This window comes from Plesiocystis pacifica SIR-1 (assembly GCF_000170895.1).
In the GTDB taxonomy this organism is placed as follows: Bacteria; Myxococcota_A; Polyangia; order Nannocystales; family Nannocystaceae; genus Plesiocystis; species Plesiocystis pacifica.
In genome coordinates this window covers 173,015-288,357 of sequence record NZ_ABCS01000001.1, presented here as the reverse complement: position 1 = coordinate 288,357, position 115,343 = coordinate 173,015, and the positions used below count along the sequence as shown (strand labels likewise).

General features: G+C 70.9%; 85 protein-coding genes, 6 tRNA genes, 1 pseudogene and 1 riboswitch (2 of these 93 running past the window's edge). Of the genes and pseudogenes, 40 read left to right on the top strand and 52 right to left on the bottom strand.

The annotated features are described in order from the left end of the window. Both PPSIR1_RS41525 and PPSIR1_RS01100 read right to left on the bottom strand, forming a co-directional pair. Positions 1 to 749, bottom strand: partial view of a vWA domain-containing protein gene (locus PPSIR1_RS41525; RefSeq protein ID WP_157595088.1) — the 5' portion only. Its footprint begins 625 nt before the window's first position; 749 of the gene's 1,374 nt are visible here — the first part of the coding sequence; the start codon lies at positions 747 to 749; the stop codon falls past the left edge of the window. Positions 750 to 788: 39 nt separating this feature from the next. Beyond that, positions 789 to 1,688, bottom strand: a complete 900-nt coding sequence (locus PPSIR1_RS01100) for a phosphotransferase enzyme family protein (protein WP_006969113.1) — start codon at positions 1,686 to 1,688, stop codon at positions 789 to 791. A 50-nt stretch (positions 1,689 to 1,738) separates the two neighbouring features. On the opposite strand from PPSIR1_RS01100, the gene PPSIR1_RS01095 reads away from it, so the two are divergent. Further along, positions 1,739 to 2,443, top strand: coding sequence for a hypothetical protein (locus PPSIR1_RS01095; RefSeq protein ID WP_232296409.1), 705 nt, complete (start codon positions 1,739 to 1,741; stop codon positions 2,441 to 2,443). Positions 2,444 to 2,547: 104 nt separating this feature from the next. Further along, a riboswitch (cobalamin riboswitch) is annotated at positions 2,548 to 2,735 on the top strand. 56 nt (positions 2,736 to 2,791) lie between these two features. Further along, a complete protein-coding gene (locus tag PPSIR1_RS41520; RefSeq protein WP_006969111.1) occupies positions 2,792 to 3,436 on the top strand; it encodes a hypothetical protein in 645 nt (214 codons plus the stop codon). 7 nt (positions 3,437 to 3,443) lie between these two features. Here PPSIR1_RS41520 and PPSIR1_RS47255 read toward each other — a convergent pair whose 3' ends face one another. Further along, entirely contained in the window at positions 3,444 to 4,007 is a 564-nt protein-coding gene (locus PPSIR1_RS47255) for a hypothetical protein (protein ID WP_006969110.1), read from the bottom strand. A gap of 89 nt (positions 4,008 to 4,096) precedes the next feature. On the opposite strand from PPSIR1_RS47255, the gene thpR reads away from it, so the two are divergent. From thpR to PPSIR1_RS01055, 8 genes are all read left to right on the top strand, one after another. Continuing rightward, a complete protein-coding gene (gene thpR, locus PPSIR1_RS01080) occupies positions 4,097 to 4,639 on the top strand; it encodes an RNA 2',3'-cyclic phosphodiesterase (RefSeq protein ID WP_006969109.1) in 543 nt (180 codons plus the stop codon). Between the two features lie 78 nt (positions 4,640 to 4,717). Continuing rightward, a complete protein-coding gene (locus PPSIR1_RS50680) occupies positions 4,718 to 4,840 on the top strand; it encodes a hypothetical protein (protein WP_269744676.1) in 123 nt (40 codons plus the stop codon). Positions 4,841 to 5,068: 228 nt separating this feature from the next. Continuing rightward, a tRNA-Pro gene (locus PPSIR1_RS01075) sits at positions 5,069 to 5,143 on the top strand. 18 nt (positions 5,144 to 5,161) lie between these two features. After that, positions 5,162 to 5,233, top strand: a tRNA-Pro gene (locus tag PPSIR1_RS01070). A 4-nt stretch (positions 5,234 to 5,237) separates the two neighbouring features. Continuing rightward, positions 5,238 to 5,322, top strand: a tRNA-Tyr gene (locus tag PPSIR1_RS47250). Positions 5,323 to 5,359: 37 nt separating this feature from the next. Further along, positions 5,360 to 5,431: transfer RNA gene (locus PPSIR1_RS01065), tRNA-Pro, on the top strand. A gap of 4 nt (positions 5,432 to 5,435) precedes the next feature. Then, positions 5,436 to 5,507: transfer RNA gene (locus tag PPSIR1_RS01060), tRNA-Pro, on the top strand. Between the two features lie 13 nt (positions 5,508 to 5,520). Further along, positions 5,521 to 5,592, top strand: a tRNA-Pro gene (locus PPSIR1_RS01055). 24 nt (positions 5,593 to 5,616) lie between these two features. Here the strand turns inward: PPSIR1_RS01055 and PPSIR1_RS01050 are convergent. The 3 genes from PPSIR1_RS01050 to PPSIR1_RS01040 form a co-directional block, all read right to left on the bottom strand. Next, positions 5,617 to 7,833, bottom strand: a complete 2,217-nt coding sequence (locus PPSIR1_RS01050) for a S9 family peptidase (protein WP_006969108.1) — start codon at positions 7,831 to 7,833, stop codon at positions 5,617 to 5,619. A gap of 2 nt (positions 7,834 to 7,835) precedes the next feature. Next, positions 7,836 to 10,172 (bottom strand): aminotransferase class III-fold pyridoxal phosphate-dependent enzyme, encoded by a 2,337-nt coding sequence (locus tag PPSIR1_RS01045; protein ID WP_006969107.1) that lies wholly within the window; start codon positions 10,170 to 10,172, stop codon positions 7,836 to 7,838. 204 nt (positions 10,173 to 10,376) lie between these two features. Then, on the bottom strand, positions 10,377 to 11,876 hold the full coding sequence (locus PPSIR1_RS01040) for a hypothetical protein (protein WP_006969106.1): 1,500 nt from the start codon (positions 11,874 to 11,876) through the stop codon (positions 10,377 to 10,379). Positions 11,877 to 11,882: 6 nt separating this feature from the next. Between PPSIR1_RS01040 and PPSIR1_RS51135 the strand changes: the two are divergent. Continuing rightward, positions 11,883 to 12,320 (top strand): annotated as a pseudogene (locus PPSIR1_RS51135) (CmcJ/NvfI family oxidoreductase); the annotation flags it as partial. Positions 12,321 to 12,378: 58 nt separating this feature from the next. Beyond that, complete coding sequence (locus tag PPSIR1_RS41515) at positions 12,379 to 12,759, top strand: CmcJ/NvfI family oxidoreductase (RefSeq protein ID WP_006969105.1); 381 nt, start codon at positions 12,379 to 12,381, stop codon at positions 12,757 to 12,759. 12 nt (positions 12,760 to 12,771) lie between these two features. Here the strand turns inward: PPSIR1_RS41515 and PPSIR1_RS01030 are convergent, their stop codons facing one another. Continuing rightward, positions 12,772 to 15,108: a carbohydrate binding family 9 domain-containing protein gene (locus PPSIR1_RS01030; RefSeq protein ID WP_006969103.1), complete on the bottom strand. Its 2,337-nt coding sequence runs from the start codon at positions 15,106 to 15,108 to the stop codon at positions 12,772 to 12,774. A gap of 234 nt (positions 15,109 to 15,342) precedes the next feature. Here PPSIR1_RS01030 and PPSIR1_RS01025 point away from each other — a divergent pair, with 234 nt between their 5' ends. Then, entirely contained in the window at positions 15,343 to 16,080 is a 738-nt protein-coding gene (locus tag PPSIR1_RS01025; RefSeq protein WP_006969102.1) for a hypothetical protein, read from the top strand. A 281-nt stretch (positions 16,081 to 16,361) separates the two neighbouring features. On the opposite strand, the gene PPSIR1_RS01020 is transcribed toward PPSIR1_RS01025, so the two are convergent. From PPSIR1_RS01020 to PPSIR1_RS01000, 5 genes are all read right to left on the bottom strand, one after another. Continuing rightward, positions 16,362 to 16,982, bottom strand: a complete 621-nt coding sequence (locus tag PPSIR1_RS01020; protein ID WP_006969101.1) for a hypothetical protein — start codon at positions 16,980 to 16,982, stop codon at positions 16,362 to 16,364. After that, a complete protein-coding gene (locus tag PPSIR1_RS01015; protein WP_006969100.1) occupies positions 16,882 to 18,726 on the bottom strand; it encodes a protein kinase domain-containing protein in 1,845 nt (614 codons plus the stop codon). Before PPSIR1_RS01015 ends, PPSIR1_RS01020 begins: the two co-directional genes overlap by 101 nt. Positions 18,727 to 19,024: 298 nt before the next feature. After that, entirely contained in the window at positions 19,025 to 20,800 is a 1,776-nt protein-coding gene (locus PPSIR1_RS01010) for a signal recognition particle protein (RefSeq protein ID WP_006969099.1), read from the bottom strand. Between the two features lie 80 nt (positions 20,801 to 20,880). Then, entirely contained in the window at positions 20,881 to 21,873 is a 993-nt protein-coding gene (locus tag PPSIR1_RS01005) for a peptidylprolyl isomerase (protein WP_157595087.1), read from the bottom strand. A 67-nt stretch (positions 21,874 to 21,940) separates the two neighbouring features. Beyond that, entirely contained in the window at positions 21,941 to 22,750 is an 810-nt protein-coding gene (locus PPSIR1_RS01000) for a peptidylprolyl isomerase (protein ID WP_006969097.1), read from the bottom strand. Positions 22,751 to 23,370: 620 nt separating this feature from the next. On the opposite strand from PPSIR1_RS01000, the gene PPSIR1_RS00995 reads away from it, so the two are divergent. Then, the gene (locus PPSIR1_RS00995; protein WP_006969096.1) at positions 23,371 to 24,636 is read left to right on the top strand and encodes a sigma-70 family RNA polymerase sigma factor; all 1,266 of its coding nucleotides are present in this window, start codon (positions 23,371 to 23,373) and stop codon (positions 24,634 to 24,636) included. A 249-nt stretch (positions 24,637 to 24,885) separates the two neighbouring features. Here PPSIR1_RS00995 and PPSIR1_RS00990 read toward each other — a convergent pair whose 3' ends face one another. Beyond that, entirely contained in the window at positions 24,886 to 25,389 is a 504-nt protein-coding gene (locus tag PPSIR1_RS00990) for a hypothetical protein (RefSeq protein ID WP_006969095.1), read from the bottom strand. A gap of 328 nt (positions 25,390 to 25,717) precedes the next feature. Then, positions 25,718 to 28,651, bottom strand: coding sequence for an ion transporter (locus PPSIR1_RS41510; RefSeq protein ID WP_157595086.1), 2,934 nt, complete (start codon positions 28,649 to 28,651; stop codon positions 25,718 to 25,720). Positions 28,652 to 28,785: 134 nt separating this feature from the next. On the opposite strand from PPSIR1_RS41510, the gene PPSIR1_RS00980 reads away from it, so the two are divergent. Beyond that, positions 28,786 to 29,559 carry a hypothetical protein gene (locus tag PPSIR1_RS00980; protein WP_006969093.1) on the top strand — a complete coding sequence of 258 codons (774 nt, stop codon included), beginning with the start codon at positions 28,786 to 28,788 and terminating at the stop codon, positions 29,557 to 29,559. Here the strand turns inward: PPSIR1_RS00980 and PPSIR1_RS47245 are convergent. The 4 genes from PPSIR1_RS47245 to PPSIR1_RS00965 form a co-directional block, all read right to left on the bottom strand. After that, entirely contained in the window at positions 29,556 to 29,768 is a 213-nt protein-coding gene (locus PPSIR1_RS47245) for a hypothetical protein (RefSeq protein ID WP_157595085.1), read from the bottom strand. The two genes, PPSIR1_RS00980 and PPSIR1_RS47245, sit on opposite strands and share 4 nt — an antisense overlap. Beyond that, positions 29,765 to 30,205 (bottom strand): DUF6691 family protein, encoded by a 441-nt coding sequence (locus tag PPSIR1_RS00975; protein ID WP_006969091.1) that lies wholly within the window; start codon positions 30,203 to 30,205, stop codon positions 29,765 to 29,767. The genes PPSIR1_RS47245 and PPSIR1_RS00975 overlap by 4 nt, the downstream gene beginning before the upstream one ends. Next, positions 30,202 to 30,810 carry a YeeE/YedE family protein gene (locus PPSIR1_RS41505; RefSeq protein ID WP_006969090.1) on the bottom strand — a complete coding sequence of 203 codons (609 nt, stop codon included), beginning with the start codon at positions 30,808 to 30,810 and terminating at the stop codon, positions 30,202 to 30,204. Before PPSIR1_RS41505 ends, PPSIR1_RS00975 begins: the two co-directional genes overlap by 4 nt. A 336-nt stretch (positions 30,811 to 31,146) precedes the next feature. Continuing rightward, positions 31,147 to 31,956, bottom strand: coding sequence for an FxLYD domain-containing protein (locus tag PPSIR1_RS00965; RefSeq protein WP_006969089.1), 810 nt, complete (start codon positions 31,954 to 31,956; stop codon positions 31,147 to 31,149). 110 nt (positions 31,957 to 32,066) lie between these two features. Between PPSIR1_RS00965 and PPSIR1_RS49890 the strand changes: the two genes are divergently transcribed. From PPSIR1_RS49890 to PPSIR1_RS00945, 4 genes are all read left to right on the top strand, one after another. Continuing rightward, positions 32,067 to 35,114: a DUF4215 domain-containing protein gene (locus PPSIR1_RS49890; protein WP_232296408.1), complete on the top strand. Its 3,048-nt coding sequence runs from the start codon at positions 32,067 to 32,069 to the stop codon at positions 35,112 to 35,114. A gap of 119 nt (positions 35,115 to 35,233) precedes the next feature. Beyond that, the gene (locus PPSIR1_RS41500; RefSeq protein ID WP_006969087.1) at positions 35,234 to 36,379 is read left to right on the top strand and encodes an NAD-dependent epimerase/dehydratase family protein; all 1,146 of its coding nucleotides are present in this window, start codon (positions 35,234 to 35,236) and stop codon (positions 36,377 to 36,379) included. Positions 36,380 to 36,390: 11 nt separating this feature from the next. Beyond that, a complete protein-coding gene (locus PPSIR1_RS00950; RefSeq protein WP_006969086.1) occupies positions 36,391 to 37,521 on the top strand; it encodes an aromatic ring-hydroxylating oxygenase subunit alpha in 1,131 nt (376 codons plus the stop codon). A 216-nt stretch (positions 37,522 to 37,737) separates the two neighbouring features. Continuing rightward, a complete protein-coding gene (locus PPSIR1_RS00945) occupies positions 37,738 to 38,118 on the top strand; it encodes a hypothetical protein (RefSeq protein WP_006969085.1) in 381 nt (126 codons plus the stop codon). 20 nt (positions 38,119 to 38,138) lie between these two features. Here PPSIR1_RS00945 and PPSIR1_RS00940 read toward each other — a convergent pair whose 3' ends face one another. Next, positions 38,139 to 38,690, bottom strand: coding sequence for a heme NO-binding domain-containing protein (locus PPSIR1_RS00940; protein ID WP_006969084.1), 552 nt, complete (start codon positions 38,688 to 38,690; stop codon positions 38,139 to 38,141). 771 nt (positions 38,691 to 39,461) lie between these two features. Between PPSIR1_RS00940 and PPSIR1_RS49020 the strand changes: the two genes are divergently transcribed. The 8 genes from PPSIR1_RS49020 (at position 39,462) to PPSIR1_RS00900 (ending at position 51,940) form a co-directional block, all read left to right on the top strand. Further along, on the top strand, positions 39,462 to 40,103 hold the full coding sequence (locus PPSIR1_RS49020; RefSeq protein WP_045115125.1) for a lamin tail domain-containing protein: 642 nt from the start codon (positions 39,462 to 39,464) through the stop codon (positions 40,101 to 40,103). Continuing rightward, positions 40,100 to 41,467 (top strand): thermonuclease family protein, encoded by a 1,368-nt coding sequence (locus PPSIR1_RS47235; RefSeq protein WP_006969082.1) that lies wholly within the window; start codon positions 40,100 to 40,102, stop codon positions 41,465 to 41,467. The genes PPSIR1_RS49020 and PPSIR1_RS47235 overlap by 4 nt, the downstream gene beginning before the upstream one ends. Continuing rightward, positions 41,464 to 44,280, top strand: coding sequence for a lamin tail domain-containing protein (locus tag PPSIR1_RS00925; protein WP_006969081.1), 2,817 nt, complete (start codon positions 41,464 to 41,466; stop codon positions 44,278 to 44,280). The genes PPSIR1_RS47235 and PPSIR1_RS00925 overlap by 4 nt, the downstream gene beginning before the upstream one ends. Continuing rightward, complete coding sequence (locus tag PPSIR1_RS00920; RefSeq protein WP_006969080.1) at positions 44,280 to 44,786, top strand: thermonuclease family protein; 507 nt, start codon at positions 44,280 to 44,282, stop codon at positions 44,784 to 44,786. The genes PPSIR1_RS00925 and PPSIR1_RS00920 overlap by 1 nt, the downstream gene beginning before the upstream one ends. Before the next feature lie 35 nt (positions 44,787 to 44,821). Further along, positions 44,822 to 47,047: a ComEA family DNA-binding protein gene (locus tag PPSIR1_RS00915; protein WP_157595082.1), complete on the top strand. Its 2,226-nt coding sequence runs from the start codon at positions 44,822 to 44,824 to the stop codon at positions 47,045 to 47,047. 101 nt (positions 47,048 to 47,148) lie between these two features. Next, on the top strand, positions 47,149 to 48,291 hold the full coding sequence (locus tag PPSIR1_RS45455; RefSeq protein ID WP_006969078.1) for an FKBP-type peptidyl-prolyl cis-trans isomerase: 1,143 nt from the start codon (positions 47,149 to 47,151) through the stop codon (positions 48,289 to 48,291). Positions 48,292 to 48,431: 140 nt separating this feature from the next. Further along, a complete protein-coding gene (locus PPSIR1_RS00905; RefSeq protein ID WP_086000892.1) occupies positions 48,432 to 49,295 on the top strand; it encodes a S8 family peptidase in 864 nt (287 codons plus the stop codon). Beyond that, positions 49,292 to 51,940 carry a hypothetical protein gene (locus PPSIR1_RS00900; RefSeq protein ID WP_006969076.1) on the top strand — a complete coding sequence of 883 codons (2,649 nt, stop codon included), beginning with the start codon at positions 49,292 to 49,294 and terminating at the stop codon, positions 51,938 to 51,940. Before PPSIR1_RS00905 ends, PPSIR1_RS00900 begins: the two co-directional genes overlap by 4 nt. Before the next feature lie 135 nt (positions 51,941 to 52,075). Here PPSIR1_RS00900 and PPSIR1_RS00895 read toward each other — a convergent pair whose 3' ends face one another. The 7 genes from PPSIR1_RS00895 to PPSIR1_RS00865 all read right to left on the bottom strand — a co-directional run bounded on the left by PPSIR1_RS00895 (position 52,076) and on the right by PPSIR1_RS00865 (position 58,057). Further along, positions 52,076 to 52,636 carry a hypothetical protein gene (locus PPSIR1_RS00895; RefSeq protein WP_045115123.1) on the bottom strand — a complete coding sequence of 187 codons (561 nt, stop codon included), beginning with the start codon at positions 52,634 to 52,636 and terminating at the stop codon, positions 52,076 to 52,078. Positions 52,637 to 52,735: 99 nt separating this feature from the next. Then, complete coding sequence (locus PPSIR1_RS00890) at positions 52,736 to 53,599, bottom strand: TFIIB-type zinc ribbon-containing protein (protein ID WP_006969074.1); 864 nt, start codon at positions 53,597 to 53,599, stop codon at positions 52,736 to 52,738. Next, on the bottom strand, positions 53,596 to 54,600 hold the full coding sequence (locus PPSIR1_RS00885; protein WP_006969073.1) for a TFIIB-type zinc ribbon-containing protein: 1,005 nt from the start codon (positions 54,598 to 54,600) through the stop codon (positions 53,596 to 53,598). Before PPSIR1_RS00885 ends, PPSIR1_RS00890 begins: the two co-directional genes overlap by 4 nt. A 199-nt stretch (positions 54,601 to 54,799) precedes the next feature. Then, positions 54,800 to 55,222, bottom strand: a complete 423-nt coding sequence (locus PPSIR1_RS00880) for a CBS domain-containing protein (RefSeq protein WP_006969072.1) — start codon at positions 55,220 to 55,222, stop codon at positions 54,800 to 54,802. A gap of 18 nt (positions 55,223 to 55,240) precedes the next feature. Continuing rightward, on the bottom strand, positions 55,241 to 55,657 hold the full coding sequence (locus PPSIR1_RS00875; RefSeq protein ID WP_006969071.1) for a CBS domain-containing protein: 417 nt from the start codon (positions 55,655 to 55,657) through the stop codon (positions 55,241 to 55,243). Between the two features lie 98 nt (positions 55,658 to 55,755). Continuing rightward, positions 55,756 to 57,330 carry a glycoside hydrolase family 5 protein gene (locus tag PPSIR1_RS00870; RefSeq protein WP_006969070.1) on the bottom strand — a complete coding sequence of 525 codons (1,575 nt, stop codon included), beginning with the start codon at positions 57,328 to 57,330 and terminating at the stop codon, positions 55,756 to 55,758. 19 nt (positions 57,331 to 57,349) lie between these two features. Continuing rightward, the gene (locus PPSIR1_RS00865; RefSeq protein ID WP_157595081.1) at positions 57,350 to 58,057 is read right to left on the bottom strand and encodes a hypothetical protein; all 708 of its coding nucleotides are present in this window, start codon (positions 58,055 to 58,057) and stop codon (positions 57,350 to 57,352) included. 86 nt (positions 58,058 to 58,143) lie between these two features. Here PPSIR1_RS00865 and PPSIR1_RS41490 point away from each other — a divergent pair, with 86 nt between their 5' ends. The 4 genes from PPSIR1_RS41490 (at position 58,144) to PPSIR1_RS00845 (ending at position 63,246) form a co-directional block, all read left to right on the top strand. Continuing rightward, complete coding sequence (locus PPSIR1_RS41490) at positions 58,144 to 59,949, top strand: adenylate/guanylate cyclase domain-containing protein (protein WP_006969068.1); 1,806 nt, start codon at positions 58,144 to 58,146, stop codon at positions 59,947 to 59,949. A 216-nt stretch (positions 59,950 to 60,165) separates the two neighbouring features. Beyond that, positions 60,166 to 61,542 carry a cytochrome P450 gene (locus tag PPSIR1_RS00855; protein ID WP_086000891.1) on the top strand — a complete coding sequence of 459 codons (1,377 nt, stop codon included), beginning with the start codon at positions 60,166 to 60,168 and terminating at the stop codon, positions 61,540 to 61,542. A gap of 417 nt (positions 61,543 to 61,959) precedes the next feature. Further along, positions 61,960 to 62,769: a UbiA family prenyltransferase gene (locus PPSIR1_RS00850; protein WP_006969066.1), complete on the top strand. Its 810-nt coding sequence runs from the start codon at positions 61,960 to 61,962 to the stop codon at positions 62,767 to 62,769. A gap of 60 nt (positions 62,770 to 62,829) precedes the next feature. Then, entirely contained in the window at positions 62,830 to 63,246 is a 417-nt protein-coding gene (locus tag PPSIR1_RS00845) for a hypothetical protein (protein ID WP_006969065.1), read from the top strand. A gap of 30 nt (positions 63,247 to 63,276) precedes the next feature. Here the strand turns inward: PPSIR1_RS00845 and PPSIR1_RS00840 are convergent, their stop codons facing one another. After that, the gene (locus PPSIR1_RS00840) at positions 63,277 to 65,538 is read right to left on the bottom strand and encodes a sulfatase family protein (protein ID WP_006969064.1); all 2,262 of its coding nucleotides are present in this window, start codon (positions 65,536 to 65,538) and stop codon (positions 63,277 to 63,279) included. A 57-nt stretch (positions 65,539 to 65,595) separates the two neighbouring features. Between PPSIR1_RS00840 and PPSIR1_RS00835 the strand changes: the two genes are divergently transcribed. Together PPSIR1_RS00835 and PPSIR1_RS00830 are read left to right on the top strand one after the other, a co-directional pair. Continuing rightward, positions 65,596 to 67,071: a lipopolysaccharide biosynthesis protein gene (locus PPSIR1_RS00835; RefSeq protein ID WP_006969063.1), complete on the top strand. Its 1,476-nt coding sequence runs from the start codon at positions 65,596 to 65,598 to the stop codon at positions 67,069 to 67,071. Between the two features lie 131 nt (positions 67,072 to 67,202). Continuing rightward, positions 67,203 to 68,354 carry a glycosyltransferase family 4 protein gene (locus tag PPSIR1_RS00830; protein ID WP_006969062.1) on the top strand — a complete coding sequence of 384 codons (1,152 nt, stop codon included), beginning with the start codon at positions 67,203 to 67,205 and terminating at the stop codon, positions 68,352 to 68,354. On the opposite strand, the gene PPSIR1_RS00825 is transcribed toward PPSIR1_RS00830, so the two are convergent. Both PPSIR1_RS00825 and PPSIR1_RS00820 read right to left on the bottom strand, forming a co-directional pair. Continuing rightward, on the bottom strand, positions 68,305 to 69,018 hold the full coding sequence (locus tag PPSIR1_RS00825; RefSeq protein WP_006969061.1) for a class I SAM-dependent methyltransferase: 714 nt from the start codon (positions 69,016 to 69,018) through the stop codon (positions 68,305 to 68,307). The genes PPSIR1_RS00830 and PPSIR1_RS00825 overlap by 50 nt on opposite strands. 34 nt (positions 69,019 to 69,052) lie before the next feature. Further along, on the bottom strand, positions 69,053 to 70,141 hold the full coding sequence (locus tag PPSIR1_RS00820) for a glycosyltransferase family protein (RefSeq protein ID WP_006969060.1): 1,089 nt from the start codon (positions 70,139 to 70,141) through the stop codon (positions 69,053 to 69,055). A gap of 347 nt (positions 70,142 to 70,488) precedes the next feature. Between PPSIR1_RS00820 and PPSIR1_RS00810 the strand changes: the two genes are divergently transcribed. After that, positions 70,489 to 72,546 (top strand): PAS/PAC sensor signal transduction histidine kinase, encoded by a 2,058-nt coding sequence (locus PPSIR1_RS00810; RefSeq protein WP_006969058.1) that lies wholly within the window; start codon positions 70,489 to 70,491, stop codon positions 72,544 to 72,546. 7 nt (positions 72,547 to 72,553) lie between these two features. Here the strand turns inward: PPSIR1_RS00810 and PPSIR1_RS00805 are convergent, their stop codons facing one another. From PPSIR1_RS00805 to PPSIR1_RS00755, 10 genes are all read right to left on the bottom strand, one after another. Further along, positions 72,554 to 73,963: a polysaccharide deacetylase family protein gene (locus PPSIR1_RS00805; RefSeq protein ID WP_006969057.1), complete on the bottom strand. Its 1,410-nt coding sequence runs from the start codon at positions 73,961 to 73,963 to the stop codon at positions 72,554 to 72,556. 143 nt (positions 73,964 to 74,106) lie between these two features. After that, positions 74,107 to 75,735 (bottom strand): glucose-6-phosphate isomerase, encoded by a 1,629-nt coding sequence (gene pgi / locus PPSIR1_RS00800; RefSeq protein WP_006969056.1) that lies wholly within the window; start codon positions 75,733 to 75,735, stop codon positions 74,107 to 74,109. Next, on the bottom strand, positions 75,732 to 77,618 hold the full coding sequence (gene edd / locus PPSIR1_RS00795; RefSeq protein WP_006969055.1) for a phosphogluconate dehydratase: 1,887 nt from the start codon (positions 77,616 to 77,618) through the stop codon (positions 75,732 to 75,734). Before edd ends, pgi begins: the two co-directional genes overlap by 4 nt. A gap of 70 nt (positions 77,619 to 77,688) precedes the next feature. Further along, a complete protein-coding gene (gene pgl / locus PPSIR1_RS00790; protein ID WP_006969054.1) occupies positions 77,689 to 78,396 on the bottom strand; it encodes a 6-phosphogluconolactonase in 708 nt (235 codons plus the stop codon). A 7-nt stretch (positions 78,397 to 78,403) separates the two neighbouring features. After that, positions 78,404 to 82,435: a glucose-6-phosphate dehydrogenase gene (zwf, locus tag PPSIR1_RS41485; protein ID WP_006969053.1), complete on the bottom strand. Its 4,032-nt coding sequence runs from the start codon at positions 82,433 to 82,435 to the stop codon at positions 78,404 to 78,406. 65 nt (positions 82,436 to 82,500) lie between these two features. Then, positions 82,501 to 84,357 (bottom strand): glycoside hydrolase family 9 protein, encoded by a 1,857-nt coding sequence (locus PPSIR1_RS00775; protein ID WP_006969052.1) that lies wholly within the window; start codon positions 84,355 to 84,357, stop codon positions 82,501 to 82,503. Positions 84,358 to 84,455: 98 nt separating this feature from the next. Then, a complete protein-coding gene (locus PPSIR1_RS00770) occupies positions 84,456 to 85,415 on the bottom strand; it encodes an ROK family protein (RefSeq protein WP_006969051.1) in 960 nt (319 codons plus the stop codon). Beyond that, the gene (eda, locus tag PPSIR1_RS00765) at positions 85,412 to 86,071 is read right to left on the bottom strand and encodes a bifunctional 4-hydroxy-2-oxoglutarate aldolase/2-dehydro-3-deoxy-phosphogluconate aldolase (RefSeq protein WP_006969050.1); all 660 of its coding nucleotides are present in this window, start codon (positions 86,069 to 86,071) and stop codon (positions 85,412 to 85,414) included. The genes PPSIR1_RS00770 and eda overlap by 4 nt, the downstream gene beginning before the upstream one ends. After that, complete coding sequence (locus tag PPSIR1_RS41480) at positions 86,061 to 87,881, bottom strand: helix-turn-helix domain-containing protein (RefSeq protein ID WP_006969049.1); 1,821 nt, start codon at positions 87,879 to 87,881, stop codon at positions 86,061 to 86,063. Before PPSIR1_RS41480 ends, eda begins: the two co-directional genes overlap by 11 nt. 87 nt (positions 87,882 to 87,968) lie before the next feature. Then, positions 87,969 to 89,009 (bottom strand): SIS domain-containing protein, encoded by a 1,041-nt coding sequence (locus tag PPSIR1_RS00755; protein ID WP_006969048.1) that lies wholly within the window; start codon positions 89,007 to 89,009, stop codon positions 87,969 to 87,971. Between the two features lie 165 nt (positions 89,010 to 89,174). Here PPSIR1_RS00755 and PPSIR1_RS00750 point away from each other — a divergent pair, with 165 nt between their 5' ends. The 3 genes from PPSIR1_RS00750 (at position 89,175) to PPSIR1_RS47230 (ending at position 91,939) form a co-directional block, all read left to right on the top strand. Then, positions 89,175 to 90,593 carry a family 8 glycosyl hydrolase gene (locus PPSIR1_RS00750; RefSeq protein ID WP_157595078.1) on the top strand — a complete coding sequence of 473 codons (1,419 nt, stop codon included), beginning with the start codon at positions 89,175 to 89,177 and terminating at the stop codon, positions 90,591 to 90,593. A 177-nt stretch (positions 90,594 to 90,770) separates the two neighbouring features. Next, the gene (locus tag PPSIR1_RS00745; RefSeq protein ID WP_198154427.1) at positions 90,771 to 91,790 is read left to right on the top strand and encodes a PAS domain-containing protein; all 1,020 of its coding nucleotides are present in this window, start codon (positions 90,771 to 90,773) and stop codon (positions 91,788 to 91,790) included. Further along, positions 91,685 to 91,939, top strand: a complete 255-nt coding sequence (locus tag PPSIR1_RS47230) for an STAS domain-containing protein (protein WP_338047275.1) — start codon at positions 91,685 to 91,687, stop codon at positions 91,937 to 91,939. The genes PPSIR1_RS00745 and PPSIR1_RS47230 overlap by 106 nt, the downstream gene beginning before the upstream one ends. Here PPSIR1_RS47230 and PPSIR1_RS00735 read toward each other — a convergent pair. The 5 genes from PPSIR1_RS00735 to PPSIR1_RS00715 are packed head-to-tail and all read right to left on the bottom strand — an operon-like array spanning position 91,936 to position 97,478. After that, entirely contained in the window at positions 91,936 to 92,898 is a 963-nt protein-coding gene (locus PPSIR1_RS00735) for an ABC transporter ATP-binding protein (RefSeq protein WP_006969044.1), read from the bottom strand. The genes PPSIR1_RS47230 and PPSIR1_RS00735 overlap by 4 nt on opposite strands. After that, complete coding sequence (locus PPSIR1_RS00730; RefSeq protein WP_006969043.1) at positions 92,895 to 93,914, bottom strand: ABC transporter ATP-binding protein; 1,020 nt, start codon at positions 93,912 to 93,914, stop codon at positions 92,895 to 92,897. The genes PPSIR1_RS00735 and PPSIR1_RS00730 overlap by 4 nt, the downstream gene beginning before the upstream one ends. Continuing rightward, a complete protein-coding gene (locus tag PPSIR1_RS00725) occupies positions 93,911 to 94,807 on the bottom strand; it encodes an ABC transporter permease (RefSeq protein ID WP_006969042.1) in 897 nt (298 codons plus the stop codon). Before PPSIR1_RS00725 ends, PPSIR1_RS00730 begins: the two co-directional genes overlap by 4 nt. After that, positions 94,807 to 95,784, bottom strand: coding sequence for an ABC transporter permease (locus tag PPSIR1_RS00720; protein ID WP_006969041.1), 978 nt, complete (start codon positions 95,782 to 95,784; stop codon positions 94,807 to 94,809). The genes PPSIR1_RS00725 and PPSIR1_RS00720 overlap by 1 nt, the downstream gene beginning before the upstream one ends. Further along, entirely contained in the window at positions 95,781 to 97,478 is a 1,698-nt protein-coding gene (locus tag PPSIR1_RS00715; protein ID WP_232296407.1) for an ABC transporter substrate-binding protein, read from the bottom strand. Before PPSIR1_RS00715 ends, PPSIR1_RS00720 begins: the two co-directional genes overlap by 4 nt. A gap of 303 nt (positions 97,479 to 97,781) precedes the next feature. Here PPSIR1_RS00715 and PPSIR1_RS00710 point away from each other — a divergent pair, with 303 nt between their 5' ends. Together PPSIR1_RS00710 and PPSIR1_RS00705 are read left to right on the top strand one after the other, a co-directional pair. Continuing rightward, complete coding sequence (locus PPSIR1_RS00710) at positions 97,782 to 98,513, top strand: CIA30 family protein (RefSeq protein ID WP_157595077.1); 732 nt, start codon at positions 97,782 to 97,784, stop codon at positions 98,511 to 98,513. Beyond that, positions 98,513 to 99,220: a hypothetical protein gene (locus PPSIR1_RS00705; protein WP_006969038.1), complete on the top strand. Its 708-nt coding sequence runs from the start codon at positions 98,513 to 98,515 to the stop codon at positions 99,218 to 99,220. Before PPSIR1_RS00710 ends, PPSIR1_RS00705 begins: the two co-directional genes overlap by 1 nt. 1 nt (position 99,221) lies before the next feature. Here the strand turns inward: PPSIR1_RS00705 and PPSIR1_RS41475 are convergent, their stop codons facing one another. From PPSIR1_RS41475 to PPSIR1_RS00680, 5 genes are all read right to left on the bottom strand, one after another. Next, on the bottom strand, positions 99,222 to 100,553 hold the full coding sequence (locus PPSIR1_RS41475) for a HupE/UreJ family protein (RefSeq protein WP_157595076.1): 1,332 nt from the start codon (positions 100,551 to 100,553) through the stop codon (positions 99,222 to 99,224). Positions 100,554 to 100,579: 26 nt separating this feature from the next. After that, positions 100,580 to 102,481 (bottom strand): polysaccharide deacetylase family protein, encoded by a 1,902-nt coding sequence (locus tag PPSIR1_RS00695; protein ID WP_006969036.1) that lies wholly within the window; start codon positions 102,479 to 102,481, stop codon positions 100,580 to 100,582. Between the two features lie 7 nt (positions 102,482 to 102,488). Beyond that, on the bottom strand, positions 102,489 to 104,261 hold the full coding sequence (locus tag PPSIR1_RS00690) for a hypothetical protein (protein ID WP_157595075.1): 1,773 nt from the start codon (positions 104,259 to 104,261) through the stop codon (positions 102,489 to 102,491). Between the two features lie 166 nt (positions 104,262 to 104,427). After that, complete coding sequence (locus tag PPSIR1_RS00685) at positions 104,428 to 105,213, bottom strand: SHOCT domain-containing protein (RefSeq protein WP_157595074.1); 786 nt, start codon at positions 105,211 to 105,213, stop codon at positions 104,428 to 104,430. Between the two features lie 29 nt (positions 105,214 to 105,242). After that, complete coding sequence (locus PPSIR1_RS00680; protein ID WP_157595073.1) at positions 105,243 to 106,577, bottom strand: NHL repeat-containing protein; 1,335 nt, start codon at positions 106,575 to 106,577, stop codon at positions 105,243 to 105,245. A gap of 231 nt (positions 106,578 to 106,808) precedes the next feature. Between PPSIR1_RS00680 and PPSIR1_RS00675 the strand changes: the two genes are divergently transcribed. Continuing rightward, positions 106,809 to 108,512, top strand: a complete 1,704-nt coding sequence (locus tag PPSIR1_RS00675; protein ID WP_006969032.1) for an IgGFc-binding protein — start codon at positions 106,809 to 106,811, stop codon at positions 108,510 to 108,512. A 181-nt stretch (positions 108,513 to 108,693) separates the two neighbouring features. Here the strand turns inward: PPSIR1_RS00675 and PPSIR1_RS00670 are convergent, their stop codons facing one another. From PPSIR1_RS00670 to PPSIR1_RS00660, 3 genes are all read right to left on the bottom strand, one after another. After that, positions 108,694 to 110,628, bottom strand: coding sequence for a DNA gyrase/topoisomerase IV subunit B (locus tag PPSIR1_RS00670; protein ID WP_006969031.1), 1,935 nt, complete (start codon positions 110,626 to 110,628; stop codon positions 108,694 to 108,696). A 26-nt stretch (positions 110,629 to 110,654) separates the two neighbouring features. Then, positions 110,655 to 113,153 (bottom strand): DNA gyrase/topoisomerase IV subunit A, encoded by a 2,499-nt coding sequence (locus PPSIR1_RS00665; RefSeq protein WP_006969030.1) that lies wholly within the window; start codon positions 113,151 to 113,153, stop codon positions 110,655 to 110,657. Positions 113,154 to 113,310: 157 nt separating this feature from the next. Then, positions 113,311 to 115,343, bottom strand: the 3' portion of a protein-coding gene (locus PPSIR1_RS00660; RefSeq protein WP_006969029.1) for an Hsp70 family protein. Its footprint extends 1,138 nt past the window's final position; the window shows 2,033 of its 3,171 coding nt (coding positions 1,139–3,171); the start codon falls outside the window, past its right edge; its stop codon occupies positions 113,311 to 113,313.

Genomic DNA, 115,343 nt, shown 5'->3' with positions numbered 1-115,343 from the left:
CCGGGGCCGGGGATGGTCGCCAGGATCTGAGCGGAGTTGTTCTCCCCCACGGTGACCTCGGGGAAGTTCGAGGTGGTGCAGGCCTGGGGCCCGTAGATGTTCTGCGCCAGCGTCGAGGGGAACAGGTTCGCGCCGAAGTTGATCGAGTCGTCGAAGGTCGTCGTGATGTTGTCGACCACGTCGTAGAGGCTGTTCCACCGGGTGATCTGCGGCGTCCCGCCGTTGTTGTCGTGGTCCCAGGTGTTCGTGAACATGCTGCCGGACTTGTCGAGCACCATCATGACGTTGGGCGGCACCGGCTCGAGGGTCGCGCTCAGCTCGACGCAGGGCATCTCGTCCTCGGAGCTCTCCATCATGCCCTCGTCGGTGGTCTCGGTCTCCCCCTCGGTGGTGTCGGTGCTCTCCTCGGTGGTGTCCGTCCCCGTGTCCGTCGACGTCTCCGTGTCCATCGACGTCTCCGTGTCCGTCTCGGTCTCCGTGTCCGTCGACGTCTCCGTGTCCGCGTCGGTCGAGCTGTCGGTCTCGGTCGTGGTCGCGTCCTCGCTGCCGGTCTCCGTGTCCGTGCCGGCGTCGCCCGTGCTGCTCTCGGACTCGCTCTCGGTCGCGCCGATCTCGTCACCGCCTCCCTCTTCTCCACCAGAGTCGCCGCAGGCGACGAGCAGCGCGGAGGGGGTCAGGGCGAGGGCGGTCAGCAAGGTAGACAGGCGTTTCATCATCATCTCCCGGGTACTTCGCCAGGCGTGCACCACGTGCCAGAATATACGGGTTCGGGGTCCCCAAAGTTAAGTTCAAAGTGAAGCCAAAGGCGTTCCGGCCCGCGGGTTCGGAGGCTCGCGTCCGGATCGCGCCAACGCCACGGCCCGCTCGCCCTCCGCCACGAAAGCCTCGTCGTCGTGGCTCCGCCCCCACGCCACGCTGGCGAGCCCGTGGAGCACCAAGCCGGCGCGCAGCTGGGCGAGGAAGCTCGGAGAGCACGGCTCGGGCCCGAGGTAGGCAGACCAAAACGCGGCGTTGGCCCGAGCATCGACGTCGCCGTCGAGCCGCGTCCACAGCTTGGCGAGATCGAGAGCCCGGGCGTCGGGGCGCGCGTGCTCGAAGTCCACGACCGTGAGGGTGCGACCATCCCACAGCCAATTGTCGGGCTGAAAGTCTCGGTGGCAGGGCACCCGCGGGCCCCAGTCGGCGTCCGCGAGCGCCCCCGGACCCAGCGAGCTGGCGACGGCTCGCAGCTCGGGCGCCCCCTCGAGCCACCGCGCTTCCCGTCGCGCGAGGGCCTCGACCAAGGGCACGGGATCGCGCTCGTCGACGGGCAGCGCGTGGAGCCGAGCGAGGTAGCGGCCGGCGCAGGCGAAGGCCGCGGGCGACAGCGCGACCTGCTCCTCGCCTCGACCCGCGTCTACAAAGACGAGGCAGCGCAGGGCCTGGCTCGCAGCCAGCACCCGCGCGTGGCCCAGGCCGCGCGAGGCATCGGCGACCGCCGGAGCCCAACGCGTCGCGGCTCGACGCTCCTGGACAAAGGCTCGCCCGGGGCCGCAGCGCTTGACGATCACCGAGCTCCCCGGGCCCCAACGCACCCGCCACACCCGGTTCGCGCCCTGCCCCTCGTCCACGCGGCTCCAGCTCGCCCCCCGCGGCGCCCCCACCCCAGCCTCCTCGACGACGAACTGTTCGAGCGCCTCGCTGCGCACCCGCCCACCCTACCAGCCCCGCCTCCCGCAGGCTGCTAAGCTGAGTGACCGTGAGTGCTCCGCTGCGCCTGATGATCTACGACCGGACGTGCACCCGGGACCTGCTCACGGCCCTCGACCGCAAGACCGGCGACTCCATCGGCGCGCGCGTGTCTCGGGCGATCGGCCGGACCGCCCAGCGCCTGCCCGGGCCCGGCCTGAGCCACGCCTGGGCCAGCGGCGGCGTGCTCTACTCCGCCCTCGGCCGCATCGACGATCGCAAGGGCTTCGACAACTGGGGCGAGGCCCTGCGCTGGCTCGCCGACTACCCCGGCGCTCGACCCATCGCCGAGATTCAGTTCTGGGGCCACGGCAAGTGGGGCAACGCGCGCATGGACGCCGAGCACCTCGGCCTCGCCTCCCTCGAGGGCGAGCACGACCACCGCGCCCCGCTCGCGGCGATCCGCGACCGCATGGTCCCTGGCACGGGCCTGTGGTGGTTCCGGACCTGCGAGACCTTCGGGGCCGTCCCCGGCCAGCGCTTCGCCGAGGGCTGGACCGACTTCTTCGGCTGCCGCGCCGCCGGTCACACCTACATCATCGGCCCGTGGCAGAGCGGCCTGCACAGCCTCGGCCCGGGCGAGCGGCCGACCTGGTCCGTCGAAGAGGGCCTGTCCGCCGGCACCCCCGAGCAGCCCACGGGCGCGCTGTGGTCCCGCCCCAGCGAGCCCAACACCATCAGCTTCCTGCACGGCGCCGTCCCGGCCGGCTACTGAGAAGGCCTGGGGTCGCCCCCGCAAGCGGGGCTTCGATTCGGTCGCAGACTCCGACTCGTGAGCACTCCCCGAGCGGGGCGATTGACCGAAACCGGCCCCTCGGCTAAGGAGGGCGCGCCTCCGGTTCGCCCGCATGGGCGTCGCAAGAGGGAATCCGGTTCAACGCCGGAACTGCCCCGCAGCGGTGAGTGGTGACGAACGCCGTCAATGGCACTGGCTCCGAAGAGCTGGGAAGCGACGGTCACTAGGTCGACCCACGAGTCCGAAGACCTGCCGAAGGTGCCCGCGCCCCCACCATCCCCATAGGCGCGGGTCTGCACGACATCCCCGAGGGGAGGATGAGGCACCATGACCAACGCCAAGATCGAGTCGTTCGCGCGCAGCCTGTCGCTGCGCACCCTGACCACCCTGACCCTGCTCGGCCTCGCCGCCAGCGGCTGCGTCGTCGACCTCGGCGACGGTGACGACGAGGCCGCCGAGGCCGACTCGGACACCGTCGGCACCGAGACGGAGACCGAGGACGACAGCAGCTCCGAGGACGGCAGCTCCGAGGACGGCAGCTCCGAGTCCACCGACGAGTCCAGCTCCGAGGACGACGTCGGGACCGAGGACACCACCGAGTCCACCGACGAGACCACCGAGACCGACACCACCGGTACCGAAGGCCTCGAGATCGTCGGCGAGTACGTCGACGAGTGGGGCAGCGAGCACACCATCACCGACGCGCAGTGGCAGCAGGACGCCCTGCTCTTCCACGTGCTCGACTACGACAACGAGGCGGACTACCTGATCGCCGAGAACGACGCGAACAACGAGTGGTCCGCCGGGCTGTTCAGCCGCTTCGACTGGGCCTGGGACGGCGACAGCCTGTACTACTGCCAGACCGTCTACGACGCCGAGGCGGCCGAGGCGGCCGAGGCTGCCGAGCCCGCCGACGCTGCCAACCTCGCGGGCGGCTGCGGCGAGGGCTTCCCCTGGACCCTCATGAACTGAGCGCCGCTCAATCGACGGACTCGGAGCCCTGGGACGCCTCGTCCTGGGGCTCTTCGTTGGTTGTGGCCTGGCGCAGGACCTCGTAGCTCCCGGTGAAGCCCTCGCACAGCCCCGCCTCGACCTCGACCCCCGCGATGGGGGTGAAGGCGAGCTCGAAGGTGCCCGCCTCGGTCTGCGCCACGCTGCCCTCGCAGGACTCGGTCAGCACCTCGCAGTACTGGTCGTCGCGGCAGCGCAGGGCGACGAAGCGCAGGTAGCTCGGGGCGCCGCAGTCGCTGCACGCGGCCGTGGCGACGACCCTGGGCGAGAGGGTCAGCAAACGGCCGCTGGCGTCATCGCCAACGAGGCGCAGCTCCGCGACGAGCGAGGCGGGCAGCTCGGTCCGCTGCTCGAGGCCGTCGCTCGGGCTTCCGCCCGCGACCACCCCGGCCCCGCTCTCGCTCGTCATCCCTGCTTCGGCGGGGGCCTTCGTCCCGCCCGCGTCGTCCTTGCTGGCCGCGCACCCGAGCGCAACGGGCAGCACCAGGCACGAGCACAGCGAGATCGAGGGGGCGAGGTTGCGCCAGCGCATGGCCCTCTATACCGCGCGCCGTCGCCCCGCTCCCGCCCTGCCCCGACTTTTTTCGGGCGCCTCGCCCTGCGATCGCGTATTTCCAGGCGGTGCCGCGCCTGTTCCTGGCCATCGATCTCCCCGACCCCATCGACTTCGAACTCGAGCTGCTCCGCGGAGGCATCCACGGCGCGCGCTGGCAGACCCGCGAGCAGCTCCACCTGACCTTGCACTTCATCGGCGAGGTCGACGGGGGCGAGGCTCGCCGGCTCCGCGCGGCCCTGGGCGCGCTCGAGTCCCCCGCCTTCGAGCTCGAGCTGTTCGGCAGCGGCGTGTTCCCGCCGCGCGGCCAGGCCAACACCCTGTGGATCGGCGCGCGCGAGAGCGACCCGCTGCGCCTGCTGCATCAGCGCACCGCGGCGATCCTCGACGCCCAGCAGCTGCCCCGAGAGCGGCGCAAGTACACGCCGCACGTGACCGTCGCCCGGCTCAAGCGCGCCCCCGCCCAAGAGGTGGGCGCGTGGGTGGCCGCGCACAGCTCGTTCGCCTCGCCCAGCTTCCCCGTCCGGGCCGTCCAGCTCTACTCCAGCGTGCTGACCTCGGCCGGCGCGAAGTACCGAATCGACGCCGAGTTTCCCCTCGGCGAACTATGAGCATTTTTTTTGTTTTACTGCCTTGACTCCGCCCCCCGCCGCGCTACACCCAGAGAGCTTCCGACGGGAGACGACGTGATGAACGCGATGATGCAGCACCTCGACAAGGCGATGACCCAGCGTGCGCTGGTGATCCCGTCGCCTGTCAGCCCTGCTCCGCGCCTCTATCCGCCGGCTCAGCCGCCTGCGATGGGCAGCTGAGCCCCCCTCTTCGGGTCGAAGAGCGCAACCAACAACTGAATACGGGAAGATTCCCCCGCTCGACCGCCGACCTTCGGCGCGCGTGGGGTGCAGCGCAGGCCCACACCTGCCCCCCGCTCGGACCACCTCGGACTTGGGACGACATGTCGCCCCGGCTCCTGGCGCGCGACCCAGACGTCGCGGCCGTGGCCCGCCGCGGATAGTGACTGCATTTGAATCGACATATTACGGGATGTGGCGCAGCTTGGTCAGCGCGCTCGCTTCGGATGCGAGAGGCCGCCGGTTCGAATCCGGCCATCCCGATCCCAACCCAACCAAGCTCGGGATGTAGCGCAGTGGAAGCGCGCCTGCACGGGACGCAGGAGGTCGCTGGTTCGATTCCAGTCATCCCGACTCTCCATGGGACGCCTCAATGGTGAGGCAGCGGTTTGTAGTGCCGTGGCGTCTTCGGACGTGGGCAGGTTCGATCCCTGCCCCATGGACTTCGCCCCTCATGGGCATCATTTCACCTCAAACCTTCGGGATGTAGCGCAGTGGGAGCGCGCCTGCACGGGACGCAGGAGGTCGCCGGTTCGATTCCGGCCATCCCGACTATCGAGATGAGGCGCAGTGGTCGCGCACCGGTTTCGGAAACCGGGGGTCGCCGGTTCGAGTCCGGTCATCTCGACTTTCATGCATCACGGGATGTGGCGCAGTGGCAGCGCACCGGTTTTGGAAACCGGGGATCGCCGGTTCGAATCCGGTCATCCCGACTGCCCGCGAGGGCGAGGCCAGGCTCAATTCGCCTGGGCTAGATCGATGTAGAAGGCCCACTTGAAGGCCGTGTCCTCGAGGGACTGCAGGCGGCCCGACTTGCCGCCGTGGCCCGAGCTCATGTCGACCTTGAGCAGCAAGGGGTTGTCGTCGGTCTTGAGCGCGCGCAGCTTGGCGACCCACTTGGCCGGCTCCCAGTACTGGACCTGGGAGTCGTGCAGGCCCGTGGTCACGAGCATGGCCGGGTAGGCCTTGGCCTCGACGTTGTCGTAGGGCGAGTAGCTCAGCATGTAGTCGTAGTAGCTGCGCTCGTTGGGGTTGCCCCACTCGTCGTACTCGCCCGTCGTCAGCGGGATGGAGGCGTCGAGCATGGTGGTCATGACGTCGACGAAGGGCACGGCGGCGACGACCCCGGTGTAGAGGTCGGGGCGCATGTTGACGATGGCGCCCATGAGCAGACCGCCGGCGCTGCCGCCGTAGGCGAAGACCTTGTCGCGCGCGCCGTAGCCCCCCTCGAGCAGCTGCTCGGTGACGTCGATGAAGTCGGTGAAGCTGTTCTTTTTGTTGAGCAGCTTGCCGTCCTCATACCAGCCCCGGCCCAGGTCCTCGCCGCCGCGGACGTGGGCGAGGGCGTAGACGAAGCCGCGATCGAGGAGGCTCAGGCGTGTGGACGAGAAGCTCGGGTCGAGGCTGGAGCCGTAGGAGCCGTAGCCGTAGACGAGCAGCGGGGCGCTGCCGTCGACGGGGGTGTCCTTGCGGCGCACGAGCGAGACGGGCACGAGGGTGCCGTCGCGGGCCGGGAGCTCGAGGCGCTCGGTCACGTAGTTGGCCTTGTCGAAGCCGCCGAGGACCTTGTCCTCGTCGACGAGCACGGCCTCGCGCGTGGCCAGGTCGTAGTCGTAGGTCGACCACGGCGTGGTCATGGAGCTGTAGACGTAGCGCAGGGTCGTGGTGTCGAGCACGAGGTTGCCGCCGGTGTAGGCGGAGTAGGTCGGCTCGCCGAAGTCGATGACGTGGCTGCCGGCGTCGCCCTCTTTCCAGGGGCGCACGCGCAGCTTCATCAGGCCGCGCTCGCGCTCGTCGATGACGAGGTAGTCGGAGAACACCTCGAAGCCCTCGACGAGCACCTCCGGGCGGTGGGCGACGAGCTCGGTCCAGTTGTCCTTGGTGGTCTTCCCGACCGGCGTGCGCATGATCCGGAAGTTGGGCGCGTCGAGGTTGGTGCGCAGGATGAACTCGCCCCCGCGCTTGCCCGGGCGGTGGGCGAGGTCGTACTCGAGGCCGCGCTCGCGCGGCTGGACGACCCTGGCGGCGCTCGTCGGCGCGTGGGCGTCGATGATCCACGACTCGTCGCTGAGGGTCTGCCACGCGTCGATGACGACGTAGTCCCGCGACTTGGTCAGCCACACGGAGACCCCGAAGGTGTCGTCGGCCTCCTCGTAGACCAGCTCGTCCTTGGCGGGATCCGTGCCCATGATGTGGCGCCAGACCTGGTAGCTGCGCAGGGTCTCGAGGTCCTTGCGCACGTAGAACAGGGTCTGGTCGTCGGCGGCCCAGGTGAGGTCGGCGGAGGCCTCGGGGATCTGCTCGTCAAGGAGCTCGCCGGTCTTCAGGTCCTTGAAGCGGATGGTGTAGATGCGCCGCCCGACGGTGTCCTCGGCGAAGGCCAGCAGCTGCTGGCTCTCGCTGACGTCGAGGCCGTAGGCGGCGTAGTAGGCCCCTTCGCCGAGGGGCTCGGCCAGCGCCTGAACGTCGAGGATGACCTCCTCGGGCGCATCGAGGCTCCCGCGCTTTCGGCAGTGCACCGGGTAGTCGGCGCCCTCGGCCCAGCGCTCGTAGTAGAGGTAGTCGCGCTCGCGCACCGGCGGGCTGACGTCGTCTTGGTCGATGCGCGCGAGCATCTCGGCCTCGAGGGTCTCGCGCAGCGTCGCCGTGTGGGCGGTCATCGCCTCGGTGTAGGCGTTCTCGGCCTCGAGGTAGTCGATCACCTCGGGCGACTCCCGATCGCGCAGCCAGTAGTAGTTGTCGACGCGGACCTGGCCGTGGGCCTCGAGCTCGTGGGGCACGACCTTGGCCACGGGCGGCGTGGGTAGCTCGGCGCCCTCGGGCGGGGCGTCCCCGGGCTTGCTCGTGTCGGTGCTGGTGTCCGAGGTGCAGCCCCACGCGTTGACGAGTCCGCCGAGGGCGAGAGCCAGCGCGAAGGTGCCAGGCGATGTTCGAATCCTGCTACGGGCGGACACGGTCAGCGCATGGTAGCGGACAAGGCTCGCGCCAGGGTCGAGGCGAGGATCCTCGCCTCAACATCGGCAAAGCAGATCGGCGGCTTGATCTTGATGACATTGCGCGCCGGTCCGTCCGTGCTCAGCAGCACTCCCCGAGCCCGCGCGTGGGCGACGATGGCCGAGGCTCGCGCCGCGTCGGGGCGCTTGGTCGATCGGTCTTCGACCAACTCGACACCGATGAAGAGGCCGCGCCCGCGGACCTCCCCGATGCCCCGCCCGAGCACCGGATCCGCCGCCAGCTGCTCGAACGCGCCGCGCAGCCAGCTGCCGGTGTCGCGGGCGTTGGCGACGAGGCCCTCGTCTTCGATGACGGCCAGCACGGCCGCGCCCACGGCCGCCGAGACCGGGTTGCCGCCGAAGGTGCAAAAGAACTCCATGCGACCGCCGCCGAGGGCCTCGGCGATGGCCCGCGTGGTGACGACGGCCCCGAGCGGGTGACCGTTACCGATCGGCTTGCCCAGGGTCAGGATGTCCGGCACGACGCCCTCAGCCTCGAAGGCCCACATCCCGTCGCCGACGCGGCCAAAGCCGACCTGGACCTCGTCGGCGATGCACACGGCGCCCGCCGCCCGAGCGCGGGCGTAGGCCGCGGCCAAGAAGCCCGACGCGGGCACGACCTGGCCGGCGCAGCCCAGCACCGACTCGCAGAACAAGGCGGCGAGGCGGCTCCCCCGGCCACGCGCGGCCGCGTCCGCAGCGTCGAGAGCAGCCGCGTAGGCCGGGCCGTCGTCTCCGTGGGCTCCGCGATAGGGATCGGGCGTCGGGAGGACGTGGACCCACTCGCGCCGCCCCCGACCGCCGGGCGCGTCGAACTTGTAGGGGCTCATGTCGACGAGGTTGCCGGTGTTGCCGTGGTAGGCGGCGTCGAGCACCGCCACGTCGAAGCCCCCGGTGTAGTCCCGGGCCAGGCGCAGGGCGAGCTCGTTGGCCTCGCTGCCAGAGTTGACCAAGTACACAACCTCGAGGGGCGCCGGCAAGGTCGCGCACAGAGCCTCGGCGTAGTCGACGAGGCCCTCGTGGAGGTAGCGCGTGTTCGTGTTCAACCGCGCCATCTGGGCCGCGCCGGCCTCGACCACGCGCGGGTGGCAGTGGCCGACGTGGCACACGTTGTTGACGCAGTCGAGGAAGGCCTGGTCGTGCTCGTCGAACAGCCAGCTCCCCTCGCCACGACGGATGTAGAGCGGCATCCCGCTCGACGCGTAGCTCAGGCTCAGGCTCGGTCCGAGGCGGCGGCGGCGAGCCGCGAGCAGCTCGTCCCCCGTGCGCGCCCCCGGGACTCGGGGCGCGAGCGCGAGCCCGCACGCCTCGGCGACGGTCGCCGTGAACGCCCGCCGGCCCACGGCGCCGAGGGCCTCGAGCACGGACCACGCGCCCTGCTCGGACGCGCTGACGTAGGCGTTGTCGGGCTCCGCCTCCCGGGCGCGGGTCGAGCTGGTCACGCTCACGGCCAGGCGGGCGCGCAGCAGGTCGTAGAGCAGGTCGAGCTCGAGGGCGGTGAGCGGCCGACGTCCGTGATAGCCGGCGCAGACCTGCGCGCACGCGGCCGCGACCTCCGGCAGGGCGCAGCCGAGGCGCAGATCCATGGCCGCGTAGGCCAGCGCGATGGCCAGGTCGCACACCGCCGGACACCAGCACGCGTCGCCAAAGTCGAACACGCCGACGAGGCGGCCCTCGGCGACGGCGAGGTTCTTGTCGTTGGCGTCGCCGTGGATGACCTGGGTCGGCAGCTCGGCCAGGCGCGGCAGGACCCGGCCCTGGAACTGCATCAGCGCGTCGCACACGAGCTCGGCCCGGGCCGGGTCCTCGAAGCGGTGCAGCTCCTCGGCGATCCAGTTGGCCTCGGCGAGGTTCCAGGCGAAGTGACGCTCCATCCCCGGGTGGCGAAAGTCCTCGAGGTCCCGGGCGAGCTGGCCCAGGGCCGCGCCCAGCTCCTCGCGCAGCGCGGGCGTGGGCGAAGCGTCGAACCACAGCTCGCCCTCGATCCAGCCCACCATCCAGGCCCGGGTCGGTCGCCCCGCGTCGTCCTCGATGGTCCGCGTGGGCCCGAGCACCCGGGGCACCAAGGGCGCCGACGGTCGCGCCTCCAACCACTTCAAGATGGCGATCTGCAGGTCGATGTCCTCGGCCAGCTCGACGTTGGGGACCTTGAGCACGGCCTTGGTCCCGTCCGGGGCGCGGACCAGGAAATTGCGGTCGGCGTAGCTGTCGAGCTCGGCGGGCGCGTCGAGCTGGCCCTCGAACCATTCGGCTGCGAGTTGAGCGGCGCGCTCGGGGCTGATCTGCGGGCGGCTGTGCACGGCGCCGCGATGGTTGCTCAGCGGCGTCGGCTCGTCCAGGCCTCAGAGGGTCGGCCAGAATGAGGCACGTCGCCTCGCGCCGGGCCTGGCGGCGAGATCGAGGAGCCGAAGCGAAGGCGTATCGAGCATACTTCGAGCTTCGGCGACAACGAGCCTCGTCGTCAGGAACAAGCGAGGCGGCGTGCCTCATTCTGGCCGACCCTCTCAAGGTTGGGCGGCGCTCATGCGCAGCTCGACGCGCACTTGCTTGCCCACGTAGTCCCGCGGTCGCCACTTGCCCAGCTCCGCCTCGACGCACGAGCGCAGCTCGGGGCTGACCGAGCGCGGCTTGCCCTCGACCGCGACCGTGGTCCAGTTGGGCCCGGTCCCGCTCTCTTTCGAAGGTTTGTCGACGCGCAGGCGCACCGTCATGCTCGCGTCGAGCGTGGGGTCGGCCTCGATGGCCCGGCTGATGCACGGCACCCGCAGCCGCTGCAGCCACGCGTCGAGGCGACGGTTGGCCCCGTCCAGGTCCTCCGGCGCCGGCTTCCACTTCGGGTCCTTGGCGACGACGTGGCCGAGCTCGAGGACCTTGGACTGCTCCGGGTCGAAGCACAGCACCAGATCCCGGCTCTCGTTGCCCACGCCAAAGTAGGCGCAGCGGCCCTCGCCTCGGGCCACGACGCGGTTCGCCCGGAGCTCGCGGCGGGTCACCCCGGCTGCGCTGCCGTCGGGCCAGTAGACCGTCGCGCCCTCGGGCACGGACACCAGCGCGCGCTGGTCCGAGGGGCTGTAGCCCCCGCCTCCGCGCCCGGTGCCGATCAGCCCCAGCCCTCCCTCGGCGCCCTCGGGGACCTCCTCGACGCTGCGAACGCGGATGTCGACGCAGCTCTCCCGCAGCACGTAGAAGACGGCTCCATCTCGCTCGACGCGCGCGCCCTGCTTGGCGCTCCAGGCCCAAAATTCGCGACCGTCGAGGAGCAGGTGCCCCTCGGGCTCGGCGAGGTTGGCGAGCGGCGGACGCTCGGCGGGGACGAAGGCCTGCCCGGTCACGAGCGGCCCGTCCTCGGCGAACTCGGCCTTGGCCAGGGAGCGCTCGAAGCCCCAGGTCGCCAGCCACGGGCCGGGCTCGTCGGCGCCGTCGAGGCCCTCGGGCAGCGGCGAGTCCGGGACGATCGGCGCGCCCGGAGGGATCGACAGCCCGCTCCCGTCGGCGTAGGTCGCTTCGACAAAGCCCGTGGTGACGACGACGAGGTCCGAGCGCTCGACCCACATGCGCACCTCCATGTCGTCGAGGCCGGCGAAGTTGTGGCCGCAGGAGCTCGAGTCGTCCTCCCCGCCGAGGCTGCGGACCTCCACGCGCGAGCCGTGCAGCTCGCCCGCCGCCATCACCCAGCCGATGGTCCGGGCGGCCAGGGTTCCGGGCGGGGCCGCCTCGTCGGACAAAAAGCTCCGCGTCACGACGGGCTCTTTGGCCTCGGCGCTCGGGAAAAAGCGCGCGCCGCTGCGCACGACGACGTGCGTGCCTTCGAGGGCCCGGGGTCCCGGCGCGGGCTCGACCACGACCGAGTCGGGCTCGCTCGGCGTCGGGCCGGGCTCGCTGTGGATCTCACTCGTCGACGAGCCCTCGACCCGGCCCCCGCAGGCGCCGAGGCCCAGCGTCGACGCGAGCGAGGCGATCGCGAGCAGGGTCACGCCCCGCGTGTTCGGCAACACCAGCGACATGCGGCCATGGTCGCACGGCCGCCCTCCCCCGTCGCGTATGCTCGGCCCATGGCGAGCGTCCGCGCGCAGCTGCGTTACTCCATCGACACCGGGGAGACCCCCGTGACCGAGACGACGGGACCCGGCGGTCGCCTGCGTCGGCGCAGCGGGGGCCAGGACGACCTGCGCGAGGTCGAGATCGAAGACGGCCGCGAGGCCCCGACCCGCCCTACCATCGAGCGCGAGGGCTTCACCCTCGTCGCCGCGCCCACGGCCGTGGCCGACTACTGGGACCCGGCGCAGATCGAAGCCGTGGCCTACCCCGAGACCGAGGCCCTCGTCGCCCGGGTCGCGGGGGCGCAGCGCGTGGTCATCTTCGATCACACGCTCCGCTCCGAGCGCCCCGAGCACCACGCCGGCGCCTTCGCCCGCGAGCCCGTCCACGTGGTCCACAACGACTACACCGAGCGCTCGGGCCCGTGGCGCGTCCAGGACGTGTTGCCGGACGAGGCCGAAGGCTTGCTTGCTCGCGCGTCGCTTCGCCATCGTCCAGGTGTGGCGGCCGATCTACGCCGACCCGCGCGCCCGCCTGCTCGCCCATCCGCTGGCGCTGTGCGACGCCCGGAGCGTGGCCCCGGCGGACTTCATCGCCGCCGAGCGCCGCCACCCCACGCGGGTCGGGGAGATCTACCAGCTCGCCTACAACCCGGCCCATCGCTGGACCCACTTCCCCGCCATGAGCCGCGACGAGGCCCTGGTGTTCAAGGTCTACGACTCGGCCACCGACGGCCGCGCCCGGTTCACGCCCCACACCGCCTTCGCCCACCCCGAGACCCCGGGAGACGGCTCGCCGGGGAGCCTGCGCGAGAGCATCGAGCTGCGCTGCCTGGCGTTCTTTGGCTGAGCCTGCGGCGGGCTACATCAGCGCGCGCAGGTAGTAGGTCAGCTTGACCGTGACCTCGTGAAAGGGCTGGCGCGGGGTCTCCCCGACGGCGTCGAGGCCCAGGGGCTGATCGGTGCGATAGACGACGAACAGGTCGCTGCCCTGGCGGTAGCGCCAGCGCACGCGGCTTTGCAGCCCGAGGCGCTCGCCGCCGGGCTCGAGGTTCAGGCGCACCAGCGTGTCCCAGTGCAGCCAGCGGGTGAAGGCCACGTCGACGGTGCCGTTGAGGAAGCCAAAGTTGAAGTCCTCGCCGGCCTCGCCCAGGGTCCCGAACAGCTGGGTGTACTTGCCCTGGATCGCAAAGTGCTTGCCCAGGCGCGCGCGCAGCTCGGTCTCGAGGGAGTGGCTGACGCCGCCGAAGACCTGGCGAAACTCGTACTCGACGTTGCCGAACAGCCACCACCGGCGCGGCGATCCGACCTCGAATTTGTGCCGCTGCCCGCGGTAGGTCCCGTCCTCGACCTCGATGAGGTAGAGCTCGAAGGGCTCGAGCACGCGGTCGCTGAGGCTGCGCACCTGATACTGGACGCGCCAGCCCTGGGCCCAGTTGATCTGCAGGTCCCCGCCGTAGGCCGTGGTCAGCAGGGCCGAGTAGTCGGGCTCGGTCTCCACGGCGGCGACGGGGCCGAACACGATGTCGCGCAGGCCCATCACCCGCGGCCGCGGGGCGAACTTCAGCTCCGCCCGCTGCCGGGCCGTCCCCGGTCGGCGATAAAAGCCCAGCGGCGCCTGGAAGCGCTCGTCGCTCCACAGCCACTCCACGCGCGGGCGCACGAACAGGCCCTGGTACTCCGAGCGCAGGTGGGCGCTGGTCCCAAACTCCTCGCCCGCGGGCTCGCCGGGGGTCACCACGGCGCCCGAGTCGTCGACCTCGTCGGCGATCGCCGGGGTCTCGCGCCAGGTCCCGGCGAAGAAGGCGTAGCTGCGAAACTTCCCGTCGAGGGAGCGCAGCTCGCCGTCGATCCCCGCCGAGAAATTGTCGTGGCCGTCCGCCTCGCGCGGGCCGGCCATGCGCGCCTTGCCCATGGCCAGGGCGCCGACGATGACCCGCCGCGAGGCCTGCACGCGCAGGCGCCCGACGGTGATGTTCTCCGGCGGCGTCGACTCGAATTCTTCGCGCTGCTCGAGGTCGTCGCTGGCCCGGGGCAGGGTCCGCATGGTCTGGACGTTGAGCACGCCCCAGGACAGCCGCCCCGAGCGGCCGTAGCCCTTGAGCCCGCCGAGGATCGGGATGGGTCGCCCCCCGGTCAGGCCGATGCGCCGTGAAAAGAACAGCTGGCCGCGGCGCTGGTCGCCAAAGTTGAACACGTCCAGGCCGTTGATGAAGAAGGGCCGGCGCTCGGGGAAGAACAGCGGGAAGCGGTCGCGGGCGACCTGGACCTCGTCGACCTCAACCTGGGCGAAGTCCGTGAGCACGCTGGCCTCGACGAAGGAGGCCTTGCCCGCCTGCACGCGCAGGTCGGCGCCCGTGGCCACGTTGGGCACGCGCAGCGGATCCAGGGTGAAGCTCGGCCCGAAGTCCGTGCGCGCGACGACGAAGGGGGTGTACTCGAGGGCCCGGCGCGGGCGGATGTCGCGGATGCCCGTGAGCGTGCCGAAGGCCGACGCGGACACGGGGTGGCGGGGCGGCACGATCAGCCGCCAGTCGTAGGTCGCGTTGCGCCGCGCGTGGTCCCGGGACACGTCGAAGCCCATGGTGATGCCCTCGGCCGTGGTCGAGGCCCGCCCGCTCAGGCCCAGGACCGCGAAGGGGATGCGGTACTCGAGCACGAAGCGATCATCCTCGATCTGCGACTCGACCTGCCAGACCGCGTCCCACTCGCGGATGCTGATGCGCCCGTCCTCGAGCACCATGGTGTCGACCTGCGCCCCGTCGACGTTGGCCCCGAAGGTCAGCCCCGAGCGCCGGTCGTGGTGCGGGTCGATCTTCACGGCGATGGTGTCGTCGGCGAAGATCGCCCCGGAGTCCCGCCGCAGGGTCCGGACCTGGAGGTCCTGGGGCCCCTCGACCTCACCCTCGACCAGGACGTAGAGCGCCGCGTCGTCGTAGGCGACGCGCACCCGGGTCTCGAGGGGCGGCTCGGCGCCCAGGTCCGGCGTGCGCTCGAGGAAGCCGGACCCGACCGGAGCCCGGGCCCAGACCTCGTCGTCCGCCCGGCCGTCGACGGTCACGGGTCCCCGCGCACGCACGGCCTGGAGCTCCCGGGGCGGGACGGCGTCGGACAGGCTCTCGAGGCCCTCGGCCTCGCTCCCGCCCTCGATCGGGGCCTCGCTCGGGCCTTCCTCGGGAGCCTCGCTCGGACCTTCCACGCCCCCCCCGGGCCCCTTCTCCCCCGGCGACTCCACCACGCCTGGTCCAAAGACGAGCAACGCAAACAGCGCGGTGAGACACGGGGAGGACACGACGAGCGGCGCCAGGGTAGCGCTCCCGAGGGCCCTGAAGCCATGGACGCCCCGCCAAATGAACAGCTGAGCAGGGCTACAGGCAGCGGCCATTCTCACCACTTCATCGCCGCGCGCTCAGCCATTGGGTATGGTTGGCCCATGGCCGAGCTCCCCTGGCTGCCGGAGACCCTCCGGAACAAGGTCCTGTCCGCGTCCAACGCGGCCTCGGAGGCCCTGCGGGAGGATCTGTGCGCGGTGTGTCTGATCGGCGCGTCGGCGGGGCCCAACCGCAACTTCCGAGGCAACTCGGTGGAGCTGCTCATCGTCGCCCGCGAGCTGCCCGAGGCCACCCTCGACGTGCTCGGCGCGGAGCTGGGGCCCCTGCTCCGCGACGGCCTGCAGATCCGCATGGTCACACAGCTCGAGCTCGAAGGCTCGACGGACGTGCTCGCCCTCGAGCTCGCCGAGTGGCGGGCGCGCAACGTCGTGCTCGCCGGCGAGGATCCCTTCTCCGAGCTGACCATCGCCCCCGACGATCTGCGCCACGAGCTCGAGCGCGCGCTCCGGACCCTGGCCCACCGCCTCCGCAACCGCCTGCTGTGGTGCCTGGCCACGCACCAGCGCCACCTCGACCCCATGCTCCGCGACGCCCTCGAGCGCCTGACCATGGTCGGCTACCACACCCTCGAGCTCCTCGGGCAGCCCCTGCCCCTGGGCGAAGGTCAGGCCCTGGCCCGCTTCGCCGACTGGGCGGGCGTATCCGCCGAGGGCCTCGACGCCCTGCGCGAGCGCCTGACCCACAACGGCCAGGCCACCGACCCCATCGCCGAGCTGCGCGCGCTGGCGTCGGTGACCAACGCCGCCTGCGCCCGCATCGACACCCTCAACGATGACTGACTGCTCTGCCCCCACAGTCGCCTAGAACCGAGGGCGCTGCGTCGCTGTCCGCTCCTCCGCTTTGGCTTGGTGGGTAATGGAGTTCGTGCCTTTGAGAAGGCAGGTGGTCGCCCCCGCGAGCGGGGGCGTGGATTCGTTCACAGTCCCTGAGTCGCGGACGTGGGGCAGGGAGGGCGTGGCGTCGTCCGCGATGGCCCAAAACAGACAGAGACTGTGAATTCATTCACAGTCTCTGGTCGTGGACGTGGGGCAGGAGGACGTGGCGTTGTCCCTGACCCGAGTCAGCGCAGGCGCAGGGCGTAGACGTGGGTGCCGCCCTCGTGGGTGGCCGGGAACTCGAGGCGGTAGACCTGCTCGAGGATGCAGGTCCCGAGGCTGGTCGCGGCCTGGTCGCCGATGATGCGGGCGTAGCTGACCTCGCCCGCCGGGGTGACCTTGACCGAGATCTTGATGGTCCGGCGCATCTTCGTGTCGAGGCACTTCGAGATCATCTTCTGGCGCGCGTCGACCATGATGGTCCGGAACTCGCTCGCGTTCAGGGCCGCCTCGAGGGGTCGCTGGGGCCCCGGGGCGTCGGGCTCGGGGGCGAGCTCGGCCGCGATCATGGCGTTGACGTCGGCGGGCTGAACCGGGGCCGCGCCGCCTCCGGCTCCCGAGGGCCCGCCGACAGGTTGGGCCGGGTCCCCGTCCTCGACCACCGGCGCGTCGCCGTCCTCGCCCGCCGCGGCCCCGCCCGGTCCTGGCTCGCCCTGGCCAGCTGGCTGCGCCTCGGGCGATTCGGGGGCCGACTCGTCTGACCGTTCACCCTGGGCGCGCTCGGCCACGGCGGCCTCGTCCTCGGGCTCCGCCTTCGAGCCGCCGAAGATCTTGTAGCCCGCGAAGACCAGCAGGTCGAACAGCAAGAACGCGATGATCGCCTTCTCGAGCCAGCCCAGACCGCCGCGCTTTTGTTCCGCTGGCGGGGTGGTCGGCTCGGGGCTCGGGCTCGGCTCGGCCGCCGCGGCGACCGGCTGAAGGGGGAGCACCTTGGCCGCCGCGCTGGTCTCCGTCTGCCCGGTTGGAGACGAGCTTGGGGCCGGAGTCGGAGCCACGCTCGCCGCGGCCGGCTTGGTCTCGTTGACGACCACCGCGGCCACGGGCGCGCTCGTCGAGCGCTCCGCCGGCGTCTCGAGGTCGATGTGGATCTCGCCCTCGGTGCTCGAGCTCTCGCGCTCGTCGGCCGCGGGCGCCTTGGCGTTTGGCGGCGCCTTGTGGCGACGATGGTCGCCCCCGTGCGCGGCTTGGGGGTCGAGCCCGGGGGGGCGAGGTTTCGGCCCACGCGACCGCGACCGCGCCCTCGCTGCGCCGCTCCTCGGCCTCGATGGCCTCCATGTCGAGGGCCGGCACGGCCTCGGTGATCTGCGCGCTCTGGGTGTGCTTGCGGGGCTGGACACCGTCCGGTGGCCTGCGCGGCTTCAGCTTGGGCGGCTTGCGCTTCTCGAGCTTCGTCGACGGCCGGGAAGGGCGACTGGTCAGGCCCTCGGACAGCATCGTCGCCTGCTCGCCCAGGGACACCGACCCCTTGACCGCCGCCGAGTCCGAGCTCGGCGCGCTGCCGGCCACCATGGTCGCGCGCGAAGCTGGAGACGCGGGTGCTTTGCGGGGCTTGGGCTTGCGCGCTCCTGCCTTGCGCGGCTTGGTCGAGACGGCCGCGTGCCGACCCGTCAGCGCTCGGTGAGCGCCCGTGGGCGCGCTCGAGCGCGGGACCATGGTCCGCCGCGAGGACGCGTCGAGGGCCCCGAGGGTGACCGCGAATTCCTCGACCGAGGCGAAGCGCTCGTCGGGCGCCTTGGCCAGCGCCAGGTGGAGCAGCGCCTCGATCTCCACGGGCGCGCCGCCGAGGCGGACCAGCTCGGGCAAGGGCGCCTCGAGCTGGGCCTGGACCACCTCGACGAGGCTGCCCGCGCCGAAGGGAGGCGTGCCCGAGACCAGCTCCCAGGCCAGCACGCCGAGGGCGTAGACGTCGCTGCGGATGTCCCCGGCCTCGCCCCGAATCTGCTCGGGCGCGAGGTAGCGCGGGTCGCCGGGCAACATGTTGGTCAGGGTCTCGCTGCGCCCCTGTCTCGCCCCGGCGTCGAGGGGGTTCGCGGGCAGCGAGGCGGCCAGGCCAAAGTCGACGACCATCACCCCGCCCTCCTTGGGCAGCAGCACCCGCTGGGGATCGAGGGCGCCGTGCACCAGCCCGACCTCGTGCGCGGCCGAGAGCGCCCCGGCGATCTCGACCACGAGGTCGCGGGCGATGGCCCAGGGCAAGGGCGACTCCCGGTCCAGGCGGTCGAGCAGGGTCTCCCCCTCGATCCACGGCATGACCAGGTACAGCCGCCCGTCGAGGTCCTCGCCAAGGTCGAGCACGTCGACGACGCGAGGGTCGTCCAAGGTCGCGCTCAGGCGCCTGTCGATGAAGCGCTCGCGCACGCCGTCTTGGGCGAACTCCGGGGCCAGGCGCATGAGCCCGACCTGCGTGCCCGTGACCTCGTCCTCGACCTCGTAGACCTGACCAAAGCCGCACGCGCGGGCGTGGGCGACCACCCGGTAGCGGTGGGCGACGACCGCGTCGACCTGCAGTCGAGAGTCCTGCGCGAGGGGATTGGCGCTAGGGGGAGCCATGGCCGGAGGCGTGCGACGGAGCGGGTTAGACCGGCCCCGTTCTGTGAGCAGGATAACAGAAAACGACCCGTCCGGAACCGCGCCAAGCGTGCAGCGCGGACTACAAAACGAACGCAGGGCCGGTCGCGCGGGGCGTCGGAGGGCGTGGCTCATCCGCGACGGTCGAGATCGACAGAGGGTCGGCCAGAGCTCCTCTCGCCGACCCTGAGAGCCCGAGCAGGCACACCGAGCCATGGCGCGCCGCGCCTGCGACGAAACGAACCGCGCGGACCGCTCGAGGCCCCGCGCCGATCGCCCATCACTTACGCCGGTTTTTGCGCCGAGCCTTGCGGTCCTTCTTGCGCTTGTCTTTTTTGTTCTTCGTCTTCTTGGCCGACTTGGCCCCGCCGCCGCCCATGGCCTCGAGCATGCTGGCGATGTCCATGCCCCCGCCGCCCGCACCGGGCATGCCCATCCCCGGCGGCATCCCGGGCATGCCCATCCCCGGCGGCATCCCAGGCATCCCGCCCGGCATGCCCCCTCCGCCCATGAGCGCCTCGAGGGCCTGGGGGTCCTTGGCCAGCTTCCGCAGCGCGCCCATCTGCTTGAGGTTCTTCATGCCCGGGATCTTGCTCATCAAGCCCGTGCCGCCCATGAGGTCGCCGAGCATGCCGAACATGTCGCGCATGACCATGAAGCGGGAGACCAGGCCCATGACCTCGTCCTCGAGCCGTCCGGAGCCCCGGGCGACCCGACGCACGCGGCTCTCGACGAAGTCCTCGGGTCCGAGCGCGCTCGGGTCCTTGGCCTTCTTGGGCCGCTTCTTGCGGCGGGTGAGCTTGGCGTGAGCCGGCGTGGTCGAGCGCGCGGCCTCTTGCAAAAAGAGCTCCGGGTCCTGGCGCTCTTTCTTGGTCATCGACTGGATCATCGCCTCGAGCTTGACCAGCTCGCGGTCGTCGGCCGCCTGCTCGAGCACCTCCTCGGGCAGGTCGCCGCCAAACAGCGAGCCCAGGGGCATCTTGTCCATCAGATCCTTCATCGACCCCATGGACTGGATCGTCTTGATCTGCTGGAGGAAGTCGTCCATCCCGAAGCTGCCGCCGAGCATCTTCTCGGCGTCTTCGGCTGCCTTCTCCTCGTCGACGACGTCCTGGAAGTCGTTCATCAGGCCGACGAGGTCGCCCATGCCCAGGATGCGCCCGGCCAGGCCCTCGGGGCGGAAGTCCTCGAGCTTGTCGAGGCTCTCGCCCATGCCCAGGAACTTGATCGGCTTGCCCGTGGCGGCCTTGATCGACAAGGCCGCGCCGCCGCGGGCGTCACCGTCGAGCTTGGTCAGCACGACGCCGGTGAGCTCCAGGCGCTCGTCGAAGGCCTTGGCGGTCTGGACCGCGTCCTGGCCGATCATCGCGTCGATGACCAGGAAGATGTTCGCCGGGTGGACGGAGCTCTCGATCTTCTCGAGCTCCTCCATCAGGGCGTCGTCGACGGTCAGGCGGCCCGCCGTGTCGTAGAGGACGAAGTCCATGCCCTCCATCGCCGCCTGCTCCGTGGCGTCGCGGCAGATGTCGACGGGGTTGGCCCCGGGGCGGGCGAACACCGGCACGCCCAGGCGCTCGCCGAGGACCTGGAGCTGGTGGATGGCGGCCGGGCGGTAGACGTCCGCGGCCACGAGCATGACCTTGTGCCCCTCTTTTTGCAGCTTGCGGGCGAGCTTGCCGGTCGTGGTCGTCTTGCCCGAGCCCTGCAGGCCGACCATCATGATGCCGGTGACGCCCTTGTTGGCGCGGGCCAGGCTCGTATCGACCGGGCCCATGAGCTCGACGAGGGCCTCGTGGCAGATGTGCACGAAGTGGTCCTCGGGGCGGACGCGGACCTTGCCGTCCTTGCCCTTGGCGACGAGCTGGACCTCCTCGCCCAGCGCCTTGGCCTTGACCGCGCGGAGGAACTTCTTGACGGTGCGGAACTCGACGTCGGCCTCGAGCAGGCTCAAGCGGACGTCCTTGAGGGCGGCGTCGATGACGTCCTCGCTCAGCTCGCCCTTGCCAGTCAGGCGCTCGCGCGCTGCCCGAAAGCCCTTGGAGATGGTCTCGAACACCGGGGGTGGATAGCACACCTTGGCGCCTCACCCGACCGCTGCGGCCGCGCGAGGCAGAGACCGGCGCCAATCCCGACCGCTCAAAGGCGGATGTCGACGTGGGCCCGGGCGCGGAGCTGCTCGTAGAGCTCCTTGAGCGCCTTTTGGCGGGCTTCCTCTTCGAGCAGCCGGCGCAGGCGGTCCTTGGCCTCCTCGAAGCCGAGCAGGTCCGAGGCGATGACCTCCTCGACGAGGAAGACCACGTAGCCCTGGCCGGAGCTCAGCGGGCCGACGACGTCGCCGGCCTTGGCCTTGAACAGGCGCTCGCCGATGGGCCGGGACACGCCGCTGCGGGTGACCTCCTCGGACTCCGCCGCCTGGCCCAGCTCGGCCGCGACGGCCTCGAAGTCCTCGCCGCCGCTGAGCCGACGGACCACGGTCTTGGCCCGCTTGAACACCGCGTCCCGCTCGGAGCTGTCCTCGCCCGCGCGGAACACCAGGCGGCGCACGGCCAGGCGCGACTCCTCGCCCTTGCTCAGCTCGCGGTAGCGCTCGAGCACCTGCGCGTCGCTGACCGCGATGTTGAGCAGCTGACCCTGGAGCTTGTAGAGGATGATGTCCTCGCGCAGCTTGTTGCGGTACTCGGGCCAGGTGCCGTAGCGGCCGCTCTGCTCCACGGCCGTGCGCAGCTCGGCGACGGAGCTCAGCTGCGCGCTGCGGGCGAGCTGCTGCAGGTAGACCTCGACCTCTTGCTCGGTGGCCCCGACCTGGAAGGTCTGGGCCTGGGACAGCATCAGCTTGCGCCCGATGAGGTTGTCGAGGGCCAGGGGCTCGAGCTCGGCGAGGCGGCGCATGAGCTGGTCCTCCGTCGGGTTCTGCAGCTTCTGGAGCTCGAACGCGATCTCCTCGTCGAACATCAGCCAGCGGGCGAGGTCGGACTCGAGGATGATCTCGTCGTCGACGACCGCGACGATGCGATCGAGGACCTGGGGGTCGGCCGCGTGGGCGAGCTCGGGAGCGACCAGAGCGCTCGACATCGACGCGCCCACGGCGAGGCCGAGGGTGATCAGCAAGCTCGGGGCGAGAGCGCGCACCCAGGCGGTGTAGCACCCTGGTCGGAGGGCACACAAGGCGGGGAAGCCCCAGCAGCGCGCAGCGCCCCTAGCCCGCTGGATACTGCGCGCGGAGCTCGTCGAGCAGCTCCGCCTCCACGGGCTCGAGGCGCGCGGCTCGCTCGGCGCTCACCAGTTGCTCCTGGACCTCGGGGGTGTCGAAGGGCACGTGGGAGCGCGGGACGATCTCGGCGAGCACGGCGACGAGCACGAGCTTGTCCGAGAGCACGGGCTCGCGCAGGGGCTCGCCGACCTTCAGCTCCGGGTCGAAGAGCACCTCGTGGTAGCGCGGGAACTCGTCATCGTCGCGCTTCATCGCCGGCGAGCTGAGCACGTCGCGGCCCTGCTCGGCGGCCACCCCCGCGATGTCGACCTCGCCGGACTTCAGCCGGGCCAGCGCGCCCTCGGCCTCCTCGAAGGTCGGGAAGTAGACCGCCTCGATGCGCCGGCGCTCGGGCTCGAAGAATTTTTCGTCGCGCTCGCGCTCGTAGCGGGCGCGCAGGGCCTCGGTGTCCGCCGCGACCTCGGCCCGGGGCAGGCGGCGCTCGAGCATGGCGGCGCGCTGGAGCTCGGCGAGCTCCTCGAGCACGGCCCACTCGACCAGCGGGTGCGCCTCGCCGTAGCCAGCGTCCCGCGCCTCTTGCACGAGGAGCTCTTCGTCGACGACGGCGTCGAGCAGCGCGCGCTGACCGTGGGGCCCCCGAAAGCGCGCCTGACCAAAGGGGCCGAGTTGGGTGTTGGCCCCGTCGAGGCGCTCGGGCTCGATGGCCTGGTCCCCGACCAGGGCGAGCGCCCCCTCGGGGACGGTGTCGATCTGGGCCTCGCAAGCCCCCGCGAGCCACGCGACGAGGGTGGCCATCGACGCTGCCGCGAAAGCGCTTTCGCGAGTACGAGGCCGAGAACGCACCGCCTCACTCTACCAAAGGCGCGCGGCCTCGCTCCACGTGCGCGGGGGATCACAGGACACTGGGGTAGCGAGCCCCGTCCACGCGCGCTTTGTCTCGTCGCAATCTCGCGCCCTTGTCCCCACGAAGGTCCGAGTCGCGGTCGATCGATGGCTACAGACGCCGCCACGCAGGTCCTCCCGTCCGGTCGACCAGCCTGTCCCCTCGCGCCACAATTTGCGCCTCAAAGCGCCGTCATTTGTCACTCGCAGCACCCGATCGGACCAGATTGGGGCAGAGCGCAGCAAAGCCTGCGCCTGCCAACGACTGTCATCAGTGAAATCATCAGTGTCGAGGCTGGAGTCCGCGCAGATCCTCCTGGGTCCGGGCCATGGGCCGCTGGGTTGAACTACGTAAACTAGCCAGGGAGTGCGTCTCGGCCCGATTCATGCATCTCCATCGACCCACAGGGGGGAGAAGAGGCGCGAGGCCGAGCCGACCGCCGCATCGGGAGCATAGCCCTACTGTCCCGAATCTCCACCCCCCGAAACGAAACTTGGATTCTTTTCGTACTCGCACCCAGAGAGGATCGGTCATGGCCACACCCAACGAGAGCTCGAGCAAACGCCGCCCCGTCCGCAAGTCGGAGTCTCCCCTCGGCGCCTACCTCAGCACGGTGTCCAAAGTCGACGTCCTGACCCCCGAGCAGGAGCTCAACCTGGCCACGGAGATCAGCGATCGCCGCCTCACCCACTGGCGCGCCCTCCTCTCCTACACCCCCTTCGCCGCCGCCATCGCCGACGTCGTCGAGGACAAGCTGCGCGAGGGAGAGGTCGAGGGCCTGCCCGTCGCCGCCTTCTCCGAGCTGCGGCTCGCCTCGCGGGCCTACCGCGACCGCGAGACCAAGGCCAACCGCGAGGCCTTCGAGCATGCGCAGCAGGCGGTCGCCGAGGCCATGGCTGCCCTCGACCTCGACGGCAACTACTCGGACTGCGTCGCCGCCGACCTCGAGGCCATCGACGCCCACCGCCGCGAGGGCGTCGCCCTCGAGGTCAGCTACCCGCCCAAGGGCAGCCGACCCTTCGCGCGCTACGTCCAAAAGGTTCGGTCCAGCGGCCACGCCCTGCGCTGGTCCAAGAACAAGTTCGTCAAGGCCAACCTGCGGCTGGTCGTGACCATCGCCCGCCGCTTCGACCACGGGCTGATGCCGCTCCAGGACCTGGTCCAGGAGGGCAACCTCGGGCTGATGAAGGCCGTCGATCGCTTCGACCCGACCCGCGGCTACCGCTTCTCCACCTACGCCACGTGGTGGATCCGGCACGCCATCAACCGCGCCCTCGCCAACAAGGGCCGCACCGTCCGCCTGCCCGCCCACGTGTCCGCCGACCTCCAGCGCCTGCGCCGGGTGACCCGCGAGCTCGAGGCCAAGACCGGCGAGACGCCCACGCCCGAGCAGCTCGCTCAGGCCGCCGGCCTGAGCAAGACCCGCGTCCGCAAGCTCAGCAAGCTGACCCTCGACCCGACCGTCAGCCTCGACGCCCCGAGCCACGACGACGACGCCCGCGGCCTCCTCGACCGCCTCGAGGACGCCAGCGTCCCCGTCGCCGCCGACATCCTCGAGCACCAGGCGCTCAACGAGCACCTGCGCGACGCCCTCTACAACCTCCAGCCCATCGAGCTGGACATCCTCAAGCGCCGCTACGGCATCGCCACGAGCGAGGCCGAGTCCGTGGACTTCGAGCCCATGACCCTGCGTCAGCTCGGCGAGCGTCACTCGCTGTCGCGCGAGCGCATCCGCCAGCTCCAAGAGCGCGCGCTGACCAAGCTGCGCCGCGAGTTCGCCCGGCGAGAGCTCGCCTAGCGAAAGCCCGCCCAGCGGTTATTCACGGCCACTTGGATGCCTCCGGTGAGGGCTCGAGTTCGTCGGGGGTCGAGCGGCGGTCGGCGTCCCAGTCTCGCCACAGCATCAGCTCGGCAAAGCGGGGGTCGTCGGCGTCGACGTCACCGTCCGCGTCGAACTCGGACAGGGCCGCGAAGCCGTGCTCGGCGCGGCGATCGGAGCCGAGCTCGGTGCCGGAGCCGAACAGCTCGCTCCCGCCGTCGATGGTCCCTAGCGAGGGCTTTGTGCGCGGGCCTGAGCGAGCACCTCGGGGATGGCTTCCCTGGCGTGCTCGAGCGCCGCGCAGGCGCGCTCGATGGCAGCCTCGATGGTCGGCACGGTGTCGACGCAGACGTTCCGCCCGGCGGTCCAGCGCAGCGACGCGATGAAGCCGCGGACCAGGGTGTCCGGTGCGACGACGAAGATGCGAGGGCTGCGAGACGCGGCGACGTCGCGCTTGCTGATCAGCCAGTCCATCAAGATGTCGCGGTTGAGCTGATCGGGGACCACGCCCTGGCTCGCGTCGAGGATCGTGACCAGAGTCCGCCCCTCTGCGCGCGCCCGCGCGCTCGCGTCGTCGAACTCGCGGATGACGCGGAGCACCTCCGAGGGCCGCGCGGGTCCCACAGTCCGCGCGAGCATCAGCGGGAAGTGCTCATCGTTCGACTCGAGGAGCACGTCACCGATGAATTCTCGCGTGTGCCAGAGCACCGGTGTGGTGGCCGCGATCGCCATCGCGCAGGAAGGTACAGCGCGAGACCCACGGCCGCCAGAACAAGTCAGCGCACCACGGATGAAATCTTCTCCGCGAATTCGCTCATGTAGAGACGCTACACACAGTTTCTTCCTGATCGGCGGGACATCTGCGTGGCCCTTGGGTCAGGGGCGGCACGACCGAAACTGCGATCCCGGCGCAGCTTCATGGGAAAAAGAGAGACCGCTCGACCACACCCGCGCGCATGCGAACTTCGCCACATTCGACGATTTTTCTGTCCCTTCGTGACGCCGTTGGCTGCGCCAAACGCTGCGCGTGGCGAGCGCCCACTCCAGGATTCCACCCCCCTCAGGCCCGCTCGCGGATGGGCTGGGCATGATCGCGCGCGATCACCCAAACCCCCGCCACCCGGGCCAGATCGATGCGGTCGCCGTGGTGCTCGCCGCCGCTCGCCACGTGCAGCGTGGTGCTCTGGCCGTTGTCGCCGCGGAGCTCGACACCGCACAGCACCTGGTCGCGCATCGACAGGCAGTTGGCGAGCTCTTCGAAGGTGCACGTGCCCTCGAGCTTCGCCCCCGGATCGGGCCGCAGCTGCACGAAGCTCTGGCCCCAGGGGCCCATGAGCTCGGCGTAGACCAGGTCGAAGGCGGGCACGACCACGGACTGGAACATGAAGAAGGCTCGGAGCTCCTGGATGGAGTAGACGCGGATGCGGCCGCCCTTGTTGGCCGCCGTGCGCCGCCGCAGCCGGCGAGCCAGCTCGACGTCGAGGACCTCGGCGACGATGCGCGGCTTTTGGGTCAGGGTCTCGATCTTCATCAGCGTCTTGGCCGTGCGCGCGTCGGAGCCGGAGTGCTCGCTGGAGATCAAGATCACCGCGTCGACGGTCTCGACGTGGCCAAAGCCCTCGGGCAGCTTGGTCAGCCGACGCGAGGAGCTCCAGTCGCCGGTGACGATGCGGATGTGCGGCTCGTCGGAGGCCTCGCGCTCGATCACCTTCTCGACGGGGGCCCCGTTCTCAACCCACTCGAGGGCCCAGGGGCGCTTGCGTCGGGGCACGAAGCGGCCGTGCTCGCCGCCTAGCAGCCCGCGCTCGACCAGGCGCGTGTGCGCGTCGAAGTCGTCCCAGGCCGCGGCCCGGGCCTCCTCCGAGGCGACCATGATCAGCAGCTTGGCCTCGGGCTCGGCCTGGATCAGCGCCTCGACCATGCTCACCGTGCCGCTGCGGAAGCCGCACACGAGCACCCGGCGCAGGGGCGTGATCTCGGACTGGACGAAGTTGGGCAGCGAGGGGGCGCCGGCCGGATCGCTGGGGATGGCCTCGCGCGGGCGGTCGTAGAGGTCCTCGGCCAGCTCGCGCACGCCGTCGAAGGTGTCGGCGATGGCCACGAAGCCCAGACAGCGCGGGACCTGGACCGTGGCCGCCGAGGTCAAGCTCGACGCGGCCGAGGGCGACTCGTCCTCGTCCTGGGCGAAGCGCCCCGAGCGGTCGAGGGCCGTGTCCTCGTGGGGCTCGACGCTCCCGAGCGCGCCCTGCTCGAGGAGCTCGACCTCGCTGACCGTGGGCACCCCGGTCAGCGACACGCCCCTGCCCCCGCCGTTGTCGAGGGTCGACGCGCCCAGCCCGACGAAGCTCGGCTCGGGGTTGATGTGGACCCGGGCCTCCTCGTCGTCGCTGGTCTCGAGCAGGATGCCCACGGGCACGACCCGCCGCCCCGAGGGCAGCGAGCGGGCTCGCCGGATCAGCTCGCCCATGATCGCGCCGGGGTCCTCGGGCAGGTCGGGGTTGCCCTCGCGCACGTAGCCGAGGCCGGGCAGGCTGAAGAACAGGGTGTAGAGCTCGTGGCCGTGGCTGGTCAGCAGCTCTTCGAGCAAGCGACCGGCGCCCGGGCGGCGGGTGATGCAGGCGATGAACAGCGCGATCAGGCGCTCGCTGGGGACCACGAAGGCCCGCGTCGCCGAGCCATCGTCCTCGCTGTCGACCCCGTTGATCGCCGCGCGGGCGGCCGGGACGTTGCTCTCGTCGAGGATCTCGGCGATCAGCAGGCGCTTGCGCGTGGGCCGTTGACGGTTCGGATCGCTGTCGGCCTCGCGCAGGCTCTCGGTCACCGTGAGCAGGGCCTGGATGGTCTCGGCGTCGGGGTCCTCGACCCCGAGGTCCGCGAGCAGGACCATGCGCTGGGCGTCGGCGACGTCCGTGCGGACCAGGAAGGTCTCGTCGTCGACGTGGCCCTGGCGGTAGACGATGCGCGCGAGCTCGGGCTGGCGCAGAAAGTCGGGAGGGTCGGGGCTGCGCCCGACCACGAGGTAGCGCGCGCTCCGGATCCCGCGCCGGGTATTGCGCAGCAGCTCCTCCAGCCAGTGCAGCGAGAGCCGGCCCTCGGGCACCAACTTCTGGGAGTAGCGCAGCAGCTCGTGGAGCAGCTGCTGCGTCGACAGATCGATGTTGACGATGATCGTGTGGCCCTTGAGCTCCGGCGGGCGCAGGCGCGAGAGCTCCATGAGCTCGCGGACGACGTCGGTCCCGAGACCGATCAGGAACGACACCATGAACAGGCCGACGATGGTCAGCGCCACGCTGACTAGCACCGAGGCCGGCTCGCCCGGGCTGGGCAGCATGTTGCCTGGGTCCTGGATCTGGCGAAAGGCCCACCACAGGTGGATCCAAAAGCCCTCGTCGCGCGAGTCAATCTCGTCGTCGCCGGTGAAGTCGACGACGTTTTGGTCCGCCACGTTGAGCTGATCGATGACCACCGCGCCGGCGAAGCTCAGGGCCAGGACGATGAAGCCCATGAGCACGACCTGGCGCAGCCGCTCGCGGCGCGAGAGCACCGCCCACACGTCGCGGACCAGCGGCGCCCAGTAGCTGATCAGCAAGAGCATGCGCGACAGCCGAAACAGCCGCAGCCAGCGCGTGTCCTCGATGCCCGAGATCAGCGAGGGCAAAAAGGACATCAGCGCCAGGAGATCAAAGAACAGCAGCGCCAGGGTCAGAGGCCGGGGGACCTGCCACCCGCGCCGCTCTTGGATCTCGGCCTCCGTCGGCGTCACCCCGGTCTTGTTGCCGTGGGTGTAGAGGTCCTCGCCGCGGAAGATCAGCAGGGCCCGGGCGATGAACTCCAGACCGAACAGGCCGAGGAAGAGCGGGTCGTAAGCCGCCGCCCAGTCGAAGGGCAGGAGGCTGATGATGATCGCCACCGAGAGCACGAGCCGGACCTCGACGCGGCCCAAAAAGCGCGCCACCCAGGGAAACACGCGCGAGGCTCGCTGCTCCGGAGACACCGCGAAGGAGCATACATGGGAAGCGCCGCCGACCTGGGCCCAGAATCGCGCCGCCGGGTCCAGAGCGGACCCGAGCGCCAATCTGCGCGGAATTCAGATCGCCACCGGCCTCGCCCGCGTTGCAGCCAGCTGGCATGCTGACCCCACTGACGGGCCCCCACGACCCCCGCTTCCAGGAGTCCGAAGCGGCGCATATTCTCGAGCGGGCCGCGGAGCTCCAGCGCCTCGCCAGCGACGCCCGGCGCATGAGCGTCGGGGAGCTCGAGGAGGCCGCCGCGGTCGCGGGCATCGACGCCAGCTTCGTCCGCCGGGCGGCCGGGGAGATGGCCCTGCGCCAGGCGGGACGCGAGCGCGCGACTCCCACACTTGGCGCGCCTCGCACCCTGGTGCTCGAGGTCGTGCTCGACGGTGAGATCCCCGTGCGGGCCTACGAGTACGTGATCGAGGCCATTCGACGCCACACCGGCGAGCTCGGTGTGGCGTCGCTCATTGGCCGCTCGCTGACCTGGACGGCCCTGCCCAAGCACGGCCCCGCCGGGCCCCGGTGGTCGCGGACCATCGCCCTGACCGTCGTCCCCCACGGGGGGCGCACGCGCGTGCGCATCGAGGAGAAGCTCGACCACCTCGTGCGCGGCGTATTTGGGGCGGCCGCCGGCTCGGGCTCTGGCGGCGCCCTGCTCTCGACCTTGCCCCTGGCCGCGCTCTCGACCTCCCTCGCCCTCGCGCTGGCCCTGCCCCTGACCGCGGCCGCCTGCGTCGGCGCGTGGATCGTCGCGCGGCAGGTCTACCGCGCCCGCGTCGACGCCCGCGCCCGCGAGCTCGACGGCGCCATGCAGGCCATCTCGACCATCGCCCAGAACTACGCGAAGGCCCGCGCCCTCGCCCGCGCCACGCCCAAAGCCAGCTAGATCTTCTTGCCGTTGGGCAGCAGGTTGGGCGCCACGGTCAGCCCCCGGGTCAAGCGATCATGGCGCGCGCACTTGGTGAACTCGCCCTTGCAGTACACGCCGACCCAGTAGTCGAGGGCGTTGCTCGCCGACAAGATCGGAAACAGCCGACAGCTGCGCATGTGCGGGCAAGGACCGGCGGTGGTCTCGGAGGCCGACGACTGACTCATCCTGCTTCACAGCTCCCGGTGTCCCACCGAAACCAGCGGCGGTGGGCGACGGAGTAGATGGCGTTCCCGATGAAGATGCCGACGAGAGAGATCAGCGCCATGAGCTGGCCCTCCCCGAGCTGCGCGAACACGACCCCCGGGCACGCGCCGGTCAGCGCCCAGCCGACGCCAAAGAGCGCGGCGCCCGGGAGGATGCCGGGGTGCATCGTCCCGCGGGGCAGGCGGGCGCGCTCCTTGGCGCGCACCGAGTGCACGCCGACCATGGTCAAGACCACGGCGACGCCGAAGGTCAGGAACAAGCGCCAGTCCTCGAGGCCGAACATTTTGTGGACCTCGTCGAAGTTGGTGAAGCCGGTGAAGTGCAGCACCAGGCCCAATAAGAAGGCCGGGACGGCGAAGCGGAACCCGCGGACGATGGTCTTGGTTCGGTAGTTCACATCAAGGCCTTGGTCACGAGGGTGAACAGCACCGCGGTGCCCAGGAAGGTCATGGTTGCGACGATGCTGCGCGGCACGATGCGCGAGCAGCCGCTGAGGCCGTGGCCCGAGGTGCAGCCCCCCGACATGCGCGTGCCGAAGCCCACCGCCACGCCGCCGCCGAGCAGCAGCAGCCAGCTCTGCCAGCCGGTGCCGATGAAGGCCGCGTGCCCCTCGGCCAGCGAGGTCCGCACGCCCTCGAAGCTGCCGTCGAGCAAGCCCCCGGTCAGCGAGCCCAGGACGATGAACAGCAAGAACAGGATGCGGCTGGGCAAGGGCACGTGGCGCTGCATGTCCAGGCGCGAGCCGGCCGAGTCGTCGTGCTTGGGCGCGTCGAGATCGACCCCGAGCTCGGCGGCCGTCGCCGCGGCGAGGGCCGCGAGCACGTCGTTGGGATCGCGCTTGGAGAACTCGACGGCCTCGGCCTCCCCGTCGGGATCCGCGAACGCGTCGACGATGCGCGTGACCTGGCCGGTGACGCCGAGCGTCCGGCCCTCGAGGATCCACATCCACAGGGCCACACCGGCCAGCGCGATTCCGCCGAGCCAAAACGGCAGGTAGTCCACGGGGTGATTGTATCACCCTCGCGGGTCCCCGCGGCGCCGAGCCATCGAGGCTACGAGGGCCGCTCGACGGCCTCGCCGCGCCATCGACATTCGCTTCGCGAAGATCCCCCGTTGCGTTCAGTTGAACTTCGCAGCCCAAGCCCCGCTCGGGCCCATCGGCCTCGCCGAGGCCCACCTCCAGTGGGGGCCGCTCGCGCTCTCTCGACACCGCAAAAAAGTCCGCGCGCGTGTCCCGAGAGCGACCCGCAGCGCAGCTCCGCGGCGAGCGCAGCGGGCCTTCGAAGCTCCGCCGCGAGCCCTGCACGCTCGCCTGCGTGTTTGGCCCGCCAGCTCGGGTCAGCGCAGCTCGAGCTCGAAGCGCTCGGGCGCCTCGTCGTAGCGCAGACCGCCCACGTCGAACTCGAGGGTCTCGCCAGGATCGATGGTCGCCAGCTCGAGCCAGTCCAGGCCGAGCAGGCGATCGTCCCCGTCCTTGGCCCGGACCTCGACGCGGACGCCCGCGCTCGCGCCCTCGCCCCCGTTGGTCACTCGCCCGGTCACGAACCAGCCGCCAAACTCGGCGCGCGCGGCCTCGTCGTGATCGAGCTCGAGGGCGGCGAAGCGCGACGCGTCCAGGCGCGCCGCCCCGACGGCCTCGTCGACGAAGGGCCGCGCGCTCGCGCCGATGACGAGCTCCTCGTGAACCACCGGGCCCGCCACCAACACGGCGACGGCGCGGCGCTCATCGGCCGCCAGCGCCCCCGGCTCGGTGTGCTCGACGACGTGCAGCTCCGTGCCCAGGGCGTCGACGAGGGCGACCCGAACGCGCAGGCCACCGACAGGCTCGGGCGCCGGGTTGTGGAGCTCGGCGAGGACCCAAAAGCCGGGTCCTCTCGCCGTGCGGGTGCGGTGGAAGTCGACCTCGAGATCGAGGGCCTCGCCGAGGGCGGGGTCGACCGCCTCGGCCTCGCCGATCCCCGGGCCCCCAGTGTCGGCGGCCTCGATCGCGGGCGCGGCGGCGTCCGGGTCGGTCTGCTCGGCCTCCCCATCCGGAACGGACGCGGGGGCATCGGGCGCCGGCTTGGTCTCGGGCGCCCCACCACAGCCGCCAAGGAAGGTGAGCGCGAGCACCAATGAGAGCCGCGGGGTCATCTGGCTCACGCTCACGGGTAGAGCCTATCAGTCGTTCCGGCCGGGAAACAGCCACACCCCTGCGCGTCCCCCGACCCCGCAAAAGCCCCGAAGGTTCGGCCTGGGCGAGGACATGGACATCCGTCATGATGCCCTCGTCACCCTCGGACCGGGTCCGGGGTTTTGCGACCTTCGACATGTTCACCGGTTTCTCCCCCCGTAGCGTCCTTCCCCTCGGCATCGGCCTCGTCGTCGGCGTGGGCCTGCTCGTGCCGAGCACCCCAGCCGGCGCGGTTCAGCCCCCGGACCACCTGAAGCACCGCGACGCCCTCGAGCTCGCCCCCGGCGTCACCACGCCGCGGCGGGTGGAGGCCCACGAGTGGCGCCGCGCGAGCGCGCAGCCCTCGACGGCCCAGGCCTACGCCCGGCTCCAGGCCAAGCTCGGCGGCCGCGCGCTGACCCGCTTCGACGCCGACACGGGGATCCTCGACACCGTCGTGCCCGCGGGGCTGAGCGTGCCCCACTCCGTGGCCTCGCCCGCCGCCGCCGAGGCCTACGCCCGGGCCTTCCTCGCCGAGCACCTGCCCCTGCTCGCCCCCGGCGCCCGGGCGACGGACTTTCAGCTCGTCGCCAACGTCATGACCGGCGACGTGCGCAGCCTCGGCTTCGCGCAGAGCCACGACGGCCGCCCCGTGGTCGGCGGCCAGATCAGCTTCCGCTTCAAGGCCGACCGGCTGATCGCCGTGCGCTCCCAGGCCGTCCCCGGCCTCGACGCCCTCGCCCCCGCCGGCGGCGCGGCGGTGTCCCGGACCCCCGAGGCCCAGGTCCGCGCGAGCGCCCGCCGATGGATCGCCGACGACTTCGCGGGCGCCGACCTGGCCCCGACCCGCGCCGACGCGGCCCTCGACGGCCCGAAGATCCTGCCTTTGGTCCGGCCCGGGGGCGGCATCGAGGCCCGAGAGGTCTACGCCGTCGAGGTCCAGCTCGACGACCCCCACGGCCGCTGGGAGGTGTTCATCGACGCGCGCACCGGCAAGCCCGTGGCCCGGCGCAGCCTGGTCCACTACGCCGAGCTGCGCCTGGGGGCCTTCCAGCGCAACCCCCTCGGCGCCCGGGTCAACATGCCCGCGTCGTTCATGGAGGTGAACATCGGCGGCCAGACGAGCGTCGCCGACGTCACCGGGACCTTCCCGCTCACGAGCCCCCAGCTCGTCAGCTTCGAGTTCCGCGGCGAGCGGGCGCAGCTGTTCAACGCCGCCGGCGAGCTGCTCACCCCCGAGACCATGCTGACGCCTGCCGGCGTGTGGATCGCCGAAGAGGCCGAGCCCCCGGAGCTCGACGCCCACTTCAACGCCTACGCGCACACCGAGATCGTCAAGCAGCGGGTCCTGGCCATCGACCCGAGCTTCGAGGTCCCGCTCTCGCAGACCGCGGTCACCGTCAACATCGACGACGTCTGCAACGCCTTCGCCGACGGCGACACCATCAACTTCTTCCTGGCCGGCGCGGGCTGTGAGAACACCGCGCTGATCGCCGACGTCGTCTATCACGAGTACGGCCACGTCGCCCACGTGCTCGGCCTCGTCCCCGGCGTGGGCATCTTCAGCGGCTCCCTGAGCGAGGGCGCGGCGGACTACCTCGCGGCGACCATCGTCGACGACGCGGGCATGGGCCGGGGCTTTTACCAGGGCAGCGACGAGCCCCTGCGCGACCTCGACCCGCCGGGCTCGGAGTGGACCTGGCCCGGCGACCAGGGCGGGGTCCACTTCGAGGGCCAGATCATCGGCGGGACCTTGTGGGACCTCCGCGAGCTGCTCATCGCCAAGCACGGCTACTCCGGGGGCGTCCGGCGCACCGACGAGATCTGGCTGCAGGCCCTGCGCCGCGCCGTCGACATCCCCTCGATGTACCTCGAGGCCCTGGTCACCAACGACGACGACGGCAACCTGCAAAACGGCACGCCGGACATCTGCGAGATCGACGAGGCCTTCGGGCGCCACGGGCTGTTCAGCGGGCCCACCGAGGTCGACGTGTCCGTCCAAGACGGCCCCGGCGGCGAGCTCGAGGTCCGCCTCGACTACCAGCCCCTCGGCTACAGCTGCCCGAGCACGGCGACCCCCACGGCGACCCTCGAGTGGCGCCAGCGCGCGGAGCTGGGCGTGCCGGCCGGGTCGACCCAGACCCTGCCCATGGCCTCCGCCGGCGCGTCGAGCTTCGTGGCGACCATCGCAGGGGCCACCGACAACGCCGTCGTCCAGTACCGGACCCGCCTCGACTGGGGCCAGGACGTCGTCACCAGCTACCCGCGCAACGACGTCGACCCCTGGTACGAGGCCTTCGTCGGCGACGCCCAGGAGATCTGGTGCAGCGACTTCGAGAACGGAGCCGAGGGCTGGACGCTCGACGGCTCCTGGCAAATCGGCTCCCCTGGGGGCGCGAGCGGGGACCCGGCCTCGGCCTTCGAGGGTCAATCCATCGCCGGCACCAACATCGGCCCCGAGGGCCTCTATCCGCCCTTCAGCTCCGACTCGCTGACGACCCCGGTGATCGACGCCTCGGGCTACGAGCGGGTCCGCCTGCAGTACCGCCGCTGGCTCACCGTCGAGGACGGCTACTTCGACCAGGCCTTCATCACCGCCAACGGCCAGACCGGCTGGCAAAACCTCGCCAGCGTCGACGACTACACGGCGCACCGGCACCACCGCGACCAGGAGTGGCGCTTCCACGACGTCGACCTGACCGCCTTCCTCGACGCCGACGGCGAGATCGAGGTCGGCTTCAACGTGCAGACCGACGGCGGCCTCGAGTTCGGGGGCTGGAACGTCGACGCGGTGTGCATCGTCGGGACCGGCGCCGGCCCTGGCCCCGACCCGGGCGAGGAGACCGGCGGCGAAGAGGAGACCGGCAGCGAAGGCAACATTTGCGGCGACGGCATCCTCGGGCCCTACGAGCAGTGCGACGACGGCAACCTCGAAAACGGCGACGGCTGCTCCTCGGGCTGCCTGTTCGAGGACGAGGAGGAGCCCGAGACGGACACCGGCGAGACCGGCGGCGACGAGGTCTGGCTCCCGGGTGGGCGTGGCTGCGGGTGCACGGCCGACGCGGAGGTTGGCGCCGAGGGTCGCGGCTTCGCGGGCACCGGCGCCCTGGCCCTGCTCGCGCTCTTGGGCCTCCGTCGTCGACGCCGTGAGTAGGCTCGTGGCTCCGCCACCGCGGTCCTCGGGTCCCCTGTGCTCCGCTGTGCTCCGCCGCACGCCGCCGCGGCGGAGCCCGTGATAGCCACCGAAGCGGTCCATCCCGGATCGCTACGGCCATGGCGACGAGCTCTCCCAGCGACGGTACCCCTCCCCTCCCCGCCGCCGACCTGGCCAAGGGCACGATCCTGGTCACCGGCGCGAGCGGCCACGTCGGCAACAACCTGGTCCGCCGGCTGCTCGAAGAGGGCTGCGCGGTCCGGGCCCTCGTCCAGCCCGGCGCCAACGACCGCGGCCTCGAGGGCCTCGACATCGAGCGCACGCCCGGGGACCTGCGCGACCTCGACTCCCTGCGCCGGGCCCTCGACGGCGTCACCCGGGTGTTCCACGTCGCCGCCAAGATCTCGACGGCGACCTCGAACCCCGCCGAGCAGCGCGAGCTCTACGCCATCAACGTGCTCGGCACCCGCGACCTGCTCCGCGCCAGCCTCGACGCCGGCGTCGAGCGGGTCGTGCTCACGGGCTCCTTCTCGGCCACGGGCTTCGACCTCGACGACCCCAGCCAGCCCAGCGCCGAGGGCCTGCCTTTTTACCCCTTCCGCTACGCCCAGGGCGGCGGGCCCATGGCCTACGCCCACACCAAGGCCCTCGCCGAGCACCAGGCCCTGGTGTTCGCGGCCGAGGGCCTCGACGTGGTCATCGCCACGAGCTGCGGGTGCATCGGCCCCCACGACTACCTGCCCTCGCGCATGGGCGGGACGCTGTGCGACTACATCGACGGCCGCCAGCGCGCCTACGTCGACGGCGGGTTCAGCTGGATCCGCGCCCGCGACATCGCCGACGGCCACCTGCTGGCCATGGCCCGCGGACGCAGCGGGCAAAAGTACGTGTTCGCCACGGGCTTTCTGACCCTCGGCGAGCTGTTCCGGACCGCGGGCGAGGTCGCCGGCGTCGACCACCCCCTCGTCGAGCTGCCCTTCGAGTTCGTCAACCGCGTGGCCAAGGTCTACTCCGGGACCCTGGCCCGCTTCTTCCCCAAGGCGAGCCAGCGCCTGACCCCCGGCTCCCTCGCGGTGCTGCGCATGCGTCGACGCGTGGACAGCTCCAAGGCCCAGCGCGAGCTCGGCTTCGAGCCCACGGAGCTGCGCACGGCCATCGCCGAGGCCGTCGAATTCTTCGCCCGCGAGGGCATGGTCCGCCGCGCCAGCGCCGTGTCCGTGCCCCGCCAGACCGCCCCCGAGCCGGCGACCAACCCGAGCCCCTGAGCGAGCCCACCATGTCCACCAAGCTGCCCATCCCCAGCTTCCACGAAGCCAAGAACCGCAGGCAAAAGGTTCGCGCCGCCGGCATGAACCCCAACTACTGGTACCCCGTGGGCTACTCCAAGGACCTGGCCCCCGGCGAGGTCACCAAGGTCACCTTCTGGGGCAAGGACTTCGCCCTGTTCCGCGGCTCGGACGGCAGCCTGCGCGCCGTCGAGGACCGCTGCGCCCACCGCCAGCTCGCGCTCAGCGGCGGCGAGGTCCGGGGCTGCCAGGTCGTGTGCCCCTACCACGGCTGGACCTTCGACGGCGACGGCCGCCTCGTCGACGTGCCCCACGAGCTGTTCGACAAGAAGCTCCCCAAGATCCGCCTCCCCGACTTCGCCGTGCGCGAGCGCTACGGCCTGATGTGGCTGTTCCCCGGCGACCGCGATCGCGCCGAGACCGTGGCCATGCCCGAGATCCCCGAGCTCGAGGGGCCCGACGCCTGGGCCTGCGTGCCGGTGGACTTCACCTGGCAGGCCCACCACTCGATGATCATCGACAACGTCTCGGACTTCACCCACGCCTACCTGCACAAGCGCTACGAGCCCTTCAAGGATCCCAAGCTGACCAAGATCGAGGTCGACGACGAGGCCGCGCAGGTGTTCGTGGAGTACGACACCCTCGTCGGCGCCGGGAAGCTCTACAGCCACTTCATCCCGCGCAAGAAGGCGAACACCAACCACATGCGGCTGTGCTACGCGTACCCGCATCAGTGGTCGAACACCGACGACTGGATCAAGCACTGGTGCCTGATCCTGCCCATCGACGAGCGCACCACCCGGGCCTTCTTCCTGTTCTATTACAAGGCCCTCGACATCCCGGTGCTCGGCACCCCGATCCCCCGGTGGTTCATGCGCCCCGTGCTCGAGATCGCCAACCGCGTGCTGATGCGTCCCCTGCTCGAGGAGGACGGCACCGCCGTCGAGGCGGAGCAGCGCGGCTACGAGCGCTACTACAACGCCCCCGTCGCCGAGCTGAACCCGGCCGTGCTCGAGTTCCAGAAGCTGACCATCGCCAAGTGGGAGGAGTACCTGGCCGAGCGCGAGCGCCAGGGCGCCATGCGCCGACTCCCGGTGATGCCCAGCGCGCCCAACGGCTAGTGCTAGTACCGCGTGTCCGAAGTCCGTGCCGGGTTTGGAGCGGCACTGGAACCCGAATGGCTGTGTCGCCGCTCCTCGCAGTGGGGTCCACCACAGCGTCGTCGCGGCTCCTTGCCCTCGGGTCCCAGCGATGCCCCAAACCCGGCACGGACATCAGACACGCGGTACTAGCCATCCAGGCGGGAATGCGCGGGGCTCCCGAGGGTTGGGGAGGCCATGGCCCTGTCCGCGACCTCGACCGCCATGCCCGCCAGCCCCTCCCCCGAGGCCAGCGAGGCCCCAAAGGGCGTCCGCTACCGCGACACCTTCGGCGTCCTCCTGGCTCTGCTCGCCGACTCCGTTCAGTTCGGGACGACCGCGCTGACCCTCGGCGCGGACCAGTTCGCGCTCCCCGCCCAGCTCCTGTTCAGCTGTGCCGTCAGCGCCCTGCTCATGCTGATGATGGGCCCGCGCTGGCAGCTCCTGCCCGCCGCGGCCCTCGAGTTCGCCCCCGGCCTGAACGTGTTCCCGACCTTCACCGCCGGGACGCTTTGGGTCCTGCGCAAGAAGCAAAAAGAGGCCAAGGCCCTCGCGGCCAAGTCCGAGCCCGAGGCCTGACCCCCGAGTGACTGCCCGAGCTACTGGGCCGCCGAGATGTCGACGAGCTCGGCAAAGCCCACGCGCACGTGGGTCGAATCGATCTTCTCGACGCGCTCGATGTCGTCGTTGAAGTAGCGACCGAGGGCGCGAAACATGGCCATCAACAAGTCGACGAGCTCGCGCTCGGACTCGTAGGTCACGATCATGATGTCCTCGCTCTGCCACTCCATGGTCAGCGTGGGCGGCTTGGCCCCCCGCACGCGCCGCTGGACGGTCTCGTGGATGTGGTCGAGGACGGCCAGAAACTCGCGGCTGTTGGAGCACTCCTCGAACTGCCGCGGCGACAGGCGCGGACCGTAGATGCAGATCCAGTAGTCGGCGAAGGCGTCGTAGAGCTGCCGCCGACCCATCTTGAGCTGGCGCTGCGAGGTCTTGAGCACCGAGTAAAAGTGCTCGTCGGGCACGGTACTCGTCGCCAAGATCGGCTTTTTGTTGGGGAAGTCCGAGGCCGTGAGGATCTCGATCCACTGGTCTTCACCGTGCTGGGTGACGACCATCTCCTTCATGCACTTGAGGAAAGCGCCCTTCATGACTCACGCCGGTACGCCAAAGCCTGCGTTCCTTGCCAGCGGATTGCAAGCAGTGTGATCGCTACCGGGGCACCTGCTCCGATTCGCACGAGGGGCGACGCGGAGCCTCGAGCTCGCCCGCTGTGGCTCGCCTCGTTTGGCAAGAGGAGGCGCTCTGACCCCGAAGCCGCATGTCCCTTCGGACACTCATCGGTCCTAAGCGCGTGTAGACATGACGATTGTGCGTCCGGCTGGGGTAGCGAAAGTCACCCCGAACCCACCCGCGAGTGTTGCTTTTCGAGTCATGAATTCAATCGGCCATTGGGCCGGACGAGGGCTCTCGCAACCCGCGCGGGAACTGGCCTTCGAACGCGCGGCGGCCTCAAAAAGGCGATGAGTGCCAAAGAGCGATTTCGCTCCCTTGTTTGCGGAGCGCGCGGTAGAGATCTCTCTGCCCATCATCGACCCAGAAAAGCCACCGGAAACAGCCCTGAAAAGCTCCTCCGTCGCCCCCTGGAGCCACCCACAGCCCGCCTCAGATGGGCCATTCGAGCGCTCAAACGCCGCTTTGGCGCACTTCGCTCCCCCCGCGTCACGGGACCGGATTGGTGCTGAAGCGCCGACGTCACTGGTCCTACTTTAGACTCGCGGACCTTGGCGCCGAGACTCCAGACTCTGAGGGTGGGCTTTTGGTCGACGATGCACGCCCTGCTTGGGCCTGTGCAGCCCTTGGAGCCCGCCCCCTCCCGAGTCGGGCTCGCCGCTCGTGCAGTCGGGGGCCTCGCCCCGTGCTTGTGTCTGTCCCTGTGTCTCAGCTGCGCCCGCGAGGCGGGGCCGGACTACTGCCCAGCCGTGGAGGTCGGCGGGCTGGTCATCTCCGAGCTGCGCGGGGACCAGGCCACGCAGGACTCCTTCGGCCACTACGTCGAGGTCTACAACGCCAGCGCCTCGACCGTCGATCTCCAGGGCATGCGGGTGCGGCTGCGCTCGACCAGCGGGGACGAGCTCACCTTCTTCGTCCGCGACGATCTCTCCCTCGCGCCGGGAGCCTACGCCGTCGTCGCCCCGGGCGACCCCGACCAGTCCCAGAGCTTCGTCGACTACGCCATCGGCTGGGACATCTCCGGGGGCAGCCTCGCCGAGAGCGAGGACGAGGACGACAGCTACCCCCTGGATCTGATGCGCTACCGCTCGGCCTTCGTCGAGCTCCTGGCCTGCGGCGAGCTCATCGACCAGGTCTTCTACGACGTCGACGCCCTGCCCGCGGCCGGGACCCTGGCCTGCGGCAACGCCGACAGCCCGCCGAGCGCCGACGCCAACGACCTCGACAGCGCCGGCTGCTGGTGCGTCGACGACCAGGAGGCCGACCCCGACCAGCCCCTGTTCGGCGTCGGCCTGCCGGGCAGCCCAGGAGGTCCGAACCGGTGCCTTTGAGTCCCTCACGATCCCGCGCCCGCGCGCTGTGGGCCGTCCTGCTCGCCGCGAGCTTCGGCTGCGCCAGCGCGCCCTCGACCTTCGACCGCAGCGAGCTCGAGCGCGAGTCCGCGGGCCTGGTCCTGGGCGAGTTCCCGCTCAAGCAAAACGCCATCGTCGACGGCGACACCATCAAGGTCGACGGCCTCGACACGAGCCTGCGCCTGCTCGGCATCGACACCGAGGAGACCTTCAAGTCCAACAAGTCCTGGCGCGAGTTCGAGGTCGGCTGGGAGGAGTACATCGCCGCCAAGCAGGCCCAGACCTCCCGCCCCATCAAGGTGCCCACGCCCCTGGGCATGGACGCCAAGCACTGGGCCGAAGACTTCTTCGTCGGGGTCACCCGGGTCCGGCTCGAGCGCGACCACCCCAAGGAGATCCGCGGCCGCTACAACCGCTACCTCGTCTACGTGTTCGTCGAGCGCGACGGCGAGTGGGTCAACTACAACGTCGAGGCCGTGCGCGCGGGCATGAGCCCCTACTTCACCAAGTACGGCTACTCCCGGCGCTACCACCAGGACTTCCTCGACGCCGAGGCCGAGGCCCGGGCGCAGCGGCGCGGCATCTGGGCCGAGGGCGCGCAGTGCTACCAGGACTACCCGCTGCGCGAGGACTGGTGGAACGGCCGGGCCGAGTTCGTCGCCGCCTTCGAGCGCGACGCCGAGGGCGACCCCGCGCTCATCGCCTTGACCAACTGGGACGCCATGGACCGCATCGAGGCGCGGCTCGGCGACGAGGTCGAGCTCCTGGCCACCGTCGGCGAGGTCCGCCAGGGCGAGCGCGGGCCCAAGCGCGTGCTGCTCTCGCGGCGGATGTTCAACGACTTCCCGCTGATCTTCTGGGACGACGACATCTACGAGGCCTCGGGCATCGACGCCTACCGCGGCGAGTACATCCGCGTGCGCGGGGTGGTGACCAGCTACACCGACCGGCGCAGCGGCGAGCGGCAGCTGCAGATCGAGGTCCAGGTCCCCGAGCAGATCGTCACGCCCCGCTACGTCCCGCCGGGCAAGGCCGGGGACGTCGACCCCGAGATCGCCAGCGAGCAGCCGCCCGGTGAGGGGGAGAGCGAGGAGGCCGTCGAGCGACCCGACGATCTCGCGCCGCCAGAGCCGAAGCCGGAACCGGTGGACGACGACGAAGCCGACGCCGACGAAGCCGACGACGACGAAGCCGACGACGACGAAACCGACGACGACGACGACGAAACCGACGACGACGACGAAACCGACGACGACGACGAAACCGACGACGACGACGAAACCGACGACGACTCCGAGACTCCCGCCACGAACGAACTAGCCCTGCACTGGAGTCACGGATGAAGCTCTCCCACGGAACACGCCCCTCCCCCGCGCGCAGGCTCGCCTACTCGGGCCTCGCGCTGCTGGCCGCCTGCTCGCTCACCGCCTGCCCCGAGGACGACGTCGAGCCCTGCGCCGACGACGAGGCCGGGGATTCGTGCGAGCTCCCTGCCCTGCTCCCCGGAGATCTGGTCCTCTCCGAGGTCCTCGCCAACCCCGCGGGCGCCGACGACGGGCTCGAGTGGTTCGAGATCTATAACGCCAGCGGCGAGGAGCAGGACCTCGAGGGCCTGACCCTGGTCTACTCCAAGACCGACGGCTCCGGCGTCAAGACCCACGTCATCAACCGGACGCTGCTGGTCCCGGCCGGGGGCTACGTCGTCGTCGCCGACATGCTCGACGAGGTCGCCGAGGTCATGGGCCACGTCGACTACGGCTACGCGGGCGAGCTGGGCAGCTTCGGCAACAGCGGCGGCTACCTGGCCGTCGACGCAGGCGAGACCGTCATCGACGAAATTTACTACGCCGAGCCCACCGAGGGCGCGTCGCGGATCTTCGACGGCTCCCAGGCCCCGGACGCCGTCGCCAACGACAACCTCGGCAGCTGGTGCGACTCGACCGCGGTGTTCGCCGAGGACCTGCTGGCGACCCCGGGCGCCCCCAACGACGTGTGCGGCAGCGCCGACACCTGCCTGATCGACGGCGCCCCCGTCGACGTCGTCCGGCCCGCGCCCGGCGACCTGGTCATCACCGAGGTCCTGCCCAACCCCGACGCGAGCCCCGACGAGACCGGCGAGTGGTTCGAGCTGCAGGTCAACGCCGACGTCCACCTCAACGGCCTCGAGATCGGCAAGTCCCTCGAGGACGAGGCCGACGAGCTGATCGCGTCGGCGGACTGCGTCGCCGTCTCGGCCGGGAGCCACGTCGTCATCGCCAAGAGCGCGCTGGCCGAGGAAAACGGCGCGCTGCCCGAGGGCGCCGTGGTCGCGACCATGGGCGTGTCCCTGACCAACTCCGACAGCTCGCTGTGGATCGGCTCCGAGGGCGCGCTCATCGACGCCGTCAGCTGGGGCAGCTCGCCCACCGGCGCGAGCTTGCAGATCCCCGCGGAGCACAGCTCCGCCGAGGGCAACGACGACCCCGAGCTGTGGTGCGAGAGCGAGAACGCGTGGGGCGAGGCGACCGACGCGGGCACCCCCGGGGCGCCCGACGACTGCCCCCAGCCGCCGCCCCCCGAGGGCCAGTGCTACGAGGGCGGCGAGCTCCGCGACATCCAGCCCGTCGAGGCGGGCGGGCTGCTCATCAACGAGCTCATGCCCAACCCCGACGCGGTCGACGACGCCGACGGCGAGTACTTCGAGCTGCTCGTGACCGCCGCGGGCGACCTCAACGGCCTGCGCGCGGGCAAGGAGGGCGCGCTCCAAGACCCCCTGATCCGCCCCGGCGACGTCGACCCCCACGCCTGCGTGCCGGTCACCGCCGGGCAGCTCGTCCTCGTCGCCCGCGAGGCCGACTCCGCCGTCAACGGCATGCTCCCCGAGGTCGACCTGCTGTTCGACTTCGCCCTCAACAACAGCAACTCCGACCTGGTCATCGGCTACGAGGCCGTCGACGACAGCTACGCCTACAGCTCGAGCGAGGCGGGGATGGCCATCAGCCTCGACCCCAACACCCTCGAGTGGTGCGACGCGGCCCCCACCCCCAAGGCCGTCAACGCCAGCTGCGGCGGCTCGCCCATGGGCCAGTGCCTCGACCCGCAGCTGATGATGCTGCGCAACGCGGTCCCGCCGGAGATGGGCGACCTGGTCATCAACGAGATCATGCCCAACCCCGACGCGGTCACCGACGCCAACGGGGAGTGGTTCGAGCTCTACGCCGCCGGCGCCTTCGACCTCAACGGCGTCCAGATCGGCAAGGGCGGGCAGCTCACCGAGCCGATCGAGAGCGAGACCTGCATCGAGATCGAGGCGGGCGCCCACGTGGTCCTGGCCAAGAGCGACGACCCGGGCACGAACGGCGGGCTGCCGGTGGTCCACGCGGTCATGGAGCTGTCGCTGAGCAACTCGAACACGAGCCTGGACGTGGGCTACGGCGGCGTGATCTACGACAGCGTCATGTGGTCGAGCTCGCCCACGGGCGCCGCCCACAGCCTCGACCCCGGCAGCCAGGACCCGGCCCTCAACGACGACGCCGACGACCTGCCCTGGTGCCCCGCCGTCGACGTCTACGGGATGCTGATCGACCTGGGCACCCCCGGCGAACCCAACCCGATGTGCGGCATGGGCGGGGGCGGGATGATGGACGACCAGTGCATCGACAACGGCGAGCCCCGGGCCATCGTCTACGCAAACCCCGGCGACCTGATCCTCTCGGAGTACATGGCCAACCCCGCCGCCGTGGGCGACACCGCCGGCGAGTGGTTCGAGGTCCGCGCGCTCGCGGCCGTCGACCTCAACGGCGTCGACATCGGCCGGACCTTCCCCGAGGTCATGGACAGCGTCGACGCCAACACCTGCATCCCCCTGAGCCCCGGCGACACGGCCCTCGTCGCGCGCAACGGCGACAGCATGGTCAACGGCGGCCTCCCGCCCGTAGACTTCGAGACCAGCGTGGGCCTGAACAACTCGAACTCCGGGCTGTTCCTGGCCCGCGGGGGCGAGCTCATCGACCAGGTCACCTGGACCAGCGTCAGCGCCGGCAAGAGCGAGAGCCTCGACCCCGGCAGCTACGACGCGGCGGCCAACGACGCGGCCGCGAGCTGGTGCGACGGCGCCGTGCCCTACGGCGACGGCGACGAGGGCACGCCCAAGGCCGACAACCCGGGGTGCAACTGATGCCGCACCGCGCCCGCGCTCGCGCCGGTCTCGGCCTCGCCCTCGCCCTTGGCTCGGGCTGTTCCGTCAGCGAGGGCGACGACGGGGCTGGCAGCGCCTGCGGCCCGAGCGAGGGCGTCGTCGCCCAGGTCATCGACGGCGACACCATCGACCTGGCCAGCGGCGAGCGCGTCCGCTACCTGATGATCGACACCCCCGAGAGCACCGTCGAGCAAGAGTGCTGGGGCCCCGAGGCCAAGGCCGCCAACGCCATGCTGGTCAGCGGCCAGACCGTGCAGCTGAGCTACGACCTCGAGTGCGAGGACGAGTTCGGCCGCCTGCTGGCCTACGTGTCCGTCTCGGGCCAGGTCATCAACGAGGTCCTGGTCGAGCGCGGCCACGCCTGCGTGCTGCACATCCCTCCCAACGGCGAGGCGCTCGTCGACACCTACGAAGCCCTCGAGTACGAGGCCGAGCAGCTGAACAAGGGGCTGTGGTCCGCCTGCGACCCCGCCCCCTGCGGCTAGGTCCGGCCAGGAGCGACGAGGAGGCCCGAGAGATCATGAGCGCGACGCGACGACTGCTGACCGCGGCCCTGGGCCTGGCGACCCTCGTGGCCGCGCCCCGGGCGGCCTCCGCCGCCGAGTACGAGATCTTCATCGACATCGACGACGAGGAGTCCCTCTACGACCTCTACGTCACCAACCAGATCAGCGAGGACACCTTCAACACCCTCGTGGAGCTGCGCCGGCGCGGGGTCGACCTCAACGAGGCGACCCGCGAGGAGCTGTACACCCTGCCCAACCTGAGCTTCGAGGACGTCGACCGCATCCTCGCCTACCGGGCCGAGGTCGGGGTCATCCACGCACCCGCGGACCTGCTCGCCGCCGAGGTCCTCGACCAGCGCAAGCTCGGCTCGATCCTGACCTTCATCCGCGCCAACGACCAGCGCCGCAAGCTGACCGCGACCCACGGCTGGGTCCGCTACCAGACGGCCTACACCCCCACGGACACCACCGTCCCGCCCATGGCCCTGCAGGCCCGGATCACGACCCTGCGCCAGCTGACCATCGGCGGCGCGGGCTTCGTGACCCGCCAGCGCCCCGGCAACCCGGCGTGGGATCCGACCCGCGAGGCCATGGTCGCCGATCCCATGCAGGCGCGGGTGCACCTGCCCAAGTTCTTCGCGCAGTGGGACACGGACCGCTGGGGGGTCATCGCCGGCACCTACCGCATCGGCTTCGGCCAGCGCCTGGTGTTCGACACCTCCGACCGCTACACGCCCAACGGCTTTTACCTCGACGACGCCATCTACCGGCCCACGACCCTGGGCGTGCAGTGCCGCGAGAGCGCCGGCGAGCTCCCGGCCTCGCCCTGCTCCGGGGCGGCCGGAGACCTCTACGGGACCGCGGACTTTCGCTGGCGCGACAGCCTGCGCGGCGTGGCGATCGGCGCCAAGCACCTCGACCTCCCCGTGGGCTGGATGCAGCTCTACGCGTTCGGTTCGTGGCAGAGCCGGCAGGTCTACCAGTACGACGTCGCCGACGTGAACACCTGCGAGGACGCCCGCGACTCGAACCTGTGCCCCTCGCCCCCGGTCTTCGTCGGCGACCCCGGCGACCCCCTCGCGCCGACCTCCACCCACAAGTTCCAGACCCTGCCCAACATGTACGACGAGCTCCTGGGCGGAGCGAACGTCTCGTGGTTCTACGACCGCCGCACCCACGTGGGCATCACCGGCTACGGCGCGACCGCGGTGTGGAAGCTCGAGGGCGCCGAGCTCGACTTCAAGGGCCCCGCGACCCGGCCCTTCGGCGGGGCCTGGGGCGCGATCGGGGCCGACATGAGCTGGGGCGAGCGGTGGTCCGACCTCGCCGTCGAGGTCGCGCGCAGCTTCGACTCCATGGCCACGGCCCGGACCCTGAGCGAGGGGGCCGACTACGGCGGGGGCGGCTTCGCGGGCATCGCCCGCCACACCACGACCCTCGGGCGCCACGAGCTCGAGCTGTCCGCGCGCTACTACGACCAGGACTACGCCAACCCCTTCGCGGGCTCGATCGCCGAGGCCGACGAGTTCAACGGCAACCGCCACCGCGACGAGGCCGGCGGGCGCGTCCGCTACAACGCCCGGCTCATCGATCGCCTCGACCTGCGCGCCTTCGCCGACTTTTGGGTCAACCCCAGCGACAGCACCCCCAAGTTCCGCGGCTTCGTGCGCTCCGACTTCGACGCCACGCCCTGGCTCCGGCCCGGGCTGTGGCTGGCCTACCGCAACACCGACCTGCGCGCCGGGAGCTTCGGCGGCTGCATCAACACCGCCGGCCTCGACGAGACCCCGCGCCAGGAGGACGGCTCGATCAGCTACCGCAGCGGCTGCCTGTCCGAGGTCGGGCAGATCACCGCGCGCTTGGGCTTTCGCCCGGCGCGGGGCAAGGCCAAGGGCAAGCTCTCGCTCACCGCCCAGTACCAGCACGAGGTCATCGACGACGTCAGCGTCGACGGGCGCCCGCGCCAGGACGCCGCCGCCTTCCTCATCCTCCGCTCCAACCCCGTGGGCAGCTTCCGGCTCAACGCGCGGCTGCGCTACCTCAACGAGGATCTCGCCGACAACGCGCGCCAGGAGCACTCGCTGTGGACCTACATTGAGGGCTCCTACGTGTTCTCGCGGGTGTTCCAGGCGCGGCTGCGCTACGACACCTTCGTGTGGCTGGACGAGCGCGACAACACCCTCGCGCGCGTCCCCTCGCCGGAACACCGCCTGCGCCTGCAGCTCGAGGCCAGGTTCTAGCTCCCGCGCGGCCTCCGCTCGCCACGCGCGGGACTCGTGAGCCAGCGCAAAGCCTGCGCGCCCTCCTCGACGGCCACAAAAAAGTCTATAAGGGGCGCCGCATGAGGACGATCGACCTGCGTTTCCTGGCGCTCGCGGGCGCGCTGCTGACCACCGCCTGCTTCACCCCCGCCGACTTGGCGGCCGAGGTCGCCGCTGCGTCTCACGATGACGGCCACGGCGAAGGCCACGGCGAGGGTGAGCACGCCGCCGAGGGTGAGCACGCCGCCGAGGGTGAGCACGCCGACGCCGAGGGCCACGGCCCGGTCGTCGAGGGCATCCAGCCCGACACCAAGGCCCGCAAGCTCGAGATCAAGCTGCCCGAGATTCCCTTCGAGGCGCCCTTCGACGGCAAGCCCAAGAGCGAGAAGACCCTGGCCAACGGCGTCGTGCTCCAGGAGTACGTCGTCGGCACCGGCGACGAGGTCGTCGAGGGCAAGATGGCCGAGTTCCAGTTCACCGGCTACGCCACCGCGAGCGCCCAGCCGGTCATGGGCTCGCGCCTCAAGCCCGCCAAGCTGGTCCTCAACCAGGAGAACCGCGACCGCGACCCCATCGCCAACGCGATGATCGACGGCCTCATCGGCATGAAGGTCGGCGGCAAGCGCAAGGTCAAGGTCCCCGCCTCGATCATCGAGGACAACGCCCCGCCCAACGCCCCCGCCCTCGGCGACATCTGGATGGCCGTCGAGCTGATCGACGTCGCCGAGCCCTACATCCCCAAGCCCGCCGACGCCTTCGAGGCCGACCCCATCAACACCGACAAGCGCGACGACGGCCTCGAGGTCTACGACATCACCGAGGGTGAGGGCCCGGCCGCCGAGAACGGCGACCAGGTCACGGCCCACTACATCGGCCGCCTGACCGACGGTAGCGAGTTCGACAGCTCCCACGGCCGCGCCGAGGGCATGCCGGTGGTCATCGGCGGCCGCGGGGTCATCCCGGGCTTCTCCCTGGGCCTCGAGGGCGCCAAGAAGGGCATGCTCCGCAAGGTCGTCATTCCCCCGGAGCTCGGCTACGGCTCGCGCGCGCAGGGCAACAAGATCCCCGCCAACTCGACCTTGGTGTTCCTGCTCGAGGTCACCGAGGTCAAGAAGGCTGGCGAGGAGCCCAAGCCCGCCGAAGGTGCGGCGCCGCCCGAGGCCCCCAAGCCCGACGCCCCCAAGCCCGACGCCCCCAAGCCCGCGCCCGCCGACGGCGAGTGAGCCCGCGGGCTCCGGCCTGCCAAACTCGCAGTCGCTGCGAGCCGACGACAGCCGACCTGCAGGTCGGCTGTCTCGCGTTGGGCCCATCGACTTGATCGAAAGTTCAAGGTTCGCCCAGGAGCTCGACCTACAATCGCGCTGTGAGCGTCCCCTGGCACATTCGCTGGTTGAATCTCGAAGACGGGTTGTGGGAGCAGACCAAGGGCGAGGGTGCCCGGGTCGCGCTCCTCGACAGCGGCGTCGCCGACATCAGCGTCCTCGACCACGACAAGCTCCGGCGCCTGACCCACGAAGGTGAGCCCGCCCGGGCCCGGGACCGCTCGGCCAACGGCCACGGGACCGCCGTGGCCGGCATCGTCTCGGCCCGCCACCGACGCACCCCCGGCATCGCCCCCGAGGCGGACTGCCTGTGCGTCGACGTCTACGGCGTCGACGGCCGCCCCTCCGACTACCGCGCGGCCGAGGCCATGAAGTTCGTGGCCCAGTCCGGCGAGGTCGACCTCGTGTGCTGCACCTTCACCTTCCGCCGCGTCAGCGACGAGCTGAGCGAGGGGCTCGCGGCCCTGCGCGAGGCCAACATCCCCGTGCTGATCGCCTCGGGCAACCGCCGCCGCGAGACCTCGGCCTTCCCCGAGGAGCTCGAGGGCGTGACCACCGTCGGCGCGATGACCTCGTCCAAGCGCATGCTGTCCAACTCCCGCTTCGGCGACTGGACCACCGTCGCCGCCCCCGGCATGCGCATCGCCACCTGGCGGACCTCGGGCAGCGTCGACCGCCAGTTCACCGGCACCTCCGCCGCCGCCCCGGTGCTCACCGGCGTGTGCGCCCTGCTCCTGTCCCAGGCGCGCAGCCTCGGCGGCGACGCGGCCGTCGACGCCGTGCGCGACCAGCTGCACCAGCTCATCGTCGACTCCAGCGAGACCAAGCGCCGCGACGTCCCCTTCCTCGACGTCGAGGCCCTGACCAAGGCCACCCTCAACCTCGCCAAAGCGAGCCAAGCATGACCACCCCCCGGCCCTCGTCCATCCCCGCCTGCTTCGCGCGCCGCCTCGGCGCGGGCCTCCTCGCCCTCGCCTGCTGGGCCGCGCCCGCCCTGGCCCAGGCCGCCCCGCCCAGCGAGGACGCGCCCTCGGGCAACCTGCCCTGGGCCGAGTCCTCGATGAGCGTCGACGACCCCCTGGCCAAGCGCAACGCCGACTCGCCGCTCAACTTCCTGAGCGAGGAGGAGTACCTGCGCATCGCCCGGACCGAGCCGATCTCCGTGCCCACGCAGGTCGTGCTCAGCTCCGACTTCCCCAAGCGCCTGGCCAACTCCTGCACCGAGCTCGACAACCTGCACAGCGACGAGTGGGGCGGGAGCGCCAACATCGACCTGACCTCGCTGATCTCCGGCGACCTCGACAGCCGCGACCTGTTCGAGCACCTCCAGGACCTCGGCGCCTCCTCGACCAAGGAGGAGGTCATGCAGGCCGCCCAGGAGCTCGCCGCCGTGGGCACGGAGCTGGGCCTCATCTGCGACCACCTCGCCGGCCTCGACGGCGGGCTCCAGACCCGCGACGTCGAGGTCCTGCGCGCCGCCTACAACGACAACGGCGTCACCTTGACCCAGCTCATCGAGGTGCTCTCGAAGTCCAGCGAGCAGCTGCTCGAGCTGCTGACCGCGCCCGAGCGGGGCTACGAGGACGCCAAGGCGGCGTTCATCGAGGCCGTCGACATCGGCACCTCGGGCACGCCCCAGTCCATCGGCTCCCTGACCTCCCTGGGCTCCGCCGGCTCGACGCTGTTCAACGGCATCGCCGAGTTCGTCATCGACCGCGCCAAGGAGGAGGCCATCGCCTACGTCCGCGAGCAGCTGACCGAGACGGTGTGCGGCTCCGACATCGGCGTGTTCATCCCGCTGACCTGCGACGCCCTCGAGACCGTCGACTCCGGGGTCTCGCTCAACGTCATGGGCGCGACCCTCAACGCCGCGCTGATCTCGGACCTCCAGAACATGCCCGACCGGCTGATGGTCCTGGTCGGCGAGCGGGCCCCCCGGGCCGGGCACGCCGCGACCTTGGTCCGCGTGTTCCTGAGCCTCGCCCAGGACGCCCGCGAGCACGGCGACCCCCTGGCCTACATCGTCTCGCTGCACGCCGCCTCGGAGGTCGACTGCGAGCGCGGCAACCCGGCCTCGAACACCGGGGACGGCGCCTGCGCGGACTCCATGGCCCTGCTGCGCCTGGCCTCCGCCCTGGCCTACGGCGTCGTCGCCCAGGAGTCCTCGGACAACGACTACTTCAAGAGCCTCGGGGTCGCCTTCGCCATCGAGCAGCGCGTCGCCGACATGCCGCGGTCGAGCCGCCAGCGCCTCGAGAGCATGGTCCCCGAGCTGACCTGGACGGCCGAGGGCGAGCTGCGCTTCAGCCCGACCCAGCTCGCGCTCATGCACCGGATGATCATCGACAGCGTGGTCACCATCGAGCTGCTGCGCGACCGGGTCACCGAGCTGGGCGACCCCAACAACCCGAGCCCGCCGACCACCCAAGACGTGCTCTCGACCGCCGCCGTCGCGGCCGTCGGCCTGGCCAACATCGGCGTCGACATGCTCGAGCTCGCCCGCCTCGCCCAGCTCCAGCGCAACGCCGCCGAAGCTGGCGCGCGCCTCGACGGCCCTGCGTCCCCGGAGCCCGCCAGCGCGCTCCTGGCCGCCCCCGTCGCGGCCCCGACCTCGCCCATGCTCCAGCTCGGCGCCGCGCCCAGCACCGCCCCCGCCGCGCCCAAGGCCGAGCAGCTCGACATGCTCCGCGACCTGCTCGAGCACGCCAGCGACCTGTTCAGCCTCGCCGACGACCTGAGCAGCAACGACTGGAGCCGCGCCGTGCCCCAGGCCCTGTCGACGGCCGTGGACCTGCTCAACGCCTACGCCGGGGACGCCCAGGACGCCGCCGACGAGGCCCGCGAGAAGGCCAAGCAGCTCGAGGATCAGTTCGACGCCCTGCGCCGCTACCTGCCGATCTTCATCGAGCTCGCCAACGCCAAGTCCAGCGCCGAGGTCTCCGCCACCCTCCAGGCCGCGTTCCCGGCCGGGGGCTACAAGCTCAAGTACCGCCAGCCCGCCATGGCCATCAACATGATGCTCGGGGCCTACGGCGGGGCCCTCTACGGCAACGCGATCAACGGCGACGGGACCACGACCCAGGGCCTGAGCAACGGCGAGTTCGCCATGTTCGCGCCCATCGGCCTGCACCTGACCGGCCCCCTCGCCAAGAACCGCGCCCGGCCCTGGCACCTCGGCCTGCTCGTCGCCGTCCTCGACATCGGCGGCATCACCACCTCCAAGTGGGTGCTCGAGGGCTCGAGCACCAACGCGACCGCCGACGGCGGCGAGGAGGAGACCAGCGTCGGCGAGCCCCAGAACTTCAACTACGCCGGCCTCGTCTCGCCCGGCGGCTACTTCACCATCGGCGCCGCCAAGTCGCCCTTCGTGTTCGGCCTGGGCGCGAGCTACAGCCCCTTCGCCCAGGAGCTGAGCACCGTGGTCACCGACGCCAACGGCGACGAGGTCAGCACGGACACGAGCTACCTGGGCACCCTGCGCTTTGGGGCCTTCATCGCCGTGGACATCACCCTGGTCAGCTTCGCCCTGCGCACCCGCGACAAGGGCTGAGGACGACTCTGCCCCCACGAGCGCCTCGAGACCGCGGGGGCGCTTCATCGCTGTCCGCTCCTCCGCTTTGGTCGTGGGGCAATGGGCTTCGCGCGGGGAGTTCTCCGCCTCCCCGATCAGCGCGCACCACTTTGGCTAGTCCAACTCGAGGGGAGCTCCCATGTACTGATCGAAACCCTCGAGCGGCTTCCTCTTTTCCTTCCCCTCCCTCGACTTGCTCCTGGTCTTGGTCTTGCGCACTTTGGCCTTGGACGCGTCAACCTCGACAGGCTCGGGGTCCGGTGGCTCGGGCGAGCACGGCGTCATGGGGATGACGAAGGAAGCCGGCGACGCGGCCGGTCGCTCCATCGCAACGGTCGGGACGTCGAGCTCGAGGGGCTCGGGCGCCTCGCTCGCGGGGCTACAAGCCACGAGGACGGCTGCCAAGGACACGCCAAAGGCCGCCCGCGCGGGCACGGGAGAGATCACCGAGGGCGCCCGCAGACGGGTGACGCTCACGAAGTCGCGCGAGGCCTGCGGGCCGAGGCCAAACACGATCTCGCCGCGCGCGTTGCTGAGGTAGCGGACGCAGAGCTTCGCGTGAGAGGCGGCCGCCCAAAATGCACGGGCGCTGCGCTCGTCCATCGCCGAGAGGTCGTGGACCTGCTTGTCGCAGGCCTCGCAGCGGCGGCGCAGCCCCCTGACATCTGGCGTCATGCTCTCCCAATCTTCCTCGCAAGCAGCGGCGATCGGGGCGTCTTCGACACGCATGGAGCCGGATACGCGCCAGGCTGCGCGCCGGTTTGAGCGCGCCGCTCAGCTCGACCACGCGAGCGCGGCGATCACCATCGCCACCACCACCACAGTCGCCGCGATGACCAGCGCGAGCTTGCGCCGGTCGACGGGCGCGTCGCCGACCACGGCCCCGCTCTGCCCCTGGATGACGCAGCGCCACGGCCGGTCGCGAAAGCGGAAGGTGCCGATGTAGACCGGGACCATCAGCAGCGCGACCTCGCGGTCCTCGATGAGCGGGCTGACGTGGCAACGGACCAGGCCCCGGGCGCGGCTGATCTCCCGTCGGTGTCGCTCGCGCAGCTCGGCGTGGGCGCGCTGCCGGGCGCCCCGGCGGGTCAGCGCCGGCGGCTCCCAGACCGCGAGCGGATCCCAGCGCGCGTCCTCGGTGGACGCGTCCTCGCGCTCGGGCCAGGCCTCGGCGTGGGTCTCGTCGAAGGGACGCAGGGCCTCGAGCTCCGCCGGGCTCAGGCCCGCCGACGCGGGCACGAGCACCTCAGCCTCGAGCTCGGCGACGCCGGCCACCGGCCGCTTCTTGGAGTCGGTCGTCAGGGCCGGCCGCAGCCCCGCCCAGTGGGTCTCGAGGGCGCAGTCCATGCGCCACACCGGCAGCAACATCGAGCGCAGCTCGACCTCGGTCTCGCGCAGCTCCTTGGGTCGAAACCACGACGCCGTGGCCCAGGCCCGAAAGCGCGCCTGGGCCTCGCTGGCGAGCACGGTCATCGGCAGCCACTGCTCGGGCGTGGGCAGGCGCGCGTCGGGGTCGAGCACCGCGAGGGTCCGCGAGCCGCAAAACAGGCACGCCGCCTCGACGGCCGCCGCGTCCCACAGCACCGTGCCCCCGCAGGACTCGCAGCGCAGCAGATCTCGGGTCGCCTCGCCGCTCACGCCGTCCCTCCCCGCGCGAGCTGGGCCAGGCCGTCGGGCTCGGGCCACCAGCCCTGCCACCAACCCACGAGGGCGATCAGGCCCGCGAGCAGGGCGACGATCGTCACGGCCACCGCGACCTTCCGCCAGTCCACGGGCACGCGCCCGCCGACCTGCCCGGTCTGCCCGTTGACGACCAGGCGAAGCACCTCCGACGCGTCCTGGCGATAGCTCGCGATCCACACCGGCAACAGCACCAGCCGCCGGCCGTGCAGCTCGACCGCGGTCTGAATCGTCGACAAGCGGTTGTGGTCGCCGGGCAAGAGCTCGTCGACGATGCGCTTGGCCTCGGCCTCGCGCATCTCGGCGCGGGCCTCGGCGTCGCCGCGCCGCTCGCCGATGGAAGGCAGCTCGGCCTCGAAGCCCGAGAGCAAGCGCGGATCGAAGTCGACGGCCCAGCCCAGGTCGTAGCTGCCCAGCCCCTGGGCCTCCGCCTTGGGCAGACCGACCGAGGCGCACACCAGGTGGTCCTCGATCTGGTTCACGGCGCTGCCCGTTAGCCGAAACCACTCGGTCTCGCGGATCTCCTTGGTCTCCGACTCGCCGTCTTTGTTCTTGCGCGTGAGCTCGCGGGTCCAGTCCACGCCGACGCGCGCGTGGTAGTCGCTGCGGACCACCCCCTCGTAGACCCAAAAGGGCACCAAAACACCCCGTAGGCCCCCGTGCGGGCCCCTGCCGTCCTCGCGCATGGGGCCGCGCTCGATCAGCTCACCGACCCACTTGGGGGCCCAAAAGCCCGCCCACGAGCCCCGGGCCACGTGGGCGCGCAGCTGGTCGAGGGCGCCGCGGGAGGGCACGCGAAAGGGCACCACCGCGTCGACCCCCGCCGCCCCTCGCTCGGCGTCGACCAGCGAGGAGCAGCAGTAGGGACAGCGCGTACTCAGCCCGTCCCGGCCGAACTCGACGGTGGCCCCGCAGCCCGTGCAGCTGCGCACCTGGTGGGGACGCTCGGCGGTCGGCACCGACCGAGCATAACAGGCTCAGAGGGTCGGCCAGAACAAGTCCTGTCCGTCCCTCTGTCTACTTTAGCCGTCGTGGACGACGCCACGCCCTCCCTGCCCCACGTCCACGACTCAGGGACTGTGAAGTTTTCACAGTCCCTGTCCATTTTAGCCGTCGTGGACGACGCCACGCCCTCCCTGCCCCACGTCCACGACTCAGTCAGCCGGCGAAGCTGGCCAGCGCTCGAAGGCCGTCAGTGGTCGTGAACACGCCCACGACGGTGTCGCTGCCCTCCGTGTCAACAATCATGGCCGTGCCGATGCGCTGCTCGGCCATGGCCGCGGCGACCTCGGCGAGGGGACGCTCGGCGGTCACCGTCCACGGCTCCTCGGCCATGGCGTCGCGCACCGTGACGAGCTCCAGATCCACGTCCGGCAGGGACTCGACGGTGGCGATGTCTCGGCTGCTGATCACCCCGACGAGGTGCCCGCCGTGGAGCACGGCGAGGTGGCGGACGCCGTGGGCGTGCATGCGCTTGCGGGCGTCCGCCAGGGACTGGTCGTCCCCGACGGTGAAGGGGTCCGTGCTCATCCACGCACCCACCAGGCGGCGGTCGTATTGCTCGATGACGGTCGCGGTCATGGCCTGGCCTCGCTCTCCTCAGTACTGCGCGAGCAGGTAACGGATCAGGTCCGTGGTCGTCACCAGGCCGACGAGGTCGCCGTCCTCGACCACGGGCAGGGAGTGGAAGCGGCCCTCGCCCAGGACCTCGGCGGCGTGCCGGACCGTGTCCTTGGCCGACAGCGTCGTCAGCTCCTTGGTCATCACCGACTCGATGGTGTGCTGGCTGTCGAGCATCGCGTCGAGGGCCCGCTCGTCGACGCCGTAGACCGCCAGGCTCAGGCGCAGCATGTCCGTGGCGCTGATCATCCCGACGAGCTGCTTGCCGCTGACCACGGGCACGTGGTGGTAGGCGTTGTCAGCCAGCTGCCGTCGGACCTCGCTGAGCTTCTGGCCCACGTGCACGGTCTGCACCTCGGAGGTCATGATCTTGGAGATGGACTCGTTGCGTTTCATGCCCACCCAGACTGCGTCCGAGACGGCGTCTGGGGAAGGGCAGCGCCGCGGCATTGACTGCGTGAGCCAGGCGCCGTGGCCTCGGCGAGGGCGCAAGCTCAGCGCGCAAATTCGAGGTCGACCGCGACCCCCGCGGGCGCCGTGACGCGCAGCTCTCCCCGCGCCATGTCGAGGGTGAAGCAAGCCTCCTCACCGCGGATCTCGACGCTGCTCGGGCCGGCGCCGAACAGCCGCGGCGGCAGGACCACCTCGCTCACGCCCCCGTCGCTGACGAAGCTCGCGCTGCCCGTGCCCGCGCCGTGGTCCCAGGCGAAGCTCGGCTCGGTCCCGGCCACGGCGCGCAGCCACGGCCGGACCCAGGCGTCGAGCTGGACCCGCTCGTTGCCCGCGGCGTCGACCATGGAGAAGTCCTCGTAGTTCCACAGCACTTCGTTGTAGCTGTACTCCCACATGGTCGCGGAGATGCGCTCGTGGTCGAGGGCGTCGGCGACCTTGTCGAGCCACTCCGGGCCGTAGCGCTCCTCGGGCTGAAAGCCGAACTCGCCCAGGAGCACGTGCACGTCGGCGCTGCGCCCAAACTCGGCGTAGTCGGTCACGCTCGACCCCGGGTCGTCCTGCTCGAGGCCCCAGGTCCCGGCGCCGTAGAGGTGCGGACCATAGATGAGGAAGTCGCCCTCGGGGCGCGGGTGGACGAGCTCGGGGATCAGCCCGACGCCGTCGATGCCCGGGTTGTCGTAGGCCACGAGCAGGTCCGGCGCGGCCTCGTGGAGCGCCGGGATGATCGCGTCATGGAAGGGCGTGAGCACGTCCAGCTTCCACTGCTGGATGTCGTTGGCCGTGCCCCAGCCCGGCTCGTTGAGGATCTCCAAGGCCACGACCCCCGGGTGGTCGGCGAAGCGCTCGCTCATCTTTAGCCACATCTCGTGGAACTCGTCGACGAGCTCGTCCTCGTTGGCGTAGAAGCGGTCGAAGGCTCCGCGCACGTCCGGGTCGGTGACGTACTTGAAGCCCCAGTCGTGGTCGGGGCAGTCGTGCCAGGGCGCGTCGGGATCGGCGACGGCCCAGGTCGGGAAGCCGTCGCCGCAGTAGTTGCGCGCCCACACGTCCTGGTGAAAGTCGAGGATGACCCGCTGGCCGTGGGCCCAGGCGCTGTCGACCATGCGCTCGTAGCGGTCGAGGTAGGCCTCGTCCCAGACGTCGCGCTCGGGCTCGAGGGCCTCCCAGGAAAAGGGCAGCCGCACCGTGTCCATGCCCCAGCCCTGGAGCACGGCGAAGAAGTCATCGGCGGCCTCGGAGAAGGCGTCGAGGGGCATGTCCTCCGTGACCGCGAAGGGCACGAAGGGCGGGGTCTTGTTGCGGTTGCCCGTGTTGAGCCCGCGCATGACCACGTCCCGGCCGAAGGCGTCCCGGGCCACGCCCTCGACGTCGACGACCAGGCGCGCGTCGGCGAGCAGCACGGGCTCGAGGGGCGTCTCGCAGGCGCCCGGCAGCGGGGGCTCGCCCGTGTCCGAGCTGGTCTCGGTGTCCGCGCTGGTCGTGTCCGCGTCGCCGTCTTCGGTCGGGCTCGCCTCGTCGGCGCCCTCGCCATTGGGCTCCGGCGCGGGGCTGCAGGCGAGGACAAAGACAGACGCGAGCGCAGCCAGGTTCGAGCGAGAGCGGAGCAGCGAGGTCATGCGCCCACGCTACCCCGGCTCACGCCTTCGGCTCCGTGTCCTCCGCCACGGGCTGGAACTGAACGCGGAGCGTGCTCCCCCCCGCCGCCGTGACCAGGGCCTGGAGCTCCTCGACCAGGGCGCGCTGCTCGGCGGGGGGCAGGGTCTCGCCCAGGGGGATCACGCCGCCGCGGTGGACGATGGCCGGGAGCTTGGGCAGCTCGCCCTCGTCGGCGGAGTCGAGCGCGGCGCGACCGATCATTCGCCGCTCCCGGCTCCACACCCCGAAGGTCCCGCAGTCCCAAAAGCCCACGGCCTCGATGTCCGCGACCCGGACGCGCTGCTCGTCGGCGAACAACCAGCTGCGCCGGCGGACCACGAGGACCCGCTCGGCCTCGCCCTGGCGGTAGGGCCCCCCGGCGGCCTCGAGGGCCGGCAGCTCGACCGCCTGGACCAAGCTGGCGCGGTGCACCCCGCCGACCAAGCCCTGGATCGAGGCCGCGCCGACCAGGCCCAGGATGCACAGCCCGGCCATCAGCGGCGAGAGGCTGTCCGCGACCACGAAGGCCCCGAGCATGACCAGGAACATGGCCCAAAAGGAGCTGCGCAGCGGACCCAGCTGGCCCGCGGACGCGACCACGATCGACCCGGCCCCGCCCGCGAAGGCGGGGAGCTCCGAGCGCAGGCGGGCCGGCTCGCGCGACCGCGCGACGGCCAGCCCCCCTCCCTCTCCGTGTCGCTCCGCCATGCCCCGTGGATCCTCGTCGCCTGCCCACACCATACCCTCCACGACGCGGGGGGTCGCCCCCAGCCCAGGTTGGTAGATTCCCGACCATGGCCGAGGCCCCCGCCGAGACCCAAGCGCGCCTCGCCGAGGCCGTCGCCCTCGCGTGGCAGCTCGCCCTCGAAGACCCCGATCGCGCCCGGGCCCTCAGCGAGCCCGCCCTGACCAGCGCCGAGCCGCAGACCCGCGCCCTCGCCATGCGCAACCTCGGCTACGTCGAGATGACCGCGGGCGCGACCCGCAGCAGCGCCCGCTACACCAACGCGGCCCACGACCTGCTGACCGCCCTCGGTGACGAGCGCGGCCTGGCCACGGTCGAGGACATGCTGACCCACCTGCACCTCAACCTCGGCGCGGCGGAGCTGGCCCTGTCCCACGCCCTGCGCACCCGCGAGCTGGCCGAGCGCCTCGACGACCCGGTCCTGCTCGGCTGGGCGCTGCACAACCTCGGCACGGTCTACCACCGCCTCGGGGACGCCGAGGAAGGGCGCGGCTGGTACGCCCGCGCCCTGCCCCAGTTCGAGGCCGCCGACTACACCGTGGGCCGGGCCCGGACCCTCGGGCTGATGGCCGATCTCGAGCTCGAGGCCGGTCGCCTCGACGACGCGCGGGCGCACCTGGCCGAGTCCCACGTGCTGTGGGAGGCCAGCCGCGTGCCCCTCGGCCTGGCCCACTCCGACCTGTCCATGGCCAAGCTCGAGCTCGCCGCGGTGGCGGGCCCGGACTCCGCCTCAGACCCCGAGGTGATTGCGAGCGCGGCCCAGCGCGCCCTCGAGCTGCTCACGCGAGCCCGCAGCCGCGACATCCGCCAGCCCCAGCTGCTCGTCGACATCCGCATCCAGGCGAGCAAGGCTCAGCTCGTTCTCGAGTCCTGCCGGCGCGCCCCCGGGCCCGGCCCCGAGGTCCTGCCCCCCCTCGAGCGAGCCATCGCCGAGGCCCGCGAGCACGGCCTGCGCCACAGCGAGCTCGACGGCCTCGCGGTCCAGACCGAGCTGCAGCTGAGCGCCGGCGATCTGAGCGGGGCCGTCGAGACCATGCGCGAGCAGCTGCGCCTGACCTCGGAGCTGGCCCGGGAGGACGCGGCCGCCCGCGCGCGCAGCCTCGCGATCGGCACTCAGATCGCCGCCGCCCGCCGCGAGGCCGAGGTCACCGAGCGCCTGCTCCTCGACGTGATGCCGGCCAGCATCGTCCGCGAGCTCAAGCTCCACCAGCGCGTCGACCCCAAACACCACGAAGACGCGACGGTGGTGTTCGCCGACCTGGTCGGGTTCACGCGCATCTCGACCACCCTCGAGCCGCGCAGCCTGGTCGCCGAGCTCGACCGCTTGTTCCGGGCCTTTGACGACGTGGCGGCCCGCTGGCAGCTGGAGAAGCTCAAGACCATCGGCGACGCCTACATGGCCGTCGCGGGCCTGCCCGACCCGCACCCGCGCCACGCCCTCGCCGCGACCTTGGCCGCCCTGCACCTGCGCGAGGCGGTCCGCGCCTACGCGGCCAGCCCGGCCGCCGACGGCCAGATCAAGCCGCCCTGGTCCGTGCGCGTGGGCCTGCACAGCGGCCCGCTCATCGCCGGCATCATCGGCCGGGCCAAGCTCGCCTACGACGTGTGGGGCGAGACGGTCAACACCGCCGCGCGCATGGAGTCGTCGAGCGCGGCCGATCGCATCAACGTGTCCGCGCCGACCCACGCCCAGATCGCCGCGTACTTCGTGACCACCCCGCGCGGCCCCGTCGAGGCCAAGGGCCTCGGACCCGTGGACATGTTCTTCGTCGAGCGCATCGCCCCGGCCTACGCCGCCGACGATGCGGGCCTCGAGCCCAACGCCGCGCTCTTGGCCGTGCTCGCCGGCCGGTAGGTGAGCGGACAGGTCGGCGGGTCGGCGTCGGCGGCTACCAGACCCCACCTTCGAACTGTCATTCGTACCGACACTCGAGCGCGGTGTCCCAAAGGTCATTGTTCAATTTTACAATTCGACACCCGGTCACTTTCCATTTGTAGTCTCAATTGACAATTTAATAACTGTACCTACAGACAATGTATCTGAGCTCAACAGTGCTATATCCATTTATAGATGGACTCAGTTTCCCACCACGCCCTGCCCACATCTGCGCACCCCTTCGCCGAGCTCCCGCGGGCTCCGGGGTTGCCGCTAATCGGCTGCCTACACCGCATGATTCGGCGTCGCCCGGAGTTCTTCGAGGAGGCGCGGGCAGAGTGTGGGGACCTGTTCGTGCTCGATATCGGCCTGGATGAACTCGTGGTCATTGGTGACGCGTTCCACGCAGAGGAGGTGCTGGTCAAGCAGGCCAAGTACTTCGATAAGGGTGGGAACATGTGGGCGCAGCTGCGCAAATACACGGGCCAGGGGCTGGCATTTTCCGAGGGTGAGCTATGGCGAAAGCAGCGGCGCCTAATGAACCCTCAGTTTCGGCGCAAGCGGATTCAGGGCTTCCGCGAGGTGATGGCGGTGACCATCGACGAGCTGGTCGTCGAGCTCGACGAGCAGGCCGCCCACGGCCAGACCTTCGACGTCTCGACGTGGACGGCCAAGCTGCTCGGGACCCTGACCACTCGCCTGCTGTTCGGCTGCGAGCTCGAGGCCGAGACCTTCGAGCGCCTGCGCGACGCCTTCGGGACCGTGCTCGGCAGCTTCATGCTCGGCGCCGTCACGGGGGCGCTGCCCTCGTGGATGCCGGTCCCCGGGGTCGGCCGCCTCAAGGCCGCCATGGGCGTGGTCCACGAGATCATCCTCGAGCTGATCGCCGAGCGCCGACGCTCGGGAGCGGTCGGCGCGGACCTGCTGAGCATGCTGGCCCACGCCGCCGGTGAGGACGGGGCCATGTCCGATCGCCAGCTCCTCGACGAGATCGTGGTGCTCTACACCGCGGGCTACGAGACCACCGCGCAGGCCCTGGCGTGGACCATGACGGCCCTCGCAGACCAGCCCGAGGTGGTCGCCACCCTCCAGGCGCGGCTCGACGCGTGCGAGGACGATCTCGCCGAGCCCTTCCTCGACGCGACCTTCCGCGAGGGGCTGCGCCTGTTCCCCTCGGCGCCCTTGCTCCCGCGCCGCGTCGTCGAGGACGTGACACTCGGCGGCTACGAGGTGCCCGCGGGCCGGCAGGTCCTGGTCCTGCCCTGGCTCATCCACCGCAACCCGGCGCACTGGTCGGAGCCCGAGCGCTTCGACCCCGCCCGCTTCCTCGACGGACGCCAGCGCCCGCGCCTGTCGTGGATGCCCTTCGGCGCCGGGCAGCGCCAGTGCATCGGCATGGGCCTGGCGATGATGGAGGGCAAGCTCGCGCTCGCGGCGATGCTGCGCCGCTTCACCCCCCGACCGGCCGACCGGCCTTCCGAGCCCGTGTTCGCCGGGACGCTGGGGTCCGCCGACGGCGTCTGGGTTCGCCTCGCTTCGCGAACGAACACCAACAGTTCACAAAGTGTCTAAAAAACCGGCCCCATAGTTTAGCTTCATACTCTGTCGCTCATCGCGCCCAGACTTTTCAGTAGACATGAAATTGGTCGCGCCAAAATCGCAACGCGACTCACCCGACATTACAGTCCGAATTTTCTGCACAGCGATGAAACACAGCTAGAAAGCAACAGAAAGGCGTTCGCTAATACTTCACCCGATGCAATTCTGTATCTTATACATCTCTACTGGATTTTTTTTGTTGACGGGGCATCTTGCCCCACTACAGTGTGGCTGAAAACGGTCGCCTTGGGCCGTTGGGAAATTCAGCCGATGCGTCCTCCCCATCAACCCTATTTGGTTGGGGCCTCCGGGTCACTCAATGTCGTCACTCTGCTCCGAAGGGAGCTCGAGATCACCTACAGACTCGTCTTTCGCGATCTGTCGGCATCGGTGATTCCGGGCCTGCTGATGGTGCTGGCGGCGACTCGAGTCAGCGGGAGTTGGGGGCTGCTCGAGTGCTTCGGGAACGTCGCCGGCTGCCTGGCCTACTTCGGCCTCGCCATCTACGCCTTTTGCCTGTGCAACCAGGTCGTCGGCATCGAGGAGGACCGCCTCAACAAACCAGATCGAGTCATCCCCTCGGGCCTGCTCGAGACCCGGGGTGCGCTCGAGCGCCTCGCCCTCGCGCTGGTCGCGTTCCCGCTGGTCGCCATGCTCCTCGGCGGGCAGGGCCTGACGCGCTGGGCCCTGGCCTGGGAGCTGGTGTTTTTATTCTACAACCTGTTCGGCCTCGACCGGCACTGGTTCACCAAGAACGTGGTGTTCATCGGCCTCGGCGTCTTGGTGCTGCTCGCGGCGGCCTGGGAGATTGTTGCGCCCCTCGATGCCCTCGCCTGGCGATGGATCATCGTCATCGCCGTCATCTTCGGGGCGACCCTCAACCTTCAGGACTTTCGCGACGTCGACGGCGACCGAGCCATGTCCCGAGGAACACTCCCGGTCACCATGGGCCAGGATCGGTCGCGGTGGATCGTAGCCATCAGCATTGCCTGCACCCCCATAATCGTCCATGTGTTCTTATTTGCCCCCGCACAATGGAGCGTGTTGACCCAGTCCATCGAGATTGGTCTGACGGCCCTCAACCTCCTCGTCGCGTACCGCACGGTGCGTAGGCGCGGCCCAGCGGCCGATCACACGACCTACATGCTCCACACCTACTGGTATTGCGCGGTCATTGGGGCCGGTATATTTGTCATGTGATGTCAGGGTTGCTCACAAAGGAATGGCTACTGTAGGCTGTTCCCAGTTAGGAGCAACATCATGACCGATCACAGCGTCTTGAACTGGGAGCGCGTCGACAACATGCTCGTGGTTGTCAACGGAACGGGCTCCGTGCCCGACTCCCTCTGGGAACAGCTCGTCCGCGACATGGACGAGCTGCCCATCGACACCTACCTGGGCATCAGCATGGGCACGATCCGCGTGACGAGCGTGCAGCGGCAGCTCGCCGCGGACGTGGCGAAGAAGCGGGGACTGTCGACCATCATCTTGACCAACGATCGCCTCGTGCGTGGGCTCGTGACGGCCGTGTCCTGGCTGGGCGCGGACATCAAGGCTTACCCGAGCGGCGAGATGGAAGAGGTCCTGAGCTCCCTCGAGCTCGGCGGCGCGACGCGGGCCGCGATCCTCGAGGCCTCGAGCCGCCTGGGCCAGACGCTCACCAAGCAAGCGGTCTGAGCCAGGCTCCCTGGGAGGTTCCAGCATCGCTCAGTCGACCCGCGCGCCAGGGTCCGAGCGCTCGGCGGCCACGGCCTCGGCCAGACGCTCCTGCATGGCCTCGAGCACCGCCGGCCGCTCGCCCACGAGGTTGTGGGTCTCGGCCGGATCCGCGTCGAGGTCGTAGAGCAGCCAGGTGTTGCGCATGCGCCCGTGGACGAGCTTCCAGGTCGCCCCCTCGTGCTCGGCGACCAGGGCCAGCTCCATGCGCGGCTCGTTCCACAGGTAGGCGGGGTTGGCCGAGAGCGAGCTGGCAGCGCCCTCGGCGGGCAGCTCGAGCAAGCGCGAGGGTGACATCCCGGCGGGCACCGGCACGCCGAGGAGCTCGAGCACCGTCGGCGCGACCCCAACGAGCGACACGGGGCGCGCCTCGACCCCGGGCGGCACCCCGGGCCCGGCGATGGCCAGGGGCACGCGCAGCTCGCTGTCGGCGAGAGAAAAGCCGTGGCCGTAGTTGCCCCGCTCGCCGAACTCCTCGCCGTGGTCCGAGGTGAGGATCACCAGCGCGTCGGGGTAGCGGGCGTCGATGAAGGCCAGCAGCCGCGACAGGTGCAGGTCGACCCACAGCAGCTCGTTGTCGTAGGCGTCGCGGACCGGGTCGGGGTCGCCGCTGAACTTGACCGGGGCCTCGTGGGAGGCGTGGGGATCCATGAAGTGCACCCACGCGAACACCGGGCGGTCGCCGGGGTCCTGGCCGAGGATGCGCTCGACGTCGTCGACGACCTGCCGGGCCGTGGTCCCGCGGTTCTTGCCGGCGAAGTCGTAGCGCCCGACCTCGATGTGTTCGAAGCGCAGCTGGCTCGCGGGCAGCTTGCCCTCGAGGATCAGCGGCGGGTTGATGGCCACGGTCGCGTAGCCGAGGCTGCCCAGGGTCGCCGGCAGCCAGGTCCGAAAGGCCATGCGCCCGGCCTCGTGGCGCTCGCCGGGGATCAGCAAGCGCTCGGTGTTCTGGCCCGCGAGCAGGCTGACCATGGAGTAGAAGGTGTGGTTGGCCGGGGCGCGGGCGTTGGCGTACCAGCGGCCCTGCTCGGCGAAGGCGGCGACCCGCGGCATGGTCACGCGCGCGTAGCCGCCGATGTCCATGCGATCGAGGCGCAGGGTGTCGATACTGATCAGGAAGATCGGCGGACGCTCGAGCGCGCCCGGCTCGGGCATGGCCGGCGACGCGGCGACCTCGACGGCCTCCAGGTCGACGCCGTCGCAGTCCTCGTCGACGCCGCTGTCGGGGATCTCCACGCGCCACGGGCTGCGCTCGGGGTCGAGGTTGTCGCAGTCGGCCCCGCCCAGCCACGGCGGGTAGCTGCCGTCGTCGTCGGTGTCGAAGCCGCCCAGGGCGACGTCGAGGTAGTGGGGAAATACGCGGGTGTCGTGGAGCAGCAGGGCCCGGTTCGCCGGCGAGCGCAGGCCGACGACGCCGAGCACCACGACCAGCGCCAGGCCGCCCAGCTGGCCGAGCATGCGGACCGTCGAGCCCTGCGTGGGCGTGCGCCTGGGCAGCCACGCCGCCGCGAACACGGCCAGCACCGCGAGCAAGCCAAAGGCCACGCGCGCGCCGAGGTAGACGAAGAAGGGGCCGCTGACGAGGTGGGCGACGGTCAGCGCGGCGATGGTCAGCAAGGCCCCGCGCAGCAGCCAGCGCGACAGCCCGGGCCGCGCCTGGGCGCCCTCGCGGCTCAGCGCCCACTCGACGACGCGGGCGAGGAGCGCGAGGGCCAAGAAGGCGGCGGGGATGGCCGCGAGCAGACCCGCCGTCCACAGCCGGCCCTGGGTCTCGGGGTAGTCGACGGGGTTGGCCTGGGACACGGCGAGGATCCGCCGCACGCTCGGCCCGACCGCGGCCGTGACCGCGGCGAGGGCCACCGCGAGGCCGGTCAGCGCAGCCGGAGGCGCCTGCAGCCCCTCGTCCACGGCCTCGAGCAGGCGCTCGAGGGGCGACCAGCGCTCGCCGATCTTGCCGGCGATGAGGGCCGCGAGGACCAAAAACAGCGCCGGCCACAGCCCGACGAGGGCCCCGGTCGCCGCCGACAAGATCAGCGAGGCCACGCCCATGCCCTGGTTGCTGGCTTGGGTCCCCGCCTCGAACACGGCGACGAAGGCGGTCGCCGCCGGCAGGCACCACAGCGCGCGCACGGGCAGCCTCAGCGCGCTCGCGTCCTCCCCTTCCCCTTGGCTCGCGAGCTCCTCCACGTCCGTCTCGGGGACCGTCGCCGCCCCCTCGCTGGTCTCCGCTGAGGAGCTCGTGCCCTCCTGCATCGCCGAAGTCTACCCGAGTCTGGTCTACCCAGACCGCGCGCGCTATGGTGGCCGCCCTTGGCCAACGAGAACAGCGCAGGCAAGCTCCTATCCGGCGGCGCCTGGCTGGGCCTGGCCAAGCTGTGGTTCCTGGTCGCGGGCTACGGCCTCGCCGTGGCCCTGACCCACCTGATCAGCGAAGCCAGCTACGGCCAGTACCAGACCGTCGCCCGGGCCGTGGCCGTGCCCAACATGGTCATCATCTACACGGTGATGTTCGCCGTGAGCCGCCCGCTCTCGGCCCAGTTCGAGGCGGGCCTGCCGGACTACCAGGCGATCCGCCGTCGAGGCCTGCGCCTGGCCGCGCTGCTCGGGGTCCTCGCCAGCGGCACCGTGTTCTTGGCCGCGCCCTGGCTCGCCCGCTGGTGGCAAGACCCCGCCCTGGTCGGGCCGCTCCGCGCCGTCGCGCCGATCAGCCTGATCTACGCCCTCTACGCCGTGAACATCGGCACCCTCAACGCGAGCCGCCGCTTCGGTCGGCAGGCGGCCCTCGACGTGACCATGGCCACCCTCAAGGCGGGGCTGATCGCCGGCGCGGCGGCCATGGCCCTGAGCCTGACGTGGATCGTCGCGGGCTTCACGGCCGCGGCGGTGTGCGCCCTGGGGCTCTCGGTGGTCCTCGTGGTCACGGCCCGGCCGGCTTCGAGCGAGGGCTCGCCCCGTGCCGACGCCCCGCCCATGGCCGCCTTCGCCGGCGCCCTGATCCTGTTCACCGCCGTGCTCAACCTGCTGCAGTCCGCGGACCTGCTGATCCTGTCGAGCTTCTCGACCACCCAGGCCCTCAAGGAGCAGACCGGCTACTACTCGAGCGCCCAGCTCGTCGCCTGGATCCCCTACGCGCTGATGAACGCCGTGGCCCTCGTGGCCTTCCCCCTGGTCGCCTCGCTGACCAAGGTCGACGACGCCGAGCGCACCCAGACCTACGTCGACAGCGTGATCCGGGTGACGCTGACCCTGCTCGCGCTCATGGCCGCCGTCGCGGCCTCGGCCTCCGGGCCCATCCAGACCCTGCTCTTTCCCAAGGCCTACGCCGCCGCGGCCGGGCACCTGCGCCTGTTGGTGCTCGGCTACTCGGGCTACGCCTTCGCCAACATCGTCGCGTGGATGTGCAACAGCGCCGGCAAGGAGCGCGCGGCCCTGGCGATCGTCGCCGCGCCCCTGCTCACCGCCGTGCCCCTGGCGTTTTGGCTGTGCCCCAGCCAACACGCCCACGGCGTGGCCACGGCCGTGCTCGCGGCCGGCGGGGTCGCAGCGATCGCCGCCTTCATCGGGCTCGCGCGGGTGTTCGCGGTCCGGCCACCGTGGGTGACCCTGGCGCAGCTGGGCCTGGCTGCGGCCGCCGTCGTGCTGGTCAGCGTGGGCTTCGACCAGCTCCCGGGCGGCAAGTTGATGGTGCTCGTGCGGCTCACGGCGCAGACCCTGGCGTTCATCGCCGTGGCCTTCGCTACCGGAGCCGTGAGCCTGGCCCAGCTGCGCGAGCTCGCCAAAAAGTGAGCTCGCGCTCACCCGCAGCCTCTGGACACGCCGAGGGTCCTGCGACGCGAGGCTCCCGTCATGGATGGCGCCTGGGACCAACGGACGCGGCTTGCCGAGCCCCCTAGTTCGGCCTGTTAGGATGTCCGGCCATGGGCCGCACCCTCGTCCTGACCTCGACCTACCCCCAGTGGGAGGCCGACCCGCGCGGCGCGTTCATTCGCCGCCACTGGGAGGCCGAGGCCCGCGCGGGTGAGCACGTCGAGGTCCTCGCTCCGCGCACGCGCTGGTGCCGGGGGACCCTCGGCGGCCCGCTGCTCACCCACCGCTTCGCCTACGCGCCCCGGGCCTGGTCCTCGCTCAGCGGGCAGTTCGGCATCCTGGAGAACCTGCGCGAGGCGCCGCGCCGCGGCCTGCTGGTCCCGCCCTTTCTCGGGGCCATGGTCGCCGCCTTGCGCCGGCAGCTCGACCGCGCCGACGAGCCCTTCGATCGCGTCGTCGCCCACATGGTCTTGCCCTGCGGCGTCGCGGCGAGCCTGGCCGCGGGGCTGACCGCGCCCGAGGTCCGCCTCGAGGTCTACGGCCACGGCACCGACGTCGACCTGCTGCTCGGCGCCCCCCGGGCCCTCGACGCCGCGGTCCGCTCGCTCCTCGCCCCGGCCCAGACCCTGCACCTGCCCTCCCTCGACAAGGCCCGCAGGCTGCGCGACCGCTTCCCCGAGCTCGGGCCCAAGCTCTCGGTCCAGACCATGGCCCAGACCGTCGAGGCGCCCGCCGACCTGGTCCGCCGCCCGATCCCTGGTCGCGTGCTCTACCTCGGCCGGCTGATCGCGCAAAAGGGCGTCGATCGGCTGATCCGCGCCGTCACCGAGCTGGCCCGCCAGTCTCCGCAGCGCGGCGTCCACCTGCAGATCGCCGGCGACGGACCCGAGCGCGGCCGCCTCGTCGCCCTGGCCCGGCGCACCGGCGCGCCCGTGACCTTCCTGGGCTTCGTCGAGGGCGCGGCCAAGGCCGAGGCCCTGGCCACCGCCGCGTGCCTGTGCGTGCCCTCCCGGGACCTCGGCCTGCTGTCCGAAGGCGCGCCCCTGGTCATCCGCGAGGCCAGCGTGCTCGGCCTCCCCGTGGTCGCCACGGCCGTGGGCGGCATCCCGGAGCTCGCCTCCAGCTGCCCAGGCCCCGTGCGCCTGGTCCCGCCCAACGATGCCCCCGGCCTCGTCGAGGCCCTGCGCGCGAGCACGGATCCGCTCAGCCCGATCAGTCAGCCACGCGGACCGTCAGCACCAAAAAGCCGGCGAAGCGCTTGAGCCGGCTGTCCATCAGCGCCCACTCGAGGCGCTCGCCGAGCGGCCCGATGCCGGGGAGCTCGAGGGTCTTGGGGTGGACCGTGGCGACCCGGATGCCGGCGACGTCGACCAGGGTCCCGATCCCCCGGGCGCGCCCGCGGGCCAGGGCCAGGGTGTCGAAGCGCGTCGAGATGGCGTCCTCGGCGAAGGCCTTCGAGGTCGCCCGCGGGCCCCGAGCGCGGCGGATCAGGTAGCGCAGCGAGTCCCGGTTGTAGATGTCGAAGATGACGTGGCCGCCGGGCCGCGCGACCCGGGCCATCTCGGCCAGGGCCTGCTCGATCGCCTCGACGTGGGCGAGGACCTTGAAGGAGTAGACCACGTCGAAGCTCGCGTCGGCGTAGGGCAGCTGCGTCGCCGAGCCCTCCCGGACCTCGAGGCCGCGCGCCCGGGCGCGCTCGAGCATGCCCGGCGAGATGTCCACGCCCTCGACCCGGCTGGCGAAGTTGGCCACCCGATCCATGACCAGCCCGGTCCCGCAGCCGACCTCGAGGGCCTCCTTGCCCCTGCCCACACGCTCGACGATGGCCGCGGCCTGATCGTCGATGAGCTTGTGGTAGCCGCGGTCCCGGCCGTCGTCGTAGCCCCGCGCGAAGGCGTCGTAGTAGCGGGTGTTGTCGGTGTTCATGATCGGTGTAGGCCAGTTCAAAAGTCAGCTCAGCTCAGCTCAGCGCGGCGTAGCGCTCGAGGTAGGCCGCCGCCATGATCTCAGCCGAGAAGCGCCGGCGGATCAACTCCCGCGCGGCGACGCCCATGGCCTCGAGGCGCGCGGGGTCGTCCACCACGGCCCGGAGAGCCTCTCCCGGGTCGCTCTGCGGGTCCAGAGGCACCCCAACCTCGAGACCCTCCTGCGCCGCGCAGGCGAGCAGCTCCGACACCGGCGGCGCGTCGAGGATCGCTGCGGGCACGCCGCGGGCCATGCCCTCGAGCAGGGCGAAGGGCAGGTCGACCTTGCGGCGGGCGTGATCGGCCAGATAGAGCTGGATGGCCGCGGCGTCGAACAGCTCGGCCATGCTCGACACCTCCCCCAGCAGGCGGACCCGCCCGGCCGCGAGGGCGCTGGCGAGCTCGGCCTCGAGCCAAGCCAACGCCTTTTGGTGGCCCTCGCCCTTGGGCCGCGTGGCGATGTCGAGGCGCCAAGGCGTGCGCTCGAGGGCCCGCGCCACGCGGACGAGGTGGCCGGCCACGGCCTCGTCGAGGTCGCCGGCAAACAGCACGCTCTCCCGTTGGGGCTGCTCGGGCAGGTCCGTCGGCGCGGGCACGCCCGGGTAGATCCGGCTGACCCGCGCCGCCGGGAGGCCCGCCTCGATCAGCCGCTCCCGCCCCCAGTCCGAGGGCACCACCACGTGGTCCACCCGGCGCAGGGCCCCGGCGATGGTCTCGGCCCCCGTCGACGCCGGCAGGGTCTGGAGCACCACGCGGCGCAGCGGCACCCGGCGCGCGACGACCAGGGCCGCCGCCGAGCTGCGGTTGGCCGCGAAGAAGCTGTGCACGGGCAGGCCGGCCAGGCGCGGGCCGAGCAGCGCGGCGAACATCCGCGCCTTGTCGGTCAGCGTCGGCTGGTAGGCCATCGCCGCCGCCGACAGCACGCGGTCGTCCGGGCGCAGGGGCGCGCTCGGATCGCCAAAGTAGATGCGGCGATGCTCGGCCGGCAGGGCCTGCACGAGGTTGCGGACCAGCACGCTGGTCCCGTCCCGGAAGGGGGCTCGGACGGGCTTGCACAGCAAGACCCAGGGTCGCTCGGCGGTCACCGGGGGCCGAGCATACACGCTCGATCGGAGGGACCTAGACCCCCGCCTCGTTGAAGGGCGTCGTCCCGTCGGTGTAGTTCAGGGCCGCCTCGATCAGCGCGAGGGAGCGGGTCGTGTAGCGATCCCCGGCGACGATGGTCTCGTAGAGCGCCGCGGCGCGCTCGAAGTCTCCGCTCGCGCGCCGGGGGGCCCCGGCACCGCGACTGGGGGCTCTCTGGGCGCCGACATGCGCGCCCAGTTCACACCCAACGCGATGCCCGATTCCGAGCGCGAACGCATGGCAAACGCTTCGCAGCGCCGCCCTCGGTGGCCCGTCTGCGAGGCGCGCGCTAGCCTGAGCGGCAGCCATGCGAGCGACCGACCTTCCCCATCGACTCGTCGCGCCCGTCGCCCTGGCCTGCGTGACCCTGGCCTGCACTCCGGGGGGCATCGCCCTCGACGGAGACGACGGCGCGGGGGAGAGCGACACCGCCGCCGACGAGATCGGGGACAGCGAGGGCTCGGGGAGCTCCGAGGCGGACAGCTCGAGCGAGTCCGGGACCGACGAGGCCGAGTCCGGCGAGACCGAGACCGAGACCGGCGAGACCGGCGAGACCGGAACCGAGACCGACACCGACTGGGGCGACGAGTGGGACGACGAAGACGACTTCGACACCGGCACCCTGCCCGAGCCGCCCGAGCCCACCTTGAACTTCCTGCCCACCAAGCGCTTCGCCTTTTGGTGGGACGACACCTTCGCCGCCGAGGACTACCAGCTCTTCCAGCTGCTGCCCGGCGCCGCCGAGGCGCAGCCCCTCGGCGAGCCGAGCACCGCGACGAACCCGACCCTGCTGCACCAGCCGCTGTTTCGCCGCCTGGGCGCCAGCTACCACGTGCGCGCCTGCAACCTCGACGGCTGCACCGACTCGGACCCCATGGTCGTCGACGCGGCCATCGACGGCGCCATCGGCCACGTCAAGGCGAGCAACGCCCAGGGCGGCGACTGGTTCGGCTGGGACGTGGCCCTGAGCCTCGACGGGCAGACCATGGCCGTGTCGGCGCGGCGCGAAGACGGCGGCGTGGGCGGGGTCGGGGGCGACCCCAACGACGAGTCCATCGGCAAGGCCGGCGCCGTGTACATCTTCGTCCGCGACGCCCAGGGCGAGTGGTCCGAGCAGGCCTACATCAAGAGCCCCGTGCCCAAGCCCGAGACCTACTTCGGGGAGCACATCGCCCTCAGCGGCGACGGCAACACCCTCGCGGTCGCCAGCCCCTGGGAGAAGAGCGACGCCGTCGGCATCGGCGGCGATCCAGACGACCACAGCGCCCAGCAGTCCGGAGCAGCCTTCGTCTACGTCCGCGGCGGCCCAAACCTGGATCAGTGGAGCTTCCAGGAGTACGTCAAGGCGTCCAACGCCGAGGCCTACGACCGCTTCGGCATGTCCGTGGCGCTCAGCGGAGACGGCGACCTGCTGGCCGTCGGCGCGACCGGTGAGGACAGCCTCTCGACGGGCTTCGACGGGCCCATGGACAACGGCTGGGACGTCAGCAGCATCGGCGCGGTCTACCTGTTCGAGCGCGGCCTCGACGACACCTGGGTCGAGGCCCACTACGTCAAGGCCTCCAACGCCCAAGGTGGCGACAACTTCGGTGAGGACCTCAGCATCAGCGCCGACGGCGACACCTTCGCCGTGTCCGCGCGCTACGAAGACTCGGGCTCCGGAGGCGTCAACGGCGATCAAGACGACAACTCCGTCGGGGGCTCGGGCGCCGTCTACGTGTTCCACCGCCCCGACGGCCCGGGCAGCGCGTGGGCCCAAGAGGCCTACGTCAAAGCCCCCCACCCCACCCACGGCGCGCGCTTTGGCAACCAGATCCGGCTCAGCGCCGACGGGGACACCCTCGCCGTCTCCTCACCCGAGGAGAACAGCGGCGCCACCGGCATCGACGGCGACCCCCTCGACACCAGCGCCGACGACTCGGGCGCCGTGTTCTTGTTCCGCCGCGACCCCATGAACCAGTGGAGCCAGCAGGCCTACGTCAAGGCCTCGAACACCGGCGAGGAGGACTTCTTCGGCGCCGGCCTGGGCTTGAGCGCGGACGGCAACGTGCTGGCCGTCGGCGCCCACGAAGAGGACAGCGCCGGCGTCGGCATCGACAGCGCCGCGGCCCAGGACACAGACGAGCTCGACAGCTCGGGGGCCGCCTACGTGTTCGCCTTCGAGGACGGCGCGTGGTCCCAGGTCGCCTACCTCAAGGCCCCCAACACCGACGACCTCGACGACTTCGGCTCTTGCGTCGCGCTCAGCGGCGACGGCGAGACCCTGGCCGTGGGGGCCTACCGCGAGGACGACACCTCCAAAGGTGTCAACAACCCGCCGGAGGAAGGCCTGGCCTTCGAGTCCGGCGCGGTGTTCTTGTACTGACGGATCGCTACAGCGCGACGGGCTGGCGGACCCAGTCGAGGATCTGCTTGTTCGAGACCACGCGCACCTCGGGCTTGCTCAGCGCGTAGTCGAGGAACGCCTCCATGGCCTCGCGCCGCTCCTGCGCCGTCGAGTTCATGGGCGCGGTGTACTTGCTCGAGTAGTAGTCGGTGTGGGTGCCGAACATGAAGGGCGCCCGGTTGCCGGCGAGGCGCTGGTCGAGGGTGTAGCTGAGGGTCGCCACGAACTCCTCCTTGGTCAGGCCGAAGCTGACCCACAGGTTGTAGTCGAAGCCGGTGATCTTGCCGCTGCCCTCGTCGAACCAGCTGACCAGGGCCTTGAGCTTGGCGCGCAGGCCCGTGGGGATGCCGTACTGGGCGCAGGCCGCGTCCGGGGGCACGATGACCGGGTGCACGGGCAGCTCCCACAGGCCCGGGTGCGGGGTGATCGGCTCCTTGAGGTCCCAGCTGACGAGCACGTCGTGGCCGGGGCTGCCGTTGTCGAGGGTGAACGGCCAGTTGTAGTTGGTCCCGTCCTGCTCGGGCTGCCAGCCCTCCTCGATGGAGCAGTCGTAGAGGAAGCCGAGCTCCTCTTGGACCGTGAGCGTGTTGTCGTTGTACTCGAGGTAGGGCGTGCGGAAGCCGTAGATCTCGGCCAGGGGCACGCCGATGCCCTTGGTGTCGTCGGGCTCGAAGTCGATCTCGTTGGGGTCGTGGGGCTTGGTCAGCCAGTCGAGGGTGTCGCTCAGCTCCGGGGTCCACTGGGCCACGGAGTAGGCGCTGCCGTGGGGGTGCGAGTAGGTGTGGTTGCCGATCTCGTGGCCCTCGTCGTAGGCCGCCCGCCACGAGCGCTTGACGTAGGTCGGGCTCTCCGACTGCCACGCGCCGATGTAGGTCCCCGTGAAGTAGTAGGACATGGTCACCGGCGCGCCGTCGTAGGTCGCCGACTGCCCCGAGCCCGCGGGGTTGGTGCGCGACTTGACCATCTCCGTGGACCAGTGCATGCCGCCCGTGCCCCCGCTGCCCTCGAGGCCCGAGTAGGCGTTGTCGTCCCAGCCAAAGCTGACGAACATCGGGACCTCCGAGGGGCTCAGGTTGCCGGGGGGCTGGTCCGAGGGCGGGAGGTTGTCGATGGGATCGCCGCCCGTCGTGGTCCCGCCGTCGGTGGTCGTGCCGCCGTCCGTCGTGGTCGTGCCGTCCGTGGTGGTCGTGGTGTCGCCGTCGCCCGTGCTCGTATCCGCCGTCGTGCCCATGTCGCCGTCTCCCGTCGAGCCCTCGGAGGTCCCGACATCATCGCCCGCGGTCGTGTCGAGGGTCGAGATGCCCTCCAAGTTGCCGTCCTCGCCACTGTCGCCGCAGCCGGCCAGTCCCAGGGAGATCATCAGCAAGCCGGGCACCACGGACAGACGCTTGAACATGGTCCCAACTTAGCCCTGACAACGATGGCGTCATGGCCATTTTCGGTCGGGTGAGTTTCGATTTTGAACGCCTACACCGAGCGCCCTCAGACCGCCTCTGGGCCGGCCTGGCGGGCACTCCGGGCCATTTACCCAGCCCTGCGTCAATCCGAGCTGGCCGCGCGAATTTGCTCGATGAGCGCGCGCGTCGAGGCGTCGCAATCCGCGTCGTCGAGGGCCACCTCGCCCTGGACCACCAAAAGCAGCTCCTTGGCGAGGACCTTGCCCAGCTCGACGCCCCACTGGTCGAAGCTGTTGAGGCCCCACAGCGCGCCCTGGCAAAACACCTTGTGCTCGTAGAGGGCGATGACCGCCCCGAGGGCGCGGGGGTCGAGGCGCTCGAGCAGCACGGTGGTGCTCGGCCGGCTCCCGCTGAAGGTCCGCTGGGGGGCCATGGTCGCGATGGTGTCCGCGTCGACGCCCGCCGCCGCGAGCTCGGCCTCGACCGTCGCCTGGGCCTTGCCGACCATCAGCGCGCGGGTCTGGGCCAGGCAGTTGGCCATCAAGATCGCGTGGTGGTCTTCCCGCCCGGGCGGCGCCTCGATGGCGATCAAGAAGTCCGCGGGGATCGTGTGCGTGCCTTGGTGGATCAGCTGGAAGTAGGCGTGCTGGCCGTTGGTGCCCGGCCCGCCCCAGACCACCGGACCCGTGCGCCCGTCCACGGCCTGGCCCGCGGCCGTCACGGACTTGCCGTTGCTCTCCATGTCGACCTGCTGCAGGTAGTCGACGAGGCGGCCGAGGCGGGCGTCGTAGGGCAGCACCGCGTGGGTCCGCGCGTCGAAGCCCGTCGCGTACCAGTGGCCGAGCAGCGCGAGCTTGAGGGGCAGGTTCAGCGCCGCGGGGGACTCGAGGAAGTGGCGGTCGAGCTCGCGGGCGCCGTCGAGCAGGGCCTCGAAGCGCTCCGGCCCGACGCCCAGCACGATGGGCAGGCCGACCGCCGACCACAGGCTGTAGCGGCCGCCGACCCACTGCCAAAACTCGAATATGCGGTCCTCGGGCACGCCCCAGGCCCGGGCGCGATCGGGCGAGGCCGTGGCCGCGGCCATGTGCGCCCCGACCCCGTCCGCGCCGACGCCGGCCTCGATCCAGCGACGCACGGAGCTGGCGTTGTGCAGGGTCTCGTGGGTGGTGAAGGTCTTCGAGGTGACCACCATCAAGGTCCGCTCGGGCTCGAAGCCGGCGAGGGCCCGGTTGACCGCGGAGCCGTCGATGTTGCTCAGAAAGCGGATGGTGACGCCGGCGGGCACGTGCTCGCGCAGGGCCTCGAGCACCATGTTGGGGCCCAGCTCCGAGCCGCCGATGCCCAGGCACACGACCTGATCGAGGACCTCGCCCGTCGCCCCCTTGAGCTCGCCGGCGCGAAAGCTGCGGGCGAACACGGCCATGCGCTCGCGCACCGCCTTGGCCAGGGCGCCGATGTCCTCGCCCTCGACCACGCACTCGCCCGGGCGGGCGCGCAGGCCCACGTGCAGCACCGGGCGGCCCTCGGAGCTGTTGATCGCCTCGCCCGCGAACATCCGGTCGCGGGTCGCCAGCACGCCCCTGGCCTCGGCGAGCTCGAACAGCGCGCGCCAGGCCGGGTCGTCGATCTGGTGCTTGCGCAGGTCGGCGAGCAGCGGGCCGACGCGGTGCTCGTACCAGGGCTCGGCCCGCGTGCCGGCCTCGCCCGAGACGAGCTCGGCGAGGGGCAGGTCGCGCAGGCGGGTGGCGTGGTCGTGGATGCTCTCGGTCATGTCGGCTCCGGCGCTGAGGCGGGCTCGGGGTTCAGGTTGGCAAACACCGACGCCCCGCGGTCGGCGGGGCCGACCTTCTCACGAAAGATGGCAAACAACTCCCGCCCGAATCCAGTGACATCCTGGCCCATGTCGGGATTGGTCGCGGGCGCGCGCTCCCCCTCGGGCTGCCAGCGCAGCTCGCCGGCCTCGGCGTCGAGCTCGAGCCAGTCGCCGTCGCGGATCTGGGCGATGGGGCCGCCGTCGACGGCCTCGGGGGTCAGGTGGATCGCCGCTGGCACGCTGCCCGAGGCCCCGGACATGCGCCCGTCGGTGACCAAAGCCACGGCGTGGCCGCGCTGCTGCAGGGCCTTGAGGGGCGCGGTGAGCTTGTGCAGCTCGGGCATGCCCTTGGCCCGCGGGCCCTGGGCGCGAACCACCGCGACCAGATCGCCCTCGAGCTCTCCGGCCGAGAAGGCCGCGAGCAGGTCGAGCGGATCCTCGAACACCCGGGCCCGGGCGCGCACGCGCCGGTGGGCGGGGGCCACGGCCGAGATCTTGATCACCGCCCGGCCCAGGGGACCGCGGATCACTCGCAGGCCACCGTCCGGGGCGAAGGGCTCGGTCGCCGATCGCAGCACGTCCTCGTCGGCGCTGCGCTCGGGCCCGGCGACCCACTCGAGCGCGCCCGCTTCACTCAGGCGCGGGCGCTGGCGGTAGGCCTCGAGGCCGACGTCCTTCCCCGTGCCAAGGTCGAAGACCGTGCCCACGTCGCCGTGGATCAGCCCCGCGTCGAGGAGCTGGCTGATCAAGTAGGCGGTCCCGCCCGCGGCCCGGAAGTGGTTCACGTCGGCCTGGCCGTTGGGGTACATGCGCGTCAACAGCGGGACCACGGCCGAGAGCGCGTCCATGTCCTCCCAGCGCAGCTCGATGCCCGCCGCCGCGGCGATCGCCGGCAGGTGCAGGGTGTGGTTGGTCGAGCCCCCCGTGGCCAGCAGCGCGACCACGCCGTTGACCACCGCCCGCTCGTCGAAGCGAGCTGCGAGCGACGCCTTGGGGACCCCCGCAGCCCGGGCCACGCGCTGGGCCACGTCGCGGGTCAGGGCGTGGCGCAGGGCCGTGTCCGGGGGCTCGAAGCTCGCCCCGGGCAGGTGCAGGCCCATGACCTCCATGAGCAGCTGGTTGGTGTTCGCGGTCCCGTAAAAGGTGCAGGTCCCGGCGCTGTGATAGGCCTGGAGCTCGCTGGCGAGGATCGCCGCCTCGTCGATCTCGCCGTTGGCGAAGCGCACCCGGGCCGCCGCTTTTTGAGCGTTGGGCAGCCCCGAGGGCATGGGCCCCGCCGGCACGAAGGCGATGGGCAGGTGGCCAAAGCGCAGCGCCCCGATGAGCAGGCCGGGGACGATCTTGTCGCACACGCCCAGGCACAGCGCCGCGTCGAAGGTCCCGTGGCTCAGGGCCACCGCCGCGCTCATCGCGATGACGTCGCGGCTGAACAGGCTCAGCTCCATGCCCGGGTAACCCTGGGTGATGCCGTCGCACATCGCCGGCACGCCGCCCGCGACCTGACCCACCGCGCCGACCTCGCGCAGCGCCGCCTTGATGCGCGGCGGGTAGGCGGCGTAGGGCTGGTGGGCCGAGAGCATGTCGTTGTAGGCGGTGACGATGGCGACGGAGGGCGAGGGCAGCACCTGGAGGTGGTGCTTGTCGTCCTTCGGCGCGGCCGCGAGGGCGTGGGCCAAGTTGGGCGCGGCGAGCCCCCGGCGCGCCGGCTTCGCGCCGGAATTTCCTGATCCCGGCAGCGAGGCCGCCTGCGCGTCCATGGCTTCGAGGTAGCGCGCGCGCGCCAGGGCGCTGCGCTCGCGGATGGCTCGGGTCACGCGATCGACGGTGGGGTGGACGGGCATGGCTGTCTGTGTCTGGCTCGATGCGGCGAGCCCTCGGGACGGCTCGGCTCGCGGGGTCTCAGCGCGGCTGCTAGGGCGCCCAGTACACGGCGAGGCCTCGCTCGCGGCGCTCGGCGGCCCGCAGCAGCGCGCGGACGGGGAGCGCCGGCTCGGCGTCCGCGCGGGCGCGCTCGAAGACCTCGCGCTTCTCGGCGCCGGTGATGTGCAAGATCAGATCGTCCGCGGCCAGCAGCGCCGCGAGGTTGTGGCTCACGCGGGCCTGCGGGGGGCTCGGCGCGAGGGCCCCGAGCACCCCGGGCGGCGCGTCGACGTCGAGGGCCGCGGCCAGCCCGGGCATGCCGGGGAACAGCGAGGCGAAGTGGCCGTCGCCGCCCATGCCGAGCACGACGACCGCGGGCGGGGGCTGGCTGCGCGCGCGCTCGTCGGCCGCGCGCACGCTCGCCCTCGCGTCGAGCTCGACGGCCCCGAGGCCGCGCACCCGCGCCTCCGCGATCGGGCCGCGGCACAGGCGCTCGCGGACCAGGCGGAGGTTGCTGGCGGGGTGGTCCGGGGGGACCCAGCGATCGTCGACGAGCCCGATCTCCACCCGGGACCAGTCGAGCCCCGAGCCCAGCTCGACCAGGGCGTCGAAGAAGGGCCCCGGCGTGCTCCCGCCGCTGACCAGGGCGCGCGCTGAGGCGGACGAGGCCAGGGCGCGCCCGAGGGCCTCGAGCACGCGCCGCGCCACCGCGGCGCCCAGCTCCCTCCGCCCCTCGGCTTCGTGCAGATCGATGCTCACGGCGTCCTCACTTCGGCGGCTTGGGGTCCTCGCTCAGGAACGCGTCGTCCCAGCCCGAGCGGCTGCCGAACAGGCGGTCCGCCCCCGAGGGCCCGGCGCTCCCGGGCGCGTAGCGCAGCAACCCCGAGCGCCCTCGCCTGCGCCAGTGCTCGATGATGGGGTCGACCCAGGCCCAGCCCAGCTCGACCTCCCGGCGGTGCACGAACAGCGTCGAGTCCCCGCGCAGGGCGTCCCGCAGCAAGCGCTCGTAGGAGTAGGGCCGGCGCCGGTCGTCGTGCTCGTGGAAGTCCAGGGACAAGTTCGCGCCGTGCAGCGCCATGCCGTGCCCGGGCTCCTTGGCCATCAGCTTCAGGCGGATGCCGTCGTCGGGCTGCAACAGCAAGTCGAGCTGGTTGGCCCGCAGCGCCTGGCTGCCCGGGAAGATCGACTGGGGCACCTCGCGGAACTTGAGCGAGATCCGCGAGCGTCGTCGGCTCAGCATCTTGCCCGTGCGCAGGTAAAAGGGCACCCCCGCCCACCGCCAGTTGGCGACCTCGGCCCGGATCGCCGCGTAGGTCTCGGTCTCGCTGTGCTCGAGGCCGTAGCCCTCGTACTGCGCCCGGACCGTGCAGCGGTCGACCTCGGCGCCCCGGATGGGCCGCAGCGCGCTCATGACCTTGAGCTTCTCGGCGCGCACGGCCTCGGCCGTCAGCGCGTGGGGGACCTCCATGGCGACCAGGCACACCAGCTGGAGCAGGTGGCTCTGGACCATGTCGCGCAGCGCCCCGGTGCGCTCGTAGAAGTCCAGCCGGCCCTCGACGCCCATGTCCTCGGCGACGGTGATCTGCACCTCCTCGACCACGGTGTTGCGCCACAGCGGCTCGAACAGCACGTTGGCGAAGCGCAGCGCGAGCAGGTTCTGGACGGTCTCCTTGCCCAGGTAGTGGTCGATGCGGAACACCTGGCCCTCGTCGAAGTGGCGGGCGACGTCGGCGTTGATGCGCTCGGCGCTGGCCGAGTCGTGGCCGATGGGCTTTTCGATCACCAGGCGGGTGCCCGGCGTGATCAGCCCGGCCCCGGCGAGGCCGTCGCACAGCGATCCGTAGTGGGCGCTGCTCGTCGCCAGGTAGATCAGCCGCGGCTTGGTGCTGCCGCGCAGGCGCTCGGCCAGGCGCGACCAGGCGACTCCGTCGGCTTCTCCAAGATCGTCGTAGTGCCACGCGCCCACGAAGGCCGCCGTGGTCAGCGGGTCGCGCTCTCGTGGGGTCAGCGTCTCCGTGATCGCCTCGGCGACGTGCTGGTTGAACTGGTCCCGGCTCATCGCGCCCAGGGCGACGCCGTGCAGCCCCGAGCTGCGGCTCAGGTCGCCGGCGCGGACCAGCTGGTAGAGGGCCCGGAACAGCTTGCGGTAGGCGAGGTCACCGGTCGCGCCGAAGACGAGGACTTCAGCGTCGACCGGCCCGGCGAAAGGGTCGGGGGCCCCCCCCGCGCCCGCGCTCGCCGTCGCGCCCCCGTGTTCTTCGGGCGGTCGATGGCTCCGCGCCTCGAGGTTGATGGCCCCGATCTCGAGGCGCGCGTCGGCGGGGATGGCCGCGCCGCCGGGCAAGCTCACCCGGACCTGCGCCGCCTCTCCGGGCATGACGCTCAGGTAGTTGTCGGAGTAGAGCACCGGCAGCAGGTCCTCGCCCGCGGCGTCGGTCAGGCGCAGCTGGGCGAAGAACACCAGGGCCTCGCCCGTGTTCTCGAGCTCCGCGACCCAGCCCTGATCCCCCCGATCGCCTTCGTCAGCGCTCACGCGCACGGCCAGCTCGGCCGGGGGCAGCTGCCTCAGCGCGCGCAGGTCCGCGTGGCGGGCCACGGGCGTGTAGTACCAGGTGCCCTTGTCGTGCTCGAGCTCGTCGAGGCGCGCCGGCAGGGCGTAGACGTTGTGGCTCAGGCGCTCACCGGCGCTCGAGCTGACCGAGAGCTCGACGAACACCAGCGGGCCGTGGTCCGCGAAGTCCGGCAGCGTGGTGACCTGGCGCTGGCCGTTCGCGGCCACGTCGACGCGATCGCGGCGCTCGTGGATGAGCTTGCTGTCGAGGTCGAACACCCGCACCGCCGCGCGCAGGCCCTCGAAGCCCTCGCCGAGGCTGTTGTCGATCCACACCCCGCGGTCGTCGTAGGTGTAGAGGGCGTGGACGGGCTCGCAGGCCTTCTTGGTCCCGAAGTAGCCCCCGCCCGGGCGCAGGTAGTAGTCGTAGACGTGCCAGATGATCGACGGCCACGCGTTGTTGAGCATCCACTGGACCACGCCCGTGGCCGCGCGGGTCTTGTTGCGGGTGTAGGCCTCGAACATCGCCCGCTGGCACTCGTAGGTGAGCAGCTGGGACAGCTGGGCGAAGTCCTCGACCCCCCCGAGCTCGCCGTAGCGGGCCTCGACGGCCTGGGTGAACATGTCGATGTTGTGGAACTCCTGGCCGCCGGCGTGGAAGTGCCAGGTCTCGTCGACGGGCCACAGGCTCTCGGCCGGCAGCATCTTGCGCAGGCTCTCGATGGGCGGGACCGCAGGACCCGAGCAAATCTCGGTCGCGAAGCCAAAGGCCCCGCCGCGCTCAGTGTCCTCGAGCCAGTAGTTGGGCGGCACGTACTCGTAGGGCCCGAGCATCTTCATGCCGCAGTCGCCGGTCATCTCGGCGGGGCGGTGCGAGGCGCTCGAGTGGTAGGCGTTGGGCCACGCTTCTTCTTCGAGGATCGCGAGGTAGGAGCGCTCGACCTCCGGCGGCGGCGCGAAGTCGCTGCCGTACCACCACGCGACCATGCACGGGTGGCGACGGGTCCGGCGGACCTGGCTGCGCAGCGACTCCGGCCCGACGACGAAGTTCTCCTGCTTCCACTCGGCCCACTTCTCCCACTGGTCGCAGCAGCACCAGCCGGCGATGACCATGATGCCCTCGCGATCGCAGCGCTCGAGGAACTCGGCCCGCTCGAGCATGCCCTCGAAGCGGATGGTGTCGAGGTTCATGTCGAGGACGTAGTCGATCTGCGCCCACTCCCGGGCGCGATCGCGGCGCAGGAAGAGATCCGGGGCCCAGCCGGCGCCGCGGATCAGCACGCGCTGGCCGTTGACCTCTAGGGCCGCGTAGCCCTCCTCGGTGCGCACGCCCTCGACGGTGCGGATGCCAAACTCGAAGTCCTCGGCGTCGCTGGTGACCCCGCCGACCTCGACCTCGAGGGCCATGCGGTGCAGCGCCGGATCGCCCAGGTGCCGCGGCCACCACAGCTCGGGCTCGCGCACGTGCAGGCAGGGCGCGTCCTCGGCGGTGAACAGCACGCGCGCTCGAGACTGGGGCGCGAGGGTCACGGTCTTCGAGAAGCGGTGGCCCTCGAACTCGCCGTGGACCAGGGCCGTGACGGGCTCGTCCCCGCGGTTTTCGAGGTCCGCGAGCACCGTCAAGCGGGCGCTGCCGTCAGCTTCGAGCGCCGTCAGCACGGCCGGGTGGCGCAGCGCCGCGGGCCCGGTGCGGGTCAGCCACACGTCCCGCCAGATGCCCATGTTCTTGTCGGAGGGCGAGGGGTTCCAGTCGACCCAGGTGTTCGACAGGTCGCAGGGCTTGGGCGCGAACAGCTCGAGGGCGAGGACGTTGTCCCCGCTCGGGCTGAGCTGATCGGTGATGTCGACCTCGAACTCGCGGTAGGTGCCGACGATCTCCGTGGGCTCGGCGATGACGCTGCCGTTGAGCCACACCCGCGCGCGGTAGTTGACGCCGTCGAACTCGAGGCTGACCCGCTCGCCCGCGGCCAGCTCTTTGGGGTCCAGGCGGAAGCTCCGGCGGAACCACCACGGCACCGCGAAGGGGCTGTCCTCCGGCATCTTGTGGTTGGAGAAGTTCTGCGCCCGCGGCCCCTGCCCAGGGACCTCGCGCAACTTGGTGCCGTGGAAGATGTCGGGGTACTCCCCGGCTTCGACCAGGGTCCCGAGCGCCGTCGCCGGCAGCTCGGCCTGGTACCAGCCGTGGGCCTCGAAGCCAGGGCTGGCGACCGCCTCGCCCCCGGCGTCCACCTTGGCGGAGCTTTGCACCCGCCACCCGGCGTTGATCAGACTGCGACCTCGTCGGCTCATGTTCGTTTCCAGCTCAGCTCAAATCAGATCAGGCTCGCGCCGACCAGCACCAGGTTCGCGTTGTAGATGATGTCGGGCTCGGTGACGGCCCACCATCCTTCGATCCACTCGCCCTCGGGGATGAAGCCCCCCTCCCACAGCTCCTCTTGCTTCCAATGCCACATCGCGTGGGCCGGCGTGCCGGTGCGCAGGGGCCTGGGGTTGTCCCACAGCAAGGCCTTGGCCGGGGCGTCGGGGCTCAAAAAGCGCATGTTGGAGTAGTTGGGTCCGCCGACGAGGTAGCCCGGGGGCGGCCGATCCGTCTCACCCCACTCCATGTGATAGATGGTCGTCGGCCCCTTCCCGACCCGCGTGACCATGGAGTAGCCGTTGGGGTTGCGGCCGAGGATCCAGTGCCATTGATCGCGGGCGGCCTGCTCGTAGGCGGGCTCGTCGAACACCTCCGCGGCCACGGCGAGCACGTGGGCCTTCTCGAGCAGGTTCGAGTTGTGGGCCCAGTAGTAGTCGTTGAGGCCCGAGGCGCAGCGGTAGCCGTCCTCGCCCTCGACCCGCATGCGCAGCTCGTCGGCCGCGGCGCGCAGCTTGGTGCGGGCGTCCTCGCGGAGCTTGGCGTCGATGGTGTCGTCGGCCGCGACCACGGCCACGCCCCAGCGGCTGAGGTTGGCCCAGGCGCCGCTGTTGATCTCCTTGACGCTGCAGCGCTCATCCGCCAGCGCGGCGGCGATGCGCTTTTGGGCCGCGGGCTCTTGGAACGCGCGCCACATCTCGGAGGCGGCGATGAAGCGCGCGCCGAAGTCGTTGAACTCGGGCTCGTCGTCCCACAGCGGCTGCTCGCTGTCCGGCGCCTTCTCGGCGCGCAGGTGGCCGGGGTTTTGCTCGAGCCAGGCCCAGCCCTTCTTGGCCGCGGCGGCGCAGCGATCGGCGAACTTGGCGTCGAAGGGCCGGTAGACCACGGACGCGCGGGCGAGCACGGCGACGGCCTTGGCCGTGGCCGAAGAGCTCGGTCCGGCGATCCACCGCTCCGTCTTGTCCTTGTCCGCGGGCCCCTCGGGCGACCACTTGACCACGGCCTCGTTGGCCCGGAACACCCCGCTGTCTTCCTGCATGGACAGCACCCAGACGATGCCCCAGCGCGCCTCGTCGAGGAGGTCGGGCACGCCGTTGCCAGACTCGGGGATGTTGAGCTGGTTGTCCGCGAACAGCGAGGGGTTGGCGTCGTAGGCCATCAGCAAGGCCTGGGAGGTCGGCGCCGTCGAGGGCACGTACATGTCGAAGTTGCCGGCGTCGTGCCAGCCGCCCTCGACGGTCCACTTGCGCTTCTTGGCCGGGTAGTCGAGGAGGTCCCAGCCGACGTCGTCGTGGACGTGGGAGGCCGTCTCGCGCAGGTAGGCGTCGCCCTCCCAGACCGCGTAGGGCTCGACCAGGGCCGTGCGCGTGCGCTGGAAGTAAAAGTGCTTTTGGGCCGCGACCAGGGCCGTGTCGTAGACCTTGGGGCCGACCTCGAACACGTCCGAGCGGGCCTCGCCCACGCCGATGCTGTAGCGCCCGGCCGGGAGCTCGCCCAGATCCACCTGCCACACTGGGTCCTTCGAGGCCGCGTCCTCGCCGAGGGCCTTGGGCGTCGCCTCGATGGGCCCCACCGCCTGGCCGTTCGCGTCGAAGAGCTGCGCCCCCGCCGGATCGACGTTGAAGATCACGACCTTCGGCCAGCCGCTCGGGTAGCCGACGGTGTCGACCTTGATCGCCGGCACGTTCACGCCGGGCACGGCGGGCGCCGCCAGGGCGTCGGCTTGCTTGCCCAGCGCGACCGTGGCGATGTTGGCGTCCGCCGAAACGGAACTCGTGCTACACGCCGCGCACAGCGCAAAAGAACTCAGCAAGGGGACATGGACGCGGCTTTTCATCGGATTCAGCCATCGGGATATCACCCCCGAGGGACCAGCCGATGGCGCTAAATTATCATCTCAGCGGATGTTTTCTACGTCCCGGCGAAGGCCGGAGAGCCCCGCCAGGCCGCCGGAAGACCCCGCTCCCAGTCCGCCGGCGACCACAGCCAGGCCGCCCCGCGGACCCCCGAGGCGTCGCCGTGCACGGACGGCAACATCCGCGTGCGCGGGGCCTCGAAGGCGATCCAGGGGGCCATGCGCGCCGGGAGCTCGGCGTAAATCTCGGCGGTCTTGGACACGCCGCCGCCGAACACGATGACTCCGGGATCGAGCAGGCTGACCACGGGCGCGAGGCTCCGGGCGAGGCGATCGAGGAAGCGATCGAGGGTCGCGCGGGCCCCCGGCTCGCCGCCGCGGGCGAGCTTCACGACCTCGGCGGACGAGGCCGCCCGCCCCGTGACCCGCAGGTGGTCGGCCGCGATCGCGGGGCCGGCTAGGAACATCTCCGTGCAGCCGGTGCGCCCGCAGTAGCACGGCGCGATGTCCAGCTCGCCCTCCCCCGGCCACGGGAGCGGGCTGTGCCCCCACTCGCCGGCGAGGCCGTTGACCCCGGCCAGCGCGCGCCCGTGCACGACCAGGCCCGCGCCCACGCCCGTGCCCAGGATGACCCCGAGGACGACCTCTGCCCCCGCTCCCGCGCCGTCCGTGGCCTCGCTGAGGGCGAAGCAGTTGGCGTCGTTGGCCACCTTCACGGTCCGCTCCAGGCGCCCGCAGATGTCGGCCAGGAAGGGCCGCCCCTCGAGGCCGGTGTTCTCGGCGTAGCGCATGATGCCCGTGTCCGGGCAGCCCGCGCCGGGCGTCCCGATGCCCACGCTGGCTCGGGCGTCGAGCTCGGCCTCGATGCCGCGGACGACCCCGGCGAGGGCGTCGAGGATCTCGCCGTAGTCCTGCGGCGTGGGCACGCGCCGCGACGCGACCACGGCTCCGGTTCGGTCGAGGGCGACGGCGGCGATCTTGGTGCCGCCCAGGTCGATGCCGATGCGCAGCGTCACGAGGGCTCTCCCGCAAGCGCAGCCCGGGCCGCGCTCGCCAGGGTTCGAGCCCGCTCGCGGACCTCGCCCCAGCGCCCTTCCGCGATGAGCTCCTTGGCGCACGGCCAGCTCGCCCCGGCCGCGAACACCCGCGGGCAGGCGAAGTACTCGGCCAGCGTCGCCGGCCCCACCCCGCCCGTCGGGCACAGGCGCAGGTCGCCGGTGACCGCGGCCAGGGCCCGCAAAAAGCCCGGGCCGCCCAGGGCGGCCGCGGGGAACACCTTGACCGCCCCAAAGCCCCGCGCGCGCGCGGCGAGGGCCTCCGAGGGCGTCGCCACCCCGGGCAAGGCCGGCAGCTTCGAGGCCAGCAGCGCGTCTGCGAGCGTCGGCGTCAGCCCGGGGCTGACCAAAAAGCGCGCGCCCGCGGCCTCGGCCTCGGCGACCTCGCCCGCGCGCGTCAGCGTCCCCGCCCCGACCACCGCCCCGGGCACCTCGGCGGCCACGCGCGCGATGCAGGCCAGGGCCTTGGGGCTGCGCAGGGTGATCTCGACGCAGGGCAGCCCGCCCTCGACCAGCGCCCGGCTCAGGGCCACGGCGCGCTCGGGATCGTCGACGGCGACCACCGGCAGCACCGGCGCGTCGCCCAGCAGCTGCCCCCAATCGGCTTCAGCTGTCATCGCTGCGCCTGCGCATGGACTCGCGGAAGGCCCCGGGCGTCTCCCCGGTGACCTTCTTGAACGAGCGGATCAGGTGGTGCTGCGACTGGAAGCCGCAGGCGTGGGCGATCTCTTCGGCGATCAGGGGCGTCGTCATCAGCAGTCGCTTGGCGTGCTCGACCCGGACCTCGCGCAGGTAGGCGAGGAAGGAGGCCCCCGTCGCCTGCTTGAACGCGCGGCTGAACGCGGGCACGGACATGCCGGCCTTCTTGGCCACGTCGGGCAGGCGCAGCTGCTCGGCGTAGTTCGAGCGCAGGTGGTGGAGGATGACCTCGATGCGCATCAGCTTGGGGCCCTCGAGCACCCGCGAGGACACGAAGCTCAGGCGCCCGAGCGCGGCCTTGAAGGCCTCGATGATGTGCGAGAGGGCGTGGGCCGACTCGAGCTCGCGGACCAGCTGGGCCGCGAACTCGTCCCGGGCCGCGTCGTTGATGGGGTGGCGGCGCTGGATCGCGTCGAGGATCTGAAACAGCATCGCCAGCAGCTGCCCGCGCACGATCTCGACCCGCTCCTTGGCGTAGACCAGGACCAGGCGGACGTAGCGGTCCGCGGCCAGCTTGGTGGCGTTGGGGTTCTCCTCGACGAAGGCGTCCACCAGCGCGCGCCCCGAGCGGTGCAGCGCCGTGTAGGCGAAGCGCTCGCTGCCCTCGTGCTCGTCGTGGAAGAGCACGTCGCGCTCGAGCTGTACGCACATGTGCAGGGCCAGGACCGCCTCGCGCAGGGAGCCGTCGAGGCGCGAGCCCGGGGGCGAGGCGCTGCCGATGCCGACCACGCAGCGCAGGGCGAAGCGCTCGCGCACGAAGTCCTGGAGCTGCTGGGCCCGCTCGCGCAGCTCGACCCGCGCCCGCGCCTTCGAGCGCCCGCGCCGGGTCGAGGTGATCAGCGAGACGCCGTAGTCCTCGAGGGTGGTCGCGGCCGTCTCCTTGAAGCCGCGCACGAAGGTGATCACCGCCCGCTGCAGCTCGGCGTTGCGGATCAGCAGCTGGGTCGGGTCCAAAGACGAGGTCGGCGGGTCCACGGGCATCAGCGCCATGGCCACCGTCGGCAGCCGGGAGATGCCCATGCCCTCCTTCATCCACGGGGTCAGCCCGCCCTCGAGGTTCCAGGGCGTGAGCTGGAATTTCTCGCCGCTGAGCGCCAGCTGCACCCAGTCGTCGATGGGCCACAGGCGGTTGAGCACGCCGTCGTTGAGCTCGTCGACGCGGTCGTGGATCGAGCCCTCGTCCGAGCCCCCGAGGGTGTCGGCGTAGAGCCGGGCGAACTCCTGCAGCGCCTCGACGGCCTCGTCCTCGAGCACCGGCAGGCTCAGCGCCATCTTGGTGAAGCGCACGAAGTCGGGGTTGGCCCCGGCCGGCTCTTGGCCGGTGAGCTCGCGCCAGCGCGCCGCGAGGAAGTCCCAGCTGGGCTGGCGGCGCAGGAACTGACCCGCGTGCAGGAACATCCGCGGCGCGCCCTCGAGGCGGATCGGGCAAAACAAGTCCCACCACCCCGAGAGCTCGCGGATCGTCGGCCCGCCCGCGTCCGTGGCCTCCGCGAGGGCCTCGAGGTAGTGCTGGTCGCGTCGCTCCTCGCGGCCAAAGTGGATCTCGAAGTGGAAGGGCTTGAGCTCCCGCGAGGGGGCGCCGAGCTCCATCCAGTCCAGGCTGCCGTCGTCGCGCCAGTGGATCACCCAAAAGGGCAAGCTCGGGCGCATCGCGGTGACGTTTTGGATCGCGTAGTGATTGCGCAGCCGGTGGAGCCAGGCTCCGTCCGAGTCCCCTGCGTTCGCCACCCGACATTCATACCAAGAAGGCCGCCCTGGCGCAGTTTTGGCCGTGCGAGCCACTCCGCGTCTCCCAAGTGCTGCGCAGCGCAGCGGTCAGAGGGTCAGGGTCACCTTGTTCAGTCCCCGGGGTCGATCGGGATCGAAGCCCCGGGCGACGGCCAGCTTCTGGGCCCAGACCTGCCCCGGGATCACCGAGATCAGCGGGCTGAGCCACTCGGGCACCCCCGTCGGCAAGCGCATGGGCACGTCGGCCTGCGCGAGGCGGTCCGCATCGTCGGCGACGATCAGCAGCCGAGCCCCGCGCTCGCGCAGCTTGGCGATGAGCTCGTCCATGTTCGCCGCGACCCGGCCCCGGGGCGCGACGGCCAGCACCGGGAAGCCGGCCTCGACCACCGCGACGGGCCCGTGGAGCAGGTCCGCCGGGGAGTAGGGCTCGGCGATGACGTAGTTGGTCTCCTTGACCTTGAGGGCGATCTCGAAGGCGGTGGAGTAGTTGAAGCCGCGCCCCACGGTGAAGTAGCCCGGGCCCTCGAGGTAGCGCTCGACGTGATCGCCCAGGCTCGCCGCGGCGTCGACGGTCGCGGCCATGCGCTCGGGCATGCGGCGCAGCTCATCGATGGCCCCGCCGTCGTCGGACAGGCAGGCCGAGAGCATCGCCAGCGTCGCCAGCTGCGTGGTGTAGGTCTTGGTCGCGGCCACGGACAGCTCCGGCCCGGCGCGCTGCTCGAGCACCGTCTCCGCGGCCTTGCCCAGCGTCGAGCTGGGATCGTTGGTGATCGCCAGGGTCAGCCCGCCCTGGCCGCGGCCCGCCTCGATCACGCTGACCACGTCCGGCGAGCGCCCGGACTGGCTGATGCCGATGGTCAGGGCGTCGCGCAGGTCCGGGGCGGCGCCGTAGAGGGTGTGCAGCGAGGGCGTGGCCAGGGCCGTGACCCAGCCCTGGCGCAGGCCGAACAGGTACTTGGCGTAGCGGGCCGCGTTGTCGCTGGTTCCGCGGGCGGCGATGACCACGAAGCGCGGCCCGTGCCCGCGGATCCGCGCCGCGACGTCCCGCGCCGCGCCCAGCCCGTCTCGGATCAGAGCCTCGATCTTGGCGGGCTGTTCGGCGATCTCGCGCTCGAGGTGCGTCGTCATCGGCCCTCACCATGCCGCCCACGGCGGCGCGACGATGGTCAAAACGAATCGTCTCGATCATCAATTTCATTCAGGTCGTCCTGACAGCGGAACAACATTTTTTGACCATCTCGATGACCCGAAACCGACATCCACCTCCCCTGACTCTCTCGCTACCCTGTCGGCATGCGACGTGCGCTGTGGGCCGTGTGTGCTGGAGCTGGGCTGACCCTGACCGCTTGCTACGTGACCGCCGAAGATCTCGAGGCGGGCACCGAGCTCGGGGGCAGCGACGACGTCGGCAGCACCGACGGGGGCAGCACCGACGGGGGCAGCACCGGAGGCAGCACCGGCGGGACCACGGGCGGCGGTGACACGACCTCCGGCGGAACCGAGGGCTCGGGCGACGGCGCGTGCTCGGGGAGCTGGGACACGGCCCAGCCCTTCGGCAGCCACCCCTTCGGCTACGCCCCCGGCACCATCTTGCCCAACCACCTCGAGCAGGGCGCCCTCGACCAGCAGGTCGCCCAGTTCTACGCCGGCTGGAAGCAGCGCTACCTCTCGGGCGGCTGCGGGACCGGGCGCTACTACGTCGACATCCAGACCGCCGACCGCCTGACCGTCAGCGAGGCCCACGGCTACGGCATGCTGATCAGCGCCTACATGGCCGGCCACGACCCCGACGCCAAGGCCATCTTCGACGGCATGTACGACTACTTCCGGGACCACCCGAGCCAGGGCAATTCGCAGCTCATGGCGTGGGCCCAAGACGGGGTGTGCGAGAACACCGACGGGGCCACGAGCGCGACCGACGGGGACCTCGACATCGCCTACGCCCTGCTCCTGGCCAACAAGCAGTGGGGCTCGGGCGGGGCCATCGACTACGCCGGCGAGGCCGCGGCGATCCTCGGCGCCATCGACCAGGCCGAGGTCGACGACAGCGGCAGCTACGTGCGCCTGGGCGACTGGACCCACCCCAGCAACGCCACCTACTACGACGCCACGCGATCCAGCGACTTCATGCCCGCCCACTTCGCGACCTTCGCGACCTTCATCGGCGGGCGCTGGGACGGGGTGCGCAACGCGACCTACGATCTCATCGCCACGGTCCAGGCCACCTACAGCCAGGGCAGCGGCCTGCTCCCCGACTTCATCCAGCACCCGACCTCGGGCAGCCCCTCCCCGGTCTCGCCCAACTGGCTCGAGGGCCCCTACGACGGCGAGTACTACTTCAACGCCTGCCGCAACCCGTGGCGCATCGGCGTCGACTACCTGCTCAACGGCGACCCCCGGGCCCAGGCCGCGGTCACGCAGATGAACGGCTGGGTGCAGTCGGCCACGGGCGGCTCGCCCGGCAACATCCGCGCGGGCTACTGGCTCGACGGCGACGCCCTGCCCACGGGCGACTACTTCGAGCTCGCCTTCGCCGCGCCCTTCGGCGTCGCGGCCATGGCCGACCCCGGCAGCCAGGCGTGGTTGAACAACCTGTGGGACACGCTGATCGCCGCGGACGGGCACACCTACTACGGGGACTCGATCACCATGCTCTCGCTGCTGGCGATGAGCGGGAACTGGTGGGCGCCCGAGGACCCGCCCTGCCAATGACGGAGCTCGCTCGATCGTGACGCCGGGGTTGGTCGGCGACCACCCCGACCATCGCAGCGCAGGCCCGCACGCCCGCCCATCCTCGAGGCGCGGGAGATGGCCTTCGTGGAGGTCGGCTGCGTGCAATGCCGCGCTGAGCTCGCGCGCCCTACGGCGCGTTTCGTGGGACAATGGCGCGTGTCTCTCGCGGAGCGCATGGCCGTGTTCGGCCACTCCCCCATCCCCACGTGGGTCGCCGCCCTCGACCCGCTGCGCTTCATGTGGGCCAACGCCGCGGCCCTCGAGCTGTGGCGCGCCACCTCCCTCGAGTCCTTCCTCGCCCGCGACCTGAGCGACACCTCGCCCTCGACGCGCGTGCAGTACCTCGAGTGGGCCGACTCGATCCGCTCCGGGACCGTCCAGCACATCGAGAGCGAGTGGACCATCTACCCCCACGGCGTCCCCCGGCGCTTGCTGGGCTACATCAGCCTGCTCGAGGGCGAGGCGGGCGAGACCATGTTTCTCCACCACGCCCTCCCGCCCAAGGACGAGGCCAAGGTCGAGACCCTGCGCGGGGCGGAGGCGCTCCGCCACATCCGCACGGCGGTCGTGCTGCTCGACGCCGACGGGGAGCGCCTCAGCCTCAACCCCGCCGCCGTGCGAGCCTTTGGCCGCGAGCGCGCGCTGCACGAGTGGTTCGACGATCCCGCCGTGGTCCCCGCCATCCTCGGGGTGCTCGAGAGCGACGAAGCCCACCTCGCCCTCGTCGAATCGACCCGCGACGGCAAGCGCCGCGTCTACGCCCTCGAAGCCCACCGCACCTGTGACCCCGCGACGGGTCAGCCGACCGTGCTCTTGCACCTCCGCGACGAGACCCAGCGCCTCGGCGCCGAGCGAGACGCCCGCGACAAGAGCCGGCTGATCGTCGAGCTCGAGGTCGCCCTCGCCACCGTCGAGGCCCAACGCGGCCGCATCCTCGAGCTCTCCGCGCCCATCCTGCCGACCTCCGACCGGACCCTCACCGTCCCGCTGATCGGCACCCTCGACGGCGAGCGCATGCGCTCGATCACCGAGCGCTGCTCGACGCCGTCACCACCCGGGCGATCCGCGACGTGGTCCTCGACTTCACCGGGGTCGAGCTCGCCGACGCGGCCAGCGTCGAGCCCGTGGCCGCGCTGGTTCGGACCTTGCGCCTGGTCGGGGCGCGGACGATCTTGACGGGGATCCAGCCCGCCCTCGCCTCGCTGCTGGCCGAGACGCCGCACGACTGGCTGGACGGCGAGCGAGGGGGAGCCGGGACGCTGATCTTCGCCAGCCTCGCCGACGGCCTCGACGCGACCCGGCGGCGGCGTGAAGCGTCCGGCTAGGCGAGCACCACCGGGCAGCGGACCTCGTGCTGCCCCTCCACCGTGACCAGCTCCGGCAGCGCCTTCGCGCAGCTCGGCTGGGCGTGGCTGCAGCGCGGCGCGAAGGGGCAGCCCGGCGGCGGGTCGACCAGCTTCGCGGACCCGCTCGCGCCCTCCAGGGGCCGCTCGATGCCCCCGCGCGGATCGGGCACGGCCGACAGCAACAGCTTCGTATAGGGGTGCTTGGCCTGCTCGCCGAGGTGCTCGGGATCGAGGCACTCGACCACGGTGCCGGCGTACATCACGAACACCCGGTCGGCGAAGTAGCGCGCCGAGGCCAGGTCGTGGGTGATGAACAGGTAGGCGATGCCGCGCTCGCGCTTGAGCTCGCGCAGCAAGTTGAGCACGCCGATGCGCAGCGAGACGTCGAGCATGCTGGTCGGCTCGTCGGCGAGGATCAGCTCGGGGTCGACGGCGAGGGCCCGGGCGATCGCCACGCGCTGGCGCTGGCCGCCGGAGCACTCGTGGGGGAACTTGTCGGCGAAGTCAGCCGCCGGCGTGAGCCCGACGGTCTCGAGCAGCTCGAGCACGCGCTCGCGGACCTCCGCCTTGCCCCTGGCCTTGCCGTGGCGGATCAGCGGCCGGGCGATGTGGTGGGCGACGCGGTGGACCGGGTTCAGCGAGCCGAAGGGATCCTGGAAGATCATCTGGACCCGGGAGCGGTAGGCCAGGCCCACGCGCCCGCTCAGCGCCTTGCCGTCAAAGCGGATGGTCCCGCTGGTCGGTCGCTCGAGGCGGGCGACCATCTTGGCCGTCGTGCTCTTGCCGCTGCCCGACTCGCCCACCAGCGCCAGGGCCTCGCCGCGGTGGAGGGCCAAGCTGACGTGGTTCAGCGCCCGGACGCGGGTGGTCTTGAGCCCGTCGCGGCCCTCGTAGACCTTGACGAGCTGATCGAGCTCGAGCAGGGGCTGGCTGCTCACGGGCTCTCCTCCTGATCGACCTGATCCAGCTGATCCAGCTGATCCAGCTGATCCACTTGATCCACGAGGTGACAGGCCGCGTGGCGATGCCCGACCAAGGCCCGCAGCTGGGGCGCGCGCGTCGAGCAGTCGGCGAAGGCCTGGGGACAGCGCGGATGGAAGCGGCAGCCCTTGGGCGGCTTCCACAGGTCCGGCGGGTTCCCGGGCACGCCGACCAGATCGTCGCCCTCGCCGTGCAGATCGGGGAAGGAGCGCATCAGCCCGAGGGTGTAGGGGTGCATGGGCCGCTCGAACAGCGCCTGCGAGGGCGCGTGCTCGACCAAGCGCCCGGCGTAGAGCACCCCCACGTGGGTGCACAGCTCGAACATCAAGCTCAGGTCGTGGGTGATGAAGATGACGGCGAAGCCGAGCTCCCGGCGCAGGCGGATGATCTGCTGGAGAATCTCCTTTTGCACGACCACGTCGAGGGCGGTGGTCGGCTCGTCCATGAGCACCAGGCGCGGGCGCAGGGCCAGGGCCATGGCGATGACCACCCGCTGGCGCATGCCGCCGCTGAGCTCGTGGGCGTAGGCGTGGACCCGGCTGCCCTCGATGCCGACGAGCTCGAGGAGCTCGCGGGCGCGGACCAGGGCCTGGGAGCGGCGCACGCCCTCGTGGGCCTCGATGGCGTCGCCGAGCTGCTCGCCGATGGTGATCACCGGGTTCAGGGCGTTCATCGCCGACTGGCAGACCAGGGAGATGTCGCACCAGCGCAGCCCCCGAAGGCCGCGCTTGTCGAGGGCGAGCACGTCCTTGCCGTCGAAGCGCACCGTGCCGCCGGTGATCACCCCGGGGGCCTTGAGCACCCGCAAGATGGCCTGGATGATCGTGCTCTTGCCCGAGCCCGACTCCCCCGCCAGGCCCATGATCTCGCCGGGCTGGACCTCGAAGCTGACCTTGTCGACCACGCGCAGCCAGCCGCGCTCGGTCACGTAGTCGACGCACAGGTCCTCGACGGTCAGCAGCGCGTCGCTCACGAGGGCCTCCGGACCACGGGGGTCGGCTCGTCGGGGGAGATGGCGCGCAGGCCGAGGGCCTGGACAAAGGCTCGCTCCGAGCGCAGGCGCGGGTTGCCGAGCTCGTCGAGGGCCGTATTGATGAGCACCAGCGAGAAGCTGACCAGGGCGACGGCCAGGCCCGTGGGCACGAAGGTCCACCACGAGCCCGTGAGCAGGGCGGCGTCGTTGGTCGCCCAGTAGAGGTTGGTCCCCCAGGTCACCGCGCTGACCTCCCCGAGGCCGAGGAACTCGAGGCCGACCTGGGCCGCGATGGCGTAGTTGGTCGCGCCGATGAAGGCCGAGACCAGCAGCGAGGTCATGTTGGGCAGGATCTCCACGGCGATGATCCGCAGCGGCCGCTCGCCCGCCACCTGGGCCGCGGCGACGAAGTCCTTCCTGCGCAGGGACAGCGCCTGGGAGCGGACCACGCGGGCGGACCAGCTCCAGCCCGTGAGGATCAGGACCAGCGCGATGGACCCGGGGCCCGGCGGCAGGTAGGCCGCGAGCACGACCATCAGCGGCAAGCCCGGCATGATCAGGAACACGTTGATGACCGTGCTGAGCACGTCGTCGACCCAGCCGCCGAAGTAGCCCGCCGTGGTCCCGACCAGCGCCCCGATCGCGACCACGGAAAAACCGACGATGAGGCCGATGGACAGGGACGAGCGCGCCCCGGCCACGGTCTGCGCGAGCACGTCCTGGCCCTGACCCGTGGTCCCGAGCCAGTGATCGAGCGAGGGCGGCTGCAGGGGCAGGCCGACGAAGCCCTTGGGGTCCTGGACGAAGCACGGGCCGACCAAGGCCATGAGCAGGAACGTCACCATGATCGCGCCCCCGAACAGGGCCTTGCGGTTGCTGAGCAGCGCGTCCATCAGCCCTGCCTCGTGCGCGGATCGAGCCAGGCGTAGGCGACGTCGACCAGCAAGTTCGCGCCCAGCACCGCGAGGGTGATGGTCAGGAACAGCCCCTGCATCAGCGGGTAGTCCTGGCTCTGCACGGCCTGGAGCAGGAGGTAGCCCTGGCCCGGATAGGAGAACACGATCTCGGTGAGGATCGAGCCGCTGACCACGAAGCCCAGGGCCATGCCAAAGCTGGTCACGTTGGGCAGCAAGGCGTTGCGCGCGGCGTAGCGCAGCATGACGCGCCGCGGGCTCAGGCCCTTGGCGACCGCCAGCTTGATGTAGTCCTCGCCCATCACCGCGATCATCGTGTTGCGCATGTCGAGCATCCACGCGCCCATGGTCGCCAGCACGATGGTCGCCGCCGGCAACACGGCGTGGCCGACCACGCTCGAGAAGAACGCCCAGCTGGCCTCCGGCGCGATGCGGTCGTCGTAGGCGTGGCCGAGGGGGAAGAGCTCGAGCTGAAAGCCGAGCACGAACAACAGGGCCATCGCCAGCCAAAAGTAGGGGAAGGCCCCGAGCAGCACGAACAGCGGCGGCAAGGTCGAGTCCAGCCAGCCGCCCCGACGCCACGCCGCCAGCACGCCGCCGAGGGTCCCGAGGGTGAAGCTGATGACCACCGCGACGCCGGCGAGCACCAGGGTCCAGACCAGCGCGTTACCGATCACCGAGGACACCGTCGCCGGGTAGTACTCGATGGAGATGCCCAGCTCGCCCCGCAGCACGTTGCCCAGGTAGACGCCGTACTGCTCGAGCAGGGTCCCGTCGGTGAAGCCAAAGGCCGCGCGCAGGTCGTCGAGGGCCGCCGGATCGAGCTTGCCCTTGAAGCGGGCGAACATCGTCGACGTGGGGTCGCCCGGCATCATCCGCGGGATGAAGAAGGCCAGGGTCACCGAGGCCCACGCCGCGATCACGTAAAAGAGCAGCCGGCGCAGGACGTACTTCACGGGCGGGGCTCCGGTTGAGCGGTGGACGAGCCCCGCGGCTCGACGCGGGTCAGCACGAGCAGGGCCTGGGGGATGGCGTTGGGTGAGGGCGAGGCGTAGGCGTTCTCGCGGGTCGGGAAGCCGGTGAAGCGCTCGGTGTTGAACTCGGCCCACAGCGGCCCGGGGAACAGCGGGATGGCCGGCGCCTCCTCGGAGAAGATCTGCTGCAGACGGACGACGAGCGCGCGCTGCCGGTCCTCGTCAGCCACGCTGGCCATGTCCGCGAGCGCGGCCTCGGCCTCCGCGGAGCCGTAGCGGTGCCAGTTGACCGGGGCCGACTCTTCCAGGGGCACCACCGTCGCCGGGCTCATCATGTTGCGATAAAAGCCGTAGGGCGTGGGATCGACCTCGGTCCAGCCCAGGGACAGGCCAAAGTCGCCGCGCTGCAGCTTGTCGAACCAGGCCCCGAAGTCGTAGGTCTTGAGCCGGGCGTCGATGCCCACGGCCTGGAGGTTGGCAGCCATCACCTGACCGGCGCGCACCCAGTCCGAAAAGCCCGCGGGCACGTTGATCTGCGGGCGCCAGCGCGAGCCGTCGGGCAAGGTCCGCCAGCCGTCGGAGCCGCGCACCAGCCCGGCCGCGTCGAGGGCCGCGCCCGCTTTGTCGGGGTCGTGCTTCACCCAGTCCCCTTTGGCGACCTCGGGGTCCCGCCAGCGCGCGTAGGCGTCGGACAACCCCGTCGCGTCCGCGGGCCGCGTGTAGCCGTGCATGGCCACCTTGACCACCATCTCGCGATCGATGGCCCGGCTGATGGCCTTGCGCACGGCCACGTCGTCGTAGGGCTCGAGCTCGGTGTTGGCGTAGAGGAACACGGTCCCGTCGAGGAGCGGGAACCAATAGTGGTGGTGCTCGGGGTTGCGGGCGACGAAGGTTCGATCGATGACCGGCACGAAGTAGCCCGCCCAGTCGATCTCGCCGCGGACCAGGGCCAAGCTGGCCTGGTCGTTGGAGGCGAAGGCCGGGAAGCGGATCGCGTCGACGGCCGGGCGCCCGGGCTGCCAGTAGTGCGGGTTCTTGCCGAGCTCGTAGACCTGGGTCTGGAAGGTGCGCACCTCGGTGAAGGGCCCCGTGCCCACGGGCTCTTCGTTGGCGAAGCTGATCGGGTCCTCGACCTTCGACCACACGTGCTCGGCGACGATCGGCTGGTGGGCCAGATCCGAGAAGCCCGGCACGTGGGGCGCGGCGAAGGTGAACGCGATCTCGTGGCTGCCGCGGACCTCGATGGCCTCGATGTGCGACCACACCCCGCGCAGGTCCAGGGCCGGGGTCTCGCGCAGCAGCTCGAAGGTGAAGCGCACGTCGTCGGCGTCGAAGGCCTCCCCGTCCGACCACTTCACCCCCTCGCGCAGCGTGAAGCTCACCTGGGTCGCGTCCTCGTTCCACGCCGAGCCCGTGGCCAGCCACGGCAGCCACTCGCCCTCGATGGGCTCGAAGATCATCATCGGCTCGTAGATGGCCCGCGTCGCCGCCCAGCGCACGTCGCCGACCTCGGCCAGGGGGTTGAAGTTGCGGATGAAGGCCGCGGTCTGCTCGCCCTCGGTGATGACCAGGACGCCCGGGGGGAGCTCGCTGCGTTCGGCCGAGCAGCCGAACACAGACAGGCCACAAAGGGCGAGGGCCGCCAGAGCCTTCCACCTCGTTTGCACCGCGATCACGCGCGCCCAGTCTATCCGAGGGCGGCGAGGTCGAAAAGGCGGTCTTCGCCGCGCCCCGCTCTGCAGCTCGCGGCCCAAAGTCGCCACCAGGACCCTCACAGATGGTCCTCACGACCGTTTGAGCTCTGTCGGCGGAAGTCGAGTGATGAACATTTTCGTCCATCAACGCGACCGGAACCATCAATCCGCACGGTCTCCATTTCTTCGCCGTCCGCGTATGATGCGATGGTGATGCTTCACTTCGATCGCTCCGCCCTGTCCCGGCGCGAGGCAAGCCCCCGCGCCCTTCGTCCCCTCGTTCTCGTGTCCGCCTTTGGGCTGTTCGCAGGCTGCTACGCCGAGGCCGATGAGAACGACACCGGCACCGAGACCTTCGGGGCGGACGACGTCGGCGACGACATGGGCACGGAGTCCGTGGGCGGCGGCGAGGCCATCGAGATCGATCCTGCGAACATGATCGACGATCTCGAGGACTGCGACGACGCGATCATCGAGCAGGGCGGCCGCGGCGGGTCCTGGTACAGCTACAACGACGCCAGCGGCGGCACTCAGACGCCCAGCGGGACCCAGACCCCGGCCTCGGGCGGCGTCACCGACAGCGACATGTGCCAGGCCATGACCTCCGGCGGCGGCTTCTCCGAGTGGGGCGCCGGGATCGGCTTCGACTTCGTCAACGATGGGGTCGCGGCCAAGATGCCCTACGACGCCAGCGAGTTCACCGGCGTCGCCTTTTGGGCCAAGGGCAGCGTCACCGACCTGCGCGTCAACCTGCTGATCCCCGACGTCCTGCCCGAGGCCGAGGGCGGCACCTGCGTGCCGAGCTCGCCCGACGCCGGCGACTGCTCCGACGCCCACGGCGTCGCCATCGCGCTGACCGAGGAGTGGCAGCAGTTCCAGATCGACTTCGACATGGTCACCCAGCAAGGCTGGGGCCAGGCCGCCGCCTTCGACCCCGCCCGGCTCATGTCCATGCACTGGTACATCCCCCAGGACCAGGACTTCGAGCTCGCCCTCGACGACATCGGGCTCTACTGATGCACCCGAGCCTCCGCGCATCCACGCTGGCCCTCGCCCTGCTCGCCAGCGCCGCCCTCGGTGCCTGCGACAAGGGCGGCGCCGCGTCCCTGCCCCCCGCAGACCCCAGCTGCACCGACGCCGCCGACATCGAGGACGCCGAGAACGTCGACGATCAGATCATCGTCCAGGAGGGCCGCAACGGCTACCTCTACACCTACCGGGACGAGAACGGCACGACCATGGAGCAGGCCGGCGACAGCTACACGCCCGAGTGGGGCGGAGCCCAGCGCTCCCGCGCGGCCTTGCGGATCAGCGGTCAGCTCGCCCAGGGAGAGGTCTACGCCGGCATCGGCCTGGGCCTGACCGAGTCCGGGCCCTACGACGCCTCGGGCTACACCGGCATCTCCTTCATGGCCCGCCGCGGCAAGGGCGAGGGCCTCGCCCAGTCCGTCCGCGTCAAGCTCCCCGACGGCAACACCGACCCCGGCGGTGGGGTCTGCAGCGAGTGCTACAACGACTTCGGCATCGACTTCGCGGTGACCGAGGAGTGGACCCGGTACACGGTCAACTTCGCGGACCTGCGCCAAGAGGGCGGCTGGGGCGACCCGACCCCGGCCAACCTGGACCCGACCAAGCTGTTCGGGATTCAGTTCCAGGTCAGCGCCTCGGGCAAGGCCTACGACCTGTGGATCGACGACGTGACCTTCATCGGTTGCGGCGGCTGACTCAGCCCATCAGCCGGGTCACCAGCCACCACAGCCCGAGCAGGGCCACGATCACACCCGCGCCAACCCGGACGCGGGTGTAGATGCTTTCCCGCCCCTCGCCCCGAGCCCACAGCACCAGGGGAAAGAGCGGCAGCACGATCGCCAGCTGCCCGAGCTCCACGCCGACGTTGAAGCCCAGCAGCGGGGCCACGAGCTCGCCCCCGCCCATGCCCAGCTCGGCCAGGGCCCCGCCGAAGCCCAGGCCGTGGATCAGGCCGAAGCCGAAGGTCAGCCCGGGCCGCGCCTCGGGCTCGGTGCGGACCACGTTCTCGACGGCGACGAAGATGATCGTCGCGGCGATGGCCGGCTCGACCAGGCGCGGGGAGACCATGATCAGCTCGAGGGCGACGGCCGCGAGGGTCAGGCTGTGGGCGACGGTGAACGAGGTGACGACGATGCCGAGCTCTCGCCAGTCGCGGACGACGAGCAGCAAGGTGAGCACGAACAGGATGTGGTCGAAGCCGCCGAAGATGTGGACGACGCCCATCTTCAAGAAGGCGAAGAAGCCCGCGGCCTCGGCCTGCTCGGGCTCGGCGTCCGCTTCGGCGGGCTCGGGCTCGGCGGGCTCGGGCTCACTCGCCGGCCCGACGCCCTCGGTGCGCTTGGGCGGCGCGGCCTTGCGCCCTGGCCCCGCGAAGGCCCCCGGCGGGGGCCGGGCCAGGCGCACGCCTCCCTCGGTGTCGAAGCTGGGCAAGACATTCCCCTGGCGCAGGCGATCGAGGTGAATGGTCGCCTCTCGCTCGCCGCCCGTGAAGAAGTAGCGCTCCGTCGCGCGGATGTGCCGGAAGGTCCCGATGATCTGGTGCGGGCTCTCCTCGTCCACGAACAGGCCCGAGCGGATCTGCACGACCTCGAGGGGCGCGCCGCACTCGTAGCGCACGTCGAGCTGCAGCTTGTCGAGGCGCTTGGAGAACTGCAGGCGCGTGGGCGCCTCCCGGGCGCAGGGCGAGGCCCCCTTCCCCTCCCCGCTCGCCAAAGCAAATTTCTCGTCGACGTAGCCCAAGATGGTGTCCCGGCCCTCGGCGAGGGCTTCCTTGGACGCGGGCTTTTGCTCGGGCGCGTGGGCGTCGAAGAGCTCGAGCAGCGCGAGGGCGTCGATGCGAAAGCGAAACTGGACGCCAGACGCGTCCGTCTCGGCCTCGAAGGAGCTCGCCGCGAAGGGGTGGGCCTGGCTCGGCGCCGGCCACAGCAGGCCCACACACACCACCAACAGGGCCAGCGCCCGCATCACCGTCGCAGGGGCACACGAGGCGATGAACCGGGCGCGAGGCTGGATGTGTTGGGTGTCCACCGAAGGCGCGTCCTCCGACGATGGTTCTAATAGAGCTCGATGTCGTCGACCCAAATCTCGAAGGTCGACGCGGTGTTGGCCACGCCCCAGTCGATGGCCTGGAGCTTGCCCAGGGCCAGGGCGTTCAGGCCCGTCGTGTCGCCCCAGGTCGGGACGTTGAACATCGAGAAGGGCACCTCGACGGTGGTCCAGTCCGCCGGCACGTCGAGCTGCAGGTTGAAGTGCCCGCCCATGCCGTCGAGGTCGCCGCCGAACACCTGGGTCTGGGTCTCGGCCGTGACCATGCTGAGGATGACCTTGCCGTTGAGCTCGTCGGGGGTCGAGACGTTGCCGCGGATGCGAAAGCGCAGACCCGTATAGGCCGACGCGTCGTAGCAGGTGCCGGCCCCGTTGCCGCCGAGGAAGGCCAGGGTCAGCCCGGACCAGGCGTCGAGGGCGTCGCCGGCGTAGCGCAGCACCCCGTTGCCGCCGTCGTCGACGATGCCGACCTCGACGTTCTGCGGGTACCACGACCAGCTGCCGTCGCGGCCGTCGCCCTGGGCCGGGTTGGGCAGGATCTGCAGCTCCTCGGGCGGACGCTCGAGGTCGTCCATGAGCCCCGGCGAGCCGCTACCGACGACGGTCTGGATGTCGCAGACGGAGTCGGCCGGGGACGGCTTGGCCGGCGGGGGAGCCCCCTCGCCCACGCCCAGACCCTCGCTCGCGCAGCCCGAGAGCTCGACGCTGCCCTGGGTCGGATCGGCCGTGACCGCGAAGGTGTTGGCGCCGATCTTGCGCACGCGCACCGGCTCGCCGCCCTGGGTGGCCTCGAGGCCCGGCACGTCGTTGGCCGTGCTGATGACCACGGAGATCGGCGTGGCGAACTGGGTGCACTCCGGGTCGGAGGTGTCGTAGGTGATGGTCGTGCCCGAGACCGAGGCGCCGCAGGCCGTGCGGGCGTGGCGGTAGCGGATGACGTCGGAGGGGTTGGCCGTCCACACCATGTTGTGGCGGTGGGCCTGGATCAGGAAGTCGAGGTGGTCCTCGTAGACCGACAGCGGCACCGGGCCGAAGCCCTCGTTGGTCGGCAGGTTGTTGACGTCGTCGCTGAGCGTGACCGAGTGGAACTCGCGCACGGCCCAGGTCCCGGTCTCGATGGCGTTCCACACGTGGACCGAGAGGATGTCGACGGGGTAGTAGCTCGCGTACTTCGAGTAGGTCCGCGGCCACACGTCGAACTCGATCTCGAGGTCGTTGCTGGGCTCTTGGGGGTTCAGCGGCGGGTTGTCGAAGCCGTCGTTGTCGTCGCGGCTGCCCGCGCGCGCGCCGATGTGCCCCGCCGCGCCCACGGCCGCGAGGGTCTCGTCGTTCCAGTAGTCGAAGGGGAAGATGTAGAAGGTGACGGGCTCCTCGAGGTTCGCGTCGAACTCGGTCTTGGCCCCCGCCACCTCCGTCGCCGTGTTCTCGACCGAGACCTGCGGGTGGTTGTAGGAGTGGTTGGCGATCTCGTGGCCGTCGTCCTGGGCGCTCTGGACGACGCTCCACAGGCTCGCGCTGGCGCAGGCGTCGACGAAGGGCCCGAGCGCCGCCGTCAGCCCGCGCTCGTTGAGGGCCGGGACCGCGAGATCGTGGATGCCAGCCAGGGCCGGGCCGCACATGTCGTCGTGGATCATCGAGTAGGCCGCGTCGGCGTCGTCGCGCCAGGTCGCGATGTACTGGAAGCTGATCGCGCCGGGCTCCTCGGCGCCCTCGCACTCCCCGGTCTCGCCGTCGTCGATGCCCTCTTCGGGGCCGTCGTCGGCGTCGTCGCCGACCTCGTCGTTGCCCGCGGTCGTGTCGATGTCGCCGCCGGCGGTGCCGTCGTCACCGCCGCCGTTGCTGCACGCCGCGAGGCTGAGGCCCGCGAGGATCGCGAGCAGAGCTTGTTGGGGACCGTGGGTTCGTTTCATCGTGCTCCTACCAATAAATGCTGGCCATGATGGCAAAGACGTTCTCATCGGGGGGCGCCAGCGGGGCCCCACGATAGGAGTCCTCGGCGCTGCCGAGGGCCCCATAACCCTCGCCCTGAATGGAGGCGGAGGGCGGCTGAACGCACTGCAGCGGGTCGGCGACCGCACCACAATCACGCTCGGCGTAAATATACCGCGAATACTGGATGGTGATCGTCTCGTGGGCGATCCAATCCGTACGGAATTCGAGGCGCGGAGACAGCACGCTCCAGGTCTGCTGGCGCACCTGGTTGTTGGGCATGACCTGGTCGAACTTCGCGCCGATGCCCATGTAGGGCAGCACCTCGGCCATCAAGTCCGCGCCGAACTTCATCTTGCGCACGCCGTTGGTCGCGTCCACGTCGCTGTTCACGAAGTTCATCATTCCGTACAGGGCGAGCTTGACGTCCCAGCCTTCGCCCCAAAAGCCGTCCTCGCCCGCGATGATCTCGTGGAGCGAGTGGTTGGTCTGGAACATGATGGTCTGGATCGAGCCCGTGCCCTCGGAGTCCCGGATGAGGTAGCCCTCGGCGTCCCGGCGGTAATCGAAGTAGTTCCCGATCAGGCCCAGGTCGTAGTAGCCGCCGCCAAAGGAGTGCAGCACCTCGACGCTCGGGCCGACGACCCGGGCGGTCTTCAAGTTCGCGTAGGAGTAGCCCAGGTACCAGTAGCCCCCGCGGCCAAAGTCCAGGCGCAGGTCCGGGCCGAAGATCTGCACGTTGCCGTCGGGCAGGTCCGGGTCGAGGGACTCGTCGTGGGCCTCGGACTGGGCGAAGGCGACGATGTGGTGCAGGCCGAGGTCGACCTTGTCCTTCCACGCCATGCCGACGTGGTGGTGGGCCGTGAGCGTGAACCGGGCGGAGTTGAAGATGTTCGGGTCGAGGGGGGTCCCGCCGAAGCCGTGATCGACGGTGAAGCGGAAGTCCCGGAAGGGGATGTCGACGCCGATGGACTCGCCGAGGTAGCGGGTGCGGCCGAAGATGTAGGTCTCGTAGGCGCCCTGGTCGTGCTTGCCGGCCATGCCGTAGCGGTTGTCGTGGCCGCCGATCTTCACGCGCAGCTGCACCGGCGAGCGCCGCAGCTTGGGCGTGATCGACACGAAGGCCTGACCCACGCCGAGCTGGGCGTTGGGGTTGCCGTAGCTGACGTCCGAGAAGTTCCAGGCCTGGAGGGCGACCACGGCCTTGGCGACGTCGTTGCCGTAGCCGAGGTAGAGCTCGGCCCAGCTGCGCTTGGCGTGGGCCGTGTGCTGCCAGCCGAGGTACTGGTCGTCGGGGATGATCGGCGCGTGGAAGGTCGTCCGCGCCTGGCCGACCTGCGGGTCCGCGCGCCTGCCCATGCCAAAGCGCAAGGGCGCGCTGACGAAGCCGTGGAAGTCCATGCGCCAGCCGTCGTTGGACACCTCCGGGCCGCCGATGGTGGTGATCCGGGTGTTGTGGGCCGACACGCCGGCGCCTCCCCGGGACTCCTCGGGCGCGGCCGGTGCCTGGACCGCGGCCGCCGGGGCGGCGGGCGGCTCTTCGGCGGGCGCCGTGCCGGCCGTCGAGGCGGCGCTGGCCTCGGTCGTCACGCTCGTCGGCGCGGGCGAGGGCTCGGGCGGCGGAGGAGACGCCTCCACGGCAGCGTCCCCTTCGGTCGGGGCCGCCGGTGCCTCTACGGCCGCCTCTGCCCCCTCGGGCACCTCCGCCGCCACGCCTGCGCTGGGCTCGGGGGCGTCGGCTCCCTCGGGAGCCGGGCCCATCAACGACAGGGTACCCAGGGTGGTCAATGCGAGCGCGAGCATGGAATTCACGCCGTTCCCGGGGTGGGGACCGGCTCTTCATCATTGCGCACTCTCGGCGCACCCCATGTTCAATTCCTACCAAGAGAGCGGCCCTTTTCTCCGGGCTTGGCGTGCGCTCTTGGCTTCACTCGGCGGCGTCTTCGAGCAGCTTCGCGCGGCGTCGCGCGTAGCTCTCGTCGTCGATCTCACCGGCTCGATGCAGCTCGTCGAGGAGCTCGAGACGCGCGGCCGCTTCGGGGCTGAGCGCCGGCTCGGGGGCAGCTTCGCCGACCTTCTCGGGCCCTGCTTCATGGCCCAATTCGCTAGCCGCGATGCGCAGGTGCATGGGTTGGCGCTTGCCCTCGACCTCGATGAGCTCGGCGCCCTCGGGCGGCACCAGCCGGACCCGCCGGGAGCGTCGCTCGGTCGGGTCGGCGTTGGCCCGCGGCGTCTCCCCCTCGAGCTCCCCGACACGATCGAAGACCAGCTCGAGGCCGCCCGCGCGCCAAAAGGCGACCCCCCGCGTGTGCCGCTGGGTCGGGATGTACATCGGCAGCGAAGGATCGCGCTCATCCCAGCGCACCCAAAAGCGCACGCGCTCTTCGGGCCCCGCCTCGCTCAACCCGGCGACGATGCCCTCGGCCACCAGCGACGCCCGCGGGCACGGCCACGCCGACTCCACCGGGCGCTCCGCCGCGACCACGAAGCGATCGATGTAGGCCAGGGCGCACAGCTGCTCGCCGAGGGCCTCGGCGTCGAGGGCCGGCTTCAGAGGGTGATCGCCAGCGAACTCGGGGTTGCGCTCGAGCTGGACGATCACGCCGGTGTCGCGGACGAGCTCGGCGGACTTCTTCCACCGCGCCTTGTCGCAGCCGCTCGCCGAGGCGAGCGTCGCCGCCAAGAGGATCGCCGCTGCCCTGAGCCCGCGCATGCTCGGGTAGGCTAGCTCCTTTTTGCCGCTCACTCGATCGGCGGAGCCACGGTCGCGTTGAGGGCGAAGCCCGTCATGTCCGAGTAGGTGTAGGCCCCGACCAGGCCCGAGAAGATCTGGTACTCGCCCGTCTCCGGGTCGATCTTGTAGGCCTCGGTGCCGTCCGAGGGCCCCACGTCCGCCCGCGCCACGCCCCACACGTAGCCCTCGAAGTCGATGCTGATGCCGTGGGCGTGGTCGGGGATCTCGTACATGACGATGGGCTCGAGGGTCTCGCCGTCGATGGCCACGACCCCAAAGCCGCTGCCGACGGAGGTCAGCACGGAGGCCCACAGCCGGCCCTCGCCGTCGACCATGCAGCCGCCCTGATCCACCTCGGTCAGCCCGGGGAAGTTCCAGTCCCACGCGCCCGTGGTCGCCCACGTCCCGGTCTCGGGATCGAAGCGGCCGATGAAGGCCTCGCAGCTCCACGGGCGGCCCTTGCTGTCGACGGTGATGCCGTAGGACCAGTGGTCCTTGGGCCACTGGTCGTAGCTCATGTCGGCGATGTTGACCCGGACGATGACGCCCTGCTCGCCGTGGCTCGTGAACCAAAAGTTGCTGTCGCGGTCGACGGCGCCGCCGTAGGCCCGGTAGGGCCAGCCCGACGAGCCCGGCGCGTTGATGCCCACGGTGACCATGGACTCGATCGCCCCGGTCTCGCCGTTGAGCAGCATGACGTCGACGCCCGCGTTCGCCTCGTTGTCGCCGGTGACCCAGACCTTCTCGTTGGTGATCGACTCGCCGTTTTCTGGATCGCCCTCGCCGCGGGTCCACGCCACGGCCCGCTGGCTCGTGTAGTCCATGGGCACGTACCAGGCGATGCACTCGTCCTCGCCCCAGGGGAGGATGTCGGTCTGCCCCGTCGAGGTGTCGATCTCGCCGTTCATGTTGGCGTCGACGCAGTCCTCGACCTTGCCGTAGATCTTGGTGATGCCGCCTTCGCGGTTGGCGACGGCCATGTTGCCCGTGAGGCTGACCGAGGTCCGCGAGGGGCTGCCGACGCCGTCGGGGCGGGTGATGTAGCGGCCCAGCTCCTCCATGGTCTGGGTGTCGATCTTCGACACCGTGCCCTGGTTGGAGTTGGCGATCCAGATCTGCCCAGACTCCCCCTCTGGGGGCGGATCGTCGGGGATGTCGAGCTTGGGCCCGGTCTCGCCGTCGTCGCCCTGCTCGTCGTCGTCCATGCTGGTGGCGTCGTCGTCGGCCTCGTCGAGGTTGCCGACGACGTCGTTGCCCGGGCCCTTGCCCTCCTCCTCGGCCCCACCACCCGCGCAGCCGAGCGCCGAGCTCAGCACGATGAGGGTCAACAATCCCTTGGACATTTTTTCACCTCGCTTCATCACACAATCCCCGCAGCCTGATGAGCTTAGGGAGCGCACGGACCGCGAAGATGGCCAAAATCAATCAAAGTCATGGCGACGCGCAGCGGCGTGGAGAGGCTCGGAGCGCCGCTCCATTCTCGCCATCGATTTGAACAATCCTGATCATTGGCCCCTCGACGGCGTGCCGACCATGCTTCGATGAGTTCGAGCCGGTCGCGTCGCTGTCGAGCCTTGGGAACCCCCGCCCTCGCCTGCCTCGCCCTCGCCTGCTCGGACGCGCGCTCGGGGGGCGACGACGAGGCGGGCACGGCCGTCACCAGCTTCTCGACGGAAGACGACGACGGCTCGACCGGGGAGGACGGCAGCGGCACCGCGGGGGTGCTCGACATGGGCCCCGGGACGACCAGCGGCGGCGGCGACGGGGGCAGCACCGATCCCCAGACCTGCGCCGCGGCGGCCCTCAACAAGACCTACGTCGGCTGCGAGTTCTGGCCCACGGTCACCTACAACCCGGTCTACAGCAACTTCGACTTCGCCGCCGTGGTCGCCAACGCGAGCGGCACCGAGGCCGAGATCACCGTCGAGCGCGAGGGCGAGGTGCTCGCCATGGCCACGGTCCCCCCCGGCGGCCTCGAGACCATCGCCCTGCCCTGGATCGCCGAGCTCAAGGGCCCCGACTTCGCCGCCGACACCACCGGGCCGCGGCCCAGCGAGTCCGCGCGCGTCGACGGGGGCGCCTACCGCCTGAGCGCCTCCGTGCCCGTGACGGTCTGGCAGTTCAACCCGCTGCAATACGAAGACGACGTCGCCGACTGCTCCGTGGTCCAGGACATCGGCCTGGGCTCGAGCTGCCTGTCGGTCAGCAACGACGCCGCCCTGCTCATCCCCAGCGCCGCGATGACCGAGAACTACCGGGTGTTCACCCAGGCGTCTACGCGCGGGACCGTCGGGGGCTACGACGACGTGCCGAGCAGCGTGGCGATCACCGCGACCGAGGACGGCACCACCGTGACCGTGCAGCTCAACGACGGCGCCCAGGTCATCGCCGGGCCCGGGGTGAGCGCGATCCCCATGGGCGGCGTGGCCGAGTTCGCCATGGACGCGGGCGACGTGGTCCAGCTCCTCGGCCAGCCCGGCATGTGGTGGGGCGACGCGCACAGCGACCTGAGCGGCAGCCTGGTCACGGCCGACAAGCCCATCCAGGTCATCGGCGTCGTCGGGCTGACCACCGTCCCCAGCCCCGAGGTCGCGGGCCAGGGCTACGCCGACCACCTCGAGGAGACCATCCTGCCCGCCGAGGTGCTCGGGGCCCACTACGTCATCGCCCCGCCGACCTCGGCCAAGGGCGAGAACATCGGCCACTTCGTGCGCTTTTACGGCAACTTCGACGGCACCGCGCTGACCTACGTCGGCGACAAGCCGGCCGGCGCCCCCGACAGCCTCGAGTCCGGTCAGGTCGTCCAGTTCGAGACCAACGCCAGCTTCGAGGTCACGGGCAGCGAGTCCTTCGCCATCGGCATGTTCGGCCGGGGCGGCCAGGTGCACACGCCCAGCGAGGTCCCGACCTCCGGCGATCCGGCCTTCAGCCTCGCCGTCGCCGTGCCCCAGTTCCGCAGCAAGTACATCTTCCTCGCGCCCGTCGACTACATCTCGAGCTACGCCGACATCATCATGCCCGCGGGCACCGTCGCGGGCCTCGACGGCGGGCCGCTGACCGCCCCGGAAGAGCCCATCCCCGGGACGAACTGGGTCGTCGTCCGCGAGCCCCTCGGCCCCGGCAACGACGGCGCCCACGTGCTCGAGACCCAGGCCGCCGAGGGCAGCGATCCCGCCGAGGTCGGCGTGCAGGTCATGGGCTACGGCCACGCGACGGCCTACATGTACCCCGGCGGGCTCAACCTCGAGGTCATCTCCGAGGTCCCGCAGATTCCCTGATCTGCCGGCCTCCGCCAAACCAACAACCATCACGGCCCCGCCAAACCAACGACCCGCCAGGGTCGGGCAAGGGGAGGGAGGCTCGGGACGGGTCCGCCCGGCCCGAGGGAGAGGCGCGCGCCCCCCTCCATCAAAGATAGCAATCTGATTGAAACCCCGCGGCCAAGCCGCGGGCTTTCAATCAGATATCGAGCTCGTCCGCGTCGGCCGCACGCTCCATGATGAACTGGTAACGCATCGACGCGTCCTTGCCCATCAGGTCGTGGATGACCCGATCCGTCGCCAGCTCGTCCTCGATGCCCACCCGAATCAGCTGCCGCTTCTTCGGATCCAAGGTCGTATCCCGCAGCGTCTTGGGCATCATCTCGCCCAGACCCTTGAAGCGCTGGATCTCGGGCTTGCCCCGCTTGATGCCGGCCAGGATCCGCTGCAGGTGAGCGTCGTCCGCCGCCCAGTGGGTCTCCTTGCCCACGTCGACGCGGAACAGCGGCGGCTGGGCCAGGTACACGTGGCCCTTGCGGATGAGCTCGGGCATGTACTTGTAGAAGAAGGTCAGCAGCAAGGTGGCGATGTGGTGGCCGTCGGAGTCCGCGTCCATCAGCAGGATGACCCGGTGGTAGCGCAGGCCCTCGATGTTGAAGTCCTTGCCGATGCCGCAGCCGAGGGCCTTGACGATGTTGCCGAGCTCCTCGTTCTTCATCACCCGGGCGACGCTGGCCTGGGCCGCGTTGAGCACCTTGCCGCGCAGGGGCAGGATGGCCTGGGTGTTGCGGTTGCGGCCCATCTTGGCCGAGCCGCCGGCGGAGTCGCCCTCGACGATGAACAGCTCGCACTTGGCGGGGTTGTTGTTGGCGCAGTCGGCCAGCTTGCCGGGCAGCCCGATCTTGCTGACCTGGCCGGCGTTCTTGCGCGAGACCGAGTTGGCCGCGGCCCGGGAGGCGGCGCGGGCCCGGGCCGCGAGCACGATGCGCGCGACGATGGCGTCGCCGATGCTGCGGTTCTCGTGCAGCCACTGCTCGAGCACCGGGGCGATGGCGCCCTCGACCTGGGTGGCGACCTCGGGGTTGTTGAGCCGGTTCTTGGTCTGGCTCTGGAACTGGGGCTCGAGCACGTAGGTGCTCAGCAGCGCGATGAGGCCCTCGCGGATGTCCTCGAGGGCGATGCTGACCCCCTTGGGCGCGAGCTTGTGGGCGTCGATGTAGGCGCGGATGGCCTTGCCCAGGGCGTTGCGCAGGCCCTTTTCGTGGGTCCCGCCGTCGGGCGTGGGCACGCCGTTGACGTAGGACGCCACCAGGCTCTCCGTGGCTTCGGTCCAGGCCAGCGCGACCTCGAGCTTGGGCTCCTCGCTGCGCTCGAGATAAAAGCGGCCCTTGTGCACGGCCGCCTTGCCGCGCACGGCGATCAGCTTGTCGAGGTACTCGGCGATGCCGTCGGCGTGGTGAAAGACCTCCGACTTGCCCGTGGACTCGTCGGTGAAGGTGATCTTGAGCCCCTTGTGCAGGTAGCTCTTGGCCTCGATGCGCCCGCGCAGGACGTCCGGGTCGAGGGTCGCCTTTTGCCCGAACATCTCCGGGTCGGGGCGCAGGAACACCTCCGTGCCCGTGCCGCGGACCTTGCCCCGGCGGCTCATCCGGCCCTCTTGCACGCCGCGGTTGAAGATGACCTCGTGCAGCTTGCCGTCGCGCTTGACCCGGACCTCGAGGCGCTCGGCGAGGGCGTTGGCCACCGCCGCGCCCACGCCGTGCAGGCCGCCCGAGTGCTTGTAGCTCTCGCCGTCGAACTTGCCGCCCGCGCCGAGCTGGGTGAACACCGCGACCACGGCGGGGACCTTGAGCTCGGGGTGCTTGTCCACGGGGATGCCGCGGCCGTCGTCGGAGATGGTGATCCCCCGGCGGTCGGCCTCGAGGGTCACCTTGATCTGGCTGGCGTGGCCGTTGATGACCTCGTCGACGGAGTTGTCGAGGATCTCCCACACGATGTGGTGCAGGCCCTCCTTGTTGACCCCGCCGATGTACATGCCCGGGCGGGCGCGGACGTGGTCGATGTTCTGCAGCAGCTGGATTGACTCCGCGCCGTAGCTCTTGCCCTTCGCCGTCGTGCTCTTCTTCTTGGCCATTGAAAACCTCCAGCGCCCTCAGTGAATCAACGCGAGTATCCCAGCGCGGCCAGGCGCTCCGCGCCGGCCTCGAAGTCGGGCGTCTCGGGCGGGGGCAGGCTGACCGCCTTGACGCTCCCGCGCTTCATCAGCGGGCGGCCCTTGCCGCCGCGGTTGGTGACCGTCGCCTTGCCCTTGACGACCTTGATGGTGCCGCCCGAAGACTTCTTGATCTCGGCGCTGACGCTGGTCTTCCACACCGCGACCACGCCGTCCTTGTCGTCGGTCTTGATCAGCGTGACGCCGCGACCGGGCCCCGCGAGCAGGTTGACGTCCATGACGTTGCAGCACAGCAGCTTGCCCTTTTGGGTCAGCGCGCACACGTCGTCGTCTCCCCAGACCTGGAACACCTCGACGAACTCGTCGCCGGCCTTGGTCTTGCCGTACAGCCGGCCGCTGCGCGTGCTCGGCTCGCGGTGCGGCCACAGGGTGAAGCGCAGGGCCATGCCGCCCCGGGTCACGGCCAGGAAGTGCGGGTAGGGGTCCTCGAACTCTTCGCCGAGCTCGGGCTTCTCGGCCTCGGCGAACTCGAGCATGAAGCGCGGGTCCGTGGTCGTGACCGAGATGACCTTCTCGCCGTCCTTGAACTTGAACAATTTTTGGACCGGCGTGCCGTGGCCCGAGGACGCGGGCACGTCGTTGACGCGGATGACGTAGGCCGAGCCGCGGTTGGAGAACAGCACCACGCAGTCCCGGGTGCTGCCGCCGACCAGGGCCAGGGGCGCGTCGCCCTCGCGCATGCGCGTGGTCTCGAGGTTGACGTTGCGCTGGCGCTTGATCCACCCGTCGCGGGTCACGAGCACCATCGCGTCCTCCTCGACGATGAAGGACTCGGCCGAGAACTCCTCGGTCAGGTCCTCGGCGTCGATGCGCGTGCGTCGGCGATCGGCGTACTCCCCAGACAGGGCCTGGAGCTCGTCGCGGACCACCCCCCACAGCTTCTTCTTGCTCTTGAGGATGGCGCGGATGCGCTTGGCCTGCTTGCGCTTGTCGGCCAGCTCCTCCTCGATCTTGAGGATCTCGAGCTTGGCGAGCTTGTAGAGCCGGGTCTCGAGGACGGCGTCGGCCTGGATGTCGCTGAGCTCGAAGGCCTTGATCAATTTTTTGGCCGCGTCGGCCTTGCCCTCGCTGCGCCGGATGATGCGGATGGCCTTGTCGAGGTCGTTGAAGATGAGCTCGAAGCCCTCGAGGATGTGGATGCGCTCCTCGAGCTTGCGCAGCTCGTACTCGAAGCGCCGGCGCACGGTCTGCAGCCGAAAGTCGAGGAAGTAGCGGAGGATCGACTTGAGGTCGAGGCGCGCCGGGGCCGAGACCTCCGGGTTGTCCGTGGGCGTCAGCACCGTCAGGTCGAGCTTGACCGTGGTCTGCAAGCGCGTGTGCTTGAACAGGTAGGCCATGACCAGCTCGGGGTCGACCTCGGACTTGGGGTCGAGCTCGAGCTCGACGCGGATGTCCTCGGTGCTCAGATCCTGCACGCCGATGACGACGGGCAGCTTCTTGGACAGGATGACCTGGCCGATCTCCTCGACGAGGCTGCTCTTTTGCACGCCCCAGGGGATCTCGGTGATGACCACGCGGGGGTTCTCGACCACCCGCTTGCGGCCCTGCTTGGTCTCCTTGCCCTCCTGGTACTTCCAGCTCCCGCGCAGCTTGAAGGTGCCCTTGCCGGTCTCGTAGGCCGCGCGCAGCTCCTTGCGCTCGGCGACCAGCTGGCCGCCGGTGGGGAAGTCCGGGCCCTTGATCTTGCCCATGACCTTGGCCACGGACGCGTCCGGCTCGTCGATGAGCAGCAAGCAGGCGCGGATGACCTCGCCGAGGTTGTGCGGCGGGATGGACGTGGCCATGCCGACGGCGATGCCCGTGGTCCCGTTGACCAACAGCTGGGGGAAGCGGGCCGGGAGCACGATGGGCTCGCGCCCGGTGCCGTCGTAGGTCGGGCGGAACTCGACGGTGTCGCGCTTGATCTCGGTGATCAGCTCGGCGGCGAGCTTCGAGAGCTTGGCCTCGGTGTAGCGGTAGGCCGCCGCCGAGTCCCCGTCGATGGAGCCGAAGTTGCCCTGCCCGTCGACCAGCGGCATGCGCATGTTGAAGGCCTGGGCCATGCGCACCATGGCGTCGTAGACCGCCGAGTCGCCGTGGGGGTGGTACTTGCCGATGACGTCGCCGACGACCTTGGCGCTCTTGCGGTGGCGCGCGTCGAAGGTCAGGCGCAGGTCCTCGAACATCGTGAACAGGATGCGGCGCTGCACCGGCTTGAGGCCGTCGCGGACGTCGGGGATGGCCCGCGAGGTGATGACGCTCAGCGCATAGTTGAGGTACTTGCGGCGCGCGTGCTCGGCGAGGTCGCCGTCGACGATGCCGGCGCTCCCGCCCCCGCCCTGCCCCGCGGGCGGGGCTTCGTCGCCCGAGGCCTTGCGGCGAGCGGTGGTGACGGGGTGCGAGGTGGCGGGCTCGGGCGAGCGGTCGTGGGGCTCGGTCTGGGACATCTGCGGAAAGCGCTTTGATTCCGGGAAGTTGGCCAAAAATGGCGAAATTTGACGGCCAGGGTACACACTGGCCGATCCGCGTCAAACTTTCAGTGAATGCCACGCCCGCGGGACCCACGCCTGGGGCCGTGGAGCCAGCGGAGCGGGCCCTGGACGCTCAATCGTCGTCGACGAGCGCTTGCTCGGACCCGACGCCGGTCTCCGGGCTCTCCGCGGTCGGCGCAGGCGCCTCGGGAGGGGGTGACTCCTGGGTCACGAGCTCCTCTGGCGCGACCTCGGGCTCCGCCGCGGCCTCGGGATCTGCCGCAGCATCGGGCTCTGCCGCGGCCTCGGGCTCTTCCGCGGCATCGGGCTCTGCCGGGCTCGGCTCGGGATCCGGAGTCGCCTCGGGCTCTGCTGCAGTCTCAGCTTCCAAAGCGGTCTGTGGGGCTGCTTCGGGCTCCGCGGCAGGCTCGGGGCTCGACTCAGCCTCCGGAGCAGGCTCGGGCGAAGCCTCGAACTCGGTCTCCTCCCCGCCAAAGCTGTGCTCGGTGAGCTCGGACTCGTGCTCGGGATGCTGCTCGCGCTCGCTCGCGGGCTCGTCCTGGGGGCCGGCGTCGAACAGCTCGACCTCCGTGGCCATGCCGGCGTCGGGGCGCGGGAGAGGTTGCTCGGAGGGTGCCCCGGGCTCCGACGACGGCGCCGGCTCGACGTCCACCGCCGGCTCGGGCTCTTCCACGTCTCCTGCAGGCTCGGCCTCCTCGACTGGCTCCGCCTCCTCGACAGATTCAGCCTCCTCAGCTTCCTCGGCAGCCTCTACCTCCTCGGCAGCCTCCACCTCCTCGACAGATTCAGCCTCCTCGGCAGCCTCCGCCTCCTCGACTGGCTCCGCCTCTTCCGCGGGCTCGGCCTCCTCGACTGGCTCCGCCTCCTCGACTGGCTCCGCCTCCTCTTCAGGCTCCGCCTCGACAGATTCAGCCTCCTTTGCGACCTCGGCCTCCTCTTCAGGCTCGTCGTCGTCCTCGACTGATTCAGCCTCCTTTGCGACCTCGGCCTCCTCTTCAGGCTCGTCCTCGTCCTCGACTGATTCAGCCTCCTTTGCGACCTCGGCCTCCTCTTCAGGCTCGTCGTCGTCCTCGTCCTCGTCCTCCGACTCGCCCTCGAGCTCCAGACGCGGGACCAGGTCGTCCTCGCCGTAGTCGTCCGCGACCTCGCCCAGGGGCTCTTCCGCGGCCTCCTCGACCGCGCCCTCCCCTTCCTCGCCGTCCTCGTCCGGCTCGTCCTCACCGACGAGACCCGCCGCGCTCGGCACGAGCTCGCGCAGCGCCGCCGGCAGGGCCTCCTCGAGGCTCATGAAGGCCTCCAGGGCGGCGTGGGCGAGCTCGGCGGTCCCCCGCTCGAGGGCGGCGTTGGCCTCCCGCGCCCACTGCTCCAGGCTGGTCTTGAGCAGGTCGTCGACGCCGCTCTTGGGGTCGCTCGTCCAGGCTTCGACCAGCCGCAGCCGCTCGCGGACCTGCCCGACGAGGGCGACGCTGCGCTCGCGCTCGGCCGCCTCGAGGGCCCGGTCTCGAGCCTCGCGGCGGTAGCGGAGCACCGCCCGCTCGCTCAAACCCACGCGCCACAGCCGACGCAGGCGCGGCTCGGCGCCGGTCCGGGCGTGGATCCGGCCGCTGGCGTCGACCTCGAGGTAGAGCTCGACCCGGCGGGCCTCCCCCGCCTCCAGGCGCAGGTGCATCGCCGTGTCGGCCTGGGCCTCCCCCTGCGCGAGGGAGAAGCGGAGCACCCCGCCCGCGCTGCGGATCGAGTCGGTCAGATCAAGAGACCGGCGCACGGGCAAGGCCGCGCCCTGCTCGACGAGCCGGCGCGGGGCGTAGGCGTCCATCGGGGCGCCGTCGAGGTCCAGCCGGCGCAGCCACAGGTCGTGGCTGGCGACCTCGACGAGGGCGAGCTTGGGCCGCCGCTGACCCCGGCGGTGGGCCTCGAGGGCCAGCCCGCGCGCGATGAAGTCGTCGTCGAGGCCGGGGTTGCCCAGCTCGGTCTCGGGCACCCGACCAAAGCGCGCCTCGAGGTGGTCTTGAATCACCGGCACCCGGCTGGTCCCGCCGACCATCACCAGCGCGTCGAGGCGGTCCGCCTCCTCGCCCGCGTCGGCGAGCACGCTCGCGGCCAGCTCCCCGACGGCCTCGACCTGGTCGCGGATCAGCCGCTCGA

Coding starts and splice junctions, on each gene's coding strand:
- PPSIR1_RS49890 (WP_232296408.1), top strand. CDS start 32,067: ATGATGCCCTCGTCACCCTCGGACCGGGTCCGGGGTTTTGCGACCTTC.
- PPSIR1_RS00750 (WP_157595078.1), top strand. CDS start 89,175: ATGCGACGTGCGCTGTGGGCCGTGTGTGCTGGAGCTGGGCTGACCCTG.
- PPSIR1_RS47245 (WP_157595085.1), bottom strand. CDS start 29,768: ATGAGTCAGTCGTCGGCCTCCGAGACCACCGCCGGTCCTTGCCCGCAC.
- PPSIR1_RS00920 (WP_006969080.1), top strand. CDS start 44,280: ATGCCGCACCGCGCCCGCGCTCGCGCCGGTCTCGGCCTCGCCCTCGCC.
- PPSIR1_RS00980 (WP_006969093.1), top strand. CDS start 28,786: ATGCTGACCCCACTGACGGGCCCCCACGACCCCCGCTTCCAGGAGTCC.
- PPSIR1_RS00685 (WP_157595074.1), bottom strand. CDS start 105,213: ATGCGCGGGCTCAGGGCAGCGGCGATCCTCTTGGCGGCGACGCTCGCC.
- PPSIR1_RS00875 (WP_006969071.1), bottom strand. CDS start 55,657: ATGAAACGCAACGAGTCCATCTCCAAGATCATGACCTCCGAGGTGCAG.
- PPSIR1_RS00805 (WP_006969057.1), bottom strand. CDS start 73,963: ATGTTCAAGCGTCTGTCCGTGGTGCCCGGCTTGCTGATGATCTCCCTG.
- PPSIR1_RS00880 (WP_006969072.1), bottom strand. CDS start 55,222: ATGACCGCGACCGTCATCGAGCAATACGACCGCCGCCTGGTGGGTGCG.
- PPSIR1_RS00690 (WP_157595075.1), bottom strand. CDS start 104,261: ATGGGCCCGGCTCCCGAGGGAGCCGACGCCCCCGAGCCCAGCGCAGGC.
- PPSIR1_RS00945 (WP_006969085.1), top strand. CDS start 37,738: ATGGCCCTGTCCGCGACCTCGACCGCCATGCCCGCCAGCCCCTCCCCC.
- PPSIR1_RS00680 (WP_157595073.1), bottom strand. CDS start 106,577: ATGTCCAAGGGATTGTTGACCCTCATCGTGCTGAGCTCGGCGCTCGGC.
- PPSIR1_RS00665 (WP_006969030.1), bottom strand. CDS start 113,153: ATGTCCCAGACCGAGCCCCACGACCGCTCGCCCGAGCCCGCCACCTCG.
- PPSIR1_RS47255 (WP_006969110.1), bottom strand. CDS start 4,007: ATGCGCTGGCGCAACCTCGCCCCCTCGATCTCGCTGTGCTCGTGCCTG.
- PPSIR1_RS00895 (WP_045115123.1), bottom strand. CDS start 52,636: ATGACGCCAGATGTCAGGGGGCTGCGCCGCCGCTGCGAGGCCTGCGAC.
- PPSIR1_RS00950 (WP_006969086.1), top strand. CDS start 36,391: ATGTCCACCAAGCTGCCCATCCCCAGCTTCCACGAAGCCAAGAACCGC.
- PPSIR1_RS00865 (WP_157595081.1), bottom strand. CDS start 58,057: ATGGCGGAGCGACACGGAGAGGGAGGGGGGCTGGCCGTCGCGCGGTCG.
- PPSIR1_RS00900 (WP_006969076.1), top strand. CDS start 49,292: ATGACCACCCCCCGGCCCTCGTCCATCCCCGCCTGCTTCGCGCGCCGC.
- edd (WP_006969055.1), bottom strand. CDS start 77,618: ATGCCCGTCCACCCCACCGTCGATCGCGTGACCCGAGCCATCCGCGAG.
- PPSIR1_RS00990 (WP_006969095.1), bottom strand. CDS start 25,389: ATGGCGATCGCGGCCACCACACCGGTGCTCTGGCACACGCGAGAATTC.
- PPSIR1_RS00705 (WP_006969038.1), top strand. CDS start 98,513: ATGCACCCGAGCCTCCGCGCATCCACGCTGGCCCTCGCCCTGCTCGCC.
- PPSIR1_RS41500 (WP_006969087.1), top strand. CDS start 35,234: ATGGCGACGAGCTCTCCCAGCGACGGTACCCCTCCCCTCCCCGCCGCC.
- PPSIR1_RS01040 (WP_006969106.1), bottom strand. CDS start 11,876: ATGTCGCTGGTGTTGCCGAACACGCGGGGCGTGACCCTGCTCGCGATC.
- PPSIR1_RS00810 (WP_006969058.1), top strand. CDS start 70,489: ATGCGAGCGACCGACCTTCCCCATCGACTCGTCGCGCCCGTCGCCCTG.
- PPSIR1_RS50680 (WP_269744676.1), top strand. CDS start 4,718: ATGAACGCGATGATGCAGCACCTCGACAAGGCGATGACCCAGCGTGCG.
- PPSIR1_RS00870 (WP_006969070.1), bottom strand. CDS start 57,330: ATGACCTCGCTGCTCCGCTCTCGCTCGAACCTGGCTGCGCTCGCGTCT.
- PPSIR1_RS00755 (WP_006969048.1), bottom strand. CDS start 89,009: ATGACGACGCACCTCGAGCGCGAGATCGCCGAACAGCCCGCCAAGATC.
- PPSIR1_RS00845 (WP_006969065.1), top strand. CDS start 62,830: ATGACCGATCACAGCGTCTTGAACTGGGAGCGCGTCGACAACATGCTC.
- PPSIR1_RS00725 (WP_006969042.1), bottom strand. CDS start 94,807: ATGGACGCGCTGCTCAGCAACCGCAAGGCCCTGTTCGGGGGCGCGATC.
- PPSIR1_RS01015 (WP_006969100.1), bottom strand. CDS start 18,726: ATGGCTCCCCCTAGCGCCAATCCCCTCGCGCAGGACTCTCGACTGCAG.
- PPSIR1_RS01000 (WP_006969097.1), bottom strand. CDS start 22,750: ATGGCCACCCTCGTCGCGTGGCTCGCGGGGGCTTGCGAGGCCCAGATC.
- PPSIR1_RS41520 (WP_006969111.1), top strand. CDS start 2,792: ATGACCAACGCCAAGATCGAGTCGTTCGCGCGCAGCCTGTCGCTGCGC.
- eda (WP_006969050.1), bottom strand. CDS start 86,071: ATGACAGCTGAAGCCGATTGGGGGCAGCTGCTGGGCGACGCGCCGGTG.
- PPSIR1_RS00825 (WP_006969061.1), bottom strand. CDS start 69,018: ATGAACACCGACAACACCCGCTACTACGACGCCTTCGCGCGGGGCTAC.
- PPSIR1_RS01025 (WP_006969102.1), top strand. CDS start 15,343: ATGGCCGAGCTCCCCTGGCTGCCGGAGACCCTCCGGAACAAGGTCCTG.
- PPSIR1_RS00995 (WP_006969096.1), top strand. CDS start 23,371: ATGGCCACACCCAACGAGAGCTCGAGCAAACGCCGCCCCGTCCGCAAG.
- pgi (WP_006969056.1), bottom strand. CDS start 75,735: ATGACCGAGAGCATCCACGACCACGCCACCCGCCTGCGCGACCTGCCC.
- PPSIR1_RS00855 (WP_086000891.1), top strand. CDS start 60,166: ATGGACTCAGTTTCCCACCACGCCCTGCCCACATCTGCGCACCCCTTC.
- PPSIR1_RS00695 (WP_006969036.1), bottom strand. CDS start 102,481: ATGAAACGAACCCACGGTCCCCAACAAGCTCTGCTCGCGATCCTCGCG.
- PPSIR1_RS00915 (WP_157595082.1), top strand. CDS start 44,822: ATGAGCGCGACGCGACGACTGCTGACCGCGGCCCTGGGCCTGGCGACC.
- PPSIR1_RS00830 (WP_006969062.1), top strand. CDS start 67,203: ATGGGCCGCACCCTCGTCCTGACCTCGACCTACCCCCAGTGGGAGGCC.
- PPSIR1_RS00940 (WP_006969084.1), bottom strand. CDS start 38,690: ATGAAGGGCGCTTTCCTCAAGTGCATGAAGGAGATGGTCGTCACCCAG.
- PPSIR1_RS00925 (WP_006969081.1), top strand. CDS start 41,464: ATGAAGCTCTCCCACGGAACACGCCCCTCCCCCGCGCGCAGGCTCGCC.
- PPSIR1_RS00840 (WP_006969064.1), bottom strand. CDS start 65,538: ATGCAGGAGGGCACGAGCTCCTCAGCGGAGACCAGCGAGGGGGCGGCG.
- PPSIR1_RS45455 (WP_006969078.1), top strand. CDS start 47,149: ATGAGGACGATCGACCTGCGTTTCCTGGCGCTCGCGGGCGCGCTGCTG.
- PPSIR1_RS41490 (WP_006969068.1), top strand. CDS start 58,144: ATGGCCGAGGCCCCCGCCGAGACCCAAGCGCGCCTCGCCGAGGCCGTC.
- PPSIR1_RS00670 (WP_006969031.1), bottom strand. CDS start 110,628: ATGGCCAAGAAGAAGAGCACGACGGCGAAGGGCAAGAGCTACGGCGCG.